Annotated in this window: 98 protein-coding genes and 4 tRNA genes (2 of these 102 only partly in view); 50 read left to right on the forward strand and 52 right to left on the reverse strand. The window is 73.2% G+C overall.

Annotated elements, in window-relative coordinates; translation table 11 throughout:
• Both DNK56_RS18320 and DNK56_RS18325 read right to left on the reverse strand, forming a co-directional pair.
• Positions 1-1,768 carry the 5' portion of an AfsR/SARP family transcriptional regulator gene (locus DNK56_RS18320; protein WP_111336087.1) on the reverse strand. 677 nt of this gene lie to the left of the window's left edge, so the window shows 1,768 of its 2,445 coding nt (coding positions 1-1,768); it begins with the start codon at positions 1,766-1,768; its stop codon lies beyond the left edge, outside the window.
• 3 nt (positions 1,769-1,771) lie between these two features.
• Positions 1,772-2,803 carry an AfsA-related hotdog domain-containing protein gene (locus DNK56_RS18325; RefSeq protein WP_111336089.1) on the reverse strand — a complete coding sequence of 344 codons (1,032 nt, stop codon included), beginning with the start codon at positions 2,801-2,803 and terminating at the stop codon, positions 1,772-1,774.
• Between the two features lie 229 nt (positions 2,804-3,032).
• Here DNK56_RS18325 and DNK56_RS18330 point away from each other — a divergent pair, with 229 nt between their 5' ends.
• A complete protein-coding gene (locus DNK56_RS18330) occupies positions 3,033-4,415 on the forward strand; it encodes an MFS transporter (RefSeq protein ID WP_111336091.1) in 1,383 nt (460 codons plus the stop codon).
• Positions 4,416-4,480: 65 nt separating this feature from the next.
• Positions 4,481-5,437 (forward strand): AIR synthase-related protein, encoded by a 957-nt coding sequence (locus DNK56_RS18335; protein WP_241989987.1) that lies wholly within the window; start codon positions 4,481-4,483, stop codon positions 5,435-5,437.
• A 10-nt stretch (positions 5,438-5,447) separates the two neighbouring features.
• Here DNK56_RS18335 and DNK56_RS18340 read toward each other — a convergent pair whose 3' ends face one another.
• Together DNK56_RS18340 and sigJ are read right to left on the reverse strand one after the other, a co-directional pair.
• A complete protein-coding gene (locus DNK56_RS18340) occupies positions 5,448-6,647 on the reverse strand; it encodes an NAD(P)/FAD-dependent oxidoreductase (protein ID WP_111336095.1) in 1,200 nt (399 codons plus the stop codon).
• Positions 6,648-6,814: 167 nt separating this feature from the next.
• Positions 6,815-7,759: an RNA polymerase sigma factor SigJ gene (gene sigJ, locus DNK56_RS18345; protein ID WP_111336097.1), complete on the reverse strand. Its 945-nt coding sequence runs from the start codon at positions 7,757-7,759 to the stop codon at positions 6,815-6,817.
• Positions 7,760-7,842: 83 nt separating this feature from the next.
• Here sigJ and DNK56_RS18350 point away from each other — a divergent pair, with 83 nt between their 5' ends.
• The 4 genes from DNK56_RS18350 to DNK56_RS18365 all read left to right on the forward strand — a co-directional run bounded on the left by DNK56_RS18350 (position 7,843) and on the right by DNK56_RS18365 (position 12,124).
• On the forward strand, positions 7,843-8,769 hold the full coding sequence (locus tag DNK56_RS18350; protein ID WP_111336099.1) for a DUF2797 domain-containing protein: 927 nt from the start codon (positions 7,843-7,845) through the stop codon (positions 8,767-8,769).
• 13 nt (positions 8,770-8,782) lie between these two features.
• Positions 8,783-9,658 (forward strand): amidohydrolase family protein, encoded by an 876-nt coding sequence (locus DNK56_RS18355; protein ID WP_199564800.1) that lies wholly within the window; start codon positions 8,783-8,785, stop codon positions 9,656-9,658.
• A 98-nt stretch (positions 9,659-9,756) separates the two neighbouring features.
• Positions 9,757-10,497: a response regulator transcription factor gene (locus tag DNK56_RS18360; RefSeq protein ID WP_111336103.1), complete on the forward strand. Its 741-nt coding sequence runs from the start codon at positions 9,757-9,759 to the stop codon at positions 10,495-10,497.
• The gene (locus DNK56_RS18365) at positions 10,490-12,124 is read left to right on the forward strand and encodes a sensor histidine kinase (RefSeq protein WP_241989988.1); all 1,635 of its coding nucleotides are present in this window, start codon (positions 10,490-10,492) and stop codon (positions 12,122-12,124) included. The genes DNK56_RS18360 and DNK56_RS18365 overlap by 8 nt, the downstream gene beginning before the upstream one ends.
• A 13-nt stretch (positions 12,125-12,137) precedes the next feature.
• On the opposite strand, the gene DNK56_RS18370 is transcribed toward DNK56_RS18365, so the two are convergent.
• Positions 12,138-12,356: a DUF397 domain-containing protein gene (locus DNK56_RS18370; RefSeq protein WP_111336109.1), complete on the reverse strand. Its 219-nt coding sequence runs from the start codon at positions 12,354-12,356 to the stop codon at positions 12,138-12,140.
• The gene (locus DNK56_RS18375; protein WP_241989989.1) at positions 12,340-13,236 is read right to left on the reverse strand and encodes a helix-turn-helix domain-containing protein; all 897 of its coding nucleotides are present in this window, start codon (positions 13,234-13,236) and stop codon (positions 12,340-12,342) included. Before DNK56_RS18375 ends, DNK56_RS18370 begins: the two co-directional genes overlap by 17 nt.
• Positions 13,237-13,329: 93 nt before the next feature.
• Between DNK56_RS18375 and DNK56_RS18380 the strand changes: the two genes are divergently transcribed.
• The 3 genes from DNK56_RS18380 (at position 13,330) to DNK56_RS18390 (ending at position 14,932) form a co-directional block, all read left to right on the forward strand.
• Positions 13,330-13,569 carry a hypothetical protein gene (locus DNK56_RS18380; protein WP_111336114.1) on the forward strand — a complete coding sequence of 80 codons (240 nt, stop codon included), beginning with the start codon at positions 13,330-13,332 and terminating at the stop codon, positions 13,567-13,569.
• Entirely contained in the window at positions 13,566-13,919 is a 354-nt protein-coding gene (locus tag DNK56_RS18385; RefSeq protein WP_241989990.1) for a DUF7848 domain-containing protein, read from the forward strand. The genes DNK56_RS18380 and DNK56_RS18385 overlap by 4 nt, the downstream gene beginning before the upstream one ends.
• 83 nt (positions 13,920-14,002) lie before the next feature.
• Positions 14,003-14,932, forward strand: a complete 930-nt coding sequence (locus DNK56_RS18390) for a hypothetical protein (protein WP_158564898.1) — start codon at positions 14,003-14,005, stop codon at positions 14,930-14,932.
• Here DNK56_RS18390 and hemC (DNK56_RS18395) read toward each other — a convergent pair.
• On the reverse strand, positions 14,919-15,893 hold the full coding sequence (gene hemC, locus DNK56_RS18395; protein WP_241989991.1) for a hydroxymethylbilane synthase: 975 nt from the start codon (positions 15,891-15,893) through the stop codon (positions 14,919-14,921). The genes DNK56_RS18390 and hemC (DNK56_RS18395) overlap by 14 nt on opposite strands.
• Positions 15,894-15,952: 59 nt before the next feature.
• Between hemC (DNK56_RS18395) and hemC (DNK56_RS18400) the strand changes: the two genes are divergently transcribed.
• The 4 genes from hemC (DNK56_RS18400) (at position 15,953) to DNK56_RS18415 (ending at position 20,263) form a co-directional block, all read left to right on the forward strand.
• Positions 15,953-16,870 (forward strand): hydroxymethylbilane synthase, encoded by a 918-nt coding sequence (gene hemC, locus DNK56_RS18400; protein WP_111336120.1) that lies wholly within the window; start codon positions 15,953-15,955, stop codon positions 16,868-16,870.
• 205 nt (positions 16,871-17,075) lie between these two features.
• Positions 17,076-17,309, forward strand: coding sequence for a hypothetical protein (locus DNK56_RS18405; RefSeq protein WP_111336123.1), 234 nt, complete (start codon positions 17,076-17,078; stop codon positions 17,307-17,309).
• Positions 17,310-17,417: 108 nt separating this feature from the next.
• Positions 17,418-18,104, forward strand: coding sequence for an ABC transporter ATP-binding protein (locus tag DNK56_RS18410; protein ID WP_111336126.1), 687 nt, complete (start codon positions 17,418-17,420; stop codon positions 18,102-18,104).
• Positions 18,101-20,263, forward strand: coding sequence for a hypothetical protein (locus DNK56_RS18415; protein ID WP_111336129.1), 2,163 nt, complete (start codon positions 18,101-18,103; stop codon positions 20,261-20,263). Before DNK56_RS18410 ends, DNK56_RS18415 begins: the two co-directional genes overlap by 4 nt.
• A gap of 104 nt (positions 20,264-20,367) precedes the next feature.
• Here DNK56_RS18415 and DNK56_RS18420 read toward each other — a convergent pair whose 3' ends face one another.
• The gene (locus DNK56_RS18420; RefSeq protein ID WP_111336132.1) at positions 20,368-21,108 is read right to left on the reverse strand and encodes a class I SAM-dependent methyltransferase; all 741 of its coding nucleotides are present in this window, start codon (positions 21,106-21,108) and stop codon (positions 20,368-20,370) included.
• 129 nt (positions 21,109-21,237) lie between these two features.
• On the opposite strand from DNK56_RS18420, the gene DNK56_RS18425 reads away from it, so the two are divergent.
• Both DNK56_RS18425 and DNK56_RS18430 read left to right on the forward strand, forming a co-directional pair.
• A complete protein-coding gene (locus DNK56_RS18425) occupies positions 21,238-22,572 on the forward strand; it encodes a bifunctional glycosyltransferase family 2/GtrA family protein (RefSeq protein ID WP_111339384.1) in 1,335 nt (444 codons plus the stop codon).
• Complete coding sequence (locus tag DNK56_RS18430; protein ID WP_111336135.1) at positions 22,569-24,788, forward strand: ArnT family glycosyltransferase; 2,220 nt, start codon at positions 22,569-22,571, stop codon at positions 24,786-24,788. Before DNK56_RS18425 ends, DNK56_RS18430 begins: the two co-directional genes overlap by 4 nt.
• Positions 24,789-24,807: 19 nt before the next feature.
• Here DNK56_RS18430 and DNK56_RS18435 read toward each other — a convergent pair whose 3' ends face one another.
• Positions 24,808-25,674: an endonuclease/exonuclease/phosphatase family protein gene (locus DNK56_RS18435; RefSeq protein WP_111336138.1), complete on the reverse strand. Its 867-nt coding sequence runs from the start codon at positions 25,672-25,674 to the stop codon at positions 24,808-24,810.
• Positions 25,675-25,842: 168 nt separating this feature from the next.
• Between DNK56_RS18435 and DNK56_RS18440 the strand changes: the two genes are divergently transcribed.
• Positions 25,843-27,369: an MFS transporter gene (locus DNK56_RS18440; protein WP_111336141.1), complete on the forward strand. Its 1,527-nt coding sequence runs from the start codon at positions 25,843-25,845 to the stop codon at positions 27,367-27,369.
• A 139-nt stretch (positions 27,370-27,508) separates the two neighbouring features.
• Positions 27,509-28,291 (forward strand): TetR/AcrR family transcriptional regulator, encoded by a 783-nt coding sequence (locus tag DNK56_RS18445; RefSeq protein WP_111336144.1) that lies wholly within the window; start codon positions 27,509-27,511, stop codon positions 28,289-28,291.
• Here DNK56_RS18445 and DNK56_RS18450 read toward each other — a convergent pair.
• The 4 genes from DNK56_RS18450 to DNK56_RS18465 form a co-directional block, all read right to left on the reverse strand.
• Positions 28,285-29,205: an NAD(P)-dependent oxidoreductase gene (locus DNK56_RS18450; RefSeq protein WP_111336146.1), complete on the reverse strand. Its 921-nt coding sequence runs from the start codon at positions 29,203-29,205 to the stop codon at positions 28,285-28,287. The two genes, DNK56_RS18445 and DNK56_RS18450, sit on opposite strands and share 7 nt — an antisense overlap.
• A gap of 109 nt (positions 29,206-29,314) precedes the next feature.
• Positions 29,315-30,133 (reverse strand): YceI family protein, encoded by an 819-nt coding sequence (locus tag DNK56_RS18455; RefSeq protein ID WP_111336149.1) that lies wholly within the window; start codon positions 30,131-30,133, stop codon positions 29,315-29,317.
• 206 nt (positions 30,134-30,339) lie between these two features.
• Positions 30,340-32,805: an MFS transporter gene (locus DNK56_RS18460; RefSeq protein WP_111336152.1), complete on the reverse strand. Its 2,466-nt coding sequence runs from the start codon at positions 32,803-32,805 to the stop codon at positions 30,340-30,342.
• Positions 32,806-33,351, reverse strand: a complete 546-nt coding sequence (locus DNK56_RS18465; RefSeq protein ID WP_111336155.1) for a MarR family winged helix-turn-helix transcriptional regulator — start codon at positions 33,349-33,351, stop codon at positions 32,806-32,808.
• A gap of 252 nt (positions 33,352-33,603) precedes the next feature.
• Here DNK56_RS18465 and DNK56_RS18470 point away from each other — a divergent pair, with 252 nt between their 5' ends.
• Positions 33,604-33,816: a hypothetical protein gene (locus DNK56_RS18470; protein WP_111336158.1), complete on the forward strand. Its 213-nt coding sequence runs from the start codon at positions 33,604-33,606 to the stop codon at positions 33,814-33,816.
• Positions 33,817-33,951: 135 nt separating this feature from the next.
• On the opposite strand, the gene DNK56_RS18475 is transcribed toward DNK56_RS18470, so the two are convergent.
• The 5 genes from DNK56_RS18475 to DNK56_RS18490 form a co-directional block, all read right to left on the reverse strand.
• Entirely contained in the window at positions 33,952-34,818 is an 867-nt protein-coding gene (locus DNK56_RS18475; RefSeq protein WP_111336161.1) for an RNA polymerase sigma factor SigF, read from the reverse strand.
• A gap of 234 nt (positions 34,819-35,052) precedes the next feature.
• Positions 35,053-35,931, reverse strand: a complete 879-nt coding sequence (locus DNK56_RS18480; RefSeq protein WP_446750470.1) for an RNA polymerase sigma factor SigF — start codon at positions 35,929-35,931, stop codon at positions 35,053-35,055.
• Positions 35,932-36,092: 161 nt separating this feature from the next.
• A complete protein-coding gene (locus DNK56_RS18485) occupies positions 36,093-36,386 on the reverse strand; it encodes a Dabb family protein (RefSeq protein ID WP_111336167.1) in 294 nt (97 codons plus the stop codon).
• Between the two features lie 9 nt (positions 36,387-36,395).
• A complete protein-coding gene (locus tag DNK56_RS35425) occupies positions 36,396-36,560 on the reverse strand; it encodes a hypothetical protein (RefSeq protein WP_199564801.1) in 165 nt (54 codons plus the stop codon).
• Positions 36,561-36,917: 357 nt separating this feature from the next.
• A complete protein-coding gene (locus DNK56_RS18490) occupies positions 36,918-38,072 on the reverse strand; it encodes a DUF371 domain-containing protein (RefSeq protein ID WP_111336169.1) in 1,155 nt (384 codons plus the stop codon).
• Positions 38,073-38,167: 95 nt separating this feature from the next.
• Between DNK56_RS18490 and DNK56_RS18495 the strand changes: the two genes are divergently transcribed.
• Entirely contained in the window at positions 38,168-38,662 is a 495-nt protein-coding gene (locus tag DNK56_RS18495) for a TrmH family RNA methyltransferase (protein WP_111336171.1), read from the forward strand.
• 28 nt (positions 38,663-38,690) lie between these two features.
• On the opposite strand, the gene DNK56_RS18500 is transcribed toward DNK56_RS18495, so the two are convergent.
• Complete coding sequence (locus tag DNK56_RS18500; RefSeq protein WP_111336173.1) at positions 38,691-39,353, reverse strand: class I SAM-dependent methyltransferase; 663 nt, start codon at positions 39,351-39,353, stop codon at positions 38,691-38,693.
• A 191-nt stretch (positions 39,354-39,544) separates the two neighbouring features.
• On the opposite strand from DNK56_RS18500, the gene DNK56_RS18505 reads away from it, so the two are divergent.
• Positions 39,545-40,567, forward strand: coding sequence for a Gfo/Idh/MocA family oxidoreductase (locus tag DNK56_RS18505; protein WP_111336175.1), 1,023 nt, complete (start codon positions 39,545-39,547; stop codon positions 40,565-40,567).
• A gap of 64 nt (positions 40,568-40,631) precedes the next feature.
• On the opposite strand, the gene DNK56_RS18510 is transcribed toward DNK56_RS18505, so the two are convergent.
• From DNK56_RS18510 to DNK56_RS18525, 4 genes are all read right to left on the reverse strand, one after another.
• Positions 40,632-40,719: transfer RNA gene (locus tag DNK56_RS18510), tRNA-Ser, on the reverse strand.
• A gap of 77 nt (positions 40,720-40,796) precedes the next feature.
• The gene (tadA, locus tag DNK56_RS18515) at positions 40,797-41,294 is read right to left on the reverse strand and encodes a tRNA adenosine(34) deaminase TadA (protein WP_111336178.1); all 498 of its coding nucleotides are present in this window, start codon (positions 41,292-41,294) and stop codon (positions 40,797-40,799) included.
• Positions 41,295-41,304: 10 nt separating this feature from the next.
• Positions 41,305-41,853 (reverse strand): tRNA adenosine deaminase-associated protein, encoded by a 549-nt coding sequence (locus DNK56_RS18520; RefSeq protein WP_111336181.1) that lies wholly within the window; start codon positions 41,851-41,853, stop codon positions 41,305-41,307.
• A gap of 192 nt (positions 41,854-42,045) precedes the next feature.
• Positions 42,046-42,291, reverse strand: coding sequence for a hypothetical protein (locus tag DNK56_RS18525; protein WP_111336183.1), 246 nt, complete (start codon positions 42,289-42,291; stop codon positions 42,046-42,048).
• A gap of 118 nt (positions 42,292-42,409) precedes the next feature.
• Between DNK56_RS18525 and upp the strand changes: the two genes are divergently transcribed.
• A complete protein-coding gene (upp, locus tag DNK56_RS18530) occupies positions 42,410-43,045 on the forward strand; it encodes a uracil phosphoribosyltransferase (RefSeq protein ID WP_111336186.1) in 636 nt (211 codons plus the stop codon).
• Between the two features lie 64 nt (positions 43,046-43,109).
• Here the strand turns inward: upp and DNK56_RS18535 are convergent, their stop codons facing one another.
• The 3 genes from DNK56_RS18535 to DNK56_RS18545 all read right to left on the reverse strand — a co-directional run bounded on the left by DNK56_RS18535 (position 43,110) and on the right by DNK56_RS18545 (position 44,881).
• Complete coding sequence (locus tag DNK56_RS18535) at positions 43,110-43,706, reverse strand: LytR C-terminal domain-containing protein (protein WP_111336189.1); 597 nt, start codon at positions 43,704-43,706, stop codon at positions 43,110-43,112.
• Positions 43,707-43,835: 129 nt separating this feature from the next.
• Complete coding sequence (locus tag DNK56_RS18540; RefSeq protein ID WP_003955420.1) at positions 43,836-44,132, reverse strand: type II toxin-antitoxin system VapB family antitoxin; 297 nt, start codon at positions 44,130-44,132, stop codon at positions 43,836-43,838.
• Between the two features lie 128 nt (positions 44,133-44,260).
• Positions 44,261-44,881: an HhH-GPD-type base excision DNA repair protein gene (locus tag DNK56_RS18545; protein ID WP_111336192.1), complete on the reverse strand. Its 621-nt coding sequence runs from the start codon at positions 44,879-44,881 to the stop codon at positions 44,261-44,263.
• A 182-nt stretch (positions 44,882-45,063) separates the two neighbouring features.
• Here DNK56_RS18545 and serS point away from each other — a divergent pair, with 182 nt between their 5' ends.
• From serS to DNK56_RS18645, 19 genes are all read left to right on the forward strand, one after another.
• Positions 45,064-46,356: a serine--tRNA ligase gene (gene serS, locus DNK56_RS18550; protein ID WP_111336194.1), complete on the forward strand. Its 1,293-nt coding sequence runs from the start codon at positions 45,064-45,066 to the stop codon at positions 46,354-46,356.
• A gap of 164 nt (positions 46,357-46,520) precedes the next feature.
• On the forward strand, positions 46,521-47,477 hold the full coding sequence (locus DNK56_RS18555) for an ABC transporter ATP-binding protein (protein ID WP_199564802.1): 957 nt from the start codon (positions 46,521-46,523) through the stop codon (positions 47,475-47,477).
• Positions 47,474-48,265 (forward strand): ABC transporter permease, encoded by a 792-nt coding sequence (locus DNK56_RS18560; protein WP_111336197.1) that lies wholly within the window; start codon positions 47,474-47,476, stop codon positions 48,263-48,265. Before DNK56_RS18555 ends, DNK56_RS18560 begins: the two co-directional genes overlap by 4 nt.
• A 118-nt stretch (positions 48,266-48,383) precedes the next feature.
• Positions 48,384-49,334, forward strand: a complete 951-nt coding sequence (locus DNK56_RS18565; protein ID WP_111336200.1) for an ACP S-malonyltransferase — start codon at positions 48,384-48,386, stop codon at positions 49,332-49,334.
• A complete protein-coding gene (locus tag DNK56_RS18570) occupies positions 49,321-50,859 on the forward strand; it encodes a class I adenylate-forming enzyme family protein (protein ID WP_111336203.1) in 1,539 nt (512 codons plus the stop codon). Before DNK56_RS18565 ends, DNK56_RS18570 begins: the two co-directional genes overlap by 14 nt.
• Positions 50,840-51,094, forward strand: a complete 255-nt coding sequence (locus DNK56_RS18575) for an acyl carrier protein (RefSeq protein WP_111336206.1) — start codon at positions 50,840-50,842, stop codon at positions 51,092-51,094. Before DNK56_RS18570 ends, DNK56_RS18575 begins: the two co-directional genes overlap by 20 nt.
• A gap of 35 nt (positions 51,095-51,129) precedes the next feature.
• Complete coding sequence (locus DNK56_RS18580; protein WP_111339386.1) at positions 51,130-52,302, forward strand: aminotransferase-like domain-containing protein; 1,173 nt, start codon at positions 51,130-51,132, stop codon at positions 52,300-52,302.
• 89 nt (positions 52,303-52,391) lie between these two features.
• Positions 52,392-54,761, forward strand: coding sequence for a lantibiotic dehydratase (locus tag DNK56_RS18585; protein WP_241989992.1), 2,370 nt, complete (start codon positions 52,392-52,394; stop codon positions 54,759-54,761).
• Positions 54,758-55,771, forward strand: coding sequence for a 2,3-diaminopropionate biosynthesis protein SbnA (gene sbnA / locus DNK56_RS18590; protein WP_111336209.1), 1,014 nt, complete (start codon positions 54,758-54,760; stop codon positions 55,769-55,771). The genes DNK56_RS18585 and sbnA overlap by 4 nt, the downstream gene beginning before the upstream one ends.
• 235 nt (positions 55,772-56,006) lie before the next feature.
• Entirely contained in the window at positions 56,007-57,035 is a 1,029-nt protein-coding gene (gene sbnB / locus DNK56_RS18600; protein ID WP_111336213.1) for a 2,3-diaminopropionate biosynthesis protein SbnB, read from the forward strand.
• Positions 57,032-57,784 carry a 3-oxoacyl-ACP reductase FabG gene (gene fabG, locus DNK56_RS18605; protein WP_111336215.1) on the forward strand — a complete coding sequence of 251 codons (753 nt, stop codon included), beginning with the start codon at positions 57,032-57,034 and terminating at the stop codon, positions 57,782-57,784. Before sbnB ends, fabG begins: the two co-directional genes overlap by 4 nt.
• 35 nt (positions 57,785-57,819) lie before the next feature.
• Positions 57,820-58,116 (forward strand): acyl carrier protein, encoded by a 297-nt coding sequence (locus DNK56_RS18610; RefSeq protein WP_111336218.1) that lies wholly within the window; start codon positions 57,820-57,822, stop codon positions 58,114-58,116.
• The gene (gene fabZ, locus DNK56_RS18615; protein ID WP_199564804.1) at positions 58,113-58,655 is read left to right on the forward strand and encodes a 3-hydroxyacyl-ACP dehydratase FabZ; all 543 of its coding nucleotides are present in this window, start codon (positions 58,113-58,115) and stop codon (positions 58,653-58,655) included. Before DNK56_RS18610 ends, fabZ begins: the two co-directional genes overlap by 4 nt.
• Positions 58,656-58,711: 56 nt before the next feature.
• Positions 58,712-60,712 carry a GNAT family N-acetyltransferase gene (locus DNK56_RS18620; RefSeq protein WP_111336220.1) on the forward strand — a complete coding sequence of 667 codons (2,001 nt, stop codon included), beginning with the start codon at positions 58,712-58,714 and terminating at the stop codon, positions 60,710-60,712.
• On the forward strand, positions 60,709-61,749 hold the full coding sequence (locus tag DNK56_RS18625) for an aminomethyltransferase family protein (protein WP_111336223.1): 1,041 nt from the start codon (positions 60,709-60,711) through the stop codon (positions 61,747-61,749). Before DNK56_RS18620 ends, DNK56_RS18625 begins: the two co-directional genes overlap by 4 nt.
• Positions 61,750-61,760: 11 nt before the next feature.
• Entirely contained in the window at positions 61,761-64,076 is a 2,316-nt protein-coding gene (locus DNK56_RS18630; protein ID WP_111336225.1) for a beta-ketoacyl synthase N-terminal-like domain-containing protein, read from the forward strand.
• Entirely contained in the window at positions 64,076-64,723 is a 648-nt protein-coding gene (locus DNK56_RS18635; protein ID WP_111336227.1) for a hypothetical protein, read from the forward strand. Before DNK56_RS18630 ends, DNK56_RS18635 begins: the two co-directional genes overlap by 1 nt.
• Positions 64,720-65,871, forward strand: coding sequence for a hypothetical protein (locus tag DNK56_RS18640; protein WP_111336230.1), 1,152 nt, complete (start codon positions 64,720-64,722; stop codon positions 65,869-65,871). The genes DNK56_RS18635 and DNK56_RS18640 overlap by 4 nt, the downstream gene beginning before the upstream one ends.
• 103 nt (positions 65,872-65,974) lie before the next feature.
• A complete protein-coding gene (locus tag DNK56_RS18645; protein WP_111336232.1) occupies positions 65,975-67,453 on the forward strand; it encodes a DHA2 family efflux MFS transporter permease subunit in 1,479 nt (492 codons plus the stop codon).
• Positions 67,454-67,502: 49 nt separating this feature from the next.
• On the opposite strand, the gene DNK56_RS18650 is transcribed toward DNK56_RS18645, so the two are convergent.
• From DNK56_RS18650 to DNK56_RS18660, 3 genes are all read right to left on the reverse strand, one after another.
• Positions 67,503-68,150, reverse strand: coding sequence for a response regulator (locus DNK56_RS18650; RefSeq protein WP_111336234.1), 648 nt, complete (start codon positions 68,148-68,150; stop codon positions 67,503-67,505).
• A complete protein-coding gene (locus DNK56_RS18655) occupies positions 68,147-69,229 on the reverse strand; it encodes a sensor histidine kinase (protein WP_111336237.1) in 1,083 nt (360 codons plus the stop codon). Before DNK56_RS18655 ends, DNK56_RS18650 begins: the two co-directional genes overlap by 4 nt.
• 368 nt (positions 69,230-69,597) lie before the next feature.
• A complete protein-coding gene (locus tag DNK56_RS18660; RefSeq protein WP_111336240.1) occupies positions 69,598-70,584 on the reverse strand; it encodes a UbiA family prenyltransferase in 987 nt (328 codons plus the stop codon).
• 162 nt (positions 70,585-70,746) lie between these two features.
• Here DNK56_RS18660 and DNK56_RS18665 point away from each other — a divergent pair, with 162 nt between their 5' ends.
• Positions 70,747-72,549, forward strand: a complete 1,803-nt coding sequence (locus DNK56_RS18665) for an AfsR/SARP family transcriptional regulator (RefSeq protein WP_111336243.1) — start codon at positions 70,747-70,749, stop codon at positions 72,547-72,549.
• Between the two features lie 7 nt (positions 72,550-72,556).
• On the opposite strand, the gene DNK56_RS18670 is transcribed toward DNK56_RS18665, so the two are convergent.
• Positions 72,557-73,870: an amidohydrolase gene (locus DNK56_RS18670; protein WP_111336246.1), complete on the reverse strand. Its 1,314-nt coding sequence runs from the start codon at positions 73,868-73,870 to the stop codon at positions 72,557-72,559.
• Between the two features lie 169 nt (positions 73,871-74,039).
• Between DNK56_RS18670 and DNK56_RS18675 the strand changes: the two genes are divergently transcribed.
• Entirely contained in the window at positions 74,040-74,210 is a 171-nt protein-coding gene (locus DNK56_RS18675; protein ID WP_018555848.1) for a thiazolylpeptide-type bacteriocin, read from the forward strand.
• A gap of 113 nt (positions 74,211-74,323) precedes the next feature.
• Here DNK56_RS18675 and DNK56_RS18680 read toward each other — a convergent pair whose 3' ends face one another.
• Genes DNK56_RS18680 through DNK56_RS18690 form a run of 3 tightly spaced genes read right to left on the reverse strand, consistent with a single transcriptional unit; the run spans position 74,324 to position 78,032 of the window.
• A complete protein-coding gene (locus tag DNK56_RS18680) occupies positions 74,324-76,288 on the reverse strand; it encodes a TOMM precursor leader peptide-binding protein (RefSeq protein WP_241989993.1) in 1,965 nt (654 codons plus the stop codon).
• Positions 76,285-77,040, reverse strand: coding sequence for an ABC transporter permease (locus tag DNK56_RS18685; protein WP_111336249.1), 756 nt, complete (start codon positions 77,038-77,040; stop codon positions 76,285-76,287). The genes DNK56_RS18680 and DNK56_RS18685 overlap by 4 nt, the downstream gene beginning before the upstream one ends.
• Positions 77,037-78,032, reverse strand: a complete 996-nt coding sequence (locus DNK56_RS18690; protein WP_111336252.1) for an ABC transporter ATP-binding protein — start codon at positions 78,030-78,032, stop codon at positions 77,037-77,039. The genes DNK56_RS18685 and DNK56_RS18690 overlap by 4 nt, the downstream gene beginning before the upstream one ends.
• A gap of 179 nt (positions 78,033-78,211) precedes the next feature.
• Between DNK56_RS18690 and DNK56_RS18695 the strand changes: the two genes are divergently transcribed.
• Positions 78,212-79,411 (forward strand): RNA-guided endonuclease InsQ/TnpB family protein, encoded by a 1,200-nt coding sequence (locus DNK56_RS18695; RefSeq protein WP_111336255.1) that lies wholly within the window; start codon positions 78,212-78,214, stop codon positions 79,409-79,411.
• Between the two features lie 89 nt (positions 79,412-79,500).
• On the opposite strand, the gene DNK56_RS18700 is transcribed toward DNK56_RS18695, so the two are convergent.
• The 8 genes from DNK56_RS18700 to DNK56_RS35025 form a co-directional block, all read right to left on the reverse strand.
• Positions 79,501-80,619 (reverse strand): M50 family metallopeptidase, encoded by a 1,119-nt coding sequence (locus tag DNK56_RS18700; protein WP_111336258.1) that lies wholly within the window; start codon positions 80,617-80,619, stop codon positions 79,501-79,503.
• Positions 80,616-81,761, reverse strand: coding sequence for a lantibiotic dehydratase C-terminal domain-containing protein (locus DNK56_RS18705; RefSeq protein ID WP_111336261.1), 1,146 nt, complete (start codon positions 81,759-81,761; stop codon positions 80,616-80,618). Before DNK56_RS18705 ends, DNK56_RS18700 begins: the two co-directional genes overlap by 4 nt.
• Entirely contained in the window at positions 81,749-84,523 is a 2,775-nt protein-coding gene (locus DNK56_RS18710; protein WP_111336264.1) for a lantibiotic dehydratase, read from the reverse strand. The genes DNK56_RS18705 and DNK56_RS18710 overlap by 13 nt, the downstream gene beginning before the upstream one ends.
• A gap of 13 nt (positions 84,524-84,536) precedes the next feature.
• Complete coding sequence (locus DNK56_RS18715; protein WP_111336266.1) at positions 84,537-86,153, reverse strand: nitroreductase family protein; 1,617 nt, start codon at positions 86,151-86,153, stop codon at positions 84,537-84,539.
• Positions 86,154-86,207: 54 nt separating this feature from the next.
• The gene (locus DNK56_RS18720) at positions 86,208-88,163 is read right to left on the reverse strand and encodes a TOMM precursor leader peptide-binding protein (RefSeq protein ID WP_111336269.1); all 1,956 of its coding nucleotides are present in this window, start codon (positions 88,161-88,163) and stop codon (positions 86,208-86,210) included.
• Positions 88,153-90,441 carry a TOMM precursor leader peptide-binding protein gene (locus DNK56_RS18725; protein ID WP_111336272.1) on the reverse strand — a complete coding sequence of 763 codons (2,289 nt, stop codon included), beginning with the start codon at positions 90,439-90,441 and terminating at the stop codon, positions 88,153-88,155. Before DNK56_RS18725 ends, DNK56_RS18720 begins: the two co-directional genes overlap by 11 nt.
• A 203-nt stretch (positions 90,442-90,644) precedes the next feature.
• A complete protein-coding gene (locus tag DNK56_RS18730; RefSeq protein WP_111336274.1) occupies positions 90,645-92,672 on the reverse strand; it encodes an AfsR/SARP family transcriptional regulator in 2,028 nt (675 codons plus the stop codon).
• Between the two features lie 78 nt (positions 92,673-92,750).
• Complete coding sequence (locus DNK56_RS35025; RefSeq protein WP_158564899.1) at positions 92,751-92,987, reverse strand: hypothetical protein; 237 nt, start codon at positions 92,985-92,987, stop codon at positions 92,751-92,753.
• 310 nt (positions 92,988-93,297) lie between these two features.
• Between DNK56_RS35025 and DNK56_RS18740 the strand changes: the two genes are divergently transcribed.
• Positions 93,298-94,305, forward strand: a complete 1,008-nt coding sequence (locus DNK56_RS18740) for a helix-turn-helix domain-containing protein (RefSeq protein WP_111336277.1) — start codon at positions 93,298-93,300, stop codon at positions 94,303-94,305.
• Positions 94,306-94,409: 104 nt separating this feature from the next.
• Here DNK56_RS18740 and DNK56_RS18745 read toward each other — a convergent pair whose 3' ends face one another.
• From DNK56_RS18745 to DNK56_RS18755, 3 genes are all read right to left on the reverse strand, one after another.
• Positions 94,410-94,832, reverse strand: a complete 423-nt coding sequence (locus tag DNK56_RS18745; RefSeq protein WP_111336280.1) for a PIN domain nuclease — start codon at positions 94,830-94,832, stop codon at positions 94,410-94,412.
• Positions 94,829-95,044 carry a type II toxin-antitoxin system VapB family antitoxin gene (locus tag DNK56_RS18750; RefSeq protein ID WP_111336282.1) on the reverse strand — a complete coding sequence of 72 codons (216 nt, stop codon included), beginning with the start codon at positions 95,042-95,044 and terminating at the stop codon, positions 94,829-94,831. Before DNK56_RS18750 ends, DNK56_RS18745 begins: the two co-directional genes overlap by 4 nt.
• A gap of 104 nt (positions 95,045-95,148) precedes the next feature.
• Entirely contained in the window at positions 95,149-97,590 is a 2,442-nt protein-coding gene (locus tag DNK56_RS18755; RefSeq protein WP_111336285.1) for a helicase-associated domain-containing protein, read from the reverse strand.
• A 321-nt stretch (positions 97,591-97,911) separates the two neighbouring features.
• Here DNK56_RS18755 and DNK56_RS18760 point away from each other — a divergent pair, with 321 nt between their 5' ends.
• Positions 97,912-98,826 carry an FAD-dependent oxidoreductase gene (locus DNK56_RS18760; protein WP_111336288.1) on the forward strand — a complete coding sequence of 305 codons (915 nt, stop codon included), beginning with the start codon at positions 97,912-97,914 and terminating at the stop codon, positions 98,824-98,826.
• 155 nt (positions 98,827-98,981) lie between these two features.
• Here the strand turns inward: DNK56_RS18760 and DNK56_RS18765 are convergent, their stop codons facing one another.
• Positions 98,982-99,311 carry a hypothetical protein gene (locus DNK56_RS18765; protein ID WP_111330414.1) on the reverse strand — a complete coding sequence of 110 codons (330 nt, stop codon included), beginning with the start codon at positions 99,309-99,311 and terminating at the stop codon, positions 98,982-98,984.
• An 87-nt stretch (positions 99,312-99,398) separates the two neighbouring features.
• Between DNK56_RS18765 and DNK56_RS18770 the strand changes: the two genes are divergently transcribed.
• Complete coding sequence (locus DNK56_RS18770; protein WP_241989748.1) at positions 99,399-100,565, forward strand: IS630 family transposase; 1,167 nt, start codon at positions 99,399-99,401, stop codon at positions 100,563-100,565.
• Between the two features lie 16 nt (positions 100,566-100,581).
• On the opposite strand, the gene DNK56_RS18775 is transcribed toward DNK56_RS18770, so the two are convergent.
• From DNK56_RS18775 to DNK56_RS18795, 5 genes are all read right to left on the reverse strand, one after another.
• Positions 100,582-101,835 (reverse strand): IS30 family transposase, encoded by a 1,254-nt coding sequence (locus tag DNK56_RS18775; RefSeq protein WP_111336291.1) that lies wholly within the window; start codon positions 101,833-101,835, stop codon positions 100,582-100,584.
• A 61-nt stretch (positions 101,836-101,896) separates the two neighbouring features.
• Complete coding sequence (locus DNK56_RS36075) at positions 101,897-103,498, reverse strand: IS1634 family transposase (protein ID WP_241989718.1); 1,602 nt, start codon at positions 103,496-103,498, stop codon at positions 101,897-101,899.
• Positions 103,499-103,711: 213 nt separating this feature from the next.
• Positions 103,712-105,781, reverse strand: coding sequence for a DEAD/DEAH box helicase (locus DNK56_RS18785; protein WP_111336296.1), 2,070 nt, complete (start codon positions 105,779-105,781; stop codon positions 103,712-103,714).
• A gap of 240 nt (positions 105,782-106,021) precedes the next feature.
• Positions 106,022-106,621: a hypothetical protein gene (locus DNK56_RS18790; RefSeq protein WP_111336299.1), complete on the reverse strand. Its 600-nt coding sequence runs from the start codon at positions 106,619-106,621 to the stop codon at positions 106,022-106,024.
• Between the two features lie 148 nt (positions 106,622-106,769).
• Positions 106,770-107,120, reverse strand: coding sequence for a metallopeptidase family protein (locus DNK56_RS18795; RefSeq protein WP_199564805.1), 351 nt, complete (start codon positions 107,118-107,120; stop codon positions 106,770-106,772).
• A gap of 85 nt (positions 107,121-107,205) precedes the next feature.
• Between DNK56_RS18795 and DNK56_RS18800 the strand changes: the two genes are divergently transcribed.
• The 4 genes from DNK56_RS18800 (at position 107,206) to DNK56_RS18815 (ending at position 109,181) form a co-directional block, all read left to right on the forward strand.
• Positions 107,206-108,726: a metallophosphoesterase family protein gene (locus DNK56_RS18800; protein ID WP_111336302.1), complete on the forward strand. Its 1,521-nt coding sequence runs from the start codon at positions 107,206-107,208 to the stop codon at positions 108,724-108,726.
• A gap of 175 nt (positions 108,727-108,901) precedes the next feature.
• Positions 108,902-108,974 (forward strand) — tRNA-Glu (locus tag DNK56_RS18805).
• A 36-nt stretch (positions 108,975-109,010) separates the two neighbouring features.
• Positions 109,011-109,085, forward strand: a tRNA-Asp gene (locus tag DNK56_RS18810).
• Between the two features lie 22 nt (positions 109,086-109,107).
• Positions 109,108-109,181, forward strand: a tRNA-Phe gene (locus tag DNK56_RS18815).
• A gap of 63 nt (positions 109,182-109,244) precedes the next feature.
• On the opposite strand, the gene DNK56_RS18820 is transcribed toward DNK56_RS18815, so the two are convergent.
• Together DNK56_RS18820 and lanKC are read right to left on the reverse strand one after the other, a co-directional pair.
• Positions 109,245-110,294, reverse strand: coding sequence for a glycosyltransferase family 2 protein (locus DNK56_RS18820; RefSeq protein ID WP_111336304.1), 1,050 nt, complete (start codon positions 110,292-110,294; stop codon positions 109,245-109,247).
• Positions 110,291-112,845, reverse strand: the 3' portion of a protein-coding gene (gene lanKC, locus DNK56_RS18825) for a class III lanthionine synthetase LanKC (protein ID WP_111336307.1). Its footprint extends 52 nt past the window's final position; 2,555 of the gene's 2,607 nt are visible here — the last part of the coding sequence; its start codon lies off the right edge, out of view; it ends in the stop codon at positions 110,291-110,293. The genes DNK56_RS18820 and lanKC overlap by 4 nt, the downstream gene beginning before the upstream one ends.

The raw sequence follows: 112,845 nt of genomic DNA on the forward strand, positions 1-112,845 counted from the left end.
GGCCGGCCGTGCGCCGGGGATCGGCCGCGTCCTGGGCGTACGCCAGGCAGACGCGGCGCACGGCGGCCCGGACGGTCTGCGGGTCCTCCTCGTCGGCCAGCCGTTCGGCGGCGAGCAGCCGCAGCAGCTCCGGCAGCCGCCACGCGTCCCGGTCCGCCTCCACCAGCCGGTCGTCGGCGAGGGTGTCGAGGGCGGCGAGCGCCCGCGCCGTGCCGGTGCCGAGGGCGGCGGCGGCCCGCTCCGCGTCGAAGGGGCCGGGTGGCAGCAGGGACAGCAGCCGGAAGTGGCGGCGCCGTTCGTCGTCGCAGTCCTCGTACGCCGCGCGCAGCCGGGCCCGTACGTCCAGGTCGCCGCAGCGCAGCGCGTCGAGCCGGCCCTCCTCGGCGCGCAGCCGGGTCAGGAGCGTGGCGGGCGTCCAGTGCGGCCGGGCGGCGAGCTGCGCGGCGGCGGCCCGCACGGCGAGCGGCAGCCGCCCGCACAGCGCGGCGATCTCCTCGGCCTCCTGGGCGCGGAGCGCATCCTCCCGGTGGTCCCCGTCCGCGTCGTGCGCGCCGAACAGCCGGGCCAGCCCGCGGGTCTCCTCCGGCCGCCACGGCCCCAGGAGCACCGTGCGCAGGCCCGGCAGACCGGCCGGGACGCGGCGGGCGGTGAGCAGCAGCGTGCAGCCGAGCGGCAGCAGCGGCTGTACGTCGGCCTCGGCGGCCACCCCGTCCACGACCAGGAGCGTTCCGGGGGCGGGGCACGGGAGCCGCCCTGCGGCGCGCACGTCCAGCAGGCGCGGCCCGCCGGGGTACGCGTCGGCGGCCCGGTGCGCGGCCTCGACGGCCAGCGCGGTCTTGCCGACGCCGGGCATGCCCGTCACGGCGATCACCTCGCCCCCGCCGCCGGAGGCCGCCGCCCGCAGCAGCCGGTCGAGCGTGGCGAGTTCGCCGGTGCGCCCGGCGAAGGACGGGTCGGGGCGGGGCAGCGCGCGGTCGGCTCCCCGCGTGGTGCGCGCGTCCGGTGCGGGGCGGGCCAGCTCCCGGTCGCCGGCCAGGATGAGCCGCTGGAGCCGGCGCGACTCGGGGCCCGGCTCGATGCCCAGTTCGTCCACCAGGGTCTGCCGCAGCAGCGTGAAGACCCGCAGCGCCTCGGCCTGCCGCCCGCACCGGTACAGCGCCACCATGAGATGCGTGTGGAACTCCTCGCGCAGCGGGTACTCCGCCGCCAGCTCGTGGAGTTCGGGGACGAGTTCGCGGTGCATGCCGAGGTGCAGCTCGGCCCGGACCCGCTCGTCGAGCGCCGTGGTGCGGGCCTCGTCCATGCGGACGGCGGCGCCTTCGAGCAGCGGCCCGTGCGGGATGTCGGAGAGCAGCGGGCCCCGCCACAGCGCGAGCGCCCGGCGCTGGAAGTCGGCGGCGGCCGCGAAGTCGCCCTCGCGCAGGGCCCGGTGGCCGCGCCGGGACAGCGCGAGGAAGGCGGTGCTGTCGAGTTCGTCCGGGGTGACCCGCGCCAGATAGCCGGGGCGCCGGGTGACCAGCATGGCGCGGCCGTGGTGCGGGTCGGCGGTGCCCAGGGCCTTGCGCAGATGCGACACGTACACCTGGAGGGTCGTGGCGGCGGTGCGCGGCGGGGATTCGGGCCACAGCTCGTCGATGAGGCTGTCCACCGACACGACCTCGTTGGCGCGGACCAACAGCGTGCCGAGGACGCCCCGGAGCTTGGCCGCCGCCGGAGCGCCGCCGCTGACCTCCAGCGGGCCCAGGATGCCGAATCGCACCTCGCCCATCGCTCAGTAGTCCTGGATCACGCAGGTGCGGGCCTCGGCGACGGCCCACCGCTGCTGGGTCAGGGTCAGGGTCACCGGTACCGAGGGACGCCCCTCCGGGTCCCGGTCCAGCGGGCCGGCCACCGCCACGCAGCGCAGCGGCAGCGCGCGTTCCGCCTGCCCCCGGAAGTGCACCTGGCAGGCGCCCAGGGTGCTGCGCGCCGGGTTCAGGCCGTGCGCCCGGCCGGTGGCGAGCAGCGAGCACTGGCGCAGCGCCTCCAGCAGGTGCAGCCCGGAGAACTGCCCCTCCTGGCGCCCGTCCGTGACATCGAAGACCGGGCTCACCGGGGCGGACAGCACCCAGCTGCTGATCCGGCCGCGCGAGGCGTCCACGGGCTCGCTGATCACCACGTTCTCCCCGGCGCACCGGCTCACCTCGGCCGCGGCGGCCGGGCGGGGCGGGCCGTCGGGGACGTCGTTCAGCTCGGGCACGGCGCGCATCGCCTGCCGGGCGTGCGCGACGTGCTTGCGGTACAGCTTCGGCATCAGGAAGACCATCCCGGCCGACCCGGCGGCGCACGGCCGTCCGTCGATCCGCACGTCCAGATGGAAGTCCAGGCCGCGCGGCACCTCGGCGACCACGTTGGCGGGCCTGGCCCTGAGCCGGGTCTCCATCACCACGCCCGCGCCGGCCGGGCCCGTGCGCCAGGCGGAGAGGTCGGTCAGGTCCAGCGAGAAGCGGTAGAAGAGGCCGGGACGGTCCTCGGGCACGCCGAAGTAGCGGTGGCCGACGAGTTCGCCGACGTCCCGCACGCCCGTGGTGGCGATCTGGAGGTCGTGGAAGCGGCCGGGGCCGTCGTTGAAGAGCGGGTGGGCCACGGGGGTGTCGCCGACGAGCGTGAAGTGCTCCTCGCCCAGACTCGGCGCGTCCAGACCGTAGTAGGACCGGGCGGCCGGGCGGTGGATCAGGTGCTGGGCGGCCCCCGCGCTCCCCGCGGCCGCTGCCGCCAGTCCGTGGATGGCGGGAGCCGAGGTCGTGCGGTTGTCGACTGTCATGTCCCTCCCCTTCTCTCGGCACATGGTGGAGCCGCCGGCAGGACCCGGCCACCCGTCCCCGGTGGCCACAAAATGCATGGCAGGAAGGTGCGCACGGGCGGCGGCGCCGGGCCCGGACCGGCTCAGCCGCTTAAGCGGCGTCCATGGCGCATCGGTGATGCTGTGCCCGACTGCTCCGCCGAGGGACCTCCCCCGTTCCCTCGGCGGGGCTTTTCGAGGAGGCACCGCGATGGCCATCACCGACACCGGCGGCGACCGTTCCGCCCCGCCCGTTTCCGCGCCCGCGCGCGCCGGGGGGCCCACCCGCCGGGTGCGGTTCGGCTATGCCTCGGGTTCGCTGGTCACGGGCACGTTCACCACGCTGCCGGGTCTTCTGCTGCTGCCGTACCTCACCGACACGCTCGGCGTCGGCGCCGCGCTGGCCGGCGCGGTCGTCTTCCTGCCGAAGGCGTGGGACGTCGTCCTCAACCCGTTCGTGGGCCGCGCCAGCGACCGTACGCGGACCCGCTGGGGCTCCCGGCGCCCGTACGTGCTGGGGGCCGGGCTCGTCATGGCGCTCGGTTTCGCGCTGACCTTCGCGGGCCCGCTGCCCGGCACGGCCGGTGCCTGGTTCACCGCCGCCGGCTATCTCCTCACCGCGACGGCCTTCGCCTTCTTCCAGGTCCCGTACGCCGCGATGCCCGCCGAACTCGCGGACCGCGAGGAGGACCGGCTGCGCCTGGTCGCGGGCCGGGTCGCGGTCATCGGCGTGGCGGCCCTGGCGACGGGGGCCGCCGCCCCCGCCCTGGTGGACGCGGGCGGCGGCGGTCTGCCGGGTCACCGCTGGGCGGGCGTGTTCGGCGCGGTCGTGGTGGGCATCGGCGCGCTGTGGGTGTTCGCCGGAACGGCCGGTGCGCGGGAGGGCGGCGCCCGTACGGCGAAGCGCGCCGCCCAGCCCTCCCCGCGCGCGCAGTTCGCCGCCGCCCGCGCCAATCCGCCCTTCATGGCTCTGCTGCGCTGTGTGGTGCTCCAGTCCGTCGCGACCGGGGTGCTGCTCGCGGGCGCCCCGTACTTCGCCGACCATGTGCTGCACGACTCCGCCGGGGTCGGCCCGCTCGTGGCGGCGTTCGTCGCGCCGAACCTGCTGACCATGCCGCTGTGGTCCCGGCTGCGCGGACCGCGGGGCTACGCCCTGGCCACCGCCCTGTTCACGGCGGGCTGCCTGCTCTTCCTGGCCTCGCCGCTGCTGCCGCAGGGCGCGGTCCTGGTCACGATGGCCCTGGCGGGCACCGGCCACGCGGGCCAGCTGCTCTTCCTGTACGCGATGCTGCCGGACTGCATCGCCCGCGACACCGCCGACACCGGACGCCGCCAGGGGGGCGTGCTCTCCGGCGTGTTCTCCACCGCCGAGGGCCTGGGCGTGGCGGCGGGCCCGTTCCTGTACGGCCTGGTCCTCCAGCTCACCGGCTATGTCTCCTCCGGCACGGGCGACGCCGCCGCGCAGTCCGCCACCGCCCGCGCCGGCATCCTGGCCGGCTTCGGCGCCCTCCCCGCCCTGGCCGCGATCGCGGCGGCCCTGCTGCTGCGCGCGTACGACCGCCCCTCAAGCACCCCCTACCCACGACACGGGTAGGCGCGGCCCCGGCGCCCGCAGCATGATGTGCAGGGTCGTGACGCACGCATCGGGGGGTGGCTTTCGTGACGTACACACGGGACCGGTACACCGCGCAGGTCGGCTTCGGGCCGCAGGTGCGTGAGCTGATCGGCCGGGCCCTCGCCCCGGAGCCCGTCCTGCCGGAGTCCGGGCTCGTCGTGCGCGCCGGTACGTACGTCGTCGACCCGCCGTTCTTCGGCAACGGGGACATCGGCCGGGTCGCCGTCTGCGGTGCGGTCAACGATCTCGCGGCCACCGGGGCCGACCCCCGCCATCTGGCCCTCGGCATCGTGCTGGAGGCCGGGCTGCCGCTCGGCCTGGTCCACCGGCTGACCGCCTCGATCCGCGAGGCCGCCGCCGAGGCCGGGGTCGCCGTCACCGCCGTGGACACCCAGATCGTGCGCGCCGGGGAGGCCGACCGGGTCTATGTCACGGCCACCGCCTTCGGGGAGCGCGCGGGGCCCCCGCTCGGCCCGGACCGCATCCGCCCCGGCGACCGGGTGCTGGTGACCGGGCCGCTCGGCGACCACGCCGCCCATCTGGTCTCCCTGCGCGACGGCCTCGGCTACGAGCACCACGTGCCCAGCGACTGCGCCCCCCTCACCGGCCTCCTGGGCGAGGTCCGCGCCGACCTCCACCACGCCCGCCCGGTGGCCGCCGGGGGCCTCGCGGAGGTGCTGCGCCTGAGTGCCGCCGCCTCCGGCCTGACCCTGCGGGTCGAGGAGGCCGCGCTGCCGGTGCGCTACGAGGCGCGGGTGGCCCTGGCGACACGGGGGCTCGCGCCGCTGGACGCGGCCTGCGCGGGCTGCCTGTGCCTGTTCGCCCCGGCGGACCGCGCCGATGCGGTGCTCGCCGCCCTCCGCGCCCGCCCCGAAGGCCGTCAGGCGGCCGTGGTCGGCGAGGTGACGGCGGACCTGCCGGGCGATGTCGAGTACCTCGCCCCGGACGGCCCCCGCGCCCGGACACCGAGCGCGGGGCCGCTCCCGGAGCGCCTCCTCTGACAGGCTTCGCTCACCGCTGCTCGGCGGCCACCGGCGCGGTCCGGAGGTGCTGAGCCGCGACCGGGCGGCGGCGGACCGGCAGCCCGGCGGTCGGGTTCGCCACGCCCCAGGCGGCACCCTTGCAGACCAGCTCCTTGTAAAGGGCGGCGAGCCGTCCCCGCAGGGCCGCCCGGACCGCGCGGTCGTCGGCCGTGACGTACTGGATCAGCCCGTCCTTGCGGCCCAGCGAGATGCACTGGTTGAAGTAACGCGGCGCGGTGGACGGGATCTTGGTGCCGGTGAGGCGGGCCGCGATCGCGTCGGCCGCCTGCCAGGCGGTGGGGACGCCCGAGGCGCAGGACATCCGCAGCGGCTTGTCGCCGGGGCCCGCGACGAGGGCCGCGTCCCCGATCGCGTACACATCGGGGTGCGAGACCGACCGCATGGTCGCGTCCACCACGATCTGCCCGTTCTCGCCGGTCTCCAGGGCGGTGGCGGCTGCCAGCGGGTGGACCGCGAAGCCGGTGGTCCAGACGGTGACCTCCGCCGGGAGGGATGTGCCCCCGGCCGTGGTGACGTATCCGGCCCCGACCTCCACCACCGGAGTGTGCTCGTGGACGGTGATGCCCAGCCGGTCGACCACCTTGCGGAGGTGCCGGCGGCCGGTGTCCGAGAGCCAGTCGCCGAGCCCGCCGCGCACGGCAAGGGCGATGTCGAGGTCCGGGCGGGCCTCCGCGAACTCGGTCGCCGCCTCCAGGCCGGTCAGCCCGCCGCCGACGACGACCACGGGCCGGCCGGGCGCCAGATCGGCCAGCCGGTCGCGCAGCCGGAGCGCACCGGGGCGGCCGGCGATCTCGTGGGCGTACTCGGCGGAACCCGGGACGCCCTGGGTGTTCCAGGCACTGCCGAGGGCGTAGACGAGGGTGTCGTACGCCAACTCCTCCTGGCCCTCCGCACCCTGGACGGTGACGGCCTTGCGCTCGACGTCCACGGCGGTGACCCGGCCGATCCTCAGCTCCACGCCCGTGCCCGCGAACATCTCGGAGAAGGGGCGGGGGGTGAGGTCTTGGCCGGCCGCGAGCTGGTGCATGCGGACGCGCTCGACGAAGTCGGGCTCCGCGTTGACGAGGGTGACGCTGACGTCCTCCCGGCGCAGCCGCTTGGCGACGCGGCCCGCCGCGATCGCTCCGGTGTAACCGGCTCCGAGGACGATGATGCGGTGCTGCTGCATGTGCCTGCTCCTGTCTCGCACGGGTCCGTCCTGGCCGGGACGTTTCACGTGAAACGGCTCGATGCCGGTGTTTCACGTGAAACGACCCGTTGGGGTGGTGCGCCCCTTGAACCGAGCAGCCCGCGCATTCCTGACAGGTGAGGGTTGTGACGTGCGTCACCGGCTGCTCAGTAGGCCATGAGCAGCGGCTTTCCGTGTTCCATGGCCGCCCAGCGCCGCGTCACGCGCTCCAGCTTGTCCGGGTTGACCTGGTTGCGGAAGGAGGCGATGCCCTCGGCGGTGACCTCGATGGCCATGACGCCGATAACCCGGTCCCCGGCGACCGCGATGACGGCCGTGGAGCCGTTGGCATTCGTCAGATGCAGCTCGACGGAGCCGCCGGTGAGCGCGGTCTTCGCCTTGCCCGGCTTGAGCAGACCGCGCATGAACGTCGCGACGGCCTTCGCCCCCAGGAACGGCTTGGTGCCGGCCGGCACCTTCCCGCCGCCGTCCCCGATGGAGATCGCGTCCGAGGTCAGCAGTTCGACCAGCGGTTCGGTACGGCCGCCGGCGGCGGCGAGCAGGAACTCCTCGATGATCCGGCGGGCGGCGGCCTCGTCCACCTCGGCGCGGGTCCGGCCGTCGGCGATGTGCTTCTTCGCCCGGTGGTAGATCTGCTGGACGGCGGATTCGCCGAGGTCCAGGATCTCCGCGATCTCCCGGTGCGGATAGCCGAACGCCTCGCGCAGCACGTAGACCGCCCGCTCGCCGGGCGTCAGCCGCTCCATGAGCGTGAGCACGGCGTACGAGACGGACTCGCGCTGCTCGGCCGTGTCGGCGGGGCCCAGCATGGAGTCCCCGGCGAGCAGCGGCTCGGGCAGCCAGGCGCCCACATAGGTCTCGCGCCGGGCGCGGGCGGAGGTCAGCTGGTTGAGGCAGAGGTTGGTGAGGACCTTGGTCAGCCAGGCCTCGGGGACCTCGATCCGCTCGGTGTCGGCGGCCTGCCAGCGCAGGAAGGTGTCCTGTACGGCGTCCTCGGCCTCGGTCGCCGAACCGAGGAGACGGTAGGCGATGGCCTCAAGGCGGCGCCTGGACGCCTCGAACCGGTCCACGTCCTGCACGGTCAGGTCCATGCGGGAATCCTAGGGCCTTCCCCCGGAGCACGCCGGGCTCCGGCGATCTCCTCGATGTCGGTGGCCGCCCGTAGGGTGCCCGCATGGATTGGCAGTGCACCGGCCTCCGCTGGCCCGAGGATGCCGGGGGCCCCGCGCTCGGCTGGCGCAAGGGGAACCGGAGCCGGGCGAGCGCCCTGGCGTACGGGACGGAGTTCGGCTTCCGGGCGACCGGTGAGCGGCGCTGCTCCGGGGCCCGGGGCAACGCGTGCCCGGTGGCCGCGGTGATCCCGGCCGGGAGCACGGGCGGGCGCTGCGCGGAGTGCGGGCGGCTCGACCGGGCGCACTCGGTGGCCGCCGACACGATCCCGGACGACCCCCGCACGTACCGGGTGTATCTGGCGTGGTTCAGGCCCGGCCTGGTGAAGGTCGGGATCACCGCCGAGGAGCGCGGCGCGGCCCGGCTGCGGGAGCAGGGGGCGGTGGTCTTCAGCTGGCTGGGGCGCGGCCCGCTGATGGCGGCGCGCCGGGCGGAGGAGGTGCTGCGGGCGGCGCTCGGCGTCCCGGACCGCATTCCGTACGCGCGCAAGCGGGCGGTGCGGGCGGAGCTGCCGGACCCGGTGGTGAGGGCCGCCGAGGTGACGGAGCTGTACGGGCGGGTGGTGGCCCTGGAGGGCGGCGGGGCCTGGCCGGAGGCGCTGGAACGCCTGCCGTGCGCTCCGGTGGACCACGCGGGGATCTTCGGCCTGGCGGTGGCTGCGGGCGCGCGGGCCGGGACCGGCGCGGCTCCGGGGCCGCCGCGTCCGGTCCGGGCCGTGACCGGGCTCGTGGACGGGGGCGCGGTCGTGGGGCGGCTGGTCGCGGCGGCCGGGCCCGACCTGCATCTGGACACGGGCGCGCAGGGCCTCCTCGTCCTCGACACCCGGCTGATGAGCGGCTGGTCGCTGGCGGCGGCCGGCGCGGGCACCACCGGGGTGAGCCTGCCGGCCGTCGCGGTGGGGGGCGGCGGGGCGCAGGACGGGCTGTTCTGACATGGTCGGACGCATGGGCGACGAACGCGACGACGTAGTGAGGTTCCGGCAGCGGCTCGGGCTGCCCGGCCTCATCGACGTACACACGCACTTCATGCCGGAGCGGGTGCTGCGCAAGGTCTGGGCGTACTTCGACTCGGCGGGGCCGCTCACCGGTATGGAGTGGCCGATCACCTACCGGCACAAGGAGGAGGAACGGCTCGCCCTGCTCCGCTCGTTCGGGGTGCTGCGCTTCACGTCGATGCTCTATCCGCACAAGCCGGCCATGGCGGCCTGGCTGAACGGCTGGTCGGCGGAGTTCGCCGCCCGGACCCCCGACTGCCTGCACACGGCGACGTTCTTCCCCGAACCGGACGCGGAGCGCTATGTCCGGGAGGCCGTCGAGGCGGGGGCCCGCGTCTTCAAGGCGCACCTCCAGGTCGGCGGCTACGACCCGAACGACCCGCTGCTCGACCCGGTCTGGGGGCTGCTCGCGGAGGCGGGCGTGCCGGTCGTGACGCACTGCGGCTCCGGCCCGGCGCCCGGCAGGCACACCGGCCCGGACCCCATCGCCCGCGTCCTGGCCCGCCATCCCCGGCTGCCGCTGATCGTGGCGCACCTGGGCATGCCGGAGTACGCGGAGTTCCTGACGCTCGCGGAGAGGTATTCCGGGGTGCGGCTGGACACCACGATGGCGTTCACCGACTTCACCGAGGACTTCATGCCGTTCCCGAAGGCGGAGCTCCCCCGGCTGGCGGACCTCGGCGACCGCGTCCTGCTGGGCACGGACTTCCCGAACATCCCGTACCCGTACGCCCATCAACTGGAGGCGCTGGAGCGGCTGGGCCTCGGCGACGACTGGCTGCGGGCGGTCTGCCACGACAACGCGAAGGCGCTGTTCGGCCTCTGAGGAACCGGAGAGCGTCGGAGAGCCGGGGCGCCGCTTTCTCAGGGAATTCACAGAAACGGGAAAGAACTCTCTCAGAGCCGTCTTCGAGGCTGTGGGTCATGACGACGACGACCTCGCCCCTGGGGCGTACCGAACTGCTCAGGCCGGACCGTACCCCCGTACGGGTCCTGGTCGTGGACGACGAGGCTTCGCTCACGGAGCTGCTGTCGATGGCGCTCCGCTACGAGGGCTGGGAGGTGCGCAGCGCCGGGGACGGGGCCGGTGCCGTGCGGGCGGCCCGCGAGTTCCGGCCGGACGCGGTGATCCTCGACGTGATGCTGCCCGACGTGGACGGACTCGCCGTCCTCGGCCGGCTGCGCCGGGAGCTGTCCGACGTGCCGGTGCTGTTCCTGACCGCGCGGGACTCCGTGGAGGACCGGATCGCCGGGCTCACGGCGGGCGGCGACGACTACGTCACCAAGCCGTTCAGCCTGGAGGAGGTCGTGGCCCGGCTGCGCGGGCTGATCCGCCGCTCGGCCACGGCGACGGCGCGCAGCGAGTCGCGGCTCGTCGTGGGCGATCTGGTGCTCGACGAGGACAGCCACGAGGTGAGCCGGGGCGGTACGGGCATCCATCTGACGGCGACCGAGTTCGAGCTGCTGCGGTTCCTGATGCGCAACCCGCGCCGGGTGCTCAGCAAGGCGCAGATCCTGGACCGGGTCTGGAACTACGACTTCGGCGGCCAGGCCAACGTGGTCGAGCTGTACATCTCCTATCTGCGCAAGAAGATCGACGCGGGCCGCACACCCATGATCCACACCCGGCGCGGGGCGGGGTACCTGATCAAGCCCGGTGAGTAGCGGAGTGCGCCGGCGGCCGTGGACCCTGCGCACCCGGCTCGTGGTCTCGGCGGTGACGCTGATCGCGGTCGTCGCCGCCGTGATCGGCGTGGTGACCGCGATCGCCTACCACAGCTATCTGTACGGGAAGCTGGACGACCAGCTGCGGGACATCGCGGTCCGGGCGGAGCGGCTGCCGGGTCCGAAGCCGGGCGGGCTCAAGGCGCCGGGCGCCCCGGCCGTCCCCGTCGTCGTCCCGGAGCGCGACCCGCTCGGGTTCATCGGCATGGGCGGCCAGCCGCTGCGGACGTTCGGCGCGCTCGTCGAGGACGGCCGGATCGCGGACTCGGCCGTCGTGAAGGACGGCGGGTTCGACGCCGGCGAGAACACCGAACCGCTCACCGCCGCCCAGCGCGACGCCCTGACGGCGGCCGGTGTCACGGCGGACCGCCGCGCGCACGACGTCGAGCTGCCCGGCCTGGGCGGCTACCGGGTCCGCGCGGTACCCCTCCACGACGGCGGCACGGTCCTCGTCGGCATCCCCACCGCCGAGGTGAGCCGCGCGCTCAGCACCCTGATCCTGGTCGAGGTCTGTGTGACCGGCGCCGGGCTGGTCGCCGCCGGGATCGCGGGCACCGTCATCGTCGGGGTCGCCCTGCGCCCGCTGCGCCGGGTCGCCGCCACCGCGACCAGGGTCTCCGAACTGCCCCTGCACAGCGGTGAGGTCGCCCTCCTGGAACGCGTCCCGGACGCCGAGGCGGACCCGCGCACGGAGGTCGGCCAGGTCGGCGCCGCGCTCAACCGGATGCTGGGCCACGTCGGCTCCGCCCTGGACGCGCGGCAGCGCAGCGAGACACGGGTGCGCCGGTTCGTCGCGGACGCCAGCCACGAACTGCGCACCCCGCTGGCCTCGATCCGCGGCTACGCCGAACTCACCCGGCGCGGCGGCGAGGAGACCGGTCCGGACACCCGGCACGCCCTCGGCCGCATCGAGTCCGAGGCGCGGCGCATGACGGGCATGGTCGAGGACCTGCTCCTGCTGGCCCGCCTGGACGCCGGCCGGCCGCTCTCGTACGGGACCACCGATCTCTCGCCGCTCGTCGTGGACGCGCTGAGCGACGCCCGCGCGGCGGACACCACCGCAGCCGCCGGCCCCGGCCCCGCGACCACCGGCGCCACCGACACCGGCCCCTCCGCCCCCGCCCCGGCCCGGCACTGGCGGCTCGATCTGCCCGACACCCCCGCCATGGTCCGCGCCGACGCCACCCGCATCCATCAGGTGCTGGTCAACCTGCTGGCCAACGCCCGCTCGCACACCCCGCCCGGCACCACGGTCACGGCCCGCGTCCTGGCCGGTCCGAACCTGCCCTGGGTCACGGTGGAGATCCAGGACGACGGCCCCGGCATCCCCGCGGACCTCGTCCCGCACATCTTCGAGCGCTTCACCCGGGGCGACGCCTCCCGCTCCCGCCACGCCGGCTCCACGGGCCTGGGCCTGGCCATCGTGCGGGCGGTGGTGACGGCCCACGGCGGAACGGCGCAGGTGCGGTCGGCACCGGGCGAAACGGTGTTCGCGATACGGCTGCCCGCCGCCGCCCGGGGGAGCGGCTGGCCCCCACCGCATGGCGAGGGCCGGAAACAGGGGTAGTCGGGTGAACGGGTCACCCGAGGCGCTTGGCGTACTCCACGAGCCCGGCGAACCCCTGCCGGGACAGGACCAGGTGCGGTCCATTGGACAACTTGCTGTCGCGGACCAGGAACTCGCCTGTGGCTGCGGCGTGTGCTGGGGCCCATTCGACGCACTCGGCTCCCTGGCCGTTGCTGTAGCTGCTCTTCACCCAGACCGGAGACGGCGTGTTCTCGTCAGGAATCAATGTCATCTTCATACTCTTTCAGGTACTTGCGAAGCAGAGACACGCTCTCCCGGCTGTCGAGGGCCTTCGACCGTGCAATGTCCAGAAGCATGGTCAACTCCAGAACCTCGGCGGGGGCGTCCACTGGTGTGCCGGACGCGAACGACTCGACATATGCGAAGGTCACGCCATCCCGAAGGGTGAGCAGGCTCAAGCTACCGCCCAACAGGGGGTGTACTCCACAAGAGAAGGGCAGTACCTGCACGCGGACCGCGCTGTTGTTCTCGATCACGTCGAGTATGTGTCTGAACTGATCGGCCATGACCGCCGGCCCGCCCACCGGGCGACGTAGAGCTGCCTCGTCCATGATGGCCCAGTAGAGCGGGGGTGTGGACGAGTCCAGCACCGCGCGCCGGTGTGAGCGAGTGGCTACCTGGAGCGCGACTTGCTCGGCGTCCTTACCAGGCATTGACTCGGTGAAGAGGGCAGACGCGTAGTTCTCTGTCTGCAACAGGCCTGGCACAACGCTGCTGTTGAACGTCTGAATGCGCGCGGCCCGTTTCTCCTCCTCCAGTACTTTCCGCCCGTACACAGGGACCTCTGCTGCTACTGCCACAACAAGTAGCTCGGCGAACAGCCCTTCGGTGCCGTAGAACTCGTCGAGGGCATCTGCCAACGCCTCTGAGGGAAGCTGCTCCCCTCGCTCGACCCTGCTCAGGTAGGTGTGTGGGTAGCCCAGCTTCTCAGCGAGGGCGCGTAGGGAGAGTCCCCGCTGAGCTCGTGCGCGGCCCGCACGGGCCGCCAGCATCCCAGCAGGCGACGCGGGCATTGCGTCCTCTTCCGGCTCCAACTCCATTGCATGGCTGCCTCTCAAGAGTCTGTCCACTAAGGGTATTTGGTTACGCACGTTCCGTATACCTGGTTCGTTTCTTTGGTCATGGTGGTGACGGTGAAGTCATCGGCCTCACGAGGGCATTACAGCCAAGGATCGGAGCTGACAATGGACACAGAACGCGCACCACAGGCAGCACGTGACAAGGTCAAAGAAGCGGAGCTCGCCTGTGGCGAGTTGCGTGACGCACTCGGTGCGGCGGGCGTGAAATTGCCGTCGCTCGGCCTCGACGTCGTCTCGTGCGTCGGACCCGACCCGCTTGCGTTGATCGAACTCGGCCGCTGCAACGTGGAGACGGCCCGTGCGCTGGCTGCCGTCGTATGGCTCGACCGGCGGGAGCCACAGTGAGCCGACGAACCTTCCGCTACGTTCCGTTCACCATCGAGCAGGACCCCGTGGCCGAACCGGAGTACGCGGCGTGCTGTGTGTCCGGGGACGAGGTGGAGTGCGGTGCGTGCTCTATCACGTACAACTGCCCGGAACTGGTGGAGGAGTGGCAGTGGCGCCATGCCCAGGAGACAGGGCATCGGCGCTACCGCCGCAACTTTGGCGACTACGCGGTGATGAGGCCCCCGGCAGGCGTGGTCGTGCGGGAGAAGGCCGTACTGCCGGTATCCGCTCCATGCGAGCACCGCAAGACCGAGAAGCGCGCCGGTACGACGTACTGCCGGGAGTGCGAACGACAGCTCTACCTGTGAGCCGATGTCTCTGGACCGAGTGGTCGAGGCGGACGTTCCACAATCTCGACTCGGCTGCCCTCTCTGTTCTCAAAGGAGATGTAATGCCCCTTCAGCGCTTAGCTGTTCAGAGCTACCTCAACACTCCCGGGCTCGTGCCTGCGGATCTGTCCATGGTCTTTCTCATGCGGGAGGACGACGACACAAGGGCCCGGCCCATGCCCACACTGACCGTCGGTGAGCTGCCCGAGGCCGTGCAGGCCTTGGTCTCTCTCGGAGTGAAGTCGGTGAAAATCTTCGCAGGGTCCGGGTCCAGGGACGCCTGCGCATCCCAGGCCGCGTGTGCGACGAGCCTGATGGCCCGCTCCATCAATGCGGCGAAGAGGGCGGCATCGAATCTGCTGGTCATCACGGAGACCTGCGTCTGCTCGCACAACGACTCGGGTGAGTGCTGGCTCGCGAGTGACCAAGGCGGCATGGACCTGCCCCGGACGATCGCGACCCTGGCCGCTCAGGCAGTCATGCAGGCCGATGCCGGAGCGGACATCGTGGGCCCGGCGGCCATGATTCCCGGCTCGGTGCGCGCCGTTCGCGAAGCTCTCGACGGTGCGGGGCATGGGGATGTGGCCGTCATGCCGCACTTGATCTTCGCGTCATCCCTGTATGAGGGCTACCGGCAATCGATGGGAGCCGCCCCGCGCTCGGGCGCCCGCTTGTTCCAGATCGCGCCCGGGCGGCCGGAGCAGGCTGTGCACGTGGCGCGGGAGATGGCTGACGAAGGGGCGGACATGATTCTCACTGAGCCGGCCCTGCACACCGTTGACACGCTCGTCCGTCTCAGGAACAAGGTTCCAGTGCCTCTGGTGCCTTTCTCCGTGTCGGGGGAGTACTTGCGTCTGACCGACACCCGGGACGACGGCGGGCGGGATGTGACGGGGCTGGTCGAGGCGTGCACCGTGCTCAAACGGGCGGGTGCGGCCCGCATCATCACGTACGGTGCGCTTGAGATCGCCCGCGTGCTCAGGGGTTCCTGATCGCCGCCAGGATGTCCGCTGCTCCTTGCGAGAGGAGTTCCGCAGCGACAGAAGCCCCCAGCTTCTCGGGGGCGTCGGTCGGGCCCGCCCCGGCTGCCGTGACGTGTTGCGTCCCGTCCAGTGAGGTTACGGCGGCGGACAAGCGCAGAACCCCACTGCTTCCGATGTGGGCCCAGGCCCCCACCGGAACCGAGCAGCCACCGTGCAGTTCCGCCAGCAGGGATCGCTCAGCTCGTACGCAGACATCGACCGCAGGGGTTCCGGTGTCGTTCAGAAGTGCGGCAGCCGGGGAGCCGGCTCGTACCTGGATGCCGAGGGCGCCTTGACCGGGCGACGGGGGAAAGACAGAGGGGTCGAGGATCTCGCGGATCTCGGGCATCAGACCGAGTCGGTTCAAACCCGCCGCTGCGAGAACAACGGCGTCCAAGCCCCCCTTGGTCGCTCGGGCAAGCCGGCCGGGAACGTTTCCTCGAATCGGCACTACGTCCAGATCCGGTCGCAGGGCGCGGAGCTGAGCGATCCGGCGCGGGGCTCCGGTTCCGACTCGCGCGCCCTTCCGTAGTCCTGCGAGTGTCGATCCGCACAGCACGTCGCGGACGTCCTGGCGGGGGCCGGGTGTCGTCAGCAGACGGGTGCCCGAGTGCACGGAAGTCGGCAGGTCCTTGAGTGAATGCACGATCACATCAACATGCCCGGCGACGAGGGCCGCTTCCTGGTTCGTGGAGAAGGCGCTTCCGCCAGCCGTTCTCGCGACCTCGGCAAGGGTGGGAGTCACCCGGTCCTGATCTCCGCCTTCGAGGATGACTTCCCGCTTGAACGTGACATCCGGAAGCCTTCCGGCGAGCGGCGCAAGCCACTCCGTGACCTGTGTACGGGCCAGCTTGCTCGCTCGGGAACCAACACGGATCACGTCGCCCATTCGGTCCAGCTCCTCGGGATTCAGGCCCTGTTCGGTCCTCATCGTAAGACCGTCAAAACAATGCGTTTTCCGACAGATTGTCACTAAAGGGGAACTTGAGAATGGCACCGCTGCGTATCGGCGCTCGCGCCTCATTGATGTCCCTGTCCCAGAGCGCGCCGATCCTGGCCGCGCTCGCCCCCGTTCCCACTCTCCTGCGGTCCTTCGCCGGGGAGGATGGCGACCGTGAGGTGAATCGAGCGGCGCTCAGCGAGGACGGTGTGTTCTCGCGGCAGATCGAGACAGCGCTTCTCGCCGGTGAGATCGACGTTGCGGTGCACTGCCTCAAGGACGCCTCAGCGCACGATGTTCCGGGTCTTTCCATGGCTGCCTACCTGCACAGGGATGACCTCAGGGACTGTCTGGTGGCGCGCGACGCGGAGCTACGGCTTGACACACTGCCTCCGGGCGCGTGCGTTGGAACGGCCTCGGTACGTCGCATGGCCGCTCTGCGGGCATTCCGACCCGACCTTGATGTTGTGCCCTTGCGTGGCCCGGTCAGTGACCGGCTGGGAGCTCTCTCCCGACACGAGGTGGACGCACTGATCCTTGCCGCCTGCTCCATGGAACGGCTCGGCCTGAGCCATCGGATCAATGAACGGATTCATGCCGAGATCATTTGCCCGCCGCTCGGAGCGGCGATCATCGCGCTCCAGACGCGGGAGGGTGACAGCCGGACCCGCCGAATGATCTCGGGGCTCAACCACCCCGCGACGGAAATCGAGGCCGAGGCCGAACGCTTCGTGCTGCGACAACTGGGTGGGTTCTGCAACGCCCCACTCGCTGGGTACTGCACGACGAACGAAGCCACCACGACCACCTACACCGTCCGGGCTCGGTCATTCTCGGCGGACGGTGAAATGGCGATCGACGTCCGCTCGACCGGCACGGACGCGAAGCGCACAGCCGCTGAGGTCTGCCGACGCCTGACCCGCCACAGCGCACTGAACCGGGCCGCCGGACAGGGCCTGGTCGGGTGAACGGGTCACCCGAGGCGCTTGGCGTACTCCACGAGCCCGGCGAACCCCTGCCGGGACAGGACCAGGTGTACCGCCCGGTGTTTTGTGACCTGCAGCGACGACGCCGGCCCGACCAAGGGCGACGGCCTGGCCGACAGCCACGAGATCGGCCCCCCACTCCTGCAGCGGCGAACTCCGGTTCTGGACCGAGGGCAGCCGCTCGGTCATGAGCCTCAAGGACACCGGTTCCAGCCGCTGGGTGAAGGCGGAGTACTACCGCGTGGCCCACTCGGGTACGAAGTTGACGCTGTGGAACAAGGACGGCCCGGGCGGTCCTTCCGACAACGACGGCAACACGGGCACTGTGGAGAGCGGGCGGCACTCCGAGGTCTACACAGCTCGCAGGACGGTTTTGCGCCACAACCTGCCTTATTGGCATACCAGTTGGTACTCCGACTGACGTAGGTTCGATCGCATGGACTGACCGAGGGCCCGGCCGGCCCCTCGGTCAGGCGTGCGTTGTCGCCGCCGTCCACTTCGAGTGATCCCCCGACCAAGGGAGCTCCGCGTGACCGCATCCCCCGTACCTCCCGTCCTGCGACTGAGCGAGGTGGTCTACGGCGTATCCGGCCGAAGCCTGCTCGCCGGCGCCGACCTCACCGTCCCCGCGGGCGGTTCCGTCTCCGTGATGGGCCCCTCCGGAAGCGGGAAGTCCACCCTGCTGATGTGCGTCATGGGGCTGATCCGCCCACAGGCGGGGCGCGTCGAGGTCGTGGGACGGGACGTGACCCGGCTGTCCGCCCGGGCCCTTGCCGCCCACCGGCGGCGGCACGTCGGTATGGTCTTCCAGTTCGGCGAGCTTCTTCCAGAGCTCACCCCCGTGGAGAACGTGATGATCGCGAGTCTGCTGGCCGGCGACGCCGTCGCCGATGCCCGCTCCCGCGCCGAGTCGCTGCTCGGCCGCCTCGGGGTGCCCGAGGCCACCGCCACGCGGGACCTGTCGGGCGGTGAGAGGCAGCGCGTCGCCGTGGCTCGCGCCCTGGTCAACACGCCGGAACTGCTGCTGGCGGACGAGCCGACCGGCGCGTTGGACGGTGAACAGCGGGAAGCCGTGGCCGACCTGCTGTTCAGCACCCCGCGGGAACACGGGTGCGCCCTGGTGGTGGTGACGCACGACCCGATGGTGGCCGGGCGCGCCGACGTGCGACTGCACCTGCACGAGGGACGTCTGGTCCAGGCCCAGGAGGCGCGGTGAACGGCGGGCTGCGGCGTCGGCTCCTGCGCATGGGACGCGCCGCGTCCCGGTCGGCGGAAGCGGGCCGCATCCGCTACTTCGCGCTGTTCGCCGCCACCGCTGTGGCGACCCTCGCCGTCTGCGTATTCATCCTCGCTCTCTCCTCTTTCGACGGTCGCGCCGAGCGCAGTCAGGCCCGCTGGCCGCAAGTCACCGACACGGGTTCCGCCACGCTGCTGTGGCGGGCGACGCTGGCGAGCGTCGAGGATCGCCAGTACGACGTGGTGTACATCGAACCCCTCACGCCCGACGCACCTCTGCCGCCCGGCCTGAGTCGGTGGCCGCAGCCCGGTGAGGCAGTGCTCTCTCCCGCCCTGAAGGCAGCCGGTCCTCAGGTGCGCGAGGAGTACGGCCGAGTCGAGGGCACCATCGCCGAGGACGGCTTGGAGTCGCCGAGCGAGTATTTCGCGTATGTACGGCCGACGGCCGAACGGCTGGACCCGGAGGGGATGACCAAGGCTTCGGGATTCGGTGTCTCCTGGACACCGTCGCTCGGGGAGCACATGTACAACTTCGGTTCCAAGGAGTTCCACTGGGCCTATCTGGCGTTGGTGGGCCTTCCCGCCGGGCTGTTCGTCGTGATCGCCGCCCGGGTCGGCGCCGCGGCCCGGGATCGCCGGACCGCCGTCCTGACGGCGCTGGGCGCTTCCGGCGGTGCCCGAGCCTGGTTCACGGTGGGCGAGGCGGTGCTGCCTGTGGCCCTCGGTGCTTCGGTGGCGGCCGTGGCCGTCGCTCCCGTGCTCCTCACGGACATACCCCTGCCCGCCGTCGACTTCGTGCTGTACGTGCCCGACACCCGCGCCGCGCTCCCCGCGCTCGTGAGCGGTGTGCTGGGCACACCACTCGCCGTGCTGGCCGCCGTGGTGCTGCTCCAGCCGCGATACCGGCCAGGAGCCTCGACGCGGCCAGTGGCCGCCAAGCGGCGCCGCGAGTGGATGCTGTGGCTGTTTCCGGTGGCGCTCTTCGGCACGGTGCGGGGCACCGAGCTGGCGCCGTACGACCTGCGCCTGCCCGTTCTCGCGGCCGGCAGCGTGATCACGATCGCGCTGCTGCCCGGGGTGGCTGGTGCGGTGGTGTCGGCGGCCGGACCCACGCTGGCCAGGTTCGGTGCCGCGCGGGGCCGGGTGGGGATGCTGGTCGCGGGCCGGCGCCTGGCGGTGGGCGCGCGCCCGGTCGCGCGACTGGTGGCGGCGGTGGTGGTCGCGGTCGGTCTCGCCGCTCAGGGACAGATCGCGATCAGTCTGTTCACGGACATCAGCGACCGGGTCGAGGCGGTGGAGGAACACCTAGGCACCAGCGTGGTGCGGGTCTCCACGACGCTGTCGACGACCACTGCCGACGTGGCGGCCTTCGAACGGGACCTGGGGACGGGGGTGTACGCCCTGGCCGTGACGAGGGATCCCCGCTCGGGACGGCTCGATCTCGTCGCGGGCTGCCCGGTGTGGCGGGACCTGGGCGCGAAGTGCCCTGCTGGAGGCTCTGCCGAACTGCGTACCCGCCATACGGGTCTGGCTCGGGCCGCAGAGTTGGAGCGGTCGGTCGGGGTGCGTCTGCGAGCTCGCACAGGAGACGTGACCGAGACCGTGCGGACGTCCGAGGAACCGGCCCTGGTGGTCCTGGCGGAGGACGGGCGGCAGTTGTCGTTGCCACGGGTGCACCGGAGCGCCAACGCACATCTGGCCATGGCAACGGACGTTCAGGTGTTCGCGATGGCAGGCAGCCTCGGTGGCAGCGGCGAGGGCATTGCGGCTGGACGGTGGCTGGAGCTGTTCTCCGTGGCGGGTGTGCTGGTGATCGTGGTCGTGGCCGGGATCGGCGCGGTGGCGCAGTTCGTCCGGACGGGCCGCGAACTGGGCCCTGTCTCGGTGCTGAGCGGCAACGGCCGCGTGTACTACGAGGTCTCCGTCTGGTCCCTGCTCGTACCGACCGCGTTCGCCGTGTGTGCCGCCGTCGCTGTCACCTGGTACGTGACGACCCCGTTGATGGCGGACTCCGCCGACCGCCTGTCCGCACTGTCGGCGGTGGGAGCGGCAGGGCTGGCGTGCGCGGCGGCGATGGCCTGGTGGGGCGCCCGGACGGCGTCCGCGGCGGGGCTGGTCTGGCGCCCGCGCAACGAATGACGCGAAGCGTCGTGAACGGCCACAAGGCTGCGGGCTCACGGACAGCGCACTGAACCGGGCCGTCGGCCAGGGCGCCGGCCCGGGAGGGGGGCTCTCGCGGGACGCTACGGCTTGTGGGTCACCCAGAGCATTTCCGCCGGCCAGTGGTGGGCCCAGTCCGGCGGGTCGGTCGGGTTGTAGCCGTTGAGCGTCGCGGCGTCGGGGCGGGGTTCGATGAGGTCGTCGATGACGAGGCCCGCGCCGCGCAGGACCCTGACCCAGTCGCCGTAGGTGAGCTGGTAGCTGGTCGCGCCCTCGTCCTCGGCGATGGCGTCCAGGCCGAAGTAGGGCTTCTGGAGCGTGGTGGTGACGCGCTCCGCGGCCTCGTCGTAGCAGGTCTCGAACCAGGGGGCGGCGACGTTGAACACCAGGCGCCCGCCCGGAGCGAGAACCCGCGCGGTCTGCGGCACCGCCAGCCGCGCGGGCGCCCAGCTGAGGCCGCCGAAGTCGCAGAAGACCAGGTCGAAGGCGTGGTCGGCGAACGGCAGCTGTTCGGCGGCGCCCTGCACCAGCGCGTACCGGTCGGCTCCCATCGCCCCGGCCGCCGCCGCGAGCTGGGCCTCGGACAGGTCCATCCCGACCACGGTCGCGCCCTCGGCGGCGAGCGACCGGGACCACTGGCCGGCGCCGCAGCCGAGTTCCAGGACGCGCTTGCCGGTGACGTCGCCCAGCGCCCCCAGCTCCGCGTCGGGGATCGAGTACATGCCCCACAGCCGGGGCGAGGCGCCGATCTGCGGATCGTGCCGTCGCTGGTAGGCGCCGCTGATCCTGTTCCAGAGCCGCCGGTTGGCGGGGATGCTGTCCACCCGCAGACTCCAGCACCGCCCGCCGGAAGCCGTCAAACCCCTTTCCTCCGTCCGGGCCGTGAGCCGCTCACAGGCCCACCACAGGTCTGGCACACGCTCGTGACAGGGCCGTTGGCGACGGTCGACGGCATGCGAACAGAGACCCCTTGGAGCGCCCTGCCGGCCAGGGACCACCTCCTGGCCGGAGCGGGCGCGGCCGGAGCGCCCGGTGCGGCGGGTGTGCCCGTGCTCGATGTGGTGGTACCCGTTTACAACGAGGAGAAGGACCTCGAACCGTGCGTGCTGCGGCTGCACGAGCATCTCGCGCGCACCTTCCCGTACGCCTTCCGGATCACCGTCGCAGACAACGCCAGCACCGACCGGACGCCCGAGGTGGCGGAGCGGCTGGCGCGGTCGTTGCCGGGGGTGCGGTCGTTCCGGCTGGAGGAGAAGGGGCGCGGGCGGGCGCTGCGTACCGTGTGGACGGGCTCGGACGCGCCGGTGCTCGCGTACATGGACGTGGATCTGTCCACCGACCTCAACGCGCTGCTGCCGCTGGTCGCGCCGCTGATCTCCGGCCACTCGGACCTCGCCATCGGCTCCCGGCTCGCGCGCAGTTCGCGGGTGGTGCGCGGGACGAAGCGGGAGTTCATCTCGCGGGCCTACAACATCATCCTGCGGTCCTCGCTGGCCGCCCGGTTCAGCGACGCGCAGTGCGGGTTCAAGGCGATCCGGCGCGAGGTCGCGCAGCGGCTGCTGCCCATGGTCGAGGACACCGGCTGGTTCTTCGACACCGAGATGCTGGTGCTCGCCGAGCGGGCCGGGCTGCGCATCCACGAGGTGCCCGTCGACTGGGTCGACGACCCCGACTCCACGGTCCACATCGTGCGCACCGCCACCGAGGACCTCAAGGGCGTGTGGCGGGTGGGCCGCGCGCTGGCCGTGGGCGCGCTGCCGCTCGACCGGCTGGCCCGGCCCTTCGGGGACGACCCGCGCGACCGGGCGATCGGCGGGGTACCCGGCGGCCTGGCCCGCCAGCTCGTCGGCTTCTGCGTCGTGGGCGCCCTGTCCACGCTGTTCTATCTGGCCCTGTACTCCCTCTTCCGGCTCGGCGCCGGGCCCCAGCTCGCCAACGGCGCCGCGCTGCTGGTCTCGGCCGTCGCCAACACGGCCGCGAACCGGAGGCTCACCTTCGGCGTACGCGGCCGGGGCGGCGCCGTCCGCCACCAGGCGCAGGGTCTCGTGGTCTTCGCCATCGGCCTCGCCCTGACCAGCGGCTCGCTGGCGGCCCTGGGCGCCGCCTCTGGCTCGCCCTCGCACAGCACCGAACTCGCCGTCCTGGTCGCGGCCAACCTCGCGGCGACGGTGCTGCGGTTCCTGCTGTTCCGCGCCTGGGTCTTCCCGGACCGCGACCGCGACCGCGACCGCGGAAACCCCGAGCCGCCCGCCCGGACCCCCCACGACGACCCGAGGAACGACCGATGACCACGTTCAACCCCGTCCACGCCCCCGCGCGGGCCGGTGCCTCGCTGCTCCGCCGTGTCCGGCGCGGGCGGCCGGGCGACGCCCCGTGGGTGCGGCCCGCGTTCCTCGCCCTGCTGCTCGTGATCACGCCGGCCTACCTCTGGAACCTCAGCGCCTCCGGCTACGCCAACTCCTTCTACTCCGCCGCCGCGCAGGCCGGCGGCAGCAGCTGGAAGGCGTTCTTCTTCGGTTCGCTGGACGCGGCCAACGCCATCACCGTGGACAAGCCCCCGGCCGCCCTGTGGCCCATGGCCCTGTCGGTGCGGATCTTCGGGCTCGGTTCCTGGGCGATCCTGGCCCCGCAGGTGCTGATGGGCACGGCGACGGCCGGGGTGCTGTACGCGGCCGTGCGGTGCCGGTTCAGCGCGGCGGCCGGGCTGATCACCATGGCGGTGTTCGCGCTGACGCCCGTGGCCGCGCTGATGTTCCGCTTCAACAACCCGGACGCGCTGCTCGCCCTGCTGATGACGGTCACCGTCTACTGCGTGCTGCGCGCGCTGGAGCGGGGCCGCGCGAAGTGGCTGGTGTGGGCGGGCGTCGCGGTCGGTCTCGCGTTCCTGACCAAGACCCTCCAGGCGTTCCTGATCCTGCCGCCGCTTGCGGTGCTGTACGCGGTGTGCGCGCCGGTCCCCGTACGCAGGAGGTTCGGGCAGCTCGGGCTGTCGGCGCTCGCCGTGCTCGTCTCGGGCGGCTGGTGGGTGGCGGTCGTCGAGCTGTGGCCCGCCTCCTCGCGCCCGTACATCGGCGGTTCGCAGCACAACTCGTTCCTGGAGCTGACCTTCGGCTACAACGGCCTCGGCCGGCTCAACGGCGAGGAGACCGGCAGCGTCGGCGGGGGCGGAGGCGGCCGGGGCGGCGGCGGTCAGTGGGGCGAGACCGGCATCGGCCGGATGTTCAACGCGGAGATCGGCGCCCAGATCTCCTGGCTGCTGCCCGCCGCCCTGATCCTGCTCGCCGCGGGCCTGTGGCTGACCCGGCGGGCGGGCCGTACGGACACGGCGCGGGCGGCCTTCGTCGCCTGGGGCGGCTCGCTGCTGATGACGGCCACCGTGTTCAGCTTCATGGCCGGGATCTTCCACCAGTACTACACGGTGGCCCTGGCCCCCTGTCTCGCGGCGCTGATCGGCATGGGCGTCACGGTGCTGTGGGAGGAGCGGGCGCGCTGGTGGGCGGGCGCCGTGCTGGCGGTGACGGTCGCGGTGACGGCGTACTGGGCGTACGTGCTGCTGGGCCGGACCCCGGACTACCAGCCGTGGCTGCGTACGGCGGTGCTCGTCACCGGGCTCGTGGCGGCGGCGGGCCTGGCGCTCGCGGCCCGGCTGGGGCGGTCGCTGGTGTCGGCCGTCGCGGTGCTGGGCCTGGCGGCGTCGCTCGCCGGGCCGGCCGCGTACACCGTGAGCACGCTGGACACGGGCCACCAGGGCTCGATCGTCACGGCGGGCCCGTCCGGCGCCGGCATGGGCGGACCGGGCGGCGGTGGCCGGGGCGGACGGCCCGGCGGAGGCGGTCCGGACGGCTCCCCCGGCGGCATGCGGCCCCCGGGCGCGCAGGGCACGAACCAGCAGGGCACCAACCCGCAGGGCACGAACCAGCCGGGCAACCCCATGGGCCAACCGCCCACCGGCACCCCGCCCGGCCAGAACACCGGCCAAGGCACCGGCCAAGGCACCGGCCAAGGCACCGGCCAGAACGACGGCCAGAACGACGGCCAGAACCAGGGCACCCGCCGCCTCCCCTTCGGCACCGGCGAGCGCGGTGGACCCGGTGGCATGGGCGGTGGCATGGGCGGCCTGCTCAACGGCGCCTCCGTCGGCGCCGAGGCCAAGGCGCTCCTGGAGGCGGACGCCGACGACTACACCTGGGCGGCCGCCGCCATCGGCTCGCAGAACGCGGCCAGCTACCAACTCGCCACCGAGAAGCCCGTCATGGCGATCGGCGGCTTCAACGGAAGCGACCCGTCCCCGACGCTCGCGCAGTTCAAGAAGTACGTCGAGGACGGCCGCGTCCACTACTTCGTCGCGGGCGGCGGAATGGGCGGCGGAATGGGTGGCGGCGGCATGGGCGGCAGCGGCGCCGCCTCGCGGATCTCCGCCTGGGTGACGGAGAACTTCACCGAGGTGACGGCGGGCGGCGCCACCTTCTACGACCTGACCCGGCCGAAGGCGGCGACCGGCTGACCGTCCGGGAGCCGGCGGCTCAGCGCCGTAGCGACAGGTCGGCCACGACGGGGCGGTGGTCCGAGGCAAGCGTCTCGGCCACCGCCGCGTCGCGTACCCGGACGGTGTCCTTCGAAACCGCCACGTAGTCGATCCGCAGGACCGGGTCCAGCGCCGGATACGTGGGCGCGCCGGGCTCGGCATCGGTCAGCTCCCGCCACAGCGGCGCCAGTTCGGGCGCGGCCGGCGGTGCGTTGAAGTCGCCGAGCAGGATCTGCCGCACCGGGCCCCGCTCCGACTCCCGGTCCTCCGCCATGATCCGCCGCGTGTCGGCCACCTGCGCGATACGGACGGACGGGTCGCCCCGGTAGTCGAGATGCGTGGCGTACACGTGGACGGGCAGCCCGCGCACCTTCAGCACCACCTCGCCGAAGCCGGGCGCGGGCGCCGGGACCGGGTTCGGGTCCTGCGTGGAGAGCCGGGTCAGCTCGTGGTTCTCGGCGCTCACGATCCGGTACCGGGACAGCACCGCCACCCCGAACTCGCGCTCGGGCTCCCCTTCCGCCGCCGGGGCGAGGCTGTAGATGGGGGCGAAGGAGACCCGCATGCCCAGGCGCCGGGCCAGCTCGCCCGCCAGGTCGCGCCACTCGCTGCGGGCGCCCCAGTGGACGTCCACCTCCTGGAGCCCGATGACGTCGGCGTCCAGCGCGCGCAGGGCGGCCACCTGCCGGTCGAGGTCGAAGACGCCATCCGTGCCGGCCCCGGCGTGGATGTTGTACGTGGCCACGCGCAGCGGCACCGACGCCCCCGGCCCGGGCCCCGTGGACGCCGTCGCGGGAGGCGCGAGCGCCGCCCCCAACAGGCCCGCTGCCACCAGGACTTCCACCGTGCGACGACGCAGCGACATATCACTCCTGCTTCCGGGAGCCGGTTCTCGGGGCGGATTTCGGCGACCGGCACCGTACCCACGAAAAGTCGCTTGTACGCCCCGGCGCGCTCCTATACGGTGTACAACCTCGCTCCTGTACACCGTATAGGGGCGCCGCTCGAACACCGACGACAGCAGGGAGTACCTATGACGGCGACCGACGCCGCGAAGAACCACCCGCTCGCCCCACCGAGCCACCCGCAGCGCTGGTTGATCCTCGGCGTCATCTGTCTCGCCCAGCTGACCGTGCTGCTCGACAACACCGTCCTCAACGTCGCGATCCCCTCCCTCACCCGGGAACTGGACGCCTCCACCGCCGATGTGCAGTGGATGATCAACGCCTACTCGCTCGTCCAGTCCGGGCTGCTGCTCACGGCCGGCAGTTCCGCCGACCGCTACGGGCGCAAGAAGATGCTGGTCGCCGGGCTCGCCCTGTTCGGCATCGGCTCCCTGATCGCCGGGCTCGCCGAGTCCTCCGCACAACTGATCGCCGCGCGGGCCGGCATGGGCGTCGGCGGCGCGCTGCTGATGACCACCACGCTCGCCGTCGTCGTGCAGATCTTCGACGACAGTGAGCGGGTCAAGGCGATCGGCATCTGGTCCACCGTCAGCTCGCTCGGCTTCGCGGTCGGCCCGCTGATCGGCGGCGTGATGCTCGACCACTTCTGGTGGGGCGCGATCTTCCTCATCAACATCCCCGTCGCCGTGATCGGCCTGGTGGCCGTGGTGCGGCTGGTCCCCGAGTCGAAGAACGCGAGCGGCGACCGCCCCGACCTGCTGGGCGCGCTGCTCTCCACCATCGGCATGGCCGCCGTCGTGTACGCGATCATCTCCGGCCCCGAGCACGGCTGGACGTCCGGCCGGGTGCTGCTGACCGCGTTCACCGGCGCCGCCGTGCTCACCGGCTTCGTGCTCTGGGAGCTGCACATCCCGTACCCGATGCTGGACATGCACTTCTTCCGCGACCAGCGGTTCGTCGGGGCGGTCGCGGGCGCGGTCCTCGTCGCCTTCGGCATGGGCGGCTCGCTGTTCCTGCTCACCCAGCAGCTCCAGTTCGTCCTGGGCTACGGGCCGCTGGAGGCGGGGCTGCGTACGGCACCGCTCGCCCTGAGCGTCGTCGCGCTGAACCTCACCGGGCTCGGCGCCCGGCTGGTCCCGAAGCTGGGCACGCCCGCCACCATCGCCACGGGCATGGGGCTGCTCGCGGCCGGGCTCGCCGCGATCGCGCTGCTCGGCCGGCACGGCTACGGCGGCACGCTGCTCGGGCTGCTGGTCATGGGCGCCGGCATCGCGCTCGCCATGCCCGCGATGGCCAACGCCATCATGAGCGCCATCCCGCCGGAGAAGGCCGGAGTGGGCGCCGGGGTCAACGGCACCCTCGCGGAATGCGGCAACGGCCTCGGGGTCGCCGTCCTCGGCGCGGTCCTCAACTCCCGGTTCGCCGCGCTCGTCCCATCGGCCGTCGGCGCCGCCTCGCTGCCCGCCGCCCTGGCCGCGGCGCACGGCGCGGAGGAGCGGGCGCGCATCACGGACGCGTTCGCCTCCGGCCTGGAGACCAGCATGCTCGGCGGGGCCGTCGCCGTACTCGCCGGCGGACTCCTGGCCGCCCTGCTGCTGCGCCGGGCGGAGCGAGGACAATCGGCACCGGCTGATCCGGCCGCGACAGCGGCATAGCATCAGAGGGGACCACCGGACCGCACTGCTCCGTTTACCGGGCGGCCGGTACGCGGTCGGCACGCGGCTCGTCCGCGTCCGGCGCGTCCGGTGTGCGGGCCGGTCCGTTCGTCCCGCCGGTGAGACGAGGGAGTGCGCCATGGTGTCCGCGGCCGACCGCGTGAAGAACCCTGTCCGGACCAGCGTGTGGCTGAACAACCGGCCACCCGCGCGCTCCCGGCGCGCCGACCAGCCGGCCGGGCTCGACCGGGAGCGGATCACCGCCGCCTCGGTGCGGCTGCTCGACGCGGAGGGCCTGGCCAAGTTCTCCATGCGCCGGCTCGCCGCCGAACTGAACGTCACCGCGATGTCCCTGTACTGGTACGTGGACACCAAGGACGACCTGCTGGAGCTGGCCCTCGACGCGGTCTACGCCGAGATCGGACCGCCGGCCGGGGAGGCCGGCTGGCAGGACCGGCTCCGCGAACTGGCCGGGGCGTACCGGGGGCTGCTCGTCCGGCACCCCTGGGTCTCGCCGCTCGCGGGCAAGTTCCTGAACCTGGGCCCGCACTCGCTGCTGGTGACCCACGCCATCCAGGACGTGATCCGCGCGACCGGCCTGCCCGCCGAGGGCCGCAGCGGCGCGCTGTCGGCGGTCTTCCAGTTCGTGTACGGATTCGGCACGGTGGAGGGCCAGTTCGCGCAGCGCAGTGCGGAGGCCGGGCTCACCCAGGACCAGTACTTCCGGCAGGCCATGTCGGCGATCCGGGAGCAGCCCGGACTCGACGAGTTCGTGGAGGACTCGCGGGACATGATGGCAGCGCGCGGCGGCGCCACCATCCAGGAGATGCGCGACCGCGACTTCGTCTTCGCGCTGGACCTGCTGATCGCGGGCATCGACGCGATGCGGGACCGGGGACCCGCGAACGCTCCCGCTCAGTAGCCCCGCGCCGGGTCCACGGCGAGCGCCGGTCTCTTCCCGGCCGCCAACTCCCGCAGACACGTGGTGAAGTCCGCGACGACGTCCTCGTCCGCCGTGATGCCCGCCGAGTGGGAGGTGACGACCGTACGGGGCAGCCGCCAGCACGGATGGCCGGGTCCGGGCGGCTCGTCCGGGAGGACGTCGAGCACCGCCCGCCCCACCGTCCCGGCGCGCAGCGCGTCCCCGAGCGCCCCCAGGTCCACCGTCGCGCCCCGCCCCACGTTGAGGAAGGTCGCCCCGCCCATCGCGGCGAACCGGTCCGCGCCGAAGTAGCCGGTGGTCGCCCGGGTCAGCGGGAGCGCGGCCACCACCCAGCGGGCGGCCACCGGTTCACCGGCCGGGACGACCGCGTCGAAGCCGGCCGGCACCGGGCGCGGGGTGCGGACGGCGGCCACGGTCCGGATGGCGCAGGCCCGCAGCAGCGCGCCCACCGCGGAGCCGATGCGTCCGGTGCCGTGGACGACGGCGGTCTGCCCGGCGACGAGTTCCGAGGGGAGCCGGCGCCACTCGGCGCGGGCGTGCTGCGCCGCGTACCCGGGGACGGACTGGCACTCGGCCAGCACCCAGCCGAGCACGTACTGCGCGATCCGCTCGCCCATCCGCCCCACGGTCCGGGTCAGCGGCACCCCGGACGGCCAGGGCCGGTCGCCGCGCAGCACCAGCGCGTCCGTGCCCGCGTTGACGCTGTGGAACCAGACCAGGTCCGGGCCGCGCAGCGCGTCGGGCAGGACGGCGCCCACGTACACGAAGGGGCCCTCGCCCGGAGCGCGTTCGACGGGCCGGCCGGTGGCCGCCGACAGCCCGCGCACGGCGGCGTCACCGACCTCGGGCCCGGCGACGATCCGGGCCCGGTCCAGCAGGCCGGGCGCGATCACGGGGCGAGCCGGGCCGGAAGGCCGCCGGTGGCCGGCAGGGCGTCGAGGGCCGCGGTCGTGTTCGTCGCGATGTCGGGTGCCATGGCCTCGACCCTACGACCGGGGAGTGTCAGACGGCGGGCAGGGAATCGCCCCGCACGGCCTGGATGTCCAGTTCGACGCGGAGGGTGGTGCCGATCGCCGAGATGCCGGTCTGGACGACCTGGTTGTAGTTCATGGCGAAGTCCTCGCGGCGCAGTTCGGCCGTGGCGCCGAACGCCGCGCGCACCCCGCCCCACGGGTCCGGGCCGGTTCCCAGGTAGCTGAGGTCCAGGTCGACGGGGCGCTTCACGCCGCGCATGGTCAGCTCGCCGTGCACGGTCCAGCGGTCCGGGCCGGCCGGGGTCAGCCCGCTGGAGCGGTAGGTGATCTCCGGGAACCGGTCGGTGTCCAGGAAGTCGGGGGAGCGCAGGTGCTTGTCGCGCATGTCGTTGCCGGTGTCGATGCTCGCCGCGTCGATGACCGCCTCCACCCGGGAGTCCTGGACGTCCGCCGCGATCTCGACGCGCCCGCCGAACCCGGTGAACCGGCCGCGCACGCTGGAGATCCCCAGGTGCCGTGCGACCGCGCCCACCGAGGAGTGCGCTGGGTCCAGCGACCAGGTGCCGGGCGGCGGCAGCTCCACCCCGCCCTGCCGGTGCAGCACCACCGTGCCGGCCTCGACGGTGCCGCTCGCCGTGACGAGGGCGGTGGAGGCGGTGGGGGCGTAGCCGACCGCCGTCACGATGACCGTGTACGCGCCCGCGGGCAGCGGGGTGTCGGCCCGTACCGTCCCGGTCTCGTCGGCGGCGGCCCGCAGTACCTGGGTGCCGGTCATGTCGGTGACCGTCACCACGGCGTGCTGGACGGCCCAGCCGTCCCGCGTCCGTACCTGCGCGCGAAGTCCCATGCCGTTCTCTCCTTGCCGATGCCCCGCCCGCTCGTCGCGGCCGGTCGTTCCATGAGTCGGGCCCCGGGGCGGGGACCGGCAGGCCGTCCCCTGCCTGCCGTCCCCGCCGCCGGGGCCCATGTCCCCGGGGCGCGGCGCCTCCGCTCACAGAACGCCGCCCACCAGGGGTCCGTGGGGGTCCGGGGTTCTACCCCGAACCGCTCTCGTTACTCGCCGGGATGGGCGAGTTCGATGTCGTGGCCGTCCACCCCGTGGCCGGCCACGGTCAGCGCACCGGCCACCGGCGGGTAGCCGTTGGCGACGACGGTGTACTCGCCCGCGTCCAGGTCGGCGAAGGCGTACGCCCCGTCCTCCCCGGTCGTCGAGTGGGCGACCACGTTGCCGGCCGCGTCCACCAGCGTGACCCGCGCGTCCGGCAGCGGGCACCGGCCCGCCCCGGCCCGTACGACGCCCTGGACCAGCGCACCGGCCCGCAGGGCGGCCTCGACCCGGGTGGTGCCCTGGCCGCCGACCTCCACCGGCAGGGCCAGCGGGCGGAATCCGGCCGCGTTGACCGCGACGGTGACCGCGCCGGGGACCAGCTCGCCGAAGGCGAAGCCGCCGTCCTCGCCGGACTTGCCGGTGGCCAGTACGTCGCCGCGTACATCGGTCACGACGACCACGGCGTCCGCGACCGGTGCCCCGCTCCCGGCGTCCCGGACGGTGCCGGCCAGGCCGCTGGTCCCGGCGAGCAGGATGTCGTGGGCCAGCGGCTCGTCGCCGACGACCACGGTGGACGCCTGCGGCTGGAAGCCGTCGGCCGAGGCGATCAGCACGTACGAACCGGCGCCCGGGGCGTCCAGCGCGTAGCCGCCGTCTTCCCGCGCTGCGGCGATGCCCAGCTGGCGGCCGCCGAGCGAGATCAGGGTGACGGCGGCCCGGCCGACCGGGACGCCCTCGGCGCCCCGGACCACGCCGCTGACGAGGATGCCGTCCTCGGCGAGGTCCACCGGGAGGGCCGCCGCTGCGGCCTCCGCCCCGGCCTCGGCGGGGGTTTCGGCGGGGGTTTCGGCGGGGACGCCGGCCGCCGGGACCGGCGCGCCCGTCTCGCTCACGGCCTTCGTCCTGAGCGCGACCTCCTTGATGAACAGCGTGATCAGGAAGGCGACCAGGGCGGACGGGGCGGCGTACAGGAAGACGTCGCCGACGCCATGTCCGTAAGCGGCCTCCATGACCGTGCGGAACGGGGCGGGCAGCTTGTCCAGGTCGGGGATGCCCCCACCGGCCGTGCCGCCGTGGCCCAGGGCCGCGCCCTCGGGACCGAGGTCCGCGAGGCCCTCCTTGACGTAGCGGGTGACGCGGTTCGCCAGGACGGCGCCCAGCGCCGAGACGCCGATCGCACCACCGAGGGACCGGAAGAACGTGACGACGGACGAGGCCGAACCGAGGTCGGACGGGTCCACCTGGTTCTGCGTGGCGAGCACCAGGTTCTGCATCATCATGCCGATGCCGAGACCCATCACGAACATGTAGACGGCGATGTGCCAGTACGTCGTGTCGTAGCGGATCGTGCCCAGCAGGCCCAGCCCGGCGGTGACCAGGAAGCCACCGCTGACCAGCCACGCCTTCCAGCGACCGGTCTTGGTGATGATCTGGCCGGAGACGGTCGAGGAGATGAACAGACCGCCGATCATCGGAATGGTCATCACACCGGACATCGTCGGCGACTTGCCGCGCGCCAGCTGGAAGTACTGGCTGAAGAAGACGGTGCCGGCGAACATCGCGATACCGACGAACAGCGAGGCGAGCGACGCGAGCGTGATGGTCCGGTTGCGGAAGAGGCGCAGCGGGATGATCGGCTCACTGGCGCGGGACTCGACGAGGACGAAGACCAGGGCGAGGAGCAGGGAGCCCACCAGCATCACGCCGGTCTGCCAGGACATCCAGTCGTACGTGGCGCCCGCGAACGTCACCCACAGCAGGAGCAGCGAGACGGCTGCGCTGATGAAGAAGGCGCCGGTCCAGTCGACCTTGACGTCCCGCTTGACGACGGGGAGCTTGAGGGTCTTCTGGAGCACGATCAGGGCGATCACCGCGAACGGCACACCCACGTAGAAGCACCAGCGCCAGCCCATCCAGCTGGTGTCGGTGATGACGCCGCCGAGCAGCGGGCCGCCGACGGTGGCGACGGCGAAGACCGCGCCGATGTAGCCGCTGTACCGGCCGCGCTCGCGTGGGGCGATCATGGCGGCCATCACGATCTGGGCGAGGGCGGAGAGACCGCCGACGCCGATGCCCTGCACCACACGGCAGGCGATCAGCATGCCCGCGCTGGTCGAGAGGCCGGCCACGACCGAGGCCGCGACATAGATGATCAGGGCTATCTGGACCAGCAGCTTCTTGCTGAACAGGTCGGCGAGCTTGCCCCAGAGCGGGGTGGTCGCCGTCATCGCCAGCAGCGAGGCCGTGACGACCCAGGTGTAGGCGCTCTGGCCGCCGCCCAGGTCGGCGATGATCTCCGGCAGGGCGTTGGAGACGACGGTGGACGACAGGATCGCGACGAACATGCCGAGCAGCAGCCCGGCGAGCGCCTCCATGATCTGCCGGTGTGTCATCGGCGCGCCGCCGGAGGCGTCATGGCCTCCGTGCTTGGCGTGGCCGCCCCGCACACCGGTTGGTGTGGTCGTAGCCATTTAAGTCCTTGTCTTCGCTTCTGTTTGCACAGGTGTACGGGTGTACGAGTCGTGGTGGGCGTCCGGCTGCCGGGGGCGGCAGTCGGCGCCGTGCTTCCCGGGGGAGCACCCTCCGGCGCCGCGGCAGGAGAAGCTGTCGCGCAGCCGGGCGAGCAACGTGTTGAGCTGGCCGACCTCGGCGTCGGTCCAGTCGTGCAGATGGCCGGCGAACATCTCGGTCGACCGGCGGGAGAGGTCGTCGAGCACCTCTTCCCCCGCGGGGGTCAGCCGCAGGATGCGGGAGCGCTTGTCCGCCGGGTCCGGGAACCGTTCGATCCAGCCCCGCTCCGCCACATGGGCGACGTGCCGGCTGGTCACCGACATGTCGACGGCGAGCAGCTCGGCCAGCCGGCTGATCCGCATCTCCCCGTGCCGGCTCAGCAGAGTCAGCACGGCGGCGGAGCCGGCGGGGCACTCGGCGGGCAGGATGCGGGCGAGACCCCTCTTGACGGCCCCGATGGCGCTGAGCTGCCGGGCCAGTTCTTCGTACTGACTCCGTCCGGCCACGGGACCCCCAGATCTCACCGGTCATCTTGTTGCTTAGGGCAACCATAGAAGCCGTTGGTTGCTACAGGCAAACGAAATGGGGCTTGCTGGGGTAAAGGAACGCAAAAGGCTCCGTAGGGCGCTGGTCAAACCCGCAGGCCGTGCGGTAGGAGGCGCCCTGATGTGGTCCGTGCCACATGGGGGGCGATCGGCGGGCGGAGACCGGGGGTTGGGGGTTGGGCCGTTCGCCCGAGTTCGCTAGGGTCCTGCGACATGGCACACAATCCCCACGCACCGCAGGGCCCCGAGGGCTCCTACGACCCGGCCGGCAGTACCCAGATGTTCCGCGCCTTCGTGGACGAGGGCGAGCCGCAGCGCGCCCAACAGCCCGCGGCCACCTCCTCCGGCCCGAGGACGGGCCTGATCGCCGGCATCGTCGCGGTGGTCGTCGTGCTGGGCGCGGTGGCCTGGCTCGCCCTGAGCTGAGGTCCGCCGGCCCGTCCATGACCGCGGTCCCGTCCGGGGCCGCGGCCGTCTTCTCGTACCTGCCGCTGTCCGTGCCGATCCGCGCGGGCGGCGGCGCCGTCGTTTCCGGGCGCCGCCGTCGTGGATCGCGCCGGATCAGTCGGCGATGAGGCCCTCGCGGAGCTGGGCCAGGGTGCGGGTCAGCAGGCGGGAGACGTGCATCTGGGAGATGCCGACCTCCTCGCCGATCTGGGACTGCGTCATGTTGGCGAAGAACCGCAGCATGATGATCTGCCGTTCCCGCTGCGGCAGCTTGGCCAGCAGCGGCTTGAGGGACTCGCGGTACTCGACGCCCTCCAGCGCGGCGTCCTCGTAACCGAGCCGGTCGGCCAGCGAGCCCTCGCCGCCGTCGTCCTCGGGGGCGGGGGAGTCCAGCGAGGAGGCGGTGTAGGCGTTGCCCACGGCGAGGCCGTCGACGACCTCCTCCTCGGAGACCCCGAGCGCCTTGGCCAGCTCCGGGACGGTCGGCGAGCGGTCGAGCTTCTGCGCGAGCTCGTCGCTGGTCCGGGTGAGGGCGAGCCGCAGCTCCTGGAGCCGGCGCGGCACGCGTACCGACCACGACGTGTCCCGGAAGAACCGCTTGATCTCCCCGACGACCGTCGGCATCGCGAACGTCGGGAACTCCACGCCGCGTTCGCAGTCGAAGCGGTCGATCGCCTTGATCAGGCCGATGGTGCCGACCTGGACGATGTCCTCCATCGGCTCGTTGCGGCTGCGGAACCGCGCGGCGGCGTACCGCACGAGCGGCAGGTTCAGCTCGATGAGCGTGTCCCGTACATACGCACGCTCCGGGCTGTCCGTCCCGCCGGGCCCCGGGGCGGGCCCCAGCGCGGCGAGCCGCAGGAACAGGGAGCGGGAGAGCGTGCGGGTGTCGATGGCTTCCGGCGAGCTGGTGAGCGCAACGGGTGCGGGTTCGCTCTTGGTGAGCGTGAGCACCTTCGAGCTGCCCTGTTCTTCGGACATGCCACCCCCTTGAGGTCGCGGACGGTCGCGGTGGCCACGACCATCGGAGGAACGCAGCCTGCCACCTGAATACCGGAGGCGGGACTGCGGCAAACGCGCTTCCCGCAGAATGTCACATGTCGGCAACGCGCTGTAGTGACTTGTCGACAAGTTACGGGGGAGTCTGTGCAGTTAACAAGGGGTGTGAGGCTTTTGGCCGGCGGGAAACGCCCAAGAACGGTCTACCCGTCTCAGCTACGCCTCGATCCTGTTTGCGGATCGGAGTCTGGCGAAACTACGGGCGAGAAGCCTTGACACATGCATCTGCGACACCCCCAGCTCCGCGCTGATCTGGGACTGCGTCAGATTGCTGTAGTACCGCAGGAGCAGGATGCGCTGCTCGCGCTCGGGCAGTTGTACGAGGAGGTGCCGGACGAGGTCCCGGTGCTCGACGCCCGCCAGCGCGGGGTCCTCGTAGCCGAGCCGGTCGAGCAGTCCGGGCAGCCCGTCGCCCTCCTGGGCGGCCTCCAGCGAGGTGGCGTGGTACGAGCGCCCGGCCTCGATGCAGGCCAGCACCTCGTCCTCGGAGATCCTCAGCCGCTCCGCGATCTCGGCGGTGGTCGGCGACCGGCCGTGCGCGGTCGTCAGGTCCTCGGTGGCGCCGGTGACCTGGACCCACAGCTCGTGCAGCCGCCGGGGTACGTGGACGGTGCGCACGTTGTCCCGGAAGTACCGTTTGATCTCGCCGACGACCGTCGGCATCGCGAACGTCGGGAACTGGACGCCGCGTTCGGGGTCGAAGCGGTCGATGGCGTTGATCAGCCCGATGGTGCCGACCTGGACGACGTCCTCCATCGGCTCGTTGCGGCTGCGGAACCGCGCGGCGGCGTACCGCACGAGCGGCAGGTTCGCCTCGATCAGCGCCGTCCGGACCCGTTCGCGCTCCGGGGTGCCCGGCTCCAGGGTCTTCAGCCGGCCGAACAGCACCTGGGTCAGCGCCCTGGTGTCGGCGGCGCGGGACCTGGCGGGCGCGACCGTCTCGTCGGGGGTCTCCTGGAGCGGCGCCGGCGCCGGGGCGGCCGGTGCCGCCTGGTGGACCTGGGGAGGCACTTGAGGCGCTGTACTGGCCGGCACGATGACGCCACCCCTTTGCGGTCAACTTCAGTCAATCCGTCTGTCAAAAGCGGTCATAGCATCACAAGACATGACCACTATGTGCAAGCACCCCATAGCGCCGTGTTGAACACAGGAAAGCCCCTCACCGCGCCGGTGAGGGGCTCGCAGGGCCGAAGGCGTCAGAACGGGTAGTCCGCGATCACCCAGGTGGCGAACTCGCGCCAGAGCCCGGCGGCCGCCTGGTGGTCGGGGTGCTCCAGATACCGCTTCAGCGCGGCCTCGTCCGCGACCGCGGAGTTGATGGCGAAGTCGTACGCGATCGGCCGGTCGGTGATGTTCCAGGCGCACTCCCAGAACTCCAGCTCCGGGACCGTGCCCTCCAGGGCCCGGAACGCCTCGGCGCCCGCGACGACCCGGGGGTCGTCCCGCTCGACGCCGTCGTTCAGCTTGAACAGGACCAGATGGCGGATCACGCGGTGCTCCTAGTTGACCAGCTCGGACATGAAGTCGCCGACCCCCTGGGCGGCGTTCGCGATGCCCTCGAACCCTACTTGGACCAGGTCCGCGGCCCGTGCGGGGGAGTTGATGATCGTGTAGAGCACGAAGACGACTATCGCGTAGAGGGCTATCTTCTTCGCTTGTGCCATCGGCCCCTGACTCCCCTTCGATCCCCTGCGGTTTCGATCCCCTGTACGGTCGGGCGAGTCTATCCGTACGCATGCCCGTTTCCGCCGGGAGTTCCGGATCGCCCGTGCCGTGCCGCGGCCGCCGCACGAGGGACCAAGGACCTGCGGATCGGGGCCCTTCGGCAGGCCCGGCGCGGCCCCCGGCACGGCAGGATGGGATACGAGCCCCCGCGGACTCCACGGAGTCCCGGCGGCCGGAGCAGGGGTCCTGTCGCGGGACCCGTGCCGTGGCCTCCCCCGACCGCGGCAAGGAGCGACAGCCCCTGGCTCCGGGGGAAGCGGCACATCCCCCCCGATGCCGCTTCCCCCCTCCCCCTCCTACTTCTTCCGGCGCCCCGCGTCCCGCTCGCCCCCGTCCCGCGCTCCCGGCGCATCGCCCAGCGCGTCGTAGACGTCGCGGCGGCTGATCCCGAGCGGCCGGAGCACCGTGCTGAGGGTGCGTGCGGTGACCCCCTGCTCCACCAGCACGGGGAGCAGGGGCCGCAGGTCCACGTTCCAGGCGCCGCGCTCCGGGGCCGCCAGCACGAACACGCCCTCCTCGTCGCCGTCCAGGGCCGCGACCGCCTCCGGCAGCGGCAGCCAGCGCACCCCGTGCCCCAGGTCCGGGCGGCCGTCCGGCACGGCGATCCGGCGCTCCGCCGCAGACCCGGCCAGCACCTCCGCGAGCGCGCCGAGAGCGGAACCGGGGGCCGTGAACACCACGGGGACCGGCGCCGTGCGCACCAGTTCGGCGTGCGGCGCGGCGGCCAGGGCCCGGCGGTCGGTCCGGCCGAGGTGCACCGCCGGCGCGGCCGGCAGCCCGGCCGCGAGCAGCGCCGGCAGGGCCCCGGTCGCATCGCCCACCACCTCGAACCGCGCCCCGTGCCCGGCCGCCTCGACGAGCCACGCGCCGGCCGCCTGCGAGACGCCGTCCAGCGGGCCGGACACGGTCGCGGCGATCACCCCGCCGTCCGCCAGGGCCGTGCGCGCCGCGTCCGGGACGCGCGCCGCGTCCAGGTCCAGCGAGGCGTCCGCGTCCCGCCACAGCAGCCCCGTCCGCCCGCCCGGCTCCGGCAGGCCGCGCCGGTGCACCAGGACGAGCGGCTGACGCGGCCCGGACTCGGTGAGCGTGAGGGTCACCTCGTTCGCCGGGTCGCCGAGCGCGGCGGTGAACTCCGCGCCGAGGTCGCTCGCCACCAGCGTGCTGCGGAAGGCGAAGGTGTCCGGTGAGGCGTGCTCGCTGCGCCGGAGCACCAGGCGGTCGGTGACCTCGTGGTGCGGGTTGACGACGGCGGTGCCGGTCGCGGTGTGCGGCCCGGCGGTCAGCCGGACGGCGACCGGGCCGCGCAGCAGGGCGAGCCCCCGCGCGTCGAAGGCGGCGTCCACTCCGACGACGCAGGTCGCCCGCGCGGTGATGTCCCGCTCGCCGGTGATCTCCAGGGTCTTGGCATGGGTCGCGCGGACGTTCTCATGGCCCCTGGCCTGGATCTTCATTGCCTTCTCCAGGCCGTAGACGTGGTCCGACCGGCCATCGTAATCCGCGTTCCGCGCGCGGAGCCGGGCGGCGCGGGGCCAGTAGACTTCCCGGCATGTTCGAACACCTCCGCCACAAGCCGGGCACCACTCTGCTGCGCCCCCGTGAGCTCGTCATCGCGTGCTCGGCCTTCCGCAGCCGGGTCAACCTGTCGAGCGTGGTGCGGACGGCGGGGTGCTGCGGAGTCGAGCGGATCATCGCCTGCGGCAACGCGAAGCTCGACCCGAAGATCGCCCGGGACGGCGCCGAGCACGTCGAGATCGAGGTGCGCAGGAGCCTGCCCCCGGTGCTGAAGAAGATGCGCGAGGAGGGCTACACCGTCATCGCGCTCGAACAGGCCACGAACTCCAAGAGCCTGCACGAGATCAGCTTCCCCCGTAAGGCGGTCATCGTCCTCGGCAACGAGCGGACCGGGCTCAAGGAGGACGAGCTCGCCTGCGTCGACGAGTGCGTGGAGATCCCGGTCTGGGGCTCGCCGCACAGCTACAACGTGGCCACGGCGGGCGCCATGGCCATGTACGAGTACTGCCGGCAGTTCCCGACCGGCTGACCGCCGGTCTTCCCGGCCGGGCGCCCGGCTACTCCGCCGGTTCGGCGGTGACGGCCGTCAGGGTCGCGATGACCTCGGTGCTGGCCGCGTCCAGCCGGCGCGCCCACGACGAGGAGACGGCGGCGGCCTCCTCCGCCGGGGTGAGCCGGAAGCCGGTGATCCGCCACCCGGCGGCGAGCGCCTTCGCGGTGAGCACGTCCTCGACGTAGGCGTCGGTCAGCTCCGGCAGCCCCTGGATGTCGCGCGGCACCGGCTCGCGCCAGATGCTGGTGCCCACCGTCGCGGTGAGCGGCGCGCCCGGCTTGGCGACGGTCCGCAGCCCGGTCCAGATGTCCTCGTCGCCGCGCACCAGACCGTGCAGCAGCTTTCCCCACGGCATCAGCACCAGCAGCTCGTCGGCGGCCCCGGCCAGCTCCTCGGGGGCGCTCTCGATCGAGGAGTTGACGAGCAGCAGGTTCGGTACGCCGCCCTTGGCGGGCTTGCGGCGGCTGCGGATGCTCGTCTGCGTCATCCGCTGCCAGGCCGGGTCCACCCCCACGACCAGCCAGTCCGGGTTCTCCTTGGCGATGCGGTAGGAGGCCCTGGCATCGCCCGTGCCGACGTCGACGACGACTCGGGAACTCTCCTGGGCCAGCTGCCGGAATTCACCGTCGGCGGCCTTCTCGAGTTTCTTGCCTCGTACGATCTGCATCAGGGCCAGTGCTTTCTTCCGATGGCTCGCGGGAGTCCCGGCGACGAGCCGTTTGCCTCGCCCGGGCCGGGGTACGGTGATCAGCCCATGCGATGTCGCGATGTGCACGGGTCATGGTCTCGCATCCCCGAGCGCTTTGACCAACCGGCTGCCGCCCCCGGGCACCCCGACGGGAAGGTGTGCTTGCGTTCATGAGGATCGGCATCATCGGCGCCGGGCGCATGGGCGCGTGGCACGCCCGGAACCTCGCCTCCTTCGACGACGGCCACACCCTGCTGGTCCACGACGCGCGGTACGAGGCGGCGGAGAGCCTGGCCAAGGCCGTGGACGGCACGGCGCACCACCGCGCCGACGAGCTGCTGGAGGCGGTGGACGCCGTGGTCGTGGCGGTTCCCGCCGCCATGCGCACCGCCGCCTTCCCGCGCGCGGTGGAGGCGGGGCTGCCGGTGTTCTGCGAGAAGCCGCTCGCCCACACCGCCGAGGCGGCGCGCGCGCTGGCCGCGGTGGCGGCCGCCGCCGGCAACCACCGGGTGCAGGTCGGCTTCCAGCGCCGCTGCGACCCCGGCCACCGCGCGGTACGGGAACGGCTCGGCCGGGGCGACCTGGGCCGGCTGCTCATGATCCGCTGCACGGCCTTCGACCACGAACCGCCACCGGCCGGGTACGACACCTCGTCCGGCGGCATCTTCGCCGACTGCCTGATCCACGACATCGACGCCGTCCACTGGCTCACCGGGCAGCGCACGGTCTCCGTGCTGGCCGACGAGGCACGGGTCGGCGGGGAGCCGTCCGCAGGCGGGGGGCCGTGCGGCGGCGGGGTCGCCGTCGCCACCGCTCTGCTCACCCTGGCCGACGGCACCCGCGCCGTGCTCACGGCCTCCCGCTTCAACCCGTACGGCTACGACCACCGCGCCGAACTCCTCGGCACCCGCGACTCGCTGACCATCGGCCTCGACGAGCGGACCCCGCTGCGCTCCCCGTTCACCTCGGGAACCGGCACCCCCGTGCACCCCGCCTACACCGGCTTCACCGACCGCTTCGCGCGGGCGTACCAGGAGGAGATGCGGGCCTTCGTGCGCCTGGCCAGGGGCGAGGAGCCCAGCGTCTGCCCGCCCGCGGAGGCGGTCCTCGCCCAGGAGGTGGCCGACGCGGCCGCCCGCTCCGCGGCCACGGGCGCCCTGGTGACCCTGCCGGCCCCGCGCGGGGACGCCTGACAAACGGCCCGGGCACACAGAAAACCGCCCCCGATCCGTTCGCACGGTTCGGGGGCGGTTCCGCTGGCGGTAGCGGAGGGATTTGAACCCTCGGTGAGTTTCCCCACACTCGCTTTCGAGGCGAGCTCCTTCGGCCGCTCGGACACGCTACCGAGAGAGAGCTTAGACCATGTTGGCCGTACGCAGAAATCCGATACCGGAGGGCTGACGGCGCTCCGGCGGGGGCCGGTCAGCGGTCGCGGAAGAAGGCCGTCAGACGGGCCGCGCAGTCGGCCTCCAGGACCCCGGGGACGACCTCGGGGCGGTGGTTGAGGCGCCGGTCGCGCACGACGTCCCAGAGCGATCCGGCGGCGCCGGCCTTCTCGTCGCGGGCGCCGTAGACCACCCGGCCCACCCGGGCCTGCACCAGGGCGCCCGCGCACATGGTGCAGGGCTCCAGGGTGACGACCAGGGTGCAGCCGGTCAGCCGCCACTCGCCGAGCGCGGCGGCGGCCCGGCGCAGCGCCAGGACCTCGGCGTGCGCGGTCGGGTCGCCGGTCGCCTCGCGTTCGTTGCGGCCCGCGGCGAGCCGGGCCCCGTCCGGGCCGAGGACGACGGCGCCGACCGGTACGTCACCGGTCGCCGCCGCACGGTCGGCCTCGGCCAGGGCGCGGCGCATGGGCTCCCGCCACGGGTCCCGTACGGGATCGGGCGGTACGGGGGTGTGCGGATGGGGTGCTTCGGTCACCCGGCGGACCCTAGCGGACGGTCTCCAGGACCTCGGCCGCCCCCAGCGCGTCCGCGATCTCCGCCAGGGCGTCCGTCCGCAGCATCAGCAGTTCGGCCTCGGGGAGCCCGAGGTCGGACAGCACCCCGGTGTCCCCGATCGGTCCGGCCGGGACGACGCCCGCGCCGGGCCCGTCGTCATCGTCGTTGTCGTTGTCGGCAGTGTTCGGCTCGCCGTCCTCCGTACCGTCGAGGCCGACGAGTTCCTCCAGGGCTGCGATCGTGTCCTCGGCCCCTGGTTCGCGGCCGAGCAGCTCATCGGTGAGCAGGATCTCCCCGTACGAGGAGCGGGCGGCGGCGGAGGCGTCCGAGACGTAGATCCGCGGGTCCTCCTCACCGTCCACCCGGACGACGCCGAACCAGGCGTCCTCCTGCTCGATGAACACGAGCACCGTGTCCTCGTCAACCGAGGCGTCACGGGCCAGATCCGTCAGGTCGGACAGGGTCTCCACATCGTCGAGCTCCGTGTCGCTCGCTTCCCACCCGTCTTCGGTGCGCGCGAGCAGTGCGGCGAAGTACACCGTGACTCTCCCACTGGTCTCGGGGCCAAGGGCCGGTCCGGACGGGGAGGCAGCCGGTGCTCCGGCTGTCCCGTGTCCCGCCCATTCGGAATCGTGGCAGAAACGAGCGCCTCGCGGCAGCAGTTCCGCCGTTGAGTCGGCCATCAGTTCTCGCGGCCACCGTCACCAGGGGGTTTTCCGCAGGCCGGAGGGCTACCAGCGGAACGTACGCATCCGCATCGCCTGGCGCATTCGGGCGGCTTTGACCCGCCGGGGCTGCACCCGGTCGCGCAGTGCCTTGGCCTCGTGGAGCTCGCGGAGGAACTGGGCGCGCCGCCGCCGGCGCTGCGCGTCGGTCTCGGGGAGGTCGTCGCCGGGGGTGTCCGGCCCGTCGCCGGCGTCCGCGCGGCGGTTGGGCGTGCCGCCGCGGTTCTCGGCGCCCTGTGCCCCGTCGGTCATCGGCTCGTCACCCCCAAGGGCCGGCTGCGTCGCCGGGTCCGTATGCCACCACCTTCCCCCCGAACCTGCGGATGATGCCAGCGCACGGGTGCGGAAGGAGCGGTTTACGCTGGCCGTCATGCGGATTCATGTCGTCGACCACCCGCTGGTCGCGCACAAACTCACCACCCTGCGCGACAAGCGCACCGACTCCCCGACCTTCCGGCGCCTCGCCGACGAGCTGGTGACCCTGCTCGCGTACGAGGCGACCCGCGATGTGCGCACCGAACAGGTGGACATCGAGACTCCGGTGACACCCACCACCGGCGTGAAGCTGTCGTACCCCCGCCCGCTGGTCGTGCCGATCCTGCGGGCCGGTCTCGGCATGCTCGACGGCATGGTCCGGCTGCTGCCGACCGCCGAGGTGGGCTTCCTGGGCATGATCCGCGACGAGGAGACGCTCAAGGCGTCCACGTACGCGAGCCGGATGCCCGACGACCTCTCCGGCCGCCAGGTCTACGTCCTGGACCCGATGCTGGCGACCGGCGGCACGCTCGTCGCGGCCATCCGGGAGCTGATCCGGCGCGGCGCGGACGATGTCACCGCCGTGGTGCTCCTGGCCGCCCCGGAGGGCGTCGAGGTGATGGAGCGCGAGCTGGCCGGGACGCCGGTGACGGTGGTCACCGCCTCGGTGGACGAGCGGCTCAACGAGAGCGGCTACATCGTGCCGGGCCTGGGCGACGCGGGCGACCGCATGTACGGCACCGTCGACTAGGCGCTGCCCGGCACCGGCGCAGGGCGCCTGCCCGGCCCCGGCGCGCCCGCCGGGTGCCGTCCTCTCAGCAGGAGGACGGCGCCGGGGCGGGCCTGGTCAGCGCGGCCAGCGCGGAGGCGGCCGCCTGCGGCTTGCTGAGCGCGGTGAACTTCTTGCCGATGATCAGGTCGACCTCCGCGTTCTCGCGGGAGTCGGTCTTCGTCGTCGCTCCCGGCACCTGGGCGCCGAGCACGGGGAACGAGCCGTTGACGGCGGCCGGGGCGCCGAGCAGTACGCCCGTACCCGGGACCTTCTTGTCGTACGCGGCGGTGGCGTTCCCCACCTCGCCGATCTTGAAACCGCGCTTCTTCAGCTCGTCGGCGGCCGCCTTGGCGAGCCCGCTGCGCGTGGTCGCGTTGTAGACGTTGACCGTGATCTTTCCGGGCTTCGGCAGCACCTTGGCGGGCGCGGAGGGCTTCGGCGACGGGCAGCGCTCGGTGCGGTCGGCGGCGCTGGCCGTCTTGTCGCCGCCGGTGAAGACATCGATGAGCTGCAGCGTGCCCCAGCCGGCCAGCCCGAGGGCGACCACGGAGGCGATGGCCGAGATGATCATTCTGCTGCGGCGGCGCGGGCTGCGCATCCGGGGGTACTTGTCACCCGTGATGCGGTACTTTCCGCCCATGCCGGGGGGAGTGAGCATGCTCATGGGCGCAGCGTAGTGCGACCCGGTGATGATGCCTACTAAATGATCAATGGATCGCACCCGTCCGGGTGGGAAAACACCCGAACGAACCCCGCGACGATCCTTCCCTCAGCCCAGTTCGAGCACGCGGGCGTGGAGCACCTGGCGCTGCTGGAGGGCGGCCCGGACCGCGCGGTGCAGTCCGTCCTCCAGATACAGGTCGCCCTGCCACTTCACGACGTGCGCGAACAGGTCGCCGTAGAACGTCGAGTCCTCGGCGAGGAGGGTTTCGAGGTCCAGTTGGCCCTTGGTGGTCACGAGCTGGTCGAGGCGGACCGGGCGCGGCGCGACGTCCGCCCACTGCCGGGTGCTTTCCCGGCCGTGGTCGGGATAAGGCCGCCCATTTCCGATGCGCTTGAAGATCACACGGAAAGCCTACCGGGCAAGACCCACCCGGCGCAGCCATGAGGGCCCCGTGCCGTGACCGGAACGGCACTGCGAGAACCAGATATAGGCCCGAATTCCGGACATGATCCTCTGAAAACCGGACACGCTCACCGCCCTTTCGCGGCTGCCTTCGCCTCCTTCGCCGCCCGTTTGGCCTCCTGCTTGTGGGCGCGCACCTCGGCGAGGGACTCGGGCCCTGTGATGTCCGCGACGGACCGGTGCGAACCGGCCTCCCCGTACGGCCCCGCCGCCTCCCGCCAGCCCGGCGGCCGGACGCCGAACTGCTTGCCGAGGAGCGCCAGGAAGATCTGCGCCTTCTGCGTACCGAACCCGGGCAGGGCGTTGAGCCGGCGCCGCAGCTCCGCCCCGGTGGCGGCGCCGCGCCACACCGCGGCCGCGTCACCGTCGTACTGCGCGACCAGGAACTGGCACAGCTGCTGCACCCGCTTGGCCATCGACCCCGGATACCGGTGCAGCGCGGGTTTGGCGGTGAACAGTTCGGTGAAGCCCTCCGGGTCGTACGCGGCGATCTCGTGGGCGTCCAGATCGTCCCCGCCCATGCGCTGCGCGAGGGCGTACGGGCCGGCGAAGGCCCACTCCATGGGCACCTGCTGGTCCAGCAGCATGCCCACCAGGGCGGCGAGCGGACTGCGCGCGAGAAGCTCGTCCGCCGCCGGCTCCTGGGCGATCCGGAGGGTGATGTCCCGGTCTGCGTCGCTCTTGGTCATGGCCCGCATCATGGCGAGCCCCGGCGACGACGGCCAGCACAACCGCCCCCGTCCCCCCGCATTGCAGCCGTTTGCCTCACACCCCTGTCGCTGCCGGTATTCCGGATCGCGCCCCGTCCACCGGTTGCTACCGTCGGTGGCGCGACTCACCGTTCCACTCGCCGGATCAGAAGGATCTCCTCATGCATGATGCCCGCGCCCTGATCGACATGGGTGCCGAAGCGGTACGCCGGCTCGCTCGTCGTGGTTACGCGCTGGACCTGGCCGCGCTGGAGGATCTCCAGTCCCGGCGGAACCGGAGCATCCAGTCGGCCGACGAGCTGCGGGTGGAGTCCAAGCGGGTGGCGGGCGAGGTCCAGCGGACGGCGAAGCAGGGCGGTGACATCACCGGGCTGAAGGAGCGGGCGCGGGAGCTGAAGGAGGAGATCCGGGAGATCGAGGCGGGGCAGGAGGAGATCCAGGAGCAGCTGCGCGATCTGCTGCTCAGCATTCCGAACCTGCCGGCCGACGAGGCGCCCGACGGCGACAGTGACGCGGACGCGGTCGAGGTCAGGAGGGTCGGCGAGCCGCCCGTGTTCGCCTTCGAGCCGAAGGACCACGTCGACCTCGGCGAGGCGACCGGCATCCTCGACTTCGCGCGGGCGACCAAGCTCTCCGGCCCCCGCTTCGCCGTGGCGCGCGGCGCGGGCGCGGCCCTGGAGCGCGCGCTGGCGGCCCTCTTCCTCGACCTGCACACCCGCCGGCACGGCTACGTCGAGCACGCCGTCCCGTACCTGGTCACGCGCAGGACGATGACCGGCACCGGGCAGCTCCCGAAGTTCGAGGAGGACCTGTTCCGGACGGGGGTGGCCGACCGTGAGCTCTTCCTCATCCCCACGGCCGAGGTCCCGCTGACCAATCTGTACGCGGACGAGATCATCCCGCCCGCCGAACTGCCGCTCGCGCTGACCGCGCACACGCCGTGCTTCCGGTCCGAGGCCGGTTCGTACGGGCGGGACACCCGCGGTCTGATCCGCCAGCACCAGTTCTCCAAGGTGGAGATGGTCCGCATCGTCGACCCGGCCGAGGCGGACGCGGAGCTGGAGCGGATGGTCGGCCACGCCGAGGCGTGCCTGAAGGAGCTGGGCCTCCCGTACCGCGTCGTCACCCTCGCGGCCGGCGACACGGGCTTCTCCGCGCAGCTCACGTACGACATCGAGGTCTGGCTGCCGAGCCAGGACACGTACCGCGAGATCTCCTCCGTCTCGCACTTCGGTACGTTCCAGGCGCGCCGCGCGAACATCCGCACCCGCGACGAGAACGGCAAGCCCAAGCCGGTCGCCACGCTGAACGGCTCCGGCCTGCCGATCGGCCGCACCCTGGCCGCCCTCCTCGAACACTGCCAGCAGGAGGACGGCTCGCTGGTCCTGCCGGAGGCCCTGGCCCCGTACGCGGGCTTCCGCCGGATCGCGGCGGACGGCACCCCGGAGGCGTAGGAACCCAGCGGTCCGCACGGTCCTCGACGCGCTCCCGACCCCGGCTATCCGGCCGCTCCGCAACCCGATAGCGGCCGGATAGATCGCCGGGCAGGCGCGGATAGGCGGTTCGGGAAGAGTGGCTCCCGCCAGGCCACCCCCGCCCAGATCGTGAGGACTCGAAGATGATCCAGACCCGACCGTCCCCGGTGCCCGAGGAGGTGACGTCGCCGGATGCCGTGAGGCTCAGCTCTGTCGTGAAGCGGTTCACCGACTCCAAGGGGGAGCGGTTCACCGCCGTCGACGGCATCGACTTGCGCATCCGGCGCGGTGAGATCGTGGCCTTCCTCGGACCGAACGGCGCCGGTAAGACGACCACCATCGACATGCTGCTCGGGCTGACCCGGCCCGACGAGGGCTCGGTGCGGCTGTTCGGACGCGAGCCCCGGCAGGCGGTGCGCTCCGGCCAGGTCGCCGCGGTGCTCCAGACCGGCGGGCTGCTGCCCGACCTGAGCGTCGAGGCCACCGTACGGATGCTGGGCTCGCTGCACCCGGGCACCGACGTCGACGCGGTGCTCTCGCGCGCCGGGCTCGACCGGCTGCGCCGCCGCCGCGTCGCGGAGTGCTCCGGCGGCGAGCAGCAGCGGCTGCGGTTCGCCCTCGCCCTGCTCTCCGGGCCCGAACTGCTGGTGCTCGACGAGCCGACGGCCGGCATGGACGTCGTCGCCCGCCGGGACTTCTGGGCCACGGTCCGCGAGGACACCGAGCGCGGTATGACGGTCATGTTCGCCACCCACTACATGGAGGAGGCCGACCGGTTCGCCGACCGCGTGGTCATGATCGACAGCGGCCGGGTCGTCGTGGACGGTCAGGTGTCCGACGTGCGCTCCGCCCTCAGCGGGCGCACCGTCTCGGCGCGGCTCGGTGAGCAGAGCGCCGCCGCCCTCGCCCGGTCCCCGCTGGTCCGCTCGTGCGAACCGCGCGGCGGGCGCTACCACTTCGACACCACCGACTCCGACGCGCTGCTGCGCCTGCTGATCGAGCAGACGTCCGCCACCGACATCGAGGTGACGCCGCGCAGCCTCGAAGAGGCCTTCATGACCCTCACCCACGACAGCCGCAGCGAAGGGAGCACCCGATGAGCTCCGCCCCGGCCGCCCGCGAGATGCGGACCTCGCCGTTCAGCGGCGTCAACCCCGTCTTCATCGGCTACGAGCTGCGCCGCCGCTTCAACCGGCAGACCACGATCTTCACTCTGCTGCTGCCGGCCGTCCTCTACCTGGCGCTTTTCCGTACCGAGCCGGACGGCGCCACCCTGCCGCACGGCAACTTCGCGGCCTGGATGATGACCGGCATCGCGGTGTACGGCGCGGCGACCGCCGCGGTCAGTTCGGCGGCCACCATCTCGGTCGAGAAGGCGTCCGGCTGGATGCGCACCGTGGCACTCAGCCCGCTCGCGCCGCCCGGCTACCTTTTCGTCAAGGTGCTGTCCTCCGTGCTCATGGCGGCGGTGCCGGTGGCCGTGGTGGGGGTCCTGGGTGTGTTCACCGGGGTGGAGGCCACCACCCAGGTGTGGGTGACGTCCTTGCTGGTGGCCTGGCTCGGCGCGGCCGTCTTCGCCGCCCTCGGCATCACGCTGGGGCTGGCCCTCAAGCCCGAGACCGTGATGCACATGCCGGGTCTGACGATGACGGCGCTCGCCTTCCTCGGCAACCTCTTCATCCCGCTGTCCGGCACCATGCTGGACATCTCCCGCTACTCGCCGATGTTCGGCGTGGCCACGCTCGCCCGCTACAGCCTGACCGAGGGCTACTCGTTCAGCGGTGAGCACTCCAGCCTCGCGATGGCGGTGGCCAACACCGTCGCCTGGTTCGCGGCCTTCTCCTTCATGGCCGTACGCCGGTTCCGCAAGAGCACCGGCCGCAACTGAGGCCCGCGCCCCACGGCCGCCTCTGCGCCCCCCCACCCCCTCCTCGCACCACCCAGCTCAGCTCGGCACCGGGCCCCGCACCGGTCCTCGGCAGATCCACGAAAGGAGATTCGAACTCATGTACGCATTCGTTGCACCGGGGCAGGGCTCCCAGACCCCCGGCATGCTGGCCGGCTGGCTGCGCGACCCGGTTCACGCAGAACGGCTGCGAGCCTGGTCGGAGGCGGCCGATGTGGACCTCGTGCACCTCGGAGGCAAGGCACCGGCCGCGGAGATCGCCCGTACCGAGAACACCCAGCCGCTGCTGGTCGCCGCCGGGCTCCTCGCCCACGAGGCGCTCGCCGCCGCCGAACCGGACGGCCCGCTGGTGGCCGCCGGGCACTCGGTCGGCGAGCTGACCGCCGCCGTGTACGCCGGAGCGCTCGCCCCCGCCGACGCGGTGCGGCTGGCCGCGGTCCGGGGCCGGGCGATGGCCGCCGCCTGTGCCGAGGCGCCCACCTCGATGTCCGCCGTGGTCGGCGGCGAAGAGGCCGACGTGCTGGAACGCATCCGCGAACTGGGCCTCTACGCCGCCACGTTCAACGGGCCGGGGCAGATCGTCGCGGCCGGCGCCGCCGAGGACCTGGAACGGCTTGCCGCCGCCCCGCCGCGCTCCGCCACGGTCAAGCCGCTCCAGGTCGCCGGCGCCTTCCACACCCCGTACATGGAGTCCGCGCGCCGGACCGTCGCCGCCGCGGCCGAACGGACCCCGTTCCGGCAGCCGACCGGCACCCTCCTGTCGAACGCCGACGGTGCCGTCGTCCGCGAGCCGGACGACATCCGCCGCCGGCTGGTCGACCAGGTGGTCAGGCCGGTGCGCTGGGACCTGTGCATGGAGTCGATGGGCCGGATCGCGCCCGAGGTGACCGTCTGCCTGCCGCCCGCCCGCACCCTCGCGGGCATCTTCAAGCGCCGGCTCCCCGAGCTGGCCGTCGTCTGCGTCACCGCGCCCCGCGACCTCGACAAGGCGCGCGTCCGGATCGGTGCCGCCGTCGCCTGGAAGGAGGACCTCGTCCATGCCGGTGTCTGAGCTGTTCACCCGCGCCCTCGCCGAGCGCCCCGGCCACCTCGCCCTGGTCGACGCCACGGGCCCGCTGACCTACGCCGAACTGGGCGCCGAGACCGACCGGGCCGTCGGCTGGCTGCGCGGCCGGGGAGTGGGCGCCGGCGAGCGCGTCGTCTACGCCGGCGGCGGCGACCGCACCTTCCTCGCCCTGCTGTGGGCCACCCTGCGCGTCGGGGCGGTGTTCGTCCCGGTCCACCCCGAACTCACCGACCACCAGATCGACCACATCGTCCGGGACTGCGCGGCCGCCCTCGCCGTCTGCCCGCCCGCCGCCGGCGCCGCCGCCCGCGGGACCGTCGAGGTCGGGCGGGCCGCACGGGAGATCGAGGAGACGCCCGGCGACCGCACCACCGCCGAGGTCGCCGACGACGCGGTCGCCCTGCTGATCTACACCTCCGGCACCACCGGCCGCCCCAAGGGCGTCGTCTGCCCGCACCGGCAGATCCTCGCCGCCGTCCGCGCCATCAACGCGGGGCTCGGCTACCGCGCCGACGACGTGGTGCTGTGCCGGCTGCCGCTCTCCTTCGACTACGGCCTCTACCAGGCCCTGTTGTGCACGCTGGCCGGCGCGGCCCTGGTGGTCACCGACCGGGGCGGCGACGTCGGACTGGTCCGGGTCATCGAACGCCACGGCGTCACCGTCGTCCCGCTGGTCCCCTCGCTCGCCCAGATCCTCGTCCTGCTCCAGCGCAAGCTGCGGCAGACCACCCGGGTGCGGCTGTTCACCAACACCGGCGCCCGGCCCAGCCCGGCCGTGATGCGCGGACTGCTCGAAGCCTTTCCCGGCTCCGCCTTCGCCTCGATGTACGGCATGACCGAGTGCAAGCGCATCTCGGTCCTGGACCCGGCCCTGTACGAACGGCACCCCGAATCGGTGGGCCGCCCCATCCCCGGCCTGGAGGTACGGATCACCGGCCCGGACGGGCGGGCCCTGCCACCGGGCGAGGTCGGCGAGATCGTCGTCCGCGGCGACACCGTGATGGCCGGCTACTGGGGCGTCCCGCTGGAGCGGCAGAGCCGTTACGTGCCCCTCGCCGACGGCTCCCTGGAGCTGCGCACCGGCGACCAGGGCCGGCTCGACGCCGACGGGCTGCTGTACTTCGTCGGCCGCGACGACGACGTGGTCAAACGGCGCGGTGTGCGGCTGGCCCTGTCCGAGATCGAACTCGCCGCCGAGCGCGTACCCGGGGTGTACGCCGCCGTGGCCCCGCGCCCCGCGAGCGAGGACGCCCCGCTGCTGCTCGCCGTGCAGACGGACCTCGCCCCGCACGAGGTCCGGGCGGCCCTCACCGGCCTGCTGGACCCGGCCCGCCGCCCGGACGGGATCGTCCCGCTCACCTCGATGCCGCTGACCGCCAACGGCAAGCCCGACCGCGCCGCCGTCGCCCGGCGGCTCCAGGCCGGGGCCGGCACCGCACCCGGTGCGGCCACCCGCACGACCGCCCTCACCGCACTCACAGGGAGCTCCCATGGACCAGTCGCAGTTTGACCAGCTCGTCGAAGAGATATGCGCCGTGCAGGTCACCAGCTCCGAGACGCCGCTCGTGGACCTCGGCGTGGACTCGCTCCACACCGTCGCCCTGATGATGGCCGTCGAGGACCGGTTCGGCATCGAGCTGGACCCCGACGCGCTCGCCGACTTCTCGCTCACCTCGTCGGCCGGCCTCCTCGGACTCGTGCACGAGCAGCTGGGCAGCGGCGCGAACGCGTTGTCGGGGAGCTGACGGCCATGTGGACCGACGTCAGACCCTCGCCCGGGATGCCGCAGCTCTTCGAGCGCGGCGGCGACCTGATCTCCTTCGCCGGCGGCCTGCCGGACCTCGACCTGCTGCCCGTGAAGGAACTCTCCGAACAGTTCGCCCGGCTGACCCGGATCGGCGGCCGGATCGCCCTCCAGTACAGCACCCCGCACGTCGCCAAGGCCCTCGTCCCGGCCATCACCGACCTGATGGGCCGTGAGGACGGCCGCACCGACGCGGCGAGCCTGGTGCCGACCGCCGGCTCCCAGATGGGCCTGCTGGCCCTGGGCCTCGGCCTCGCCGCACCGGGGGAGACCGTCCTGTGCCAGACGCCCGCCTATCCGGGTGCGGCCGTCGCCTTCCGCACGGCGGGCCTGCGGCTGCACGGCGCCCCCGAGGACGCCGAGGGGCTCGACCCGCTGGCGCTGCGGGACACCGTGGCCCGGCTGCGGGCCGAGGGGCAGCGCGTCCGGATGCTGTACTGCAACCCGACCTTCCAGAACCCCACCGGCGCCACCCTCTCCGTCGAGCGGCGCCACCAACTGGCCGAGGCCGCGCGGGAACTGGACCTGCTGATCGTCGAGGACAACCCGTACGGGCTGCTCGGCTTCGACGGCACCACGGTCCCCGTCCTCCAGGGCATGGACCCGGAGAACGTCGTCTACCTCGGCACCTTCTCCAAGGTCTTCGCCCCCGGACTGCGCTGCGGCTGGATCGCCGCGCCCGAGCAGGTCGCCGAGCGGCTGCGCGGCACGGTCGAGGTCATGGCGCTCTCGCCCTCGGCGTTCGCCCAGGCCGCGCTGGCCGCCTTCCACACCCGCGGCGGCTGGGACGCCCTGATCGACGCCTACCGCGAGCGCTACCGGGAGCGGTGCGGCCTGATGGCCGACGCGCTGGAGCGGGAGCTGGGCACCGAGGGCCCCTGGCACTGGCAGCGGCCGGACGGCGGGTTCTACCTGTGGCTGCGGCACGAGGGCGGCGCCGACACCGGCCGCCTCGCCCAGGCCGCGGCGCGGCACGGCGTCTCCTTCGTCCCCGGCAGCCACTTCGGGCTCGACGGCGAGTGCCGCGACAGCCTGCGGCTCTGCTTCAGCAACGTCCCGCGCAAGCGCATCCCCGAGGGGGTCGCCCGGCTGGCGGCGGCGCTGCGCGGGGCCGACGTCGGCGCGGACCTCGAAGGGCGGGCGGCGTGACCAGCACCCGTGTGAATCTGTTGTCGAACTCCGCTTCGGATCAGACCGAGGGGTCTGGTGCCGTCGGATCCAAGGCGGAGGAGAGAGTCATGGCGGAGCCATGGCGACCGACGACAACGCAGGAGGCGGCGGCACCAGACCCCTCGGGCCCGGAGCGGGGTTCGACAACAGATTCTGGGGCGCTGCGCGGGCACGACTGGGCCGACTTCCGGCCCACCCGGCGCCTCGGCGACAGCGACTGGCACATGTGGGGCGTCGGGCTGCTGCGCAGCGCCGGCTTCCCCGCCTCGGGCCTCGACCTGCTCGGCGGCCCCGCCGCCGCGGCCGCCGCCGACAGCGGGGACGAGGACGCCTTCGCCGCCGCCTACCTCGCGGACAGCGCGGCCGAGACGCGCCGCCTGGCCGCCCTGGCCGGCGACGAGAAGGTCCGTACGGCCATCGCCTGGCAGAACCGCACCGTCTACCGCGTGCTCGACGCGCTCGCCGCCGGCACCGGCAAGGAGTCCAAGCGCAAGCAGCGCGAACGCACCCTGGCCATGTACTGGCTGCGCTACTGCGCCAAGGCCGAGACCATCGGCTTCTTCGGCCCGGCCGCCTGGATGTCCGTCGGACGGGCACCCGGCAGCCTCGCCGCGGACCACGGCGAGCGGCTGGTCGCGCGGAGCCGTACGCACTTCGAACGCTGGGCGCTGGCCGCCGTGGCGGACTGGATGGCCGCGCAGCCCGGCGCCCGCTGGTGGTTCCCGCCGCAGCTCCGGCCCGACGTCCACCTCGACGGCGACCGGCTGCTGCTGCCGGGCGGACGCGAGAGCCGGCTGCGCCCGGAGGACCGCCAGGTCCTCGCGTACGCGGACGGGGAACGCAACGGCGCGGCGATCACCGAGGCCCTGGTCCGCGAGGACGGCTGGGCGGCCGAGGGGGCCCGGCCGCGCGTCGAGAAGATCCTCGGCCGGCTGCTCAAGCAGCGCGTGCTGACGTGGGACGCCAACATCCCGGTCGACGTGCGCGCCGAGCGGATACTGCGACGGCGGGTCGCCGCCGTCGCCGACCCCGAGATGTTCGTCCGCTTCGAGACGGTCCTCACCGCGCTCGACCGGCACCGTGAGGCCATCGACGCCGCCACCACGTCCGCCGAACTCGCCGCCCGACTCGACGAGCTGGACGCGTACTTCGTCACGACGACCGGACTCGACGCCTCCCGCGACGAGGGCAAGGCCTACGCCGGCCGCACCCTCTGCTACCAGGACGCGGTGCGGGACTGCCGGGTCGAGGTCGGCACCGACTTCCTGGACGGCATCGCCCGCCCGCTCGCCCTGGTGGCCGACGCGGCGGACTGGTTCGGCAACCGCCTGGTGGAACTGGTCGAGGCGGAGATGGCCGGGTTCGTCCGGGCCGCCGCCGCCCGGCGCCCCCGGGTCACCCTGGCCGATGTGTGGCCCCAGGTGCTCGGGCTGTTCTGGGGCGACGGCGCCCGTCCGGTGCACACCGCGACCGCGGACCTCGCCCGCAAGTGGCGCGAGGTCCTGGACCTCGACCCGGCCGGCACGGAACCGGTCGGGCTGCGGGTGGCGGACATCGAGCGGCGGGCGCGTGCCGTCTTCGCCACCGGACCCGTCGCACCCCATCTCGCCCTGCACAGCCCCGACCTCCAGGTGGTCCGCGATGCGGACGGCGGGCTGACCACCGTCCTCGGTGAGCTGCACGCCTGCCTCGCCACCTGCGACCTGCCGTTCCTCGACTGGACCAGCGGCGCCGCGTCCCTGCGCGACCGGGTGAACGAGGCCATCGGCGCACCCCGCCTGGTGCCGCTGCTGCCCGTCGACTGGAAGCGCAACAGCGGCCGGATGGTGCCCGCCCCCATCGGCGCGGGCGACCGGCTCATCGGGTTCACCCGCGCCCCGTTCGACGACCGGTCCCGGATCGACCCGGCCGCCGCGATCGCCCTGGCCGAGCGGGACGGCACGGTCACCGCCACCACGCCCGACGGGCGCGTGTGGAGCATGGCCGAACTGCTCGCCGTACCGGTGTCGATCATCGCCGCCGACGCCTTCAAGATCGGGCTCGACCAGCCGCACGCCCCACGCGTGAGCCTCGACGGGCTCGTCCTGTTCCGGGAGACCTGGCGCAAGCCGGCCGGGGAGATCCCGCTCGCCGCCAAGCCCGACCGGGCGGGCGACTACCTGGCCGTACGGCGCTGGCTGCGCGCGAGCGGACTGCCCGACCAGGCCTTCGTGAAGTTCCCCCAGGAGACCAAGCCGTCCCTGGTCGACTTCACCAGCCCCACCCTCGTGCTCTCCTTCGCCAACCTCGTCCGCCGCGCCCGGCGCCTCGGCGAGGACACCACCGTGATCCTCAGCGAGCCGCTTCCGCACCCGCGGGACTCCTGGTTCACCGGGGCCGAGGGCGAGCGCTACGTCAGCGAACTCCGGCTACAGATCAGCAGAAAGGTACCGGAATGACCGTAGCCCCCTCCGACGCGACGGCCCGCGCAGTCACCGCGGCCCGCCGTCGCGATCCGGACATCATCGCGACGATCGGCGCCACCCCGCTGGTCGCCCTGGACCGCCTCTTCCCACCCGCGCTCTTCCAGGTCTACGGAAAGTGCGAGCGGTTCAACCCCGGCGGCTCCATCAAGGACCGCGCCGCCCGCTCCATGATCGAGCACGCCCTGTCCACCGGCGCGCTGGTGCCGGGCATCTCCACCGTCGTGGAGTCCTCGTCCGGCAACCTCGGCATCGCCCTGGCCCAGCTCTGCAACTTCTACCGGCTCGACCTGATCTGCGTCGTCGACCCGCGCACCACCACCCAGAACACCGCGATCATGCGGGCGTACGGGGCGACCGTCGAGATCGTGGACCGCGACCCGGAGACCGGCGAGTACCTGCCGTCCCGGATCAGGCGGGTGCGGGAGCTCGTGAACACCGTGCCCGACGCCTACTGGCCCAACCAGTACGGCAACGAGTACAACGCCCTGGCCCACCAGCACACCATGCGCGAGATCCACGAGGCGCTGCCGCAGGCCCCCGACTACCTCTTCCTGGCCGCCGGCACCACCGGCACCCTGCGCGGCTGCGCCGAGTACATCGCCGCCGAGAACCTGCCCACCCAGGTGGTCGCGGTGGACGCGGTGGGCAGCGTGATCTTCGGCCCGCCCGAGTCCTGGGAGCGGCAGCACCGCCGCACCATCCCCGGACACGGCGCGGCCGTGGTCCCGGCGCTGCTGCGCCCCGGCCTCGCGGACCGCGTGGTCAAGACGACCGACCTGGACTGTGTACGGGGCTGCCGCGCCCTGCTGGGACGGGAGTCGATCCTGGCCGGCGGCTCGTCCGGCGCGGTGGTCTCCGCCCTGATGGACGCCGCCTCCTGGATCACGCCCGGCGCCACCTGCGTCGCGATCCTCCCCGACGGCGGCGACCGCTACCTCGACACGATCTACAGCGACTCCTGGGTCGAGTCCCGCTTCGGCTGACCGCCCGCCGGGCCGCCCGCCCCCCCCCAGAGCCTGTGCGCAAACCCCCGCCCGGGTCCGGGGTGTCCTGCACCTCCGCCTCCGGCGTTGTCGTCGGTCGCGATGGCTCCGCCATCACTCCCTCCTCCGCCTTGGATTCGAAGGCACCGGACACCCCGGCCTGATCCGGACGGGAGTTTGCGCACAGGCTCTCAGACCACTCAACCGAACTTCCACGCAGAGGAATTGACCAGACATGAGAATCCTCGGTCGTGAGGACGTCGCCGCCGCGCTCGACGGCCTCGACCCCGACGTGCTCGAAGCGGTGCGCACCGCGTACGTGCTGCACGGCCAGGGCCGCTCGGAGGTGCCGCACTCCGGGTTCCTGCGCCCTCCCGGCGACGACGGCTCCCGCATCATCTCGCTCCCCGCCTACCTGGGCGGACCCGACCCCGTCATGGGGCTGAAGTGGATCTCCTCGTTCCCGGCCAACGTCGAGCGCGGCCTCCAGCGCGCCTCGTCGGTCCAGATCCTCAACGACCTGCGCACCGGCTACCCGACCGCCGTCCTGGAGGCGAGCCGGATCTCGGCCTCCCGCACCGCCGCATCGGCCGCCCTGGCCAGCCGCTCGCTGCACGGCGCCCGCCCGGTGCGCACGGCCGGGCTGATCGGCTGCGGCACGATCAACCGGCGCGTCCTGGACTTCCTGGCGCTGGTCCACCCCGAGCTGCGCACGGTCACCGTCCAGGACGCGGTGCCCGGCCGCGCCGCCACCTTCGCCGCCCAACTGGCGGACGAGCGGCCCGGGATCACCTTCGTGGCCGGCGAGGTCGGCGACGCGCTGCGCACCGACACGGTCTCCCTCGCCACCACCGACTCCAGCTACTGGCTCGACCTCGCCGACCACCCGGACCGGCCCGAACACCAGGTGATCCTGCACCTGTCGCTGCGCGACCTGAGCACGGCGTCCGTCCTGAACGCCTACAACGTGGTCGACGACATCGACCACGCGATCCGCGAGCAGACGTCGCTGCACCGCGCCGAGCAGGAGGTGGGCCACCGCCGGTTCGTGCACGCCGAGATCGCCACCGTCCTCGGCCGGAGCGAGGAGCCCGAGACCTCGGGGACCATCGTCTTCTCCCCGTTCGGCCTCGGCATCCTCGACCTCGCCGTCGCCCGGACGATCCTCGTCGCCGCCAGGCGCGACGGCATCGGCAGCGAGGCGGCCGGCTTCGACCCCGGCGCGCACCGGGTCACCGCGGCCATGGCGGGAGGCGCGGCATGAGCTTCCTCTTCCCCGAGGGCACCCGCGCCCTGGTCACCGGCGCCTCGCGCGGCATCGGCGCGGCCACCGCGCTCGCGCTCGCCGAACACGGCTGCGACGTCGTCGTCAACTACCGCTCCAGCGAGGCCAAGGCGCAGGAGGTCGCCGAGCAGATCCGCGCCCTGGGCCGGCAGGCCCTCCTCGTCCGGGCCGACGTCGGCGACGAGGCCCAGGTCATGGCGATGTTCAAGCGGGTGCGCACCGAGTGGGGGCCGGTCCAGGTCGCCGTACTCAACTCCGGTGTGACCGCGGACGGCCACCTCGCGGCCATGAGCAGCGCCAAGTGGCAGGAGGTCATCGACACCAACCTCACCGGCTCCTTCCTCACCGCCCGCGAGGCCACCAAGCAGATGTACGCGAGCGGCGGCGCCATCGTCCTGATCGCCTCCACCAGCGGTATCGCCGGCCGGGCCGGCCAGGCCAACTACGCAGCCAGCAAGGGCGGAGTGATCTCCCTGGCCAAGACCCTCTCGTACGAGGTCGCCCCGCGCGGCATCCGCGTCAACGTCGTCGCTCCGGGGTTCATCGACACCGACATGGTCAAGAAGGTCCCCCCGGCCCATCTGAAGGAGGCCCTTCAGGTGATCCCGATGGGCCGGACCGGCACCGCCGGAGAGGTCGCCCAGGCGGCCGTCTTCATGGCCTCGCCCGCCGCCTCGTACATCACCGGAAAGGTGCTGACCGTCGACGGCGGAATGATCCCCAACTGATCGCAGAACCCACCTATTCACAGGAGAGAACCCTTATGTCCACCGCCACCTTCGAGGACATCCGCACCCAGGCCGAGGCCCGTCTCGGCAAGAACATGAAGGTCAAGTCGATGATCATCGACCGGCTCGGTCTGGAGGTCGAGCCGGCCGTGGTCTCCGACAACCAGCCGCTGTTCGGCCGGGGCCTGGAGATGGACTCGCTGGACACGCTGGAGATCGTCGTCATGGTCAACAACGAGTTCGACGTGCTGATCAGCGACGACGACTTCGAGGCCTTCGGCTCCATCAACGCCCTGGTCGACTTCATCGAGGACCGGGAGACCGCAGCGTGAGCACCGCGACCACCGCCCTCCTCGACGCGCCGGCCCCCGCGCCCGTCGCGGCCCCGGCCCCCGCCCGCAAGGCGCTGAGCTACTCCTCGGACGACATCAAGCGGATGCTGCCGCACCGCTGGCCGATGCTGATGATCGACCGGGCCTACGACGTCGTGCCGGGTGTCTCGGGACGCGGCGTCAAGAGCGTCTCCGTCAACGAGCCGTTCTTCGCCGGCCACTACCCGGACCACTCGATCATGCCCGGCGTGATGATCGTCGAGTCGATGGCCCAGCTGGTCGCCGTCGTCTACGTCGCGGAGATCCTGGAGGGCGCCGCGGGCTCCGGCCCGGACGACGCCTCGCGCAGCGTCGGCTACCTCGGCTCCATCAGCAACATGAAGTTCTCCCGGCTCGTCGTCCCCGGCGACCAGCTCACCCTGGAGGCCCGGCTGGGCCAGCGCCTCGGCGGCCTGCGCCAGGTGAAGGTGCGGGCGACCGTCGGGTCCGAACTCGCCGCCGCCGGGACGCTCGTCGTCACCACCGGCCGCAAGGGCTGAACACCCGCCCCGCCGACAGAAACCGGAACCACACGACCTCAGAAGGAGGTGTGACCATGGCCCTCACGATCCGCCCGTACCAGGAGGGCGACGCGCACGCCATCGCGGAGCTGTACAACCGCCACCGGGACAACCCCAACCCGGTCGCCGGAGGCGTCAGCGGCGACGAACTCGCCCGCGAGCTGGCCGGACGCGAGACGGCGACGTTCCTGGTGGCCGAGGACGACGAGCGCCTCGTGGGGACGTTCGGCCTCTTCCACAACACCGGCCGCCGGTCGGCCCGCGCCGGCGAACTCATCGCGGACATGTTCTTCGTGCACCCCGCCCACCGCGGCGGGCTGGTCACCGGAAGGCTGTTCACCGAGGCCGTCGAGTGGATGATGCGCACCGGCTGCCTGGTGCTGCGGCTGACCGTCAACCCGGCCAACACCGTGGCCTTCCGGCTCTACCGGCGCGTCGGCTGCGTCTCGGTGGGCCGGGCCGTCCCCGGCGAGGACGGCAACGTGGAGCTGCACAACTACATCCCGCTCGTCGTGCGCAGCGTCTTCGCCGACCTGGGCGAGCAGGCCACGGCGGCCCTCGGCAGCCTGATGAGCTTCGCCTCCGTCACCGAGTCCCGCGACGACGAGCTGCGCTCCGACGTACGGATCGTCGACGGGGTCCGCACCGTCGACTACTGCCTGGCCCTCGGCGAGTTCCGGATCGACGCGTCCGTCGACGTGGACCGGGGCACCGTGTGCGAGGCCCGCCTCACCGAGCCCGGCGGCACGACCCGGGAGCTGCGCCTGACCCGGCCCCCGTACGAGGTCCGGACCCCGCGCGGGGTGGCGCCGTACCGGTTCACCCGGTCCGGGCTCACCTGCGAGGTGGACGGCGACGACGGCACCCTGAGCGTCCTCGCGGACGGCCACCGGGGCCCGGTCCTCGTCTCCACCTGGCCGAGCTGCCGGGCCGACCGCCCGGCCGGCTGGCGCGAGGGAGAGCCCCGCGACCTCGCCCTGGAGCCGGTCGACGGCGGGGTACGGGTCACCGAACGGGACGGCGACGCCACCGTCACCGGCACGTTCACCCTCGACGGGGAGGGCCTGCTCCAGGAGTTCACCCGTACCGGCTCCGCCACCGGCCGCGTCTTCCAGACCGTCGGCCTGCGCCAGGGCGTCTTCACCGGCGCCGGCGGACAGGACCACCCGATCGGGCTGGGCCAGGGGGTGCGCGACGCCTCCGAGGTCGTCGCCGCCGCCCAAACCGTCCCGCAGGGCACGGAACTGGCCTGGCGGGGACGCGGCGTACGCCTCTCGCTGACGGCGGACGGGGCCCTGCGGCTCGTCCACAGCACCCTCCTGGAACGCGTCCTGGCACCCGGTCCGGACGGCGTGGCCCGGATGCGCACCGCCGTCCGGCCGCGCGGCGCGGACACCGCCCGCCGCCTGGAGGTGCACGCGGCCGCCGGCGGCGTCACCGTCTGGCGCGAGGGCACCACCAAGGTGCTGCGCAGCCCCTACCCCCGCACCCGCTCCCACGGCTACAACCCCCACTGGTCCGCGGGCCTGTGGGTCACTCGGGAGAACAGCCGCCACGACCGGGCCGCCGGGCTCGGCTGGGGGGTGCCGGCCGCCGGCGCCTGGGAGGAGAAGCACCCGCTGGGCCTGCACGCCCCGGACTCCGGCCTCGACTGGGAGATCGCCGCCGACGGCGACGGGCTCCGCGTCGATGCCCGGTCGAGCGGCACGGACCGCGAGACCGTGGTGTGGCTCACCCCGCAGACGCCGCTCAGGACCGCCGTCGTCCTCGAATCGGGCGGCGAGCACTGGGAACTGAACACCGGCGACTTCCGCCAGGTGTGGGCCGGCCGGGCCGCCGTCCGGCTCTCCGACGGGCGGTGGCTGCACTGCGCCCCCGCCACCGCCTCGCACGACGAACTGGTGCTGCGCGCCACCGCGTCGGGCCTCCTCATCGGCGGAGTCTCCGCCGCCCCGGAGAGCGCCTGGCTGCTCTCCGTGCACGACACACCCCTCCACTTCCGCACCACCGACCCGAAGGGCAACGACCGATCATGACCGCCACCACCATCGCCCCGGCCGTCCGCACCGCCACCGAGGACTACGCCACGCTGCGCACCGCCGTCGGCTCCTACCGCGTCACCACCCCGCTGGTCCGGCTGACCGGTGACGAGCGGCTGACCTTCCTGGACGGCTTCCTCGCCAAGTCCGCCGACTACGTCGAGCCCGACACCGTCCGCGAGGTGCTGGCGCTGAACGAGGACGGCAGGCCGTTCGCGATCCTGCTCCACTTCGAGATCGGCGAGGAGTCGTGGCTGCTGCCGCGCACCACCGTCACCGCCGGTGAACTGACCGCCTACCTGGGTCGGTTCGACGCCTCCGGGGTCACCGTCGAGATATCCCCCGAGGGCTGGGGCGCGGTCGCCTTCGAGGGCCCCGTGGCCTGGTCGGTCGCGGCCGGCTTCGTGGACTTCGACATCTCCGGCCTGACCCTGCACGCCGTCACCGAGGCCACCCTCGACGCCCCCGGCGCCACCGCGCACCTGGCCCGCGTCGGCACCACCGGCGAGTACGGCTACCTGCTCCTGACGGACGCCCCCGAGGCCGCGTACGAGGCGGTGCTCGCCGGCGTCACCGGCAAGGGCGGCGCCGAGACCGGCGAGGAGGCCCTGAACCGGGTGCAGGCCGAGGCCGGAATGGGCGTGTACGGGGCCGGGTTCGGCGAGCTGGGTGTCGACGAGGCCGACCTCGCCTGGATGATCGACTGGGACCGCGTCGGCGAGTTCCACGGCTCCGGCGAGCTGACCGCGCCCACCGGCTCGGAGCGCCGCCTCACCGCCCTCGTCGCCCCGGTCGGCAGCCGCTTCGCCGCCGGTACGGCCATCACCGCGGGCGGCCGGGGGATCGGCACCGTGCTGCACCAGGCGCCGGCCGCCAACCCGGAGGAGGAGCTGGTCCTGGCCCTGCTCGACGCCCCCTTCTGGGTGCCGGGCCTGGAGCTGGCCGCCGCGGACCGTACGGGCGACGAGCGCCCCGTGCGCACCGTCACCCTGCCCCGGGTCATCGCCCGCTCCCTCACCGTCAAGATCGCTTGAGAGGCCGGGTCATGACACCTGCGAACATCGCCCTGACCGGCCTGGGGCTGATCACCGGGGCCGGGGACGACGTCGAGAAGAGCTGGGCGTCGATCGCCGCCGGCACCACCGGCATCCGCACCAACACCCTCTTCGACACCACCGAGCTGCTCACCGACTGGGCGGGCATGTCCACCGCCGAGCAGCCCGCCGACCTGGACCGCTGCTACGCGCTGGCGGCCACCGCGATCCGTGAGGCCCTGCACGGCAGCGGCCTCGACCTCGACACGGTGGACCGCGAACGGGTGGCCGTCGTGGTGGGCTCCAGCCTCGGCGCCATGCCGACGCTGGAGGCCACCCACCGCACCCTCGTCCTGGAGGGCCGGCTCGACCTCGACCGGGCGGTCGCCTCGCAACTGCCCTGCGTGGGCGACTACATCGCGGCCGAGTTCGATCTGCGCGGCCCGCGCGTGGTCCTCTCCAACGCCTGCGCGGCCAGCGCCGTCGCCCTCGGCTACGCGGCCGAGCTGCTGTGGAAGGGGGACGTCGACTACGTGGTGTGCGGCGGCGTCGACCCGCTGGCGGAGCTGTCCCACTACGGGTTCAGCGCGCTGGGCGCCCTGGACTCCGAACCGTGCTCGCCGCTGTCCGCCTCCACCGGGCTCACCCTCGGCGAGGGGGCCGGATTCATGGTCCTGGAGTCCGTCGAGCGGGCGGAGGCGCGCGGCGCCCGCGTCCTCGCGGAGCTGGGCGGCTACGGGCTGTCCTGCGACGGCCACCACCAGACCGCGCCCGACCCCAGCGGCAAGGGCGCCTGCTCCTCCATGGCGCAGGCCCTGGAGACGGCGGGCCTCACCCCGGCCGACGTGGACTACCTCAACCTGCACGGCACCGGCACCCCCGCCAACGACGCCTCCGAGCCCAAGGCGCTGAAGCTCCTGTTCGGCCTGGAGATCCCGGCGGCCAGCTCCACCAAGTCCATCCTCGGCCACACCCTCGGCGCGGCCGGCGCGGTCGAGGCCGTGGTGAGCACCCTGGCCATCGACCGGGGCGTCCTGCCGCCCACCATCAACACCCGCGGCGTCCCCTCCCCGTACGGCCTGGACGTCATCCCGGACATGGGCCGCGAGGCGCACCCCGAGGTGGTGCTGTCCAACTCCTTCGCGTTCGGCGGCAACAACGCCTCCGTCGTCATCAACCGGCCCGGCCGCACCGGCTCCCGGCCGCCGCGCCGCGAGGCGGTCCACGAGGTCGTCGTCACCGGCGTCGCGGGGATGGCCGGAACGGCGGGCAGCACCGAGGCGGTCATGGCGGCGCTCGCCGGGGGGCGGCCCTGCTTCGACACCTTCGAGGAGGTTCCGGGCGTCGGCCGGGTGCCGGTCGGCCGGGCCGACATCAAGGCCGCGGCGCGCGGCACCAACCCCAGCCGGGCCCGCCGCATGGACCCGCTGAGCCTGCTCGCCGCGTCCGCCGTGGGCGACCTGTACGCCCGCCACGGCAAGCCGTCGCGCGCGGTGGCCGAGTCGACCGGTGTCGTCTTCGCCACCGGCTACGGGCCGGTCACATCGGTCCTGAAGTTCCACGAGGGCGTCGTGCGCTCGGGCATCACCGGCGCCAACCCGTCCCTGTTCGCCAACACGGTCGTCAACGCGGCGGCCGGCCACGTGGCGATGCTGCACCGCTTCCGCGGCTACACCGCGACCATCGCCAACGGCGGCACCAGCTCCGTGTTCGCGCTCCAGCTTGCCGCCCGGGTCATCGCCCGCGGCGCCGCCGAGCGGATCATGGTCGTGGTCGCCGACGAGTTCCCCGAGCAGGCCCTCGCCACCCAGGCGGCCCTGCCCGGCTACGCCAGGAGCGCGCACGTCGTACCCGGCGGGCGCACCGGCGCCGTGCTCAGCGAGGGCGCCGCCGCGATCCTGCTGGAGAGCCGCGAGGCGGCCGCGGACCGGGGCGCCGGCGTCCTGGCGGCGGTCCGGGGCTTCGGCGCCGGCGGCGAACCGGCCGGCATCGGCCGCATCGCCAGGGACGGCGCGGCCTGGGGGCGCTCCCTGCGCTCCGCGCTCGCCGAGGCGGACCTCGCCCCGGAGGGCGTCGGCACGGTCGTCTCGGCCGCCTCCGGCCATCCGCTGGTCGACCTCGCCCAGCGGGCCGCCCTGCGCCACGCCGGGCTCGACGGCCGGCCGGTCCTGGCCCCCAAGGCCCTGCTCGGCGAGACCTACGGCAGCGCGGGCGCCCTCGGCCTGGTCGCCGCCCTCACCGGCGACGGCATCCCCGGCCCCGTGGTCCTGTCGAGCTTCGCGTACGGCGGCAGCTACGCGGCGGCCGTCCTCGACCCGGAGGCGTGATGGCCGCCCTGATCGGTCTGCCCGGCGACCCCGGAGCCACCGGGTACACGCTGGCGCCCGACGGGCCCGCGGCGGCGGCGGAGACGGTGAACGTGCTGGTCTCCCGGCACCGAGGACTGCCCCGCGACCGGATGGGGAACCGGCTCTCCGCCTCGGGCCGCTCCCTGATCGCCGAGGCGCTGCACCGCACGTACGGGCGCCGGATCACCGCAGGCGAGCTGGCGCGGGACGGCCTCAAGCGCTGGTCGGTGCCCGCGCTGGGCCTGTCCGCTTCGGTGGCCCACGTCGGCGCGTACAGCGCGGTGGCGTTCGCGCCCGCCGGGCGGGTGATCGGCGTGGACCTCCAGGACGAACGCGACCGGCCGCACGCCCTGCGCTGGCTGGGCGACCTGCTGGGCCGCGAGGAGCCCGCCACGATCAGGGACTTCGCCGAGTGCGAGGCGCTCATCAAGGCGTCGCACCTGACCAAGGAGACCTTCGCCGGAACCCGGCTGCCGCCCTGGCGGCCGGGCTGGCGGCCCGTGAACACCGAGACCTACGAGGTGCGTTCCGTCGTCCTGCGGGCCGAGGGCGAACCGCCCCTGCACCTCGCCCTCGCCTGCGACGCACCGGCTCCGGTGCGCTTCCACCACTTGGAGGAGGAATGACCCTCACCGCCGTGCGGCCGTACACCCGCCGCATCTCCCCGATCGAGCGCGGCTACCTCAACGCCGCCGCGACCGGCACCCCGCAGCTCATCCAGATGGTCGTCGAGGGCAAGGGCACGCTCGACGCGGACGCGCTGCGGAGCGCCGCGCGGCTGGCGACCGAGGCGAGTCCGGGCCTCGCGGTACGCCGCCGGGGCGCGCTGTGGCGCGCGGCCGGCACCGTCCCCGAGGTCGTGGAACTGCCGGCGGGCAGCGGCCTGGACCACCCGTTCTTCCACCGCGACCTGTCGGTGGTCACCGGACCCGTCTGCGAACTGGGCCTCGTCCGCGACGGGGGGACCACCCGGCTGATCGTCCGGGCCAGCCACATCGTCACCGACGGGCGCGGTCTGCGGCAGTGGATCGCCGACCTCTTCCGGGCCCTGCGCGGCGAGGAGCCGGCCGGCTGCCCGGACACCGTGGACGACGCCCACTTCCGCGCGGCGGCGGGCGAGGTCCGCCCGGCCCCCGAGGCCGCCCGGCTCACCGGACTGCCCGCGATCATCGGCGAGGGCGAGCCCGGCGAACGACCGCTGTGGCTGCGCCGCCGGGTGGCCGCCACCCCGTCCGGGACGACCGCGCGGGCCGCGGCCGCGCTCTCCCGCCACCTCGCCACGGACACCGGCCGGCTGATCGTCCCGGTGGACCTGCGCCGCCACGACCCCGCGATGCGCTCCACCGCCAACCTGACCTCGCAGCTCGTCCTGGACCTGCGCCGGGACGACAGCTGGAAGCGCGTGCACTCCACGCTGATCCGGGCCCTGATGGCGAAGACCGAGGTCGCCGTGCTCGACCGCGACTTCCTGCGCGACAACCCGTTCGCCAACAACCTGAGCGAGGCCCGCGCCTTCGACGGCCACAGCTTCCCCTGCACGGCGATCATCTCCGACCACGGCGAGGTCGACCCGGACGTCTTCGCGGCGCCCGCCTTCCGCGCCACCTCCTTCTCCACGCTGCCGATGCTGGTCCCGTACGCCGAGATGTTCCTGAGCGCCTGCCGGGTGGGCGGCGAGACCGAACTGACCCTGGCCTGCCGCGACCGGCCGGGCGCCCGCGAGAAGGCGGGAGCGCTGCTGGACGACATCGCCGAGGCGCTGACCGCCGGCTGACCCCGCGGCCGCCCACCTCCCGCCGGCCCCGCCCCGAGCGCCGACCCCGTCCCCGACGGACCCCCGAGCCCGATCCACGACGCACCCTTAAGGACGACCCCGCATGTCCCTGGACCAGAGAACCGAGCCCCCGGCGCCGGCGGAGCCGAGCCCCGTCGCGGCGGCCGCGGCGGCGGCCGCCACCCGGACCGCGATCATCACCATCGCCGCGGCCGTGGGCGGCGCCTTCATCGCCCAGCTCGACACCACGATCGTCAACGTCTCGCTGGCCGACACGTCCGCCCGCTTCGGCAGCATCAACCAGGTCCAGTGGGTCGTCACGGCCTATCTGCTGGCCCTGGTCGCGCTGATGCCGGCCGCAGGCTGGCTGGCCTCCCGCTTCGGGACCCGCCGTACGTTCATCGCATCGGTCGCCTCGTTCGCGGCCGGTTCGGCGGTCTGCGCCTTCAGTACGAGCCTCACCGAACTGATCGCCGGGCGCGCCCTGTCCGGCGCCGCCGCGGGCGTGCTCGTCCCGGTCTCCACGATGCTGCTCACCAGCGGGATGCCGAAGGAACGCCTCGGCCAGGTCCAGGCGCTGAACGGCAGCGTCATGCTGATCAGCCCGCTGCTCGGCCCCACGGTGGGCGGTCTGCTGGTCAACGCCTGGGGCTGGTGGGCGGTCTACGCCGTCAACCTGCCGCTGTGCGCGCTGCTGCTGGTGGTGGCGGTGCGCCGGGTCCGCAAGGACGCCCCGGCCGGCCAGGGGGAGGGGCGGCGCCCGCTCGACGTCCTGGGCCTGCTGACCGCCGCCGCCTGCACGGTCGGTGTGGTGCTGGCCGTGCACGCCTTCTCCGAGACGGGCCTGTCCGCCCACCCCGCCTTCCTCGTGCCGCTGGTGGTGGCCGCGGTGAGCGGCGCCGTCTTCGTACGGCACCAACTGCGCGCCGAGGCGCCGCTGCTGGACCTGCGCCTGTTCACGCACGGCGTGTACCGCACGGCCGCGATCAACATCTTCTGCCTCGGCTTCGTCCTCTTCTCGCCGATGATGCTGATCCCGCTGTACTTCGAGTCGGCGCGCGGCGAGAGCGCCGTCACCACGGGTCTGCTGATGTCGGCGGGCGGCACCGGGGTCGTCGTCGCGGGGCTCGCCTGCCGTCCGATCATGAAGAAGATCGGCGGCGGCACCACCGTCGTGATCGGGATCGTCCTGACGATGCTGGCCACCGCCCCGCTGACCGCCCTGTCGTCCAGCACGTCGTACGTGCTGATGTGCGCGGCGCTCGCGGTACGGGGCCTGGGCACCGGCCTGACCATCGTGCCGGCCATGACCCGCGCCTTCGAGTCGGTCGAGCCGCGCTCCATCCCGGACGCCTCCGCGCAGCTCAACCTGGCCCAGCGGATCGGCGGCACCTTCGCCCTGGCGGTGGTCACGGTCGTCCTGGACCGGGCCGCGCAGTCGCACCACGGGCTCGTGCCGGCCGCGTTCGCCGACTCCTTCGACCTGCTGCTCGTCGTCTACGCGCTCACCCTCGCCCCGGCCGTCGCGCTGCTGATCGCCGACCGCCGCGAGAAGGCCGCGCGGGCCGCCTCGGCCCAGTAGCGGCAGCTCAGTGACGGCGGCTCAGTGAAGGCAGCTCGGTGACTTCGGCTCAGTAACGGCGGCTCGGGAACGTCCGGTTGACCGCGTCCAGCCGTGAAGTGGCGCCGAGCTTGTCGAAGATGTTCCGCAGATGGCGCTTGACCGTGCCCTCGGTGATCCCCAGCCGGCTGCCGATCTGCCGGTTGCTCATGCTCTGGGCGACGAGCTCCATCAGCTCCCGCTCGCGCAGGGTCAGCGTGTCGGCGGGCGCGGGTCCCCGCTCGGGGCCCGCGCCGCTCGCCTTGCGCGACAGGAACATCGTCGTGCCGCCGGCCATGGCGCTGCGGATCGCGGAGACCAGGACCTCCCGGTCGACCTCCTTGTGGAGGTAGCCCACGGCCCCGGCGGACAGCAGCGAGTCGATGAGCTGGCGGTCGTCGTGCATCGTCAGGATGACGACCCGTGCCTCGGGCGCCGCCTGGCGGATGCCCCGCAGGTTGGCGAGCGGGCCGGGGCCCGGCATCTCCACGTCGAGCAGGACGAGGTCCGGCCGGTGCAGGCCGGCCAGCCGCACCCCGCTCGGCCCGTCGTCGGCCTGCGCGACGACCGTCAATCCGTCGTACATCTCCAGGAGTTCGCACAGTGCTTCGCGCAGCAGCCGGTGGTCGTCCACGGCCAGGACCCGGATGTCGCCGGATTCGGCCGGTCCCCCGCTCATCGGCATGCCGTTCCGGCGCCGTCCAGCGGGATGCGGAGCTGGACCCGGGTTCCCTGGCCGGGTTCGCTCAGCACGTCCAGCGTCCCGCCGACGGCGCTCACCCGCTGCCGCATGGCCGTCAGGCCGGTGCCGTCGCCTTCGCGCGGTGGGTCGGGCAGCCCGACCCCGTCGTCCGTGACGCTGGCGTGCGCGGCGTCGGGGAAGACCTTGACGAGGACGTCGATCCGGCGGGCCCTGGCATGCGCGAAGGCGTTGCGCAGTGCTTCGCGGACCACGAGGAACAGCTCCTGGCGGGTCTGTTCGGGCAGCCAGGACTCGTCGCCGTCGATCCGGGAGAACACCTCGGCCGGCCGGTCGGACGCGGCGGCGCTGTAGGCGTCGATCTCCTCCTTCAGGCCGTCGTGCAGCTCGTTGACGCGCAGCCCGCTGACCATGGTGCGGGTGAAGCTGAACACGTCGCGCAGGGCCTGCCGGGCGTCCTGGAGCCGGTCGCGCGGGGATTCGATGCCCTTGGCCTGCTCCATGCTGTACAGGTCGAGGCAGCGCAGGGCCAGGCCGATGCTGCTGCCGATGTGGTCGTGCAGATCGTGGGCGAGCTGGTGGCGGCGGGCGGTGCTGGCCTTGCCGACGTCGCGCAGGGGGACCGATTCGTAGCCGATAGCGGCGGCGCTGACCCGTGCGAAGATCCCCTCGTGCAGGGTCCGTACGGCGGTCAGGAAGCGTGAGAGCGCGACCTCGGGCGGGAGTTGGGCGGCGGCCTCGGTCATCGTCTCCACCGCCACGTCGAACAGCACCCGCGCTGCGTGCACCGAGTCGATCGGGGAGACCTTCTCGAAGGAGCGCTGCACCCCGAGGGCCATCGAGGTGAGTTCGGCCCCTTCGGCGACCTGGACCGGGGTGCCGTGCAGGGTGGCGACGCACTCGCCGAGTATCTGCCGGGCCTGCCTCTCGCAGGAGACCCAGAGCTCCGGCCGCAGCACCAGCGGGTTGGTGGTCTCGCGCAGTTCGTCGGCGTAGCGGGCGATGGCGGACTCGATCAGGCTGGACCGTTCGGTTGCCGGGTCGGCTGAGAGTTCCACGGTGCGCCCCCTCGATATGGGGAGTCGCCTGGTCGTGGACGGTCCGACTCCCCCACGATCACCCGCCCGGCCGGGATCATACTAAGTCCGACCGGCGAATGGGGGGTGGGTGAAGGAGCGGGGCTGGGTGCGTGCGGCTGCAAGGCGGAGGATTGAGGCGATGGGGCCTCTCCCTGCTCGAACGAAGTTGAGAGCTTGGGGAAGGAGCCATGGTGATTGACGACAACGCCGGAGGGGGCCCCTCCCTGGTCGAGCGAAGCCGAGAGCTTGGGGGAGTGCGTGCCCGGGCCCGCGACGCCGCCCCCCATTCGCCGGTCGGGCCAAGAGCCTCTTGCCCGAAGGCGAGTGCGAGACGGGGATCGTGGGGCTCAGACGAGCAGGAGTGCGGCGAGCGCGGCGAGGTGGACGGCGTACTGGGTGGCCATCCAGCTCCGGTACGGAGCCCGGTGCTCACGGTCCGTGATCCGGCCGTCGCGGGCCCGGGGCGGCAGGCAGCGTCCCGCCACGCACAGGGCGCCGACCGCGAAGACGACGGCCGCCGCGTCGAGCGGCACCTCGTGCACCCACAGGGCGCCGGCGGTGAGGGCCAGCGTCAGCGTGCCGCTGGCGACCGCGCAGAAGCGCCGGGCGCTGTGCTCGCCGCGTACGACGGCCAGGGTGCGCCGGCCCGCCAGGGCGTCGCCGCGGGTGCTGCCCAGGTCCTTGGCGACGGCCGCGATCAGCCCCACGCCGAGCGAGAGCACCGCGGCGAAGACGGCCGACTCGGCGTTGAGCGCGCTGCCGGAGGAGGCGACCCCGGCGAGGTAGGTGGTCCCCGCGGCGGCGCAGGTGACCGCCGACGCCGACCAGGAACGGCACTTGGCGGCGACCCACGGCGCGGAGTACACGTACCCGAGGACGAGGAAGACGGCGGCGGCCTCGGCCACCTTCCAGCCCGCCGCGCAGCCGAGCAGCAGCCCGGCCAGCGCGCTCGCCACCACGGCCCGGCGGGCCGCGTCCTCGGTCAGCCGGCCGCTGGCCAGCGGCCGCTGGGACCGGTTGGCCCGGTCCTCGCGCAGGTCACTCACCCCGTTGAAGACGTAGACGCTGACCGTCACCGCCCACCAGGCCGCCGCACCGCACAGCAGATGCGGGGCGTCGGGGCGCTGGTGCGCGGCGGACGCCGTCAGCAGCGCCCCCGTGACGAACCGCAGGACGAACATCACCTGGACCAGCGGGCGTGCCTCCCGCAGGCACAGCCGCACGGTGCGGGTGGCCGAAAGCAGTGCGGACCCCGAGAGGTCGAACGCACCGGACGCGGAGGCGGAGGAGGAGGTGGGCGAGGGCGAGAGGCGAGGCGTAAGGGCCTGAGTCATGGGTGGAACCTAAGGCGGGAACTCGACGTTCCGACGTGTGTCTTTTGAGGTAGGCCATGTGCCTTGGGAAGTACTCGCGTTGAATACGAAGGCCCCGCGCGCCTAGCGTCACCAGTGTCGCGATCACGCTGCATGATGCGGAACGTCAGGGGGGAGCGGAAGATGGATTTCCTGGTTCTGGGACCGGTGGAGGTACGCGAGTCGGGAGAGCCGGTCCGGCTCCGCGGAATGCGTCGCCGCCGGCTGCTTGCCGTTCTGCTGCTGAACGCGGGGCACGCGGTGTCCATGGACGTCCTGGTGGACGAGCTGTGGCAGGACCCGCCCGCCTCCGCCCGCCACCAGGTGCACAACGCCATCCGCGACCTGCGCGCCGCCCTGGCCGGCTCCGCGGGCGCCGGACTCGTCACGGTGGACATCGGCTACCGGCTGGACGTACCCGCCGGGGCGGTGGACGCCCACCGCTTCACCGAAGGGGTACGGGCCGCCCGCGCCGCCCGCCGGGAGGGCCGCGACACCGAGGCGATGCGGCTGCTCCAGGCGGCGGTCGACCTGTGGCGGGGCGACGCCTTCGCCGACATCGACTGCCCCGCGGTGCGGGCGGCCGCGGCCGGGCTCGACGAGCAGCGGCTCACGGCCGTCGAGGAGCTGATGGAGCTGCGCCTCGCGGCCGGCGAGACCGGCTCCCTGGTCGCCGAACTGTCCGCGCTCACCGCCGGGCACCCGCTGCGCGACGCCCTGCGCGGCAGCCTGATGCTCGCCCTGTACCGCAGCGGCCGGCAGGCGGACGCGCTCGCCGTCTACGACGAGGGGCGGCGGCTGCTGGCGGACGAACTGGGCCTGGAACCGGGACCGCGGCTGCGCCATCTGCACACCGAGATCCTCGCGGACGCCCCCCGGGTGCAGCGCCGCGCCGCCGCGCCCGCCCGGCCCGCCGCGGCCCGGCCCGCCCAGGACAACTACCTGCCGCGCGACCTGCCCGACTTCACCGGCCGCGCCGCCGAACTGGCCAGGCTCGACCGGGCCGTCGACGACCTGAGCGACGGGTTCCCGCGTACGGTCGTGATCGACGGCATGGGCGGCATCGGCAAGACGGCCCTCGCCGTCCACTTCGCCCACCGCCGCACCTCGGACCACCCGGACGGCCAGTTCTACGTGGACCTGCACGGCTTCAGCACCGGGCGCGCCCCGCTGACCCCCGAGGAGGCGCTCGGCGTGCTGCTGCGCTCGGACGGAGCCGCGCCCGGCAGCCTCCCGGCCGGCCTGGCCGAGCGCAGCGCCATCTGGCGCTCCCGGCTCGCGGGCCGCAGCGCCCTGCTCGTCCTGGACAACGCGGCCGACGCCGCCCAGGTGGCCCCGCTGCTGCCCGGCACGGGCGACACGCTCACCCTGGTCACCACCCGCCGCAAGCTGACCGCGACGGACGGCGCCCTCTCCCTGCCGCTGGGCGCGCTGGCCCCGGCGGAGGCGGAGACCCTGTTCCGCCGCATCGCGGGCGAGGCATGCGCCGGCGCGTCGCTGAACCGGACGGTCGCCCTGTGCGGGCACCACCCGCTGGCCCTGCGCATCGCGGCGACCCGGCTGCGCGACCGCCCCTCGTGGAAGGTGCCGGACGTGACGGCCCGCCTGTGCACGAGCGGCGGCCGCGCCGCGTTCCTGCGCACCGCGGACCGCGACCTGATGTCCGTCCTGGCCCTCTCCTACGCCCACCTCCCCCGCGAGGCCCTGGAGTTCACCCGGGCCCTGGCCCTCCACCCGGCCCCCGTCCACGACATTCCGCAGACCTGCGCCGCGACGGGCCTGGCCCCGGCGGCCGTGGAATGCCTCTTCGACACCCTGCTGGACCACAACCTGGCCGACGAACCCGACCCGGCCCACCTGGCGATCCCCCAACTCCTCCAGGACTGCGCCCACACCCTCCCCCTCCCGACCCCGGACACGACCCCCCGCCTGTCGGCGGTGGCGTGAGCGCCCGTCATTCCGGCGTCCCCTGCGCGTAGTCCCCGGTCAGGCGGTTCAGGGCCGCCGCTGTGAGGGCCGTGATCGCGGTGGGGAGGGCTGTGCGGATGGCGGGGGCGAAGTGGGGGGAGTGGTTCGGGGGGATGTCGCGGCCGGCGGTGGCCGCCCACTGGCGGGGGCTCGTGGTGCCCAGCATCCAGTAGACCAGGGGGATGCCCGCCTCGCCGTGGAGTTCGCGGCCCGCGTCCCCGTAGAGGGGGAAGTCCTCGGCGGCCAGGGAAGGGGGCCAGCCGGTGACGCGTTCGGGTCCGTACAGGGCGGTGTGGGCGGAGCGGACGGCCTCCGTCGCGGCCGGGTCGCCGTGCAGGGCGGGGGAGCGGGAGAGCAGGGTCAGGTCCGGGTCGCGGGGGCAGGCCGACGCGGCGCACTCGGCCCGGACGATGCGCTCGACGGCCGCCAGCGCGCGGTCCAGGGTGTCGTCGGAGAGGGCGCGCAGGCCGATGCCCAGCTCGGCGGTGTCCGGGACGACGTTGACGGCCGTGCCGGCGCGCAGGGTGCCCACGGTCAGGGTGAGCTGTTCGGCGGGGGCGGCCTCGCGGGCGACGATCGTCTGGAGGCGGCCGATCACCGCCGCGCTCGTGACCACGGGGTCCACGGTGAGGTGCGGGGTCGCGGCGTGGCCGCCCCGGCCGTGGACGACGACGGTGAGGGCGGCGCTCGCGGCGGTGACGGGGGCGTGCGGGCCGCCGTGCGCGATGAGCCCGGCGGGGAGCGGCGCGGCGTGCTGGGCGAGGACCGTGCCGGGTCTGCCGAACCGTTCGTACAGGCCGTCCGCCAGCATGGCGCGGGCACCGGTCAGGGTCTCCTCGGCGGGCTGGCCCACGACGACCAGGGTGCCGCGCCAGTGCGCGGTGGTGCGGGCGAGCAGGTCCGCCGCGCCGGTGGCCGCCGCCAGGTGGAGGTCGTGGCCGCAGGCGTGCATGGCCGGGCCGGTGCTCGCGTAGGGGAGGCCGGTGCGCTCCGCGAGCGGCAGGGCGTCGAGTTCGGCGCGCAGGTAGACGCGGGGGCCGTCGCCGTTGCGCAGCACGCCGACCACGCCGTGGCCGCCGACGCCCCGGGTGACGTCGAGTCCGGCGGCGGTGAGCCGGTCCGCGAACAGGGCGGCGGTGCGGGCCTCCTCGCCGGACGTCTCCGGGTGGCGGTGGACGTCCAGGTAAAGGGTGAGGGCGGGGCGGACCGTCTCCCGGGCGAGCGCGGCGGAGAGGGCCGGGTGGGGCGACTGCGGCGGGTGGGCCGGCTGCGGCGGGCGGGGCGGGGCGGGCTGGGTCATGGCGCTCCAGGAGGGGTTCGTCGGGCCGCTGGCGTCGCGTGCCAGCGATGTGCGTGCGGGAGGCATGCCGAGCGGTGAGCGCGGGGCGGTGCAATGGCTGTGCGCACCCCGCCGGGGTGCGCACAGGTGGCGGCCCCGGAGACGGTGGCCCAGGACCGGAGGAGACATCATGGAGAAGAACCTGAGCACCCTCGCCGACGAGATCCTCGAACTGGAGGCCGAGACCTTCGAGATCTCCGACTACTCGGACGCCAGCGAGGTCGTGCTCGCCGGTTCCACCAGCACCAGCTCGACCTCGACGTGCAGCTCCACCACCAGCACCACCTCCTGCTCCGCCTGACGTCACGTCGGCCGCGCCGCTGACGAGCGGCGTACGCGCCCGGTACCCGTTCCCGGGGTACCGGGCGCTTCCCGTGACCGCGCCGCGAGACACGGTCACGGGAAGGAGCACGGTTACGGGAAGGGGTGCGGGACCATGCGCATCCCGGCCTCGGTGAGGTCGGTGGTGCGGTGGCCGCCCCGGCGGAGCGCGGTGCGCAGCCGGGGCATGAACGGGGCGCGGCGGCGGTTCCAGCCGAAGTCGATCGGCAGGAGACCGGGCGCCAGGGTGGCGACGGTGCGCAGGCCCATGCGTTCCTGCTCCGGCGTGGTCTGGTCGACGGCGATCACATCGTGCCCGGCGCCGGCGAGTTCGCCGATGACGGCGAGCAGGTCGTCCCGCAGATCGCCGGTGCGGGGCCGGCCGGTGGCCTCCCAGTCCCGGTAGACCTCGGCGAAGGGGCGCACGGCCAGGGGGCGCAGGTAGCTCTCGGCGTGGGCGGCCATCCTGGGCAGGCCGTAGAGCTGGGCGTGGTCCTTGAGGTGGCGTACGCGCTCGAAGTCGTCGGCCATGGCCTCCAGTTCCTCGCGGCGTTCCTCGGTCTGCCGGGCGAGGTGCGGGATGTAGGTGAGGACTTCGGACAGGGCTCCCTCGACCGCGGCGCGCGGGTCCAGCGAGGCGGCCGCGGCGAAGGAGAGGGCGCCGGGGCCGCCGTCGCGGCGTACCGCGAGCGCGGTGACGACGGGGACGGCGAGGTCGACGCGGTTGTCCAGGACGTGCACGTCGTAGCCCTGGAGGGCGGCGCGTTCGGCCATGGCGGGCGCGGCCCGTCCGCCGACGGTGGTCAGGTCGATCTCGGTGAGCCTGGTGTCTCCGTACCAGGCGTTGAGGAAGGCGTCCCGTTCGATGAGTTCGAGGAGGCCGCCGAGGACGGCCTCCTCCAGGCCGCCGCCGATGGCGCAGCCGTTGGAGCACTCGAAGACGAAGTTGTCGGCGGCCAGTCCGGCGCTGTAGTAGACGAGCCGGGAGGGGACCAGGACGGGCCTGTCGTCGCGCAGGGACCAGCCCCACTCCCAGGGGATGGCGCGGTCCGGGTCGAAGGCGTCGACGAGCGGGTCGTCGAGGTAGGTGCGGGGGGTGTACAGGCCGCAGACTGCGGGGTCGACGGCGTCGTCCTTCAGCTGCGTCCAGGAGCCGGTGACGGGGGTGGTGCGGCCGCGCCGGTGGGTTCCGGCGTAGCGTTCCAGGCCCTCCAGGAAGGCGAGGGTGCGGCTGGTGGAGAAGGCGTTCTCCTGGCCGCTCCAGGTGACGTCGTTGAGCCCGGCGTAGCCCCGGACGAAGACGCTTCCGGCGACGGGCGCGGTCGTCGGCGAGGTGACGTCGTTCCAGGTGCCGCCGCCCAGCACCCCGCAGACGGGGTTGGCGAGCGCCTCCTCCGGCAGCGGGTACGCGGACGCGGGGCGCAGCCGGTAGCCGTCCGGGTCGGGCTTGCGGCGGGTCACCAGGGCGAGCGGCCGGGGCCCGGCCGGGGCGGGCGGCGGGGCGCAGTCGGGGCAGAGCGGGTCGGCGAGCAGCGGGTAGGTCCGTACCCGGAGGGTCGCCAGGTCCAGCCGGGTGACCTGGGGCAGCCGCCGGTCGGCCGGGAGGGCGGCGGGGGGCCGGGCGCCGGGGCCGTCCAGCAGCGCGCGGTACAGCGCGGCCGCGGCGTCGTGGGCGTGGGCGGTGAGCCGGGGCCAGGCGCCCGCGGGGCGGGGCCCGTCGGGGCCGCCGGTCTCCAGGGCGTCGCGTTCGCTGCGGCTGCGCAGGCGCTGCCAGCGCATCGCGAGGCAGCGTCCGCAGGCGGGGGCGGTGCCGTCGCCGCCCCAGGGGCCGATGAGGACGGCGGACGCGGTGAGGTGGACGCGGGCGCCGGGGCGTTCGGCGGCCCAGGGGTCGGGGGCGCCCCGGTCGCCGAGGGCGGCGGTGGCGTCGGTGGCGCCGACCGGGACGACGGGGACGTCGCGTCCGGTGCGGTCGGCCAGGGCGGCGTGGAGCGCGGTGCGGGCCAGGTCCATGGGGGCGGGTTTCGCGGCGGGGGCGGTGCGCGTCGGGGTGCTCATGAGGACCTCGTCCAGCGGAAGGTCTTGACGGCGGCGACGCCGAAGACAAGGGCGAAGAAGACGAGTCCGGCGCAGCCCGTCCAGACGTCGGAGAGGTCTCCGCGTCCGGCGAGCGCGTGGGACACGGCGTCGTTGAGGTAGCGCAGCGGCAGGACCACGGAGACGTTCTGGAGCCAGGACGGCATCGAGTCCAGCGGGAAGAAGGAGCCGGAGAGGAACGCCATCGGCAGCATCAGGAAGTTGGCGGTGGCGGCGACGGACTCCGGGGTGTCGGCGAAGGAGCCGATGATGACGCCGAGCAGCAGGAAGGTGGTGACCCCGAGGAGGAGCACCGGGATCAGCAGCGGCCAGCCGGAGGCGGGGCGGAGGCCGAACAGCGGCAGCATGGAGACGCCGACGAACAGCAGCGACTGCACGGCGCCGACGACCAGGGCGATGACGTAGCGGGAGCCGATGACGGCGCTGAGCGGGGCCGGGGACATCCGGATCAGGCGCAGGATGTCGTCGGTCCGCCACTGCATCAGGGTGAACGCGATGCCGAAGACGGCGGCGTTGGCGACGCCCCAGGACAGCACTCCGGCGGCGGTGTAGGAGAGGTAGGACAGGCCGCTCTCCTCGACGTCCTGGCCCCGGAAGATCAGGCCGAAGACGGCGAGGAAGAGGAGGGGGAAGGCGAAGGTGAAGAAGAGGGTGGTCTTGTCGCGGATCTGGGCGCGGTAGCCCGCTGCGGCCAGTGCGGCGTAGGCGCTCATGGCTGGTGCTCCGTGGTGTCGGCGTTCCGGCGGGTGGCGTGCGCGGACCGGGTGAACCGGGCCGTGAGGTCGAGGTAGACGTCCTCCAGGCCGGCGGTGCGGGTCTGGACGCCGTCGAGGCCGGTCAGCTTGTCGAGGGCGCTGAGGACCCGGCCGGTCTCCCGGGTCTCCAGGACGAGGGAGCCGCCCTGGACGGTGACCCGGTCGACGCCGGGGACGGCCGCCGCCTCCTCCTCGCCGAGGCGGCCGAGCGGCAGCAGCAGCCTGCTGGGCGCCTCGAACCCGCCGACGAGGTTGTGCGGGGTGTCGGTGACCGCGATCCGGCCCTCCACGAGGATCGCGATGCGGTCGCAGAGCGCTTCCGCCTCGTCCAGGTGGTGGGTGGTGTAGACGATGGTGCGGCCCTGTGCCTTGAGGGCGCGCAGCACCTCCCACAGATCGCGGCGCGCCTGCGGGTCGAGGGCTGCGGTGGGCTCGTCCAGGAAGATCAGCTCGGGGCCGTGGACGAGGGCCGAGGCGATGGCGAGGCGCTGGCGCTGCCCGCCGGAGAGGCTCTCCACCTGGATGTCGCGCTGCTCGGTGAGCCCGACGGCGTCCAGGGTGGCGTCCACGGCGCCGCGCGGGGCGCCGTAGAGGGCGGCGACGGTGCGCAGGTGTTCGTGGGCCCGCTGCCGGACGAAGAAGGCGGAGGACTGGGTCTGGATGCCGATCCGGGGCAGCAGCGCGGTGTCGCGGGGCCAGGGGGACGCGCCGAACACGGCGACCGTGCCGCTGTCGGCCCGGCGCAGCCCCTCCATGATCTCCACCAGGGTCGACTTGCCGGCGCCGTTGGGGCCGAGCAGGCCGAAGAACTCGCCGCGGCCGATCTCCAGGGACACGTCGTCGAGGGCCCGGCGTTCCCCGTAGCGCTTGGAGACGTCACGGACGCGGACGGCGGGGGCGGGGGCGGCGTCCTCGCCGGGGCTGGTTGGCATCGCCTGTACCTCACTCATCGGGGTTGTCCTTCGTGGATACCCCCGGCCTGAGCCGGGGGCGGGGGTACTTCCCGCTTGCGGGGGAGAAACGAAGCTCCTGCGGAGCGGGGCAGGAAGAGCTGGTTCGCCGCCGGGGCGGACCGGCGGACACCCCCAACTGCCCGCTTGCCACAAGCTGATGCAGTTGTATGTGAACCGTGAAGACCACTCACGTGAAGCGGGCGTTCAAGTACCGCTTCCGTCCGACTGACGCGCAGGCGGCCGAGCTGTCGCGCACGTTCGGGTGTGTGCGGAAGGTCTACAACCTGGCTCTCGCGGCGCGCACGGAAGCGTGGACGCGGCAGGAGCGGGTGAACTACAACCAGACGTCGGCGATGCTGACGGCCTGGAAGAAGACCGGGGAACTCGCCTACCTCAACGAGGTCTCCTCCGTCCCGCTCCAGCAGGCGCTGCGGCATCTCCAGACGGCGTTCGCGAACTTCTTCGGCAAGCGGGCCATGTATCCGCGTTTCAAGTCGCGGAAGAAGTCCCGGAAGTCGGCGGAGTACACCACCAGTGCGTTCCGGTTCCGGGACGGAAAGCTGACCCTGGCGAAGATGGCGGAGCCGCTGGACATCGTGTGGTCCCGCCCCCTCCCGGAGGGGGCGTCGCCGTCCACGGTGACCGTGTCCCAGGACGCGGCCGGGCGCTGGTACGTGTCCCTGCTGTGCGAGGACCCGTCCGTGAAGCCGCTCCCCGCCACTAGCGCGGCCGTCGGCATCGACGTCGGAATCGGCCACCTTCTGACCCTCTCCACCGGTGAGAAGATCTCCAACCCCCGGCACGAGCGCCGTGACCGTGCCCGTCTCGCCAGGGCGCAGCGGGAGCTTGCCCGCAAGGCCAGGGGTGACGGCGCCAACCGCCGCAAGGCCCGCCGGAAGGCCGCCAGGGTCTACGCCCGCATCGCCGACCGCAGGCGTGACCACCTGCACAAGCTGACCACCCGGCTCGTTCGTGAGAACCAAACGATCGTGATCGAGGACCTGAGCGTCCGGAACATGGCGAAGAACCGGAGCCTGGCGCGCGCCATCAGTGACGCGGCGTGGGCCGAGTTCCGGAGCATGCTGGAGTACAAGGCCCGGTGGTACGGGCGCGAAGTGATCGCGGTCGACCGCTGGTTCCCCTCGTCCAAACTGTGCTCCGCCTGCGGCACCTTGCGGGGCGGGATGCCGCTGAACGTCCGTATCTGGACGTGCGGCAGCTGCGGGACGGTCCACGACCGGGACGTGAACGCGGCGAAGAACCTTCTGGCCGCCGGGCTGGCGGTGTCTGTCTGTGGAGCTGGTGTAAGACCTCAACGGAGTTCTCCGGGCGGGCAGTCGGCGACGAAGCAGAAAACCCCACGGCGCGAGCCGTAGGACTCCCCTCCCACCAGGGAGGGGAGGGAGTCAAGTGGTGCGGGGTTCCTTTCCGGTCGGGGGCGGGCGCGTGGCGTGGTCACCTCGGGTCACCCCGTCAGGAGCAGGTACGCCGCGGCGCAGGTGCCCGTCGCGGCGAGGAGGACGAGCACGACGAAGCAGACGGCGTACGCGGTGTAGAGGCGCCGGGCCCGGCGGGGGTACGCGGCGGCGGCCGGCGGATCGCTCCGGCGCAGCGCCAGGTAGGTGCGGGTCTCGGGGGCCAGGCGGGCGGTGCCGAGCAGATGGCCGAGCATCCGGTAGCCGTCGAGCGGGGGCAGCGGGACGAGGTTGCTGAGCCCCTGGACGGTGCCGAGCAGCAGCAGCCCGGCCAGCAGCACCCTGGTGGGGTCGCCCTGGGGCAGCAGGAACCACCAGAGCGCGAAGGGCAGCAGCAGCACCATGTTGAGGTGGGCGCCCGCCCCGGCGATGACGAGCCGGGCGCGCAGGGCGGGCAGGAAGAGGTAGTTGTCGACGGTGCAGTAGAGCATCGCCGCCGGCAGCCGCCAGCGCAGCCCGATCTCGGTGACCGTGCCGCCGTAGTGCCGGGCGGCGACGCCGTGGGCCACTTCGTGCAGGGTGATGCTGAACCACAGGAACAGCGCGGCGCCGAGCAGGGCGGCCGGTTCCCGGATCAGCTCGTCGGTGCCGTCCAGGAGTTCGCCGGTGTGCAGGGCGAGGGTCACGACGGTGACGAGGACGGCGGCCAGCAGCGGGAGCTGGACGGCCGGGTGCAGCAGCGGGCGCAGTACGCGGTGGAGCCGGGCGGTGGTCCGGTCGGCGTCGGCGACCAGGCTCCGGGTGCCGTGCCACAGGCCGCCGGTGCGGGCCGGGGGCGGGGCGGCGGGCGGCGGGTCGGGGGCGCCGGCCAGGAGGCCGCGGGTGCCGAGGAGGCCGAGGAGCCGGTTCCACTGCTCCTCGGCGAGCCGGCGGCCGAAGCGTTCGGCGTAGGCGGGTACCAGGTCGTCCAGCGTGCGGGTGCCGTCGAGGCGGGAGATGAGGAAGTGCTCCTTGGGCCCGACCTCGAACGCGGCCCCGCTCACCGGGTGCTTGAGCAGGTGCACCGTGCGGGGGCCGCGCAGCAGGGGCGGGCTGAGCAGGACGCCGGGTCTGAGTGCGGGCCGGTAGGCGCGGGCGGCGGACCGGGCGCGGTCGGTGGCCGGGTTCACGAGTCCGCCGTCCCGCCCCGGCCGGTGTCCTCCGGTGCCGCGCCGACCGGCTCGCGCAGCACCTGGCCGAGGACGAAGGAGAGGTACGCCTCGTCGCGGATCGTCACATGCAGCCGGTTGTTGGTCATGTGCATGTAGGGGGAGAGCAGCCGGGGCAGGACGGCCGGGACATGGGTGAGCGCGGTCAGGGGGGTCTCCGGCTCGGCGCGTTCCTGGCCGGTGTCCTCGCGGGCGGGTCCGTCCCAGGCCGGGAAGAGGAGTTCGCCCCGGATGGTGAGATCGGTGACGCGGTCCCGCAGTTCCAGGCAGTGGGCGGCCCAGTCGCGCAGGAAGGAGGGCAGCCGGCCGAGCTCACCGGCGGCGACGGCGGCCCGGATCGCGGCGAAGCGGCTTCCCAGCGCGGGCGCCATCCGGGCGTAGTTGCGCTCGTACTCCTTCGAGCCGATGAAGCCGGTGCCGGGGAACGCCCGGTGCCAGAACGCGTAGTAGCCGTCGAGGTAGTCCGCGAGGCGGTCGTCCTCGGGCAGGAAGCAGCTCGACATCACCATCATCAGCTGGGCGGAGGTGCCGAGGAGCACCGTGCGCAGATGCAGGTTCATGGTGCGGAAGGCGTCGATGACCAGGTCGCTGGAGTGCCGGAAGTGCCACTCGGCGAGCTCGACCCCGGCGGGGCCGCCGTACTTGGCGTACTCGGGGGCGTACGGCTCCGCGCTGAAGGAGTTGTTCGGCCGCAGGTTCATCCGGCCGTCCGCGCCCATGTAGCGGCTGCGGTCCTCGCCGGGGAACTCGATGTCGAACAGCTCGTTGTAGAAGTCCTTGAGGAACCCGGAGTCGACCTCGTAGAGGGCCGGCCGGGTCCGGAGGAACGCGGTGAGGGCCGCCTCGGCGCGCCGGCGCACCTCCGGGGCGGCGGCGGGGCTCGCGGGGCGCAGCCGGAGCCGGACGTGCGGCCCCTCCAGCCAGTAGTTGATGAAGAAGTGGCCGGCCAGCAGCCCTTCGGCGGTCAGTTCGGCGACCAGCGGCCGGACGCAGTTGACGAGCATCGGCCGGGGGCTGGCCGCGTAGAAGACGTGCAGAGCGATCCAGTCACCCCGTTCCGTGGCGTCGGGGCGGGCGGGGCTGGACGAGATCAGTTCCGGCATGTCGGGCCGTCCTCGGTACGCGGGCGGGAGGTGAAGGTCTCCACGGCCAGTTCGGCGACGTGGTGGCCCTGTGCGGAGACGGCGTGCGGGGCGTCCTCGGCGGGGAGCATCTCCCGCAGGACCACGGCGTCGCCGGGGCCCCGTTCCAGCAGGGCGTCGAACGCGGTCAGCGACAGGGGGCTGTCGAAGTCCACGTACAGGGGCTTGGCGCCCAGGGCGCGGCGCCCCTCGCGCAGGACCGTCGCGAATACCTGGGCGGGCAGCCCGTGGGCGCGCCGCCAGCGCCGCCAGCCGAGGAACCAGCCGGCCTCGTCGGCGCCGGGCGTGCGCGCGGGCAGCACCCGCGCGTCGGCCGTCCAGCTGCGGCGGCTGACGACGACCCCGTCGTGGACGACGCGCGGCCTGCGGGTGACGCCGTCGCGGGCGGGGCCCTCGGGGACGCTGCCCCAGACGTCCGTGGGCGTCATGGTGCTCGGGGAGAGCAGCAGCAGGGTGCGCGGGATCTCCGGCAGGGCGACGGGCACGAGGTAGCCGAGGTAGACGGGGACGACCTCGCGCTCCAGCCGCCGGGAGCGCAGGACGAGCCGGTCGGTGGCCTCGTCGTGCCGCAGGTACAGGTCCTCCAGGTGGATGCGGGCGTCCTCGGGCACCGTGGAGGTCTCGCCGGGGCAGACGATCTGATGGCTGGTCAGCCGCCCGTGCAGGTTGAGGTTGGTGGTGATCGGCCCGCCGGTCAGCTCGGCGAGGACGGTGCCCTGCGGGGCGCGGGCGAGGAGTTCGCCGGCCAGCCGCTCCGAGAGGCCGGGGGGCGCGTCCGGGGGCGCGGAGCCGTCCGGGTCGTAGACGTGGGTGAACCTGCTGAAGGGGAAGGCGAGTCCGCCGTAGGAGCGGTTGAGGACGATCAGCGGCCGGCCGTCCGCGTCGTCGCCGGCGACCTGGATGTGATGGCTCTGCGGGGTGAAGTCCGGGGCGATGGTAGCGAGTTCACCGGCCACCTCGGTGAGGAGGGCGGCGGGCAGCCGGATCTCGTTTGACGCCCCGTGCTTCTCCCACTGCTCGCGCATCCCGGCGACGAAGCGCCGGCGTGCCGAGTCCAGGGTGCGCAGGGCGCTCTGGCCGAGCCAGTTCTCCTCGGGGACGTACTCGCCGTCGGCGTCGAAGGCGCTGCGCTGGGAGGTGAACGAGATGTACTGGTCGAAGAAGTCCTCGTGGAAGTCGTGCACCAGGCCGAGCAGGTCGTCGCAGCGCCCGCCGTTGCCGTGCCGGGCCAGGAAGAAGCCCTTGAGGGTGATGCGCTGGGGCAGCGTGATGTCGTACATCGGGAGGATGCCCTCGACCCGCCGCAGCGCCTGCCCGGTGGCGCCGGCCAGGGGTCCGGGCCCGCCGGGCAGGTCCTCGCCCGCGCTGACGTCCTCGTACACCAGGGTCTGCGGGAGGGCGGCCTCCTCGGCGCCCAGCTCCCGCTGGATGTCGAGGAGTTGGGCGCGCAGGGTGCCGAGCAGGGCGCGCCGTTCGGCGAGCGGGGCGGACGGGTACGCGGCCAGGCAGGCGGCCGGTCCGTCGAGCGAGGCGGCGACCGCGTCCGCCCAGGGGGCGCCGAGGCCGCGCAGGGCCTGCTGGAAGGAGCGCAGCGGGTCGGCGCTGTGCACGTCGGTGCGCAGGCCCGGCACCTGGACCATGCCGAGCTGGAGGAGGGCGGCCGCGTAGCGTTCGGCCTCGTCCGGCCCGGCGCCCCGCTCGGTGCGCAGCAGGTCCACGAGGTCCCGGTGGCGCAGCCCCTCGTGGGTGGAGAAGAACGTGAGCAGCCGGTCCAGGGTGCCGCTGCCGCGCAGGTAGAACAGCCGGTCGCGGACGGCGTCGAAGGTGACGGCCGCGCTGTCGTCGCCGGCGGTCACCCACTGGCGGACGTAGCGGATGCGGTCCTCGTCGCGGCCCCAGCCCGGAGCGAGGACGACGGGGAGGTCCCGGCGGCGGACGGGGTCGGCGAGGATCAGGTCGGCCAGCCGGCCCAGGACGACGACGTTGAGCCGGACATGGCTGGTCCACTCCTCGGCGAGGCGCGGGCCGAGGGAGGCGGAGGGCGCGGCGCCCGGGTCGAAGGTGCCGGTGGCGACGGCGGTCAGGGTGCTGAAGGGGCTCGTCTTGCACGCGGTGCGGTAGAGGTAGGTGAGTGCCGAACGCTCGATCTTGCGCATCCGCTTGCCCGGTTCGGCGCCGGTGTCGTCCAGGTATCCGCCGAGCCTGCTGTCCAGGGTGGGCGAGGCGAGCAGCAGCCCCAGCCGGAGCCGGTCCCCGGCCAGGGCCGCGCGCAGTGCCCGGCGCGCGTCGCGCATCTCACCGGCCAGCAACCCGGGCCCCCGGTCCAGCAGTTCGGCGTACCGGGCGCGGTGGGTCAGCCAGTGGGCGAGCCGGGCGCCCGCCGGTGCGGACAGCCCGGTCACCAGGCGCTCGGCGGCCCGGGGATCGGCGGGCAGCCGGTTGTTGAAGACCTCGCGGCGCACCCGGAGCAGCAGGCGGCGGGCCTCGCTGCCGGCCGCGTCGGCGGCGCCGAGCAGCCCGTGCAGCAGCTCGCTGAGCGCGGCGCCCTCGGCGGTCAGCCGCTCCTCCAGTTCCAGGGCCTCGTCCGCCCAGTCGCCGGTGTCCGGGCAGCGCAGGCCGCGCACGGTCTCCAGGGGCAGGCCGGCCGCGCGGAGCAGGAAGCGGTGTCCGGGTTCCCACACGTCGGGCGCACGGGGGGTGGTGTCGGATGTCAGGAGTGTCATCGCAGGGTTCCCGTCAGGCGATCTCGTGCCGGAAGTCGGCGGGCCGGGGGCGCTCGTTGCCGAGCGGCATGATCAGCAGGGGCGCCTCGTCGCCGTCGCCCAGGCCGAGCTTCTCGATGAACGAGATGTTGTCGAAGCCGAGCGCGACGCCCGCGCCGAGTCCGAGCGCGGCGGCGGCCACGTAGAACGTCTGGGCCACGGCGCCCGCGGTGCCGGCCGCGAGGCGGTAGCCGCGGTCGCCGACCGCGTCCAGCACCGCGGTGGTGCGGACGGTCGGCACGAGGACGGCACCCGCCTGCTCCAGGTTGTAGTTGGCGAGGAAGTAGGTGTTCTGCAGGAAGGCCCCCTGCGGCCCGGCCTCGACGAGCCGCAGCTCCTCGGCCTCGGGGTCGTAGGCGTACGCGCCCGGCGCGACGGACTCGACATGGTTGACGAAGGCGTACATCCGGGCCTGGCGCACCGCGCCGTCCGGGTCCGCGTCGCTGGGCAGCGACGTGCCGGCGCAGGCCGCGAGTACGGCGGACAGCTGGGCGGGCGTGACCGGGCGCGCCGCGTCGAAGCGGCCGAAGCTGCTGCGCCGGCCGCGCAGGGCGCGCCGTACGGGGACGGCGGGGAACTCCGGGGCGGGCAGGGCGGTCCGGGTGCCGCCGGCCGGGGTGGGCGGGGCCGCGGCGGCGGCCAGCGCGCCGGGGGCGGGGCGGTTCGCGGGGTCCTGTGCGGTCGCGGCGTGCATGGCGAGCAGGGTGGGGAACTCCAGTACGGTGCGCGACCGTTCGGAGTCCCTGTGCCGGACGGTGGGGTCGGGCCCGGCGGGGGCGGTCGGGGCGGCGGTGGCCTTCGGGGTGTCCCAGCGGAGCGGGACGACGGCGAAGACGCCCTCCTCCTCTCCCGAGGTGCCGAGCAGGCCGTTCAGCCGGGGCTCGTCGAACCACAGGACGGGCGCGGGGGCCAGCCCCCGCGCCCCCGCCCAGATCCGCCAGGTCTGCACGAGGGTGCCCAGGTCGGTGGAGACCACGTGGTACGAGAAGCTGTTGTACTTGAACGCGTTCTGCCAGTACTTGACGCCGAGGATCAGGTACTGGTCGGTCTGCCGGGCCTCCTCGGGGGCGCCGGGCCCCAGCGCCTCGCGGACGCGGGCCGTGACGTCACCGGTGAGCAGCCGCTGCACGGCGTGCCGTTGGACGTCGTAGTAGTGGATGCCCGGGGTCAGCGGCCCGGAGGGGCCGGACGCCCAGTAGATGCTGACCGGGTAGAGCCCGCCGCCGCCCGCGGTGCCCCGTGACCAGTTGGCGTGGGTGTGCAGCGGCAGCCCGGACAGGTCGCTGTTGGCCTGGATGCCCAGGCGGCGGCCGGTCAGCCCGTAGGAGTCCTTGAGCATCGCCGCCAGCAGCGGCAGCGTGAATCCCGCCGGATCGCCCGGCCGCGCGCCGTCGCGCGGGGCGGGCAGCAGACCGCGTGCGGCGGGGGCGTCCGGGAGGCCGTCGCCGTCCGGGAGGGCGTAGGGCTCCACGTCCGGGTAGAACTTCCCCCGGCGCGGGCCGTCGGGCCAGTCGGGGACGAAGTCGGTGGGCTCCATCGGGACGCGCCCCCGGTGCAGGACGGCGTCGGCGTACTCATGGGCGTACCCCATGGGGGAGGCCCCCTCTCGCATGGGCTCGGATGGGTCGGTGGGGCTGACGGCCGGTCATGGGAACGGGTGCGGTGCGGGGTTGAGTCCGGCGGGGCCGAGCACGGTGCGCATCCGGGGCATGTGCCGGGCGCGCTGGCGGGACCAGCCGAAGTCGATGGGGAGCAGCCCCGGCACCAGGACCTTCACGGTGTGCAGCCCCAGCGCGCGCTGTTCGGGCAGGGTCTGGTCGACGACGACCACGTCGTGTCCGGCCGCGGTGACGGCGCCGACCGCGCGCAGCAGGTCGGTGCGCAGGTCGGGGGCGGCCGCCGGGTCGCCTTCGGTGTCCGGCCAGGCCAGTTCGGCGACGGCGAGCGGCGGGCGGGGCTCGGGCTGCCGGAGCAGGAAGTCGGCGTGCCGGCCCATCTCGGGGATGCCGTAGGACAGCGGGTGGTCGTGCAGGGTGGTGACCCGGTCGAAGTCGGTGGCCATGGCGCGCAGCCGCTCCTCGTCGCGCCGGGTCCGGCCGACGAGGTTGACCGCGTCGGTGGCGATCTCGCAGAGCGCGGAGTCCAGGGCGGATTCCGGGTCGAGTCCGGCGCCCGCGCCGAAGCACATCCGGCCGGTGGAGCCGTCGAAGCGTTCGGCACAGCCGGTGATGACGGGGACGGGGAAGCCGATCCGGGTGTCGAAGAAGCGGGCCCGGTAGCCGTACATGGCGAGCCGGTCCACCATGTGCCGGGTGGTGGCCCTGGCGCTGGTGCCCGGGTCGATCTCGCGCAGCGGCACCTGCCCGTACCAGGCGAGCAGGAAGGCGTCCCGCTCGATGACCTCCATCAGGCCGAAGCAGACCGCCTCCTCCGTACTGCCGCCGGAGGCACAGCCGTTGGAGCTCTCCTGCACGAACCGGCCCTCCAGGCCGGGGGCGTGGTAGTAGGCGAGGATCTCGGGCACCGCGCGGGGCCGGTCGTCGCGCAGCGACCAGCCCCACACCCAGGGGATCTTCCGGTCGGTGGCGAAGGGGCGGACCCGGGGGTTGGCGGCGTAGAACTCGGCCGCGTACAGGCCGGTTTCCCGCGGATCGACGGCGTCGGGGCCCAGCTCGTCGAGGGAGGCGGTGAGCCGGGTGGTCCGGGCCCTGGCCCGCATCCCGGCGTAACGCTCCAGCGCCTCCAGGATGCCGATGCTCCGGCTGTGGGCGTACGTGTCCGCGTGGCCGCCCCAGAACGTCTCGCGGAGGTAGTCCCCGGAGCGGGTCGAGAAGCAGCCGACGGTGGCGGAGGTGGTGGTGGACGCGACGTCGCAGATCACCGAGGAACCGAGCGCGCCCCAGTGCGGGTTGACGAAGGCGTCCTCCGGCAGCCGGTAGTCCTCCACCCGCCGGACCCGGAAGACGCCCGGCCGGTACGGGGGCGCGGGCCGCAGGGTGAGCGCGGCCCCTTCGGCGGTGTCGGGCCGGGGCGTGGCGCAGTCGGGGCACTCCGGATCGGGGACGAGGGGATGACTGCGTACGGTCATGGCGTCCAGGTCCAGGAGATGGACCCGGGGGTACGGGCCAGGCTTCGGGCCGGCCCCGGCGAGCCCCGCCACCAGGGCGGCGACGGCGGTGACGGCGAACGGCGTGCCGTACGGCCAGTCGCCCACCGGCCGGGTCCCGGTGCCCAGTTCGAGGCCCTCGCGCAGGGACACCGAGCGCACGCCCTGCCAGCGCCGGGCGAGACAGGTGCCGCAGCCCGCACGGCCGTCCCGCGCGGGCCAGGGGCCGATCAGCACTTGCCGGCCGTACAGGTGGAGGGGCACGGCGGTGGCGTCGGCCGGGGCGTCCCCGGCCGCGGCGCCGGTGCGCGCGTACGCGTCCCGGACGCCGAGCGGCGCGACCGTCACGGCCCGGTCGGTGCCGCTCGCGGCGAGCGCGTCGCGGACGGCGGCGGCGAACCGGCCGGCGGCATCGGAGCGCGCGTCGGCCTCGGAGCGCTCGTCGGGCCGGGGGCGCGTGTCGGGCCTGGGGCGCCGGGCGGTCTCAGCCGGCATCGGCGGCCGCCCGGGTGAGCAGGACGCGGACGGTGTGGATGCCGGCGGTGGGCAGGTCGGCGGCGTGCGTGGGCACGACCAGGGCGTCCCGCCCGGCGGCGGCGAGGCGTTCGAGGAGGCGCGCCCAGCCGGCGTCGTCCGTCCGGTCCGGATCGGCTGGGGCGTCCAGGGCGTCCAGGGCGTCCGGGGCGTCCGGGGTGGCGGGCTGTGCGCGGGTGACCGGGACGAGCGACGCGTCCAGGTCGGCCAGCAGCGGGTCACCGGTGTCCGTCGCGTCGGGCCCGTCCGCCGTCTGCACCGCGCCGAGCAGGTCCCGCAGGGCGTCCACGGCCGCTGCCGCGAGGTCCGGGGCCGCGCCCACGGCCCAGCGGGCGGGGCCCGGCGTGCCGGTGGTCCGGGCGAGGACGACGGACGCCCCGGAGTGCGCCTGTTCGCCCAGGTCGAGCAGTTCCACGGCGAGGCCCAGGTGGGCCGCCGAACGCAGCAGGAACACCGGTTCGGGGTCCTCGCCCAGGGCCTGGGGGGTGAGCACGGAGACGTCGCCCGTGCCCCGGACGGCCCGGCGCAGCGCGTCGTGGGCGAGCGCCGACAGCAGCCCGGCCGCGGCCGCCTCGGGCAGGTCGGCACCGGCCCCGGCTCCGGCTCGGGTGGGTTCGAAGCGGCGGTCCGCGTTGTCCGCGCCGAAGGGCCGCACCGCGCCGGCGGGCACCCGCACCACCTCCTTGGTGAGCAGCGATACGGCCGCCGTCCAGCGGACGGCCGTTCCGGTCCCGCCGGTGCCGGACGCGACGGTGAGCGCGTCCGGGTCCACGGCGGGCAGCTCCGCCGTGGCGTCGTCGGGCACCGGGGCGGGCGCCACGTGCTCGGCGTAGACGGTCGCGGCGGCGTTGAGCGCCCGCAGCCGGGCGCCGGCGGTGTGGTGGACGTCGAAGGCGGTGATCGTGCGGGGGGTCAGGGTGCCCAGCCCGCCCAGGACGACCGCGCCCACCTTCAGCGGGGTCTGGGTCAGCCGCTCGTCGGCGTAGGCGGTGAACACCCCGGTGTGCGGGTGGACGAGCGCGGAGCGGCGTTCGAGTTCGCCGAGCGGGCCCTGGGCGGCCTCGTCGTCGGGGGCGGTGGCCACCGTGGGGAGGAACGCCGGGCGGGCCGGCGCGGCGGTCAGGTCGACCGGCTCGGGCAGCGCGGCGGGTGCCGTGCAGAACGGGCACGCGGGGTGCGGCAGCAGGGGCTCCGACGCCACGTCGAAGGAGGCCATGTCCTGGATGAGCAGCCGGTCGCGGCTCTCGGCCGGCAGCGCCTCGGTGACCAGGCGGAACACCTCGTAGCCCAGCAGGTTGCCGAGCATCGCCGCGAGCGGTCCCACGGGCTGGGGGCCGGGGGTGCCGGTGCCGAGGGCCAGCCCGCTCCACAGGCCGGCGGCCGCCGCGTCGGCCCCGCCGCCGGCCGCGCCCAGCCGCAGGGCGGCGCAGGCCCAGCAGGCCGCCGAGCCCGGGGTCATGACCGGCCCGACGACGGCCCGGCCCCAGAACGTCCAGGCCGGAAGCAGCGTCCGCCCCTCGGGCACCCCGTCCCGCAGCAGCGCGAGCACGGTGCCCGGCACCCGGGGCCCGGCCGCGGCGACGACGACGTCGTACCCGTCGTACGCCGCCCAGCCGGCACCGGGCCGCTCCGGGAGTACGGCCAACTCGACGGAACAGTCCTGGTCCGCCGCCAGGGCCGCCTCCCGGCGGACCTCGGCGAACTCCTCGGCGGTGGTGCCGCCGGAGCCGTCGGCGAGGGCGGCCTCGACGCCGACGGCGGCGCAGCCGTTGCGGACGAGCGACAGCACGCACCAGCGGGCGACCGGTCCGTCGCCGAGCACGGCGACCCGGGTGGCGCGGTAGCGGGCGAACCGGGCGTCGGCGTCGTCCGCGTAGTGGTCGATGTAGGCGATCTGCTGGGCGAACCGCTCGGCGGCGGCCGGGTCCGTCCGGGGGCCCGCCGACTCGTTCGGTGCCGGAACCGGCCGGGCGAAGCCCCGCGCGTAGAGGGCCTTCACGAGTTCGCCGACCATCGCCTTCTGCTGGTCGCCGAAGCCCTGGCAGATCTCCTCGACCGATCTGCTGCCGTCCAGATGGGGCACCAGGAGGCTGGCGAACCGGTAGCCGGATCTGGCGGTGAGCCGGAACCCTCCATCGGCGTTGTGGAAGATCACGCCGTCGGGCGTCTCGGTGAACAGGACGTCACGGCGGACCCGGGGCCGGGTGCCGGCGGTCTCTGCGTACGACGTTGCTGCCATGCGTGCGTCACACCTCTTGTTCGGGGAGAGGGACAGTCGGGTACTCGGGTACGAGGGCGGGCCCCGCCGCCGGCTGTGCGGGGGCGTGCGGCGTGCGGGTCCGGGGCTCGGGGCGGGCGTTCTCAGGGGCCGGTGTTCTCAGGGGCCGGGCGGCCGGTCCGGGCGGACGCGAGGGGCGCCGCCCGCGGTGCGGTGACGGAGGGTCACCGCAAGGCGGTCGGGCAGGTACTGCCCGCCTGGGGTGTCTCCCCGCGCCGCGGTGGGCGCAGGAGGGCCGGGGTGGGCCGGACGGAGGTGGCGGTCGCGCGCCGGGCGTGCGCCCGCAGCAGCTCGTGCATCCGGAACACGCCGGGGTGCTCCTCCTCCAGGAGGCCCGCGTCGAGGAGCCGTTCCAGCACGTCCTCGGCCGGCTCCGGCGGGAGGTCGAGGACGGTGGCCGCCAGCTCCGCGGTGAGCGGCCCGCGCGTCGCCGCCCCGAGCCGCAGATGCGCCTCGGCCAGCACCGGGGGAAGCCGCCGCACCGCCTCGTCCAGGGTCAGCGGTACGGACATCCGGGGGTCGTCGGCCAGGCTGAGGCGGCCCGGCAGATCGCGTCCCAGCCAGTCCGCGCAGTCGGCCAGCTTGAGGCGGGGGCGGGTGAGGAGGCGGGCGGCGGCGATCCGCAGGGCGAGCGGGTGGTGCCCGCACACCGAGGCCATCAGCCGCGCGGCGGCCGGCTCGGCGGCGACGCGTTCCCGGCCCAGCACGGCGGTGAGCAGGTCGTACGCCTCCTCGGGAGCGAGCGCGCCGAGCCGGTGCACGGTGCCGCCGTGCGTGGCGACCAGGGCGGCGAGCCCCATCCGGCTGGTGATGATCGCGGCACCGCCCGCGTGGGCGGTGAGCAGCGGGCGCACCTGGTCCGGGTGGACGACGTCGTCGAGGATCAGCAGCGTGCGTCCGGGGCCGGGCTCCTCCGGGGCGGTGCCGCGGAGTTCGGCGGCGGCCTCCTCCGTCGGGCGCGGGGTGCCGTCCGGCCGGGTCAGCGGCAACAGGCGGCAGCCGCCCGGGAAGTACCCGTCCACCAGGCGTGCCACGTGCAGGGCCAGCGCGGTCTTGCCGATGCCGGGCGCCCCGGAGAGCACGGCGAGGGGGGCGCGGCCGGGGTCGGAGGGGGCGGTGGGGTTGGCGAGGCCAGTGGGGTTGGTGAGGCCGGCAGGGCTAACGGGGCTGGAGGGGTCGGGCCGGGAGGCGGTGGCTCCGTTGCCGGTCAGCACGGTGAGGAGTTCGTCCACCTGGCTCCGGCGGCCGGTGAAGCCGGGCACCGCGGGGAGGGGCGCGGGGGGCGCGGCTGCGGTGCGGCGGCGTACGGGCGCGTTCTCGTTCCGGCCCGCGCCCGCGCCCGCACCCGTATCCCGGTCCTCGGTCCGGGCGGCGGGCGGGAGCGCGGCGGGTGGTGCGGTGGCCGGCGCGGCCGGGGGGACGAGCGAGAGGGGGGCGTGCCCGGTGTCCGGGGCGCCGAGGTCGTCGCCCCGCAGGATCGCCAGCTCCAGGCGCTGGAGTCCGGGCCGGGGATCGACACCCAGCTCCTCGCGCAGATGCCGCTTGATCCTCCGGTACTCCGACAGCGCCTCCGCCTGCCGCCCGGTCCGGTAGAGAGCCAGCATCAGTTGCTCGGAAAACCGCTCGTGAGCCGGGTATACGCGCGTAACTTCCCAAAGATCGACGAGGGTTTCGCGGCAGCGGCCGTGTTCCAGCTCGATGTCGCAGACGCGTTCCAGGACCCGCAGCCGCTCCTCCGCCAGCCGGGGCACCTCGTCCCGGTGCAGCAGCCCGGAGGGCACGTTGGCCAGCAGCGGCCCCTGCCAGAGGGCGAGGGCCGCCCGCAGGGTGTAGAGCTCGGAGTCCGCGCCGGCCGCCGCCGCACGGTCGACGAGCTGCCGGAAGTGGAGCAGGTCGAGGGTCTCGGCGTCGGCGTGGATGCGATAGCCGCCGGCGACGGCCACGACGGCCTGGTTCTCGATGCCGTACTTGGCGAAGATGCGGCGCAGCCGCAGTACGCAACTCTGGAGCGCGGCCTTGGCCGTGACGGGCTGTTCCTCGCCCCAGACGGCCTCTTGCAGGTGGTCGGTGGAGACCACGCGCCCCGGACGGATGAGCAGGGCGGCCAGTAGTGCGGTCGGCTTGGAGGGCGGAAGGACCACATGGTCCCGCCCATCGGTGATGCTCAGGGGCCCGAGCAGTTGGAACAGCACCGTCGTCCGCCTTCCCGTGCGCTCTCGGCGGCCCGTCGTCGGGCCGCCGCGTCGTCGTACCCGTTTCGAAGCGGAGGGCTACTGCCAGCCGAAGTCGTGCGGCAGATGACCCGGGCGTGGGTGTGCGGACGGGACGCCGTGGCCGGCGGGACCGCGCGGTACGTCGGAGGCGGAGGCGGAAGTGGCGGCGGAGGCGGACGCCGGGGCGGATACGGGAGCGGAGGTGGCGGCGTACGCGGGTTCCGCGAGGAGAACGCCGCCGCTCAGCGCCACGGACACGAGCGCGGTAACGGAGAACAGGTGGAGACGCGTCATGCGGTAGCCCTTCGAACCATCGGTGGGGAGTGTTCGACAGCACCGTGAGTTTTGTACGCGAGCGAGGCGATGGTGAAGGTGAGACCACTGGACCGATGAGGCCATGGCCCCTTCCGTCCAGCATCCGGACGCCCGGACGGCCCGCCCTGCCCGGTCGGCGGGAGGCCGTCTGCCGCCGCTCACCCTCTCGTGCCATGATCTTTACCGCAGCGTCAACGAGTTGCCGAAGAATAGAATTCGGCACTTGAGGAATAAATCCGGCAGGTGGCCGGACCGACCGTGCCGACAGGGTTCCTGACGGGGAGGGACGATGCTCGACCCCTTGGGGCTGGACGCCACTTCCGAGGCCGTCTACCGGGCGCTGCTCGCCCAGCCCTACGCGTCCCTCGCCGAGCACCGCGCCCAGCTGGAACTGACACCGGATCAATTCGAGGGCGCCTTGGAGACACTGCTCGACCTCGCCCTGGTGCGGCCGGCCGCGAGCTCGGGCGGGCGCAGGCTGCACGTGGTCGATCCCCGGCTCGGCCTGGAAGCGCTGCTGGCCCGCCGCCGCGCCCGGCTCGCCGCCGAACGCCGGCGCCTGGCGGACGGCGAGGCGGCCGTGGCCGAACTCCTCTGTGACCTCCCCGCCACCCATCCGGCGATCGGCGAGTCCCCGGTGGTGCACCTGGACGGCGTGGACCATGTGCGCGACTACCTGACGCAGCTCCACGAGGAGGTGGAGGAGGAGATCCTGACCTTCGCGACGGGCGGCGCGCAGACGGAGGAGAACATGCACGCCTCCCGCCCGCTCAACCAGGAACTCCTGGAACGCGGGGTGCGCATGCGCACGGTCTACCTCTCCAGCATCCACAACCACCCGCCCACGGTGACCCATGTGACCTGGCTGGCCTCGCTCGGCGCCGAGGTCCGTACGACGCCCTCGCTCAGCACCCGCATGATCATCGCCGACCACCGCCTCGCCCTGGTCGCCCTGGACGACCAGGACTCCTCGCTCGGCGCACTCGTGGTGTCGGGCGGGGGCCTCATCGCGGCGCTGGAGGCCCTCTTCGAGCACGTCTGGTTGGACGCCGACCCCCTGGGCCCGTGCGAGAAGCCCGAGGAGCACGCCCTGAACCGCCAGCAGCACGAGACCCTGCGCCTGCTGGCCCGCGGCCACACGGACGAGGCCATAGCCAAGCGCCTGGGCGTCTCCCCCCGCACCGCCCGCCGCATAGCCAAGGGCCTACTGGGCCACCTGGACGCCCGCAGCCGCTTCCAGGCCGGAGTCCACGCCGCCCAACTCGGCTACCTCCCCCCAAACGGCCCCCGAACCTGACCTGGGGCGGAGCGCTCAGTGTGACCGTGCGGACGGGCCCGGCCGGGGGGCGAATGAGACCAGAAGTGAGACTGTGAACAGTGGGAGTTCGGCGTCCTTCCGCCCTACTTGCCGGTGTCCGGTCCGTACCACTGAAGGGCCTGGCCGGTGACCGTCGCGATGCATTCGAAATCGCGGTCGCAGTGCAGGAGCGTCAACCCTTGCAGTTCCGCCGTAGCGGCCACGACCAGATCCACAGCTCCGGCACTGCGGTGTTGTCCTCTCTTGGTGAGCGCTTCCTGTACTTGCCGGGCGCGGTCGTAGGCGCGGTCATCGACGGGCACCCATCCGAACAGCAGACGCATGTCCTCGATGCCTTGAGCGCGGTCTGCCGCGGAGCGGGCGCTGTAGAAGAATTCGAGTTCCGTGATCGGGCACGTCGCGATGAGTCCGGCGGCGGCTGCCTGGTCCCAGCCGAACTGCTCGGCGCCGGCGCGCATGAGGCGTGCCAGGGCGCTGGTGTCGATCAGGAACTGCGCGGCGTTCACCGGCGGTAGTCACCCTTCTTCTGGAAGAGCTCCAGGTCGAAGGCCCCGTCGGCGGAGGCCGCGCGCAGTCGAGCGAGCGCGAGCGCCCTCCGCCGGTTCTCCAGTACCTCGCGCAGCGCGGTGTTGACCGTCTCTTTCTTGGTACTGGTGCCGAGCGCTCGGGCGACATCGGCCAGCAGCTCGTCGTCGAGGTCGATCACGGTTCGACTCATGGGGCATACCTCCTGATATCACCTGTGCCATCAATTATATCTCGATGGATGACAGGTGTCCCGGCTTTCGTCGGGGGTGAGGCCGCCGCGCCTCGGCGTGGGCGTTACGCCGACTCGTCTGCCCGCGCCGGCATGACGCCTTGGATGCGGGAGAGGGTGAAGACACGATCAGCGTTTCGAAGGCGGCACCATGCTTCCAGGTAGGGCGGGTCGAGTTCCAGGCGGCTGAGGGTGCGCACGGTGCGGCTGCCCGAGGCGGCGACGTACTCGACGGTGATGGCCGTGCCCGTGTCGATGGCGTGTGCCAGCTGGCGGACGTCGGTGTACGGCAGATGCTTCGCGTATCCGGCGACGATCTCTTCGGTGTCCGTGCCGAAGGGAACCCCGGTACCGAATGGATCGGGCTCCGGAACCGTCGGTGGGGTGGCCAGCAACCGGACAGCCAGCGCGGACGGATCGACTGCGGCAGGCACCTCCGCCGTACGGCGTGCTGAGCGTCCGGTGCCGGCCTTCGTGGTGGCCTTCCGAGGGGGCGTAACGGCGTCGGCCCGTCGAGGCTGCGCTTTCTCGATGCGTACGGTTCCGTCCGCGGCCTCGGCGACGGGCGCATAGCCCTGCCCCCGGAGTGCGGCGAGGGTCTTGTCGGGCGAGCTGCCGCTGACAAGCACCGTCGGGGCGAGCTGTCGCAGCCCGAGTGCGGCGAGTGCCCGGTGGGCGGCGAGCTCGGCCAGGAGCGCGGGTTCGCCGCTGTGGATGACGCAGGCGGCGGGGGCGATACGCATGCGGCCGTGACGGTGGGCGGCGTCGGCGACGAGATAGGACAAGGGCTGCGGCAGGGGCCCGTCGGCGACGGCGGTCAGCTCGGCCGAGATCTCGTCCGGAGCGCGGCCGGTGTCCAGGGCGCGGCGGATGCTGTCGCCGCTGAACCGCCATACCGAGGCCGTGCCGCTGCTCTCCCGGTCGGCGGTCGAGTCCAGGAGCTCGGCCAGGCGCACGGAGGGCGTGCCGGTGACGACAGCGGTGAGGTCGCCGCCGAACCGGGCTGTCCTCGTGGCCTCCGGCAACAGCCGCCGACATGCGACGGCCACTTGCTCCCGGTCACCGGTCGCCAGGGCCGTACCGAGCGGGGAGAGAGCGCCTCGGGCGATGACGCCCGTCACCTCGGCCTCGCGGACCACTGTGGCGAAGGGCGTCTTGTCGTGGAACGGCGGATGAGCGAGCGGACGGTGCCAGGCCACGAACGGACCCAGATCGGTGCCGACCCGAACACCCTGACCCTCCGGAAGTGCTGCCGCCGCTGCGAGCAGCCCGCGACGGGCCTGCAGGCACGCGTCGCAGCGAGGGCCCCCGGCCACGGCGGCAAGCGACTTGTTGTCCTCGTCGCGGGACTGCGAAGGAGTGAACTGCAGGTTCCACCATGCGTGAAGCAGCTCGGCGAACTGCGCTGCGGGTTCCCGCACCGCCCAGGTGTCGTATACCGCAGTGGGTGTGATGCGGTCGCCGTCGTCGCCCAGCAACCCGACCGAGTAGGCGACCTCCAGGGTGATGCGTACCACCGCGTCGTCGGCCTGCGCGGCCTTGCCGATCCGTCCCAGTTCACGCGCGCCGATCCCGCCGGACTTCAGCCGGACCGGTGGGGCCGCCGAGCAGGCCGACAGAACCGAGGTGGCGTGGATTGCGAAGGCCGTGGCAGCTGCGGTCGCCTCCCGTTCCACCTCCACCGCGGTGACGGGCACCAGCTCCGCCACGGGCGGGACGGGGTCGAACGGCGCACTCCAGTCCGGCCCGCGCAGCGCGAGTGTCACTTCGGCGGGCATGCGGCCCGGCCCGTATCCGTGGCGGTTGCGGATCAGGAACCCCCTGTCCAGGGCCCACCGCTCACCCGGCGGGACATTGGCCGTGGCAGCTCCGAACGCGACGAATTCCGTGTCCTGTGGTGCGGACTTCGCCCGTCGCTCCAGCAGCTGCCGGGCGGCCGATGGCGCCTTCGCGATCATTGTGGCGACGCGCTGCGGATCGCCATGGTGTTCCAGGACGGCGGCCGTGCGCTGCTGCCTGGTGCCGGGCGGCCTGATGCCCAGCGCCACGAGCATGCCGCGCAGTTCCTCGGAGGTCACGTCTTCCAATAGCTCCTCCAGCGGTGCGTCCAGCCCGAGGGGCGCGTCCCACGCCTGCCGCAAGGGGGCGTCCATGCGGAGGTTCCCGTCGCCGTCCGGCCAGACCAGTGCGTGATCGGCCAGAGCCTCCAGAACGGCGTCCAGTTCCCGAGAGGCGGCGGGTGCCGTCGCTCCCAGTGCCCTCGCCAGGGCGCCGCGCGACAGGGGGGTTCCCAAGGCGGCCAGGGTCTCGGCCACCTGGAGGCAGGGCAACGGCAGCTGTGGCAGGACGAGCGCCACCGAGCCTGGCCGCAGAAGACGTTCCGCCGACTCTTCCACGGAACGCGGCTCCGGTGGCGCCACGGAGTCCTTCCGTATCCCGAGTACGCGCGACAGCCGTGGCGCGTCGAGGCCGGCCAGCCAGGCCGTCAGCGTGGATCGGGACGTCATGCGGAACACCTCGCGAGGCCGGGAACACGGCTGGGGACCGGGGCGGCCCCGAGCGAAGCCAAGAATCGCGCATTCGACGGGTTCACCGTCGCCATCCAGCGGGGAGTTCACCCGCAGAGGGCGCTTGTCGACGGGGATGGAGTGCGGGCGATCCTGGCACGCAGTGGCTGGTGTCCTCCTCAGTCGGCGTCGACCACCCTGAAGCGCAGTAGTGCGTCCTGAAGTCCGCGGTCGACGCCTTCGGAGCATGTCTGCGCACCCTGGATCGTCACTCGATTGGAACCGCCGCGTACGCAGGGGCCCCGGTGCTGGAATAGCCCCATGGGCGACACGCTGTACGACACCGACCTGATCATCATCGGCGGCGGACCCGCCGGGTGCGCCGCCGCACGTATGGCCGCCAGTGTCGGCATGCGCTCGATCCTGGTGGAGCCGGACCGGCTGTGCCGGAACCTGTACCGGATTCCGGCCCTGAACAACGTTCTCGGCGGCTACACCGGCGGCCCCGAGCTGGCCGACGCCATCGTCGCCGAGCTGAAGACCACGGAGCTCTGCCGCCTCGAACTCGGTCGGTACGTCAGCGAGCTCCGCGCCGACGACGACCAGGTGACCGTCACGTTGGACACGGGCGCTTCCCTCACCGCCCCGTACGCCATCGTCGCCACAGGCGTCGGCCCTCTCCAGCCCAGCGACGCGGCCTGGATCACCGCTCCCGCCGGCCTGACCCTGCCTGCGCTCTGGCAGGCCGACGCCGGTGACGCCCAAGGCCGGACCCTCCTCGTCCTCGGCGGCGACCGCCCGATCGGCACCTTCCTGCGCGCCCATCCGACCACGGACACGCGCCTCCTCGTGGCGTACCCGGCTGCGGACGCGTACAAGATCGACGAGATCCGTGACGACTCACGGGTCACGCTGCTCCCCGTCGATCACCTGACGCTGCACCGTGGGGAAGGTGCTCAGCTGTTGGCCGAGGCAGTGGGAAGGGACGGTACCCACCGGACGATCACGGCGGACGCGGCCTTCCTCAGCCTGGGCAACGCCCCCGCCGCCCCACCCGGAGACCTGACCCGTGGCACGGACGGGTACTGCCCGCCCACCGACCAGCACCCCCGCCTCATCGTGGCCGGCGACCTCCGCTCCGCCCGCTTCCAACGGATCATGACTGCCCTGGGCTCCGGCAGCGAGGCAGCGCTGCAGGCGTACTACGCGGCGAGGGATCTGCCCATCAAGGGGTGAGGCCACCCTGGAACGTCGAAGGGCCCCACCGCAAGGCGAATTCGAGGGGTCGTTGCAACACTGCTGGTCAGCTGGCTAGGTCCAGTAGCTTAGTGGTCGGCTCCGTAAGTCCTTCGGGGGTTGACTTCGGATCCGGCGTTGTGCCTGGTAGTGGGTCAGATGTCGACTGCAGCGATGTGGAGCTCGCAGGCGCAGTCGAGCGCCTCCGCGGGGGTGCCGGTGGGGCTGCCGGTGGGCAGCAGGGAGTCTTCGTAGCGGTCGCCACTGGCGTAGTAGGGGGCGAAGCCCCACCTCTTGCTGACGGTGCCGGTGTAGCGCAGTCGCATCAGCTTGACCCGTTCGCCGTCGGCCAGTTCGGCCTCCACGTAGGCGAACGCTCCGCGGTGTCGGACATGCAACTGCGCAATCTGGGGCCAGACGGCGCGGGCCTGCTCGCCGAGGCGGGCTTCCAGCGAGAGGCGGGTGTGTTCCGAGGGCGTGGGCATGGCGCCCATCCTGCCCGAGGGGCCACGGACCGGATACGGCAAGCTTCGGCCTGTTGTGATCCACTTCTCCGGATTGGCCCGCCTGCATTGCCTGTTGCCGTCGCCCGCACGATCACCCTGCGCGCCGCCGAGCGCGAGCGACTGAAGCTGATGGCCTACGGCCACAAGACCGAGTACCGGCTGCGGATGCGCGCGCAGGTGGTGCTGCACGCGGCGCGCGGACGCGCCAACGCGCGCATCGCCCGGGAGACGGGTCTGCATCTGGACACGGTCCGCCGCTGGCGCGGCCGGTTCGCCGAGCACGGGCTCGCCGGGCTGGGCGACCTCGACCGGTCGGGCAGGCCCCCCTCGTTCACCGCGCTCCAGGCCGCCCAGGTCAAGGCTCTGGCCTGCCGGCTGCCCGCCGAGACAGGGGTGCCGCTGGCGCGTTGGTCGTGCCCGGAGCTTGCCCGCGAAGTCGTCGCCCGGTCCATCGCCAGCTCGATCTCCGCCTCCACTGTCCGTCGCTGGCTGGGCGACGACGCGATCAAACCGTGGCAGTACCAATCCTGGATCTTCGTCACCGACCCGGACTTCCGCCCGAAGGCCGAGCGTGTACTGGACCTGTATGCCCGTACCTGGCGGGGCGTCCCGCTCGGCGACGACGAGTACGTCATCAGCGCGGACGAGAAGACCTCCATCCAGGCCCGCTGCCGCTGTCATCCGACCCTGCCGCCCGGCCGGGCCCGCGCGATGCGCGTGAACCACACCTACCGGCGCGGCGGCGCCCTGGCCTACCTGGCCGCCTACGACGTCCACTCCGCGAAAGTGTCCGGCCGCTGCGAGCCGACCACCGGCATCACCCCGTTCATGAACCTGGTCACCCAGGTCATGACCCGCGAGCCCTACGCCAGCGCGAAACGCGTGTTCTGGATCGTCGACAACGGCTCCTCCCACCGCGGCAAGAAGGCCGCCGACCGACTGTCGGACGCGTTCCCGAACGCGGTCCTGGTCCACACCCCGGTGCACGCCTCCTGGCTGAACCAAGTGGAAATCTACTTCTCCGTCGTCCAGCGCAAGGTCGTCTCGCCCAACGACTTCACCGACCTCACCCAGGTCACAGACCGGCTCCGAGAATTCGAAGACCGCTACAACGCCACGGCACAGCCGTTCCAGTGGAAGTTCACCACCTCCGACCTGGACGATCTGCTGGCCAGACTCGACCAGCACCCCGCCGGCCGACACGAAGAATCCTCCGCCGCCCCGGCACCATGATCAACCCCCGAAGGACTTACGGAGCCGACCACTTAGCGAGGCGCTCGGCTGGGGTTTCCCAGCCGAGCGTTTTGCGTGGGCGGCTGTTGAGTTCGGCGGCCACGAGCTCCAGGTGGTCGGGGGTGTGAGCGCTCAGGTCGGTGCCCTTGGGGAAGTACTGCCGCAGCAGGCCGTTGGTGTTCTCGTTCGATCCCCGCTGCCAGGGACTGGCCGGGTCGCAGAAGTAGACGGGGATGTTCGTGGCCACGGTGAAGGCTTTGTGGGCGGCCATCTCCGAGCCCTGGTCCCAGGTCAGGGAACGCCATAGATGCGGCGGCAGGGCCTGGACAGTGGCGGCGAGCGCGTTGCGGGTCGCGACAGCACTGTGCCCGATCGGCAGGTGCACGAGCATCACGTAGCGGGTGGCCCGCTCGACGAGGGTGCCGATGGCGGAGCGGCCGTCCTTGCCGATGATGAGGTCGCCTTCCCAGTGACCGGGGACGGCCCTGTCAGCGGCTTCGGCAGGGCGTTCACTGATCAGGACCATGTCCTTGATGGGGCGGGAGGTGCGCTTGTGGGCCTGGCGCTGCGGACGCCGGCGGGCCCGGCCCGTGCGCAGGGACTTGGTCAGCTCCCGGCGGAGTTCTCCGCGGCCCTGGACGTAGAGGGCCTGGTAGATCGTCTCGTGGGTCACGTGCATCTCCGGCCGGTCGGGGAAGCGTGCCCGCAGAGCCTGGCAGATCTGCTCAGGGCTCCACCGCATCGTGAGGTGGTCCTGGATGAAGTCCCGCAGTTCGGGGTTGTGGCCGATCTTGCCGGTCTTCGGGCGGGGCCGGCGGGCGTCCGCGCGGGCCTGGGCGGTGTGAGGCCGGTAGTACCAGCCTCCCTTGGGCATGGTCCGCCGGTTGCGGCGTATCTCGCGGCTGATGGTGGACGGGCTGCGGCCCAGCTCGGCGGCGATCTGCCGGATGGACGCCCTCTCGCGCAGCCGGTCGGCAATGTGGATGCGGTCGCGCTCCTGGAGAAACCGCGAGGGGCCGCAAGACGGCGCCTCCAGATCTCCCGCAGCCACGGACCCGTGCCCGTGCTGCGGGTAGATCGGAGGAACTGCCTTGCGGCCCCTCTTGTGACCGTTGCGCCACTTCTTGCCCGTGCGGCGGTCGATGCCGACGATCCGGGCCGCTTCCCGGGTGCTGTAACCCTGCTCCATGAGCTGGAAGTATGCGGCCCGTTCCCGGGTCAACGGCTTGCGCCCCTGCCGGTTCCTGTCCTTGCGGATTTCGAAGTCCATGACACCCCTTGAACTGGGGTGTTGCGACGACCACTAGACCCGTACTTCGCGGGTGACCGTTTCAGGTCTGTGGCCAGCGGGTTTGTCCGATGTCGGTGTCGAGGAGGTCGAGGAGGTGGAGTTGGACGCCGCGGTTGATCTGGACGGTTGGCGGGTCGGTGACGTTTCCGATCCGGAGGGTGAGTTCGCCGAGGTGGTAGAGGATCATGCGGCCGGTAGGGCGGACCCGTCGGTTGTCCGGGTAGAGGCCGGCCATGGTCTCGTCGGGGCCCAGAGCGCGTCTGACCTGCCGCTCAATCAGACAGAAGACGAGCAGGGCCAGGCAGATGACCTGGATGAGCGCGGCGACGCGCCGGTTGTGCTGCACGAAGACCGGTGCGACCGCGAGGGGGCCCTTGAAGTCGTGGTAGCGCCGCTCGACGGTGCCCTGGCCCTTGTACTGAATCAGGACGTGGGCGGGTCCGGCCTTCTCGGCCGGGACGCTGGTGATCAGCGCCCACCAGCCGTCAACGGCGGCTTCGGCTTCCAGCACGTCCTGGTCGAAGTGCCAGGTGAGGCCCGGGGTGCCCTGCTCGTCGGCGGTGATCTGCCAGCGCAGGCAGGAGGTGACACGGCGCTTGGCGGTGACGACGCCGATCCGGGCGACGATCTTCTCCCGGGTCTTGTAGTGCCGTCCGCCTGCCGCACCGGCGAGCTTGTCGAGGTCTTCGGCGGCCTTGGCCAGTCGCTTGGCCCGGGCCGCCCGCTGGCCGGCCGCGACGGCGGTGGAATGCACCAGGATCCGGCGCACCGTCAGCGACGGGTCGCTTTTGCGGCGCCCGGTCAGCGTGTGAATGTCCTCCAGGACTCGGTAGGTCTCCCGTTCCGTCTCCGGTTTCCTCTCGTCCCGCCCGGGCACCCAGTCGACGGCCTGCGCCTGCTGGGGATCCAGGACCGCGTAGACCTCGTCCTTGATCTGCGCGGCCGGGACGGGCGCGATGAACTCCACACCGGCCTCAAGCAGGGCGGTGATGTTGGAGTAGGACACCAGTTTGGAGTCGGCGACCATCAGAAACTCGTGGGTGCCGGCCATCGACCGCAGGTCTTTCATCGCCCCGACGACCTGGCTGGCCTCGGCCGCGGCGCCGTCGAAGACCCGGGAGTGGACGGGGATACCGCCGTCGGCCGAGACCGCGAGCCCGGACTGGATCTGTTTCAGATCCACGCGCCGGTCCTTTGGATGCCCGTTGCAGGCGATGAGCGGGTACCGCTCGTCCTGCTCCTCGGCAGGGAAAGCGCCATGGACGGACATGCTGGTCATGTCCCAGTGCAGCCGCGAGACATCGATCCCGAACTCGGTGATCGCCCGAGCGCCGACCGTGCCCGCGATGACCTCCAGCTTCGGAGCGATCGCGTCCAGGGCGCGGGCCAGGCGGTCATCATTGAGGAGGTCCGGCGTGATACCGAAGACCTCCTCCACCGCCCAGGTCCTCGCCCAGTCCCCGACGCGCACCAGTGGTGCGGGCGAGGTCAGCCGGTTGGCCACCAGTGCCTCGATGACCTGCCCGTGCGTCAGATGGGCGCTCGCACCGCCTGGACACACTTCGTCGACGATCCCCGCGACGTCCAGCCGGCGCAGAAACTCGGCAGCGACAGGCAGAGCGCCCAGACGCTTCTCCACCACGGACGTCACCACCACTTCAAGGCGCTGACGCTCAGATCGTGGCCGCGGGGACCGGGAAGTCATCGACACATCCGGACCAACGCCATACGACCGGCCCGGGACACTCCCAGACCGGTCACACCATACGAATCAACGACCCGCGAAGTACGGGACTAGAACTGAAGGGGGGACGGGCCCGCTTCTCAGCAGACCTTCAGGGGGTCCTCAGTACGCTCAGCCGTTGCGCTTCCAGCGCGGCTTGTCGTCGCGGCGGCCGAAGGAGCCGGTGCTCGTACCGGTCGAACGGTGGTCGTCGCGGCGGCCGTTGGGACGGTCGCCACCGGAGCGGAAGCCGCCGGAGGGGCGGTCGTCGCGGCGGTCCCGGTTGTACGGGCGGTCGCCGCCCGAGCGGAAGCCGCCCGAGGGACGGTCGTCCCGGCGCTCGAAGGAGCGGCCACCCCGGTCGTCGCGGCGGTCGCCGCCGGAGCGGTAGCCACCGGCCGGACGGTCGTCGCGGCGGTCGCGGTTGAACGAGGGGCGCTCGTCGCGGCGGTCGAAGGAACGGCCGCCCCGGTCGTCGCGGCGGTCGCCGCCCGAGCGGAAGCCGCCCGAGGGACGGTCGTCACGACGGTCGTTGCTGCTGCGGAAGGAGGGGCGGTCGCTGTTGCCCCGGTAGCCGCTGCCGGCGGGGCGCCCGGAGCGCTCGCCGATGCGGTCGTCGCGGCGGTCGCCGCCGGAGCGGTAGCCGCCGCCCCGGTTGTCGCGGCGCTCGTAGTTGCCCCGGTCGTCGCGCCGGTCCTCGCGGACGGACGGCTGCTCCGGCACGGAGACGGCGGCGGCCGCGAGGGCGGCCTCGGCCTCGGCGGTGACCTCGGCGACCGCGGCCTCGGGGTCGTCGCCCCGCTCGCGGGCGGCACGGGCCACCAGGCGGTCGGCCTCCTCGCGCAGCTCGACGGCGCGGCGCTGGACGCGCTCCAGCTGCTTGGTCAGCTCGGCGGCCTCGCGCTCGGCCTGCTTGGCGGCGTTGTTCGCGGAGTCGGCCTGGACCTCGGTGAGCGAGCGGGCGCCGGTGATCTCGGCGACCTCCGGCTCGAAGACGCCCGCGCCCTGCACGATGTGGCGCGAGGCGTCCACGCCCGCGTCCTCCATCAGGCGGAAGATCTGGCGGCGCTGGTGCGGCAAGGCCAGCGAGACGACGACACCGGACTTGCCGGCCCGCGCGGTGCGGCCCGAGCGGTGCAGGTAGTCCTTGTGGTCGCCGGCCGGGTCCACGTTCAGGACCAGGTCGATGCCGTCCACGTGGATACCGCGCGCGGCGACGTCGGTCGCGACGAGCGCGTTGACGTAGCCCCGCTTGAAGTCCTCCAGGACGCGGGTGCGCGCGCCCTGGGTCATGCCGCCGTGCAGCGCGTCCGCCTTGACGCCCGCGTCGACGAGCTGCTCGGCGATACGGTCGGCGCCCAGCTGGGTGCGGACGAAGATGATGGTGCGGCCCTTGCGGGCGGCGATGGCGGAGGTGACCGGCGCCTTGTCCTTCGGCTTCACGACGAGGACGTGGTGCGACATGGTCGAGACGTTGCCCTGGGCGGAGTCCACCTCGTGGGTGACCGGGTTGGCCAGGTAGCGCTTGACCAGGGTGCCGATCTCGTTCTCCATGGTGGCGGAGAAGAGCATGCGCTGGCCGCCCTCGGGGATCTGGTCCAGCAGCTCCGTGACCTCGGGCAGGAAGCCCAGGTCGGACATCTGGTCGGCCTCGTCGAGGACGGCGACCTGGACGTTCTCCAGGGAGCAGGCGCCCCGGTTGATGATGTCGCGCAGCCGGCCCGGCGTGGCGACGAGGATGTCGACGCCGCGCTCCAGGGCGTAGATCTGGTTGCCCATCGAGGTACCGCCGCAGACGACCTTCATCTTGAGGCCGAGCACGTCGCCGTACGGCTGGAGCGCGTCCGCGACCTGCATGGCCAGCTCACGGGTCGGGGTGAGGATGATCGCGCGCGGCTTCTTCTTCTCGGTGTGGCCGCCCGCCAGCGCGGACAGGGTCGGCAGGCCGAAGGAGAGGGTCTTGCCGGAGCCGGTGCGGCCGCGGCCCAGGATGTCCTTGCCGGCCAGGGCGTCCGGGATGGTCGCCGCCTGGATCGGGAAGGGGGTGGTCACACCGTTCTGCGCGAGCTTGCGGACGATGCCCTCGGGCAGGCCCAGGTCGGCGAACGAGATGGCCGGCTCGGCGTCCGCCGCCTCGGCGGACTCGGTGAGGACGGCCTCGGCGGCCGGGGCGAGCTCGTCGTTCTCGACGCTCTCGGGCATGACGGTGTGGTCAGAGCTGGAAATTGACATGCGAAATGCGAAACCTTCCGGAGTCTCGGCACGCGCCCATAACTCCGTGATTTCGCAATGTCGACCGCCTCAATGCGGTCCAGCCACGGCAAGGGAGAGTACGCGCCACACGGCGCTCTTCTGTGTCGGCGCCGGGCAATGGGATCAAACGATCTACCACCATACGCACTCTCACCCCCATCGCGCAAACCGCCTGCCGCCGGACGCCCCTCAGACCGGCCCGGCCTGCGGTGACGCCTGCGGGGTCCGCAGCCCGACCATGCTCCGCGGCCACGCCATCGCGTCGGTACGCACCCCGGCGGCCGGGGACGCGGACGGCTCCGGCGGCGCGGGCTCCGAGGGCTGCGGCTCGGGCTCGGGCGGCTCCGGCGGCCGGGGCGTGTCCACCGGGTCCGGCGCGGGACCGGGGTCGACCGGAGCCGGGGGTTCCGGCCGCTCGGGCGCCGGCTGCTTCGGCGAGGCCGCCGGGACGGAGGGCAGCGCGGGCCCGGCGGCCTCGCTCCGGCCCTTCGCGCCGCCCTTGCCGTCCTCCGGCTCCGCACTGGCCGACGCGCTCTCCGAGGGCGAGGCGGAGGCGCTCGGGGACGCGCTCCGGCCGCCCTGCGACCGCATCCCGGTGCCGCCGAGACGGGCCCGGCCGGTGCCGGTGACCGTGGCGCCGTTCGGCTCGGCCGCCGCGCCCTCGGGCTCGGCCGACCGGGAGGGCTTCGGCTCCGCCCCGTCCGAGCCGACGCTCATACAGCCGGTGGCCGTGGCGAGCGTCACAGCGGTGACGGCCACCCAGCGGACGGGGACGGGGAACTGGCGCACGGGGCACCTCCGGGGCGCGGGAAGGACGGGGCCTGACATGAACAAGCCGGGCTCGCCGTGCCCAACTCCCGCCACCCCGCTCGGGACACGCCCGCCGGACAGGTTCGTGCGGCCCCACCCGTCACCGGACGGGTTCGCGCGCCGGGCCTCAGCCGTAACCGAGCGCGTGCAGCCGCTCGTCGTCGATGCCGAAGTGATGGGCGATCTCGTGGACGACGGTGATCTCCGTCTCCGCCACCACGTCCTCGCGGCTCTCGCACATCCGCAGCGTCGGCCCCCGGTAGATCGTGATCCGGTCCGGCAGGACGCCCGCGTACCACTCACCGCGCTCGGTCAGCGGCGTGCCCTCGTACAGCCCGAGCAGTTCCGGGTCGTCGGCCTCCGGTTCGTCCTCGACGAAGACCGCGACGTTGTCCATCAGCCGGGTCAGCTCCGGCGGAATCCGGTCCAGCGCCTCGGCGACCAGTTCCTCGAACGCTTCTCGCGTCATCTCCAGCACCCGGCCATTGTCCCGTACGCCCGCCCGGCGCGTCCCGGTCCCCGGCGGGGGAATACCCGCACCCGGGCCGGGGCACAGGCACCGAATGGCCCGCGTCCCCTTCCTCCCCCGCCGTCCCTTCCGCCGCCCGCCCGGCCGCCGCGCCCCCAGAGGACCCTTCGCCGCGCCGCGCCCGTTCCTCCGGGCGCTCGGCATGGTCGCCGTGGTGCTGTTCGGCGCGTGGCTCGGGCTGCTGGCGGTCGGCGGCGTACGGACGCCGGTGGGCCCGATGGACACGACGATGACGCTGCGGCCCTCGCTCGACGGCGGCACCCGGATCGACGTCTCCCCGCTCGGCTCCCTGGAACTGGACTCGCACCACGCCCCGGTCCGCCTGGACGTCGATGTGGACCGGCTCGACCCGGTCCGCTCCCAGGCCCTGGTCCGCCATCCTGAGCGGCTGGCCGGGCTGGAGGACGAGGTCACCGACGACGTGGCCGCCGGCACCCGGGAGCTGGCCCTGCGCTCCTGCGTGGCCGTGGTGACCGGGGCCACCGCGCTGGGCCTGGCCGTCTACCGCAGGCCGCGCCGGGCGCTGGGCGCGGGCGGCCTGGCCCTCGCGCTGCCGGCCGCGTCCGGCGTCGGCGTCTACGCCACCTGGAACCCGAAGTCGGTCCTGGAGCCCCGGTTCTCCGGGCTGCTCTCCAGCGCCCCGTCCGTCGTCGGCGACGCCCGCTCGATCGTCACCGACTTCGACGTCTACCAGCGGGAGCCGGCCCGCCTGGTCACCAACGTCACCAAGCTGTACGACGCCACCTCCACGCTCCCCGTCTACCGCCCGGACCCGGCAACCCTGCGCGTCCTGCACGTCTCCGACATCCACCTCAACCCGGCCGCGTGGCACATCATCGGCTCGCTCGTCGAGCAGTACGACATCGACGTGATCATCGACTCGGGCGACACGATGGACCACGGCACCGCTGTCGAGAACGGCTTCCTAGACCCCGTCACCGACCTCGGCGCGCCCTACGTCTGGGTGCGCGGGAACCACGACTCGGCGCAGACGCAGAAGTACCTGGCGGACCGGAAGCGGTTCCCCAACGTGCGCGTCCTGGACCAGGGGCGGGCGGTGAACGTCGGCGGGCTGCGGGTCGCCGGGGTCGGGGACCCGCAGTTCACCCCGGACCGGACCGGCCCCGAGCAGGCCGCGGACGTCCAGAGCGTGGCCGGGCGCACACTGGCCGCCGCCCTGCGCGAGCAGCGGCGCTCCGGCACCCCGGTGGACATCGCCGTGGCCCATGAGCCGGAGGCGGTACGGGAGACGGACGGCGAGGTTCCGCTGGCGCTGGCCGGTCATGTGCACCACCGGCGCAACGAGGTGCTCGACGGCGGGACGAGGCTGATGGTGGAGGGCTCGACGGGCGGCGGCGGGCTGCGGGCCGTCCAGAACGAGAAGCCGGAGCAGGTGCTCGCCTCGGTGCTCTACCTGGACCGTGCCACGCGCCGGCTCCAGGCGTGGGACGAGATCACGCTGGGCGGTCTGGGCCTGACGAAGGCGGAGGTCAGCCGCCATCTGCCGCAGGACGACCGGCCGGACGCGACGCCCTCCCCTATTCGGTTTGGCTGACATGGAAACGCCGTAGTACAGTCTCCGACGTGCCCAAGGGCGCCGGTCAGGGCTTGACCGTTCTGAAACCTCTCAGGGGTGGAAGAAGAAGCGGAACCCTCGGGGGAAGCGGAGTCACATGCTTCTCACGTTCCCTCGGGCAACAGACGCAGAAGCAAGCTGTAACAGCAGTTCTGCCCTCATCGTCTAGTGGCCCAGGACGCCGCCCTTTCAAGGCGGTAGCACGGGTTCGAATCCCGTTGGGGGCACGCAAAACCTGTGCGACACTTAGTCGCACAACGCTTGGTCCTGTGGAGCAGTTAGGAGTGCTCGCCACCCTGTCAAGGTGGAGGCCGCGGGTTCAAATCCCGTCAGGACCGCTGCAGCCCGCAAGTGCTGCGTGGCTGGGTAGCTCAGTTGGTACGAGCGATCGCCTGAAAAGCGATAGGTCGCCGGTTCGATCCCGGCCCCAGCCACTCTCGTGAAGAAGCCCCCGACGATCTCTCGTCGGGGGCTTCTTCGTGAAACGACTAAGTGGCTCAGCCGCTCACCGGTTCCGGTTCCCGCGCCGCGATCTCCGCGACGAGCGCCAGCTGCCGGGGCTGCACCCGTGCGGAGAGTTCTGTGACCCGGCGGGCGTGCTCGGCCGTGGGGCACCACAGGAGCTGGGCGAGCAGGAAGCGGCCCCGGTCCGGGACCACCACCAGATCCGGCCACAGCCCGCCGGCCCGTTCCGCGCGCCGCTCGATCTCGGGGCGCAGGTCGCCGTGGTGGCCCGGCGGCACGGCGAACTCGGTTGTCCGCGCCATCCGCTCGTACCACTCCACCGTGTCCGCGACATAGGCGCGGCGGAACTCCTCGTCGTGCGCCCCGCTCCGCAGCCGGAGCAGCGTCTCGTGGGCCCGGCGGGCGTCGTCGTGGGCGGCGAGCGGCAGCCGGTGGCGGCGGACGGTGCGGTGCCGGCGGGTGCCGCTGTCGTCCAGCAGGAACGCGGTGCGCTCGTGCACCGTCGCGAAGCGCAGGCCCCGGTCGGCCATCCGCAGCCACAGGTCCCAGTCCTCCAGCCCGTCGCCGGCCCGCCAGCCGCCCGCCTCCTCGGCGAGCGGGCGGCGGTGCGCGACCCGCGAGGGCTCGAACATCGGCCCGAGGAGCTGGATCTCGGGGTGCCAGACCACTTCGAGCAGGTCGGAGCGCGAGGTCGGCTCCCCGGCGGCGTTCCTGCGCTCGCAGCCGGTCGCGACGAGGTCGGCGCCCGTCTCGAAGGCGGTCAGCAGGACCCGCAGATGGTCCGCGCGCCAGGTGTCGTCGTGGTCGATGTACGCGGCGAACTCGCCGCGCGCCTCGCCCAGCCCGATCATGCGCGGCCCGCTGGGATGGCCGTGCCGGGGCGCCCGGACGAGCCGGACGCGCGGGTCCTCGGCGGCGGCGGCGCGCACCCAGTCGTCCGTGTCGTCGGTACTGCCGTCCGAGACGACCAGCAGCTCCCAGTCGGGGAAGGACTGCGCGCGCACGGAGTCCAGCGTGGGCACCAGCGCGCGGGAGCGGTTGTACGCGGGGCAGATGACGGAAAAGCGCGGGGCAGAGCTCACTCCCGGCCCACCCCGCGCGAGCCGCCCGCCCCCGAAGCCCCCGCGCCCGCGCCCGCCCCCGTCAGGAAGGGCAGACCGCCGCCCTCGCCGGTCAGCACGGTCTCCACGGCCAGCAGGACGCCCGCCGCGCCGGTCGCCAGGTCCGTGGACAGGCGCAGGCACTGGTCGCCCAGGAACGCGGGGCTCTCCCCGTACGGGACGGCGTGGAGGCCGAGACCCGCGAGATGCGCGGACGCGTCCCCCGGCCGGGCACCCGCCAGGGCGTGCTGGGCCAGCAGCGCGCCGGCCCGGCCGGTGAACACCCCGGCGTGCCCGAAGAAGGGGATGGCCAGCCGTTCGCGGGAGACCTCGCGGAAGAGGTCCAGCTCCGGGTCCGGCGCATGGGTCAGCACCCGGTCCGCGACGAGCGCGAGGCCCGCGCCGCCCGCGATCACCGGCGCGGACCACTGGCCGTGCGGGGTCCTGGCCTCCCGGTCGGCCGCCCAGCCGCACTCCGCGAGGTCGGCGCGCAGGGCCTCGACGGCCAGGTCGAGGTACTTCTGCTCGCCGGTGTGCTCGAAGAGGCGGACCAGGAAGAGCGCCTGCCCGGAACCGCCGTGCAGCAGGCCCGGCCGGCGCCGGCCGCTGCTCGCCGCGCCCGTCATCCGCTCGGCGAGGCGTACGGCCTCCTCGACGTGCGCGGGATCGCCGTGCCGCCCGGCGAGGTGCAGCAGGGCGAGCCCGATCCCGGAGCGGCCGCTGAAGAGGCTGTCGTCGACGTCGTCCGCGGCCCAGCGGGACCGGGCCCGCTCCAAAACCTCCCGGGCGGGTGCGGCCGCGCCGAGCGCGTCGAGCGCGAAGGCGATCCCGCACAGGCCGTCGTAGAAGCCCGGCTCGTCCACCCGGGCGGTCGCGGAGACCAGCCAGTCGAGGTGTTCGCCCGGCACCTCTACGCCGGCCCGCGCCAGGGCCCAGGCCACGCCCGCGGCCCCGTACGCGAAGTTCACGCCGCCGCCGCTGCCGTGGAACTGCGCGATGTCCCCGGGGTAGAGCCGGTCGGTGCGGCCGGGTGTCGCGGCGGCCAGAATCCCGTCCGCGAGGCGGCGCCGCAGCTCGGGCCAGGACGCGGCGTCCGGACCCTCCGCGGGCCACACGGACGCGGGGGTCCCGGCCGGCGAGGGCGGCGCCGCCTCCGGGAGGGCGTCCCCGGCGGGCGCAGGCGGGGCCAGGTCCGTGCGGACCCGCTCGGCGAAGTCCTCCGGTACGGGGAAGTGCCGGGCGATCAGCGCGAGGAACTCCTCCGTCTTCCGCTCCGACCAGGGCAGCACCTGGGTGAGCGGCAGGAACACCCCGAGCCGCAGGCACCCCATCGCATAGCGGTCCACGTCCGTGCCCGTGTACCCGGCCGGGGCCTGGTAGCCCGGCGCGGCCATCGCCTGCGAGGCACCGGCCACCGCCTCGCTGCTCGCCTCCAGGTCGATGAAGACCACGCTGCCGTCGGGCCGCAGGAGCACGTTGTTGGGGTGCAGGTCGCCGAAGACGACGCCCCGGTCGTGCAGGTGGCCCATCGCGCGCTCGATCGCGGCGAGGGTGTCCAGCGCCCACGCGGTGTACGCGGCGAAGGCCCCGTCCGTGGCCGGTCCGTTGCCCAGGAGCGGGTTGCGCTCCTGCATCTCCTGGCCCAGTGCCTTGCCCTCGACGTACTCGCGGGCCAGGTAGTAGTGCTCGTTGCCCTTGCGGAACTCGGCGTGCGCGGGCATGCAGTCGAGCCCGGCGAGTCTGCGCAGCGCCCAGTACTCGTTGCGCAGGCGGGCCACGGCGTCGGTGCCCTCGGCGTCGAGGCCGGCGAGCGGGCGGGCCTCCTTCAGCAGGACGGTCGAGCCGTCGCGCGCGTCGGTCGCGAGGTAGACGCCGCCGCCGTTGGAGAAGTGCAGCGCCTTGGTCGGGCGGTACGGGAAGCCGGTGAGCGCCCCGCTGTTGCGCTCCTCCAGCGCCTCCTTCACCCGTTCCGGCAGGGTGACCCAGGGCGGCGGCCGGAAGCCCGGACCGCGTACGTCGGGCACCCAGTTGCCCTCCGGGTCCTTGATGCAGTGGACCAGCTCCCCGGACTCGGTGCGCACGAGGTGGGCGACGAAACCGCCGTAGCGCAGGTAGAGGGGGCCCTGCCGCCAGCGCAGGTCGCTCAGGATGTACGGGCCCGACTCGCCGACGAGCAGCGGGTCGAGGGCGTCCAGGACGTTCCCGAGCATGTCCTCGTCCAGCGGGTAGAGCGTCACGAACTTCCCGCTGCTGCCCCGGTCGCCGTACTTGCTGTTGCGCCGCGCCAGCACGGCCCGGCTGCGGATGAACTTGAAGTACACGCCGTGGTCGAGGCAGTAGTCGCGTACCAGGCGGCTGATCCGCCCGGCGTTCTCCTGCGTCGCCGTGATGTGGATCTTCCAGCCCTGCTCGGGGAGTTCGACACCCGGCGGGCGGAAGACCACCCAGTCCTCGTTGGTGGCCCGCGTCCAGCCCTCCGGCAGCGGGGCGCGGGCGGCGGGGAAGTCCTCCTCGGCGGAACCGGGCGGCTGTA

The organism is Streptomyces sp. AC1-42W (assembly GCF_003248355.1).
Classification (GTDB): Bacteria; Actinomycetota; Actinomycetes; order Streptomycetales; family Streptomycetaceae; genus Streptomyces.

Excerpts from the sequence above, each read along its gene's own strand:
- DNK56_RS18630 (WP_111336225.1), top strand. The coding sequence starts at position 61,761 with ATGACACCTGCGAACATCGCCCTGACCGGCCTGGGGCTGATCACCGGG.
- DNK56_RS18660 (WP_111336240.1), bottom strand. The coding sequence starts at position 70,584 with ATGACTCAGGCCCTTACGCCTCGCCTCTCGCCCTCGCCCACCTCCTCC.
- DNK56_RS18405 (WP_111336123.1), top strand. The coding sequence starts at position 17,076 with ATGAGCCTCAAGGACACCGGTTCCAGCCGCTGGGTGAAGGCGGAGTAC.
- DNK56_RS18645 (WP_111336232.1), top strand. The coding sequence starts at position 65,975 with ATGTCCCTGGACCAGAGAACCGAGCCCCCGGCGCCGGCGGAGCCGAGC.
- DNK56_RS18380 (WP_111336114.1), top strand. The coding sequence starts at position 13,330 with ATGGACACAGAACGCGCACCACAGGCAGCACGTGACAAGGTCAAAGAA.
- sbnB (WP_111336213.1), top strand. The coding sequence starts at position 56,007 with ATGAGAATCCTCGGTCGTGAGGACGTCGCCGCCGCGCTCGACGGCCTC.
- DNK56_RS18470 (WP_111336158.1), top strand. The coding sequence starts at position 33,604 with ATGGCACACAATCCCCACGCACCGCAGGGCCCCGAGGGCTCCTACGAC.
- DNK56_RS18750 (WP_111336282.1), bottom strand. The coding sequence starts at position 95,044 with ATGAGTCGAACCGTGATCGACCTCGACGACGAGCTGCTGGCCGATGTC.
- DNK56_RS18355 (WP_199564800.1), top strand. The coding sequence starts at position 8,783 with ATGGGCGACGAACGCGACGACGTAGTGAGGTTCCGGCAGCGGCTCGGG.
- sbnA (WP_111336209.1), top strand. The coding sequence starts at position 54,758 with ATGACCGTAGCCCCCTCCGACGCGACGGCCCGCGCAGTCACCGCGGCC.
- DNK56_RS18370 (WP_111336109.1), bottom strand. The coding sequence starts at position 12,356 with ATGACATTGATTCCTGACGAGAACACGCCGTCTCCGGTCTGGGTGAAG.
- DNK56_RS18670 (WP_111336246.1), bottom strand. The coding sequence starts at position 73,870 with ATGACCCAGCCCGCCCCGCCCCGCCCGCCGCAGCCGGCCCACCCGCCG.
- DNK56_RS18575 (WP_111336206.1), top strand. The coding sequence starts at position 50,840 with ATGGACCAGTCGCAGTTTGACCAGCTCGTCGAAGAGATATGCGCCGTG.
- DNK56_RS18635 (WP_111336227.1), top strand. The coding sequence starts at position 64,076 with ATGGCCGCCCTGATCGGTCTGCCCGGCGACCCCGGAGCCACCGGGTAC.
- DNK56_RS18680 (WP_241989993.1), bottom strand. The coding sequence starts at position 76,288 with ATGAGCACCCCGACGCGCACCGCCCCCGCCGCGAAACCCGCCCCCATG.
- DNK56_RS18675 (WP_018555848.1), top strand. The coding sequence starts at position 74,040 with ATGGAGAAGAACCTGAGCACCCTCGCCGACGAGATCCTCGAACTGGAG.
- DNK56_RS18760 (WP_111336288.1), top strand. The coding sequence starts at position 97,912 with ATGGGCGACACGCTGTACGACACCGACCTGATCATCATCGGCGGCGGA.
- DNK56_RS18620 (WP_111336220.1), top strand. The coding sequence starts at position 58,712 with ATGGCCCTCACGATCCGCCCGTACCAGGAGGGCGACGCGCACGCCATC.
- DNK56_RS18545 (WP_111336192.1), bottom strand. The coding sequence starts at position 44,881 with ATGACCAAGAGCGACGCAGACCGGGACATCACCCTCCGGATCGCCCAG.
- DNK56_RS18560 (WP_111336197.1), top strand. The coding sequence starts at position 47,474 with ATGAGCTCCGCCCCGGCCGCCCGCGAGATGCGGACCTCGCCGTTCAGC.
- DNK56_RS18725 (WP_111336272.1), bottom strand. The coding sequence starts at position 90,441 with ATGGCAGCAACGTCGTACGCAGAGACCGCCGGCACCCGGCCCCGGGTC.
- DNK56_RS18685 (WP_111336249.1), bottom strand. The coding sequence starts at position 77,040 with ATGAGCGCCTACGCCGCACTGGCCGCAGCGGGCTACCGCGCCCAGATC.
- DNK56_RS18610 (WP_111336218.1), top strand. The coding sequence starts at position 57,820 with ATGTCCACCGCCACCTTCGAGGACATCCGCACCCAGGCCGAGGCCCGT.
- DNK56_RS18690 (WP_111336252.1), bottom strand. The coding sequence starts at position 78,032 with ATGAGTGAGGTACAGGCGATGCCAACCAGCCCCGGCGAGGACGCCGCC.
- DNK56_RS18505 (WP_111336175.1), top strand. The coding sequence starts at position 39,545 with ATGAGGATCGGCATCATCGGCGCCGGGCGCATGGGCGCGTGGCACGCC.
- DNK56_RS18640 (WP_111336230.1), top strand. The coding sequence starts at position 64,720 with ATGACCCTCACCGCCGTGCGGCCGTACACCCGCCGCATCTCCCCGATC.
- hemC (WP_111336120.1), top strand. The coding sequence starts at position 15,953 with ATGGCACCGCTGCGTATCGGCGCTCGCGCCTCATTGATGTCCCTGTCC.
- DNK56_RS18705 (WP_111336261.1), bottom strand. The coding sequence starts at position 81,761 with ATGCCGGAACTGATCTCGTCCAGCCCCGCCCGCCCCGACGCCACGGAA.
- DNK56_RS18525 (WP_111336183.1), bottom strand. The coding sequence starts at position 42,291 with ATGACCGACGGGGCACAGGGCGCCGAGAACCGCGGCGGCACGCCCAAC.
- DNK56_RS18715 (WP_111336266.1), bottom strand. The coding sequence starts at position 86,153 with ATGGGGTACGCCCATGAGTACGCCGACGCCGTCCTGCACCGGGGGCGC.
- DNK56_RS18350 (WP_111336099.1), top strand. The coding sequence starts at position 7,843 with ATGGATTGGCAGTGCACCGGCCTCCGCTGGCCCGAGGATGCCGGGGGC.
- DNK56_RS18555 (WP_199564802.1), top strand. The coding sequence starts at position 46,521 with ATGATCCAGACCCGACCGTCCCCGGTGCCCGAGGAGGTGACGTCGCCG.
- DNK56_RS18360 (WP_111336103.1), top strand. The coding sequence starts at position 9,757 with ATGACGACGACGACCTCGCCCCTGGGGCGTACCGAACTGCTCAGGCCG.
- DNK56_RS18340 (WP_111336095.1), bottom strand. The coding sequence starts at position 6,647 with ATGCAGCAGCACCGCATCATCGTCCTCGGAGCCGGTTACACCGGAGCG.
- upp (WP_111336186.1), top strand. The coding sequence starts at position 42,410 with ATGCGGATTCATGTCGTCGACCACCCGCTGGTCGCGCACAAACTCACC.
- DNK56_RS18740 (WP_111336277.1), top strand. The coding sequence starts at position 93,298 with ATGCTCGACCCCTTGGGGCTGGACGCCACTTCCGAGGCCGTCTACCGG.
- DNK56_RS18445 (WP_111336144.1), top strand. The coding sequence starts at position 27,509 with ATGGTGTCCGCGGCCGACCGCGTGAAGAACCCTGTCCGGACCAGCGTG.
- DNK56_RS18475 (WP_111336161.1), bottom strand. The coding sequence starts at position 34,818 with ATGTCCGAAGAACAGGGCAGCTCGAAGGTGCTCACGCTCACCAAGAGC.
- DNK56_RS18430 (WP_111336135.1), top strand. The coding sequence starts at position 22,569 with ATGACCACGTTCAACCCCGTCCACGCCCCCGCGCGGGCCGGTGCCTCG.
- DNK56_RS18500 (WP_111336173.1), bottom strand. The coding sequence starts at position 39,353 with ATGCAGATCGTACGAGGCAAGAAACTCGAGAAGGCCGCCGACGGTGAA.
- DNK56_RS18565 (WP_111336200.1), top strand. The coding sequence starts at position 48,384 with ATGTACGCATTCGTTGCACCGGGGCAGGGCTCCCAGACCCCCGGCATG.
- DNK56_RS18650 (WP_111336234.1), bottom strand. The coding sequence starts at position 68,150 with ATGAGCGGGGGACCGGCCGAATCCGGCGACATCCGGGTCCTGGCCGTG.
- DNK56_RS18625 (WP_111336223.1), top strand. The coding sequence starts at position 60,709 with ATGACCGCCACCACCATCGCCCCGGCCGTCCGCACCGCCACCGAGGAC.
- DNK56_RS18435 (WP_111336138.1), bottom strand. The coding sequence starts at position 25,674 with ATGTCGCTGCGTCGTCGCACGGTGGAAGTCCTGGTGGCAGCGGGCCTG.
- DNK56_RS18535 (WP_111336189.1), bottom strand. The coding sequence starts at position 43,706 with ATGGGCGGAAAGTACCGCATCACGGGTGACAAGTACCCCCGGATGCGC.
- serS (WP_111336194.1), top strand. The coding sequence starts at position 45,064 with ATGCATGATGCCCGCGCCCTGATCGACATGGGTGCCGAAGCGGTACGC.
- DNK56_RS18425 (WP_111339384.1), top strand. The coding sequence starts at position 21,238 with ATGCGAACAGAGACCCCTTGGAGCGCCCTGCCGGCCAGGGACCACCTC.
- DNK56_RS18755 (WP_111336285.1), bottom strand. The coding sequence starts at position 97,590 with ATGACGTCCCGATCCACGCTGACGGCCTGGCTGGCCGGCCTCGACGCG.
- DNK56_RS18580 (WP_111339386.1), top strand. The coding sequence starts at position 51,130 with ATGCCGCAGCTCTTCGAGCGCGGCGGCGACCTGATCTCCTTCGCCGGC.
- sigJ (WP_111336097.1), bottom strand. The coding sequence starts at position 7,759 with ATGGACCTGACCGTGCAGGACGTGGACCGGTTCGAGGCGTCCAGGCGC.
- DNK56_RS18390 (WP_158564898.1), top strand. The coding sequence starts at position 14,003 with ATGCCCCTTCAGCGCTTAGCTGTTCAGAGCTACCTCAACACTCCCGGG.
- DNK56_RS18765 (WP_111330414.1), bottom strand. The coding sequence starts at position 99,311 with ATGCCCACGCCCTCGGAACACACCCGCCTCTCGCTGGAAGCCCGCCTC.
- DNK56_RS18775 (WP_111336291.1), bottom strand. The coding sequence starts at position 101,835 with ATGGACTTCGAAATCCGCAAGGACAGGAACCGGCAGGGGCGCAAGCCG.
- DNK56_RS18710 (WP_111336264.1), bottom strand. The coding sequence starts at position 84,523 with ATGACACTCCTGACATCCGACACCACCCCCCGTGCGCCCGACGTGTGG.
- DNK56_RS35425 (WP_199564801.1), bottom strand. The coding sequence starts at position 36,560 with ATGGCACAAGCGAAGAAGATAGCCCTCTACGCGATAGTCGTCTTCGTG.
- fabG (WP_111336215.1), top strand. The coding sequence starts at position 57,032 with ATGAGCTTCCTCTTCCCCGAGGGCACCCGCGCCCTGGTCACCGGCGCC.
- DNK56_RS18440 (WP_111336141.1), top strand. The coding sequence starts at position 25,843 with ATGACGGCGACCGACGCCGCGAAGAACCACCCGCTCGCCCCACCGAGC.
- DNK56_RS18720 (WP_111336269.1), bottom strand. The coding sequence starts at position 88,163 with ATGCCGGCTGAGACCGCCCGGCGCCCCAGGCCCGACACGCGCCCCCGG.
- DNK56_RS35025 (WP_158564899.1), bottom strand. The coding sequence starts at position 92,987 with ATGACGCGTCTCCACCTGTTCTCCGTTACCGCGCTCGTGTCCGTGGCG.
- DNK56_RS18585 (WP_241989992.1), top strand. The coding sequence starts at position 52,392 with ATGGCGGAGCCATGGCGACCGACGACAACGCAGGAGGCGGCGGCACCA.
- DNK56_RS18330 (WP_111336091.1), top strand. The coding sequence starts at position 3,033 with ATGGCCATCACCGACACCGGCGGCGACCGTTCCGCCCCGCCCGTTTCC.
- DNK56_RS18495 (WP_111336171.1), top strand. The coding sequence starts at position 38,168 with ATGTTCGAACACCTCCGCCACAAGCCGGGCACCACTCTGCTGCGCCCC.
- DNK56_RS18490 (WP_111336169.1), bottom strand. The coding sequence starts at position 38,072 with ATGAAGATCCAGGCCAGGGGCCATGAGAACGTCCGCGCGACCCATGCC.
- DNK56_RS18800 (WP_111336302.1), top strand. The coding sequence starts at position 107,206 with ATGGCCCGCGTCCCCTTCCTCCCCCGCCGTCCCTTCCGCCGCCCGCCC.
- DNK56_RS18455 (WP_111336149.1), bottom strand. The coding sequence starts at position 30,133 with ATGGGACTTCGCGCGCAGGTACGGACGCGGGACGGCTGGGCCGTCCAG.
- DNK56_RS18785 (WP_111336296.1), bottom strand. The coding sequence starts at position 105,781 with ATGCCCGAGAGCGTCGAGAACGACGAGCTCGCCCCGGCCGCCGAGGCC.
- DNK56_RS18570 (WP_111336203.1), top strand. The coding sequence starts at position 49,321 with ATGCCGGTGTCTGAGCTGTTCACCCGCGCCCTCGCCGAGCGCCCCGGC.
- DNK56_RS18325 (WP_111336089.1), bottom strand. The coding sequence starts at position 2,803 with ATGACAGTCGACAACCGCACGACCTCGGCTCCCGCCATCCACGGACTG.
- DNK56_RS18665 (WP_111336243.1), top strand. The coding sequence starts at position 70,747 with ATGGATTTCCTGGTTCTGGGACCGGTGGAGGTACGCGAGTCGGGAGAG.
- DNK56_RS18460 (WP_111336152.1), bottom strand. The coding sequence starts at position 32,805 with ATGGCTACGACCACACCAACCGGTGTGCGGGGCGGCCACGCCAAGCAC.
- hemC (WP_241989991.1), bottom strand. The coding sequence starts at position 15,893 with ATGAGGACCGAACAGGGCCTGAATCCCGAGGAGCTGGACCGAATGGGC.